Annotated in this window: 105 protein-coding genes, 1 tRNA gene and 3 pseudogenes (2 of these 109 running past the window's edge); 58 read left to right on the top strand and 51 right to left on the bottom strand. The window is 73.9% G+C overall.

What is annotated here, in order from left to right; all coding sequences use genetic code 11:
* From ACFVQZ_RS17885 to ACFVQZ_RS17900, 4 genes are all read right to left on the bottom strand, one after another.
* On the bottom strand, window positions 1-33 hold the 5' end (the start) of the coding sequence (locus ACFVQZ_RS17885) for an ABC transporter ATP-binding protein (protein ID WP_030495718.1). It extends 972 nt beyond the left edge of the window; only the first 33 of its 1,005 coding nucleotides appear in the window; it begins with the start codon at window positions 31-33; its stop codon lies beyond the left edge, outside the window.
* Window positions 34-39: 6 nt separating this feature from the next.
* Window positions 40-981, bottom strand: a complete 942-nt coding sequence (locus ACFVQZ_RS17890; protein WP_383623618.1) for an ABC transporter permease — start codon at window positions 979-981, stop codon at window positions 40-42.
* Entirely contained in the window at window positions 974-1,900 is a 927-nt protein-coding gene (locus ACFVQZ_RS17895) for an ABC transporter permease (RefSeq protein WP_030495716.1), read from the bottom strand. Before ACFVQZ_RS17895 ends, ACFVQZ_RS17890 begins: the two co-directional genes overlap by 8 nt.
* Window positions 1,901-1,967: 67 nt before the next feature.
* Entirely contained in the window at window positions 1,968-3,584 is a 1,617-nt protein-coding gene (locus ACFVQZ_RS17900) for an ABC transporter substrate-binding protein (RefSeq protein ID WP_383623622.1), read from the bottom strand.
* 470 nt (window positions 3,585-4,054) lie between these two features.
* Here ACFVQZ_RS17900 and ACFVQZ_RS17905 point away from each other — a divergent pair, with 470 nt between their 5' ends.
* The 5 genes from ACFVQZ_RS17905 (at window position 4,055) to ACFVQZ_RS17925 (ending at window position 9,335) form a co-directional block, all read left to right on the top strand.
* The gene (locus ACFVQZ_RS17905; RefSeq protein WP_383623624.1) at window positions 4,055-5,638 is read left to right on the top strand and encodes a glycoside hydrolase family 10 protein; all 1,584 of its coding nucleotides are present in this window, start codon (window positions 4,055-4,057) and stop codon (window positions 5,636-5,638) included.
* Between the two features lie 160 nt (window positions 5,639-5,798).
* A complete protein-coding gene (locus ACFVQZ_RS17910) occupies window positions 5,799-7,334 on the top strand; it encodes a PucR family transcriptional regulator (RefSeq protein ID WP_383623627.1) in 1,536 nt (511 codons plus the stop codon).
* Window positions 7,335-7,751: 417 nt separating this feature from the next.
* Window positions 7,752-8,261, top strand: a complete 510-nt coding sequence (locus ACFVQZ_RS17915; protein ID WP_383623629.1) for a hypothetical protein — start codon at window positions 7,752-7,754, stop codon at window positions 8,259-8,261.
* A gap of 88 nt (window positions 8,262-8,349) precedes the next feature.
* On the top strand, window positions 8,350-8,595 hold the full coding sequence (locus ACFVQZ_RS17920) for a hypothetical protein (protein WP_383623632.1): 246 nt from the start codon (window positions 8,350-8,352) through the stop codon (window positions 8,593-8,595).
* Window positions 8,595-9,335, top strand: coding sequence for a peptidoglycan-binding domain-containing protein (locus ACFVQZ_RS17925; RefSeq protein ID WP_030496302.1), 741 nt, complete (start codon window positions 8,595-8,597; stop codon window positions 9,333-9,335). Before ACFVQZ_RS17920 ends, ACFVQZ_RS17925 begins: the two co-directional genes overlap by 1 nt.
* Before the next feature lie 236 nt (window positions 9,336-9,571).
* On the opposite strand, the gene ACFVQZ_RS17930 is transcribed toward ACFVQZ_RS17925, so the two are convergent.
* Complete coding sequence (locus ACFVQZ_RS17930) at window positions 9,572-10,309, bottom strand: hypothetical protein (RefSeq protein WP_383623635.1); 738 nt, start codon at window positions 10,307-10,309, stop codon at window positions 9,572-9,574.
* Window positions 10,310-11,432: 1,123 nt separating this feature from the next.
* On the opposite strand from ACFVQZ_RS17930, the gene ACFVQZ_RS17935 reads away from it, so the two are divergent.
* Both ACFVQZ_RS17935 and ACFVQZ_RS17940 read left to right on the top strand, forming a co-directional pair.
* The gene (locus ACFVQZ_RS17935; protein ID WP_030496304.1) at window positions 11,433-11,786 is read left to right on the top strand and encodes a hypothetical protein; all 354 of its coding nucleotides are present in this window, start codon (window positions 11,433-11,435) and stop codon (window positions 11,784-11,786) included.
* 226 nt (window positions 11,787-12,012) lie between these two features.
* Window positions 12,013-12,423: a hypothetical protein gene (locus ACFVQZ_RS17940; RefSeq protein ID WP_383623885.1), complete on the top strand. Its 411-nt coding sequence runs from the start codon at window positions 12,013-12,015 to the stop codon at window positions 12,421-12,423.
* A gap of 371 nt (window positions 12,424-12,794) precedes the next feature.
* On the opposite strand, the gene ACFVQZ_RS17945 is transcribed toward ACFVQZ_RS17940, so the two are convergent.
* Both ACFVQZ_RS17945 and ACFVQZ_RS17950 read right to left on the bottom strand, forming a co-directional pair.
* Complete coding sequence (locus ACFVQZ_RS17945) at window positions 12,795-13,343, bottom strand: NIPSNAP family protein (protein WP_383623638.1); 549 nt, start codon at window positions 13,341-13,343, stop codon at window positions 12,795-12,797.
* Window positions 13,340-13,804, bottom strand: coding sequence for a hypothetical protein (locus ACFVQZ_RS17950; RefSeq protein ID WP_383623641.1), 465 nt, complete (start codon window positions 13,802-13,804; stop codon window positions 13,340-13,342). The genes ACFVQZ_RS17945 and ACFVQZ_RS17950 overlap by 4 nt, the downstream gene beginning before the upstream one ends.
* A gap of 62 nt (window positions 13,805-13,866) precedes the next feature.
* Between ACFVQZ_RS17950 and ACFVQZ_RS17955 the strand changes: the two genes are divergently transcribed.
* Window positions 13,867-14,814, top strand: coding sequence for a helix-turn-helix transcriptional regulator (locus tag ACFVQZ_RS17955; protein WP_383623644.1), 948 nt, complete (start codon window positions 13,867-13,869; stop codon window positions 14,812-14,814).
* A 204-nt stretch (window positions 14,815-15,018) separates the two neighbouring features.
* Window positions 15,019-15,795 carry a hypothetical protein gene (locus ACFVQZ_RS17960; RefSeq protein ID WP_383623647.1) on the top strand — a complete coding sequence of 259 codons (777 nt, stop codon included), beginning with the start codon at window positions 15,019-15,021 and terminating at the stop codon, window positions 15,793-15,795.
* Between the two features lie 35 nt (window positions 15,796-15,830).
* On the opposite strand, the gene ACFVQZ_RS17965 is transcribed toward ACFVQZ_RS17960, so the two are convergent.
* Window positions 15,831-19,985 (bottom strand): DNA-binding protein, encoded by a 4,155-nt coding sequence (locus ACFVQZ_RS17965; protein WP_383623649.1) that lies wholly within the window; start codon window positions 19,983-19,985, stop codon window positions 15,831-15,833.
* A gap of 239 nt (window positions 19,986-20,224) precedes the next feature.
* On the opposite strand from ACFVQZ_RS17965, the gene ACFVQZ_RS17970 reads away from it, so the two are divergent.
* On the top strand, window positions 20,225-20,917 hold the full coding sequence (locus tag ACFVQZ_RS17970) for a hypothetical protein (RefSeq protein WP_383623652.1): 693 nt from the start codon (window positions 20,225-20,227) through the stop codon (window positions 20,915-20,917).
* 91 nt (window positions 20,918-21,008) lie between these two features.
* On the opposite strand, the gene ACFVQZ_RS17975 is transcribed toward ACFVQZ_RS17970, so the two are convergent.
* The gene (locus ACFVQZ_RS17975) at window positions 21,009-22,118 is read right to left on the bottom strand and encodes a DUF5954 family protein (RefSeq protein ID WP_383623655.1); all 1,110 of its coding nucleotides are present in this window, start codon (window positions 22,116-22,118) and stop codon (window positions 21,009-21,011) included.
* Between the two features lie 153 nt (window positions 22,119-22,271).
* Between ACFVQZ_RS17975 and ACFVQZ_RS17980 the strand changes: the two genes are divergently transcribed.
* Window positions 22,272-22,778: a DUF5956 family protein gene (locus ACFVQZ_RS17980; RefSeq protein ID WP_383623658.1), complete on the top strand. Its 507-nt coding sequence runs from the start codon at window positions 22,272-22,274 to the stop codon at window positions 22,776-22,778.
* A 226-nt stretch (window positions 22,779-23,004) separates the two neighbouring features.
* On the opposite strand, the gene ACFVQZ_RS17985 is transcribed toward ACFVQZ_RS17980, so the two are convergent.
* Window positions 23,005-23,520 (bottom strand): MarR family transcriptional regulator, encoded by a 516-nt coding sequence (locus ACFVQZ_RS17985; protein WP_030496313.1) that lies wholly within the window; start codon window positions 23,518-23,520, stop codon window positions 23,005-23,007.
* A 39-nt stretch (window positions 23,521-23,559) separates the two neighbouring features.
* Between ACFVQZ_RS17985 and ACFVQZ_RS17990 the strand changes: the two genes are divergently transcribed.
* Window positions 23,560-24,492, top strand: a complete 933-nt coding sequence (locus ACFVQZ_RS17990) for a DMT family transporter (RefSeq protein ID WP_383623661.1) — start codon at window positions 23,560-23,562, stop codon at window positions 24,490-24,492.
* 93 nt (window positions 24,493-24,585) lie between these two features.
* Here the strand turns inward: ACFVQZ_RS17990 and ACFVQZ_RS17995 are convergent, their stop codons facing one another.
* Window positions 24,586-25,344, bottom strand: coding sequence for a DeoR/GlpR family DNA-binding transcription regulator (locus ACFVQZ_RS17995; RefSeq protein WP_383623664.1), 759 nt, complete (start codon window positions 25,342-25,344; stop codon window positions 24,586-24,588).
* A gap of 48 nt (window positions 25,345-25,392) precedes the next feature.
* Between ACFVQZ_RS17995 and ACFVQZ_RS18000 the strand changes: the two genes are divergently transcribed.
* Both ACFVQZ_RS18000 and ACFVQZ_RS18005 read left to right on the top strand, forming a co-directional pair.
* Window positions 25,393-25,776 carry a hypothetical protein gene (locus ACFVQZ_RS18000; protein WP_030496316.1) on the top strand — a complete coding sequence of 128 codons (384 nt, stop codon included), beginning with the start codon at window positions 25,393-25,395 and terminating at the stop codon, window positions 25,774-25,776.
* Window positions 25,773-26,483, top strand: coding sequence for an NUDIX domain-containing protein (locus ACFVQZ_RS18005; RefSeq protein WP_383623668.1), 711 nt, complete (start codon window positions 25,773-25,775; stop codon window positions 26,481-26,483). Before ACFVQZ_RS18000 ends, ACFVQZ_RS18005 begins: the two co-directional genes overlap by 4 nt.
* 71 nt (window positions 26,484-26,554) lie before the next feature.
* Here the strand turns inward: ACFVQZ_RS18005 and ACFVQZ_RS18010 are convergent, their stop codons facing one another.
* The 7 genes from ACFVQZ_RS18010 to ACFVQZ_RS18040 form a co-directional block, all read right to left on the bottom strand.
* Entirely contained in the window at window positions 26,555-27,178 is a 624-nt protein-coding gene (locus ACFVQZ_RS18010) for a LysR substrate-binding domain-containing protein (RefSeq protein ID WP_383623671.1), read from the bottom strand.
* A 46-nt stretch (window positions 27,179-27,224) separates the two neighbouring features.
* On the bottom strand, window positions 27,225-27,677 hold the full coding sequence (locus tag ACFVQZ_RS18015) for a DUF5709 domain-containing protein (RefSeq protein WP_030496319.1): 453 nt from the start codon (window positions 27,675-27,677) through the stop codon (window positions 27,225-27,227).
* 171 nt (window positions 27,678-27,848) lie between these two features.
* On the bottom strand, window positions 27,849-28,136 hold the full coding sequence (locus tag ACFVQZ_RS18020) for a DUF6510 family protein (RefSeq protein WP_030496320.1): 288 nt from the start codon (window positions 28,134-28,136) through the stop codon (window positions 27,849-27,851).
* A 55-nt stretch (window positions 28,137-28,191) separates the two neighbouring features.
* Window positions 28,192-28,926 carry an FAD-binding oxidoreductase gene (locus ACFVQZ_RS18025; protein WP_383623675.1) on the bottom strand — a complete coding sequence of 245 codons (735 nt, stop codon included), beginning with the start codon at window positions 28,924-28,926 and terminating at the stop codon, window positions 28,192-28,194.
* Window positions 28,923-29,528 carry a sulfite oxidase-like oxidoreductase gene (locus ACFVQZ_RS18030; protein ID WP_383623678.1) on the bottom strand — a complete coding sequence of 202 codons (606 nt, stop codon included), beginning with the start codon at window positions 29,526-29,528 and terminating at the stop codon, window positions 28,923-28,925. The genes ACFVQZ_RS18025 and ACFVQZ_RS18030 overlap by 4 nt, the downstream gene beginning before the upstream one ends.
* Before the next feature lie 157 nt (window positions 29,529-29,685).
* Window positions 29,686-30,663 carry an alpha/beta hydrolase gene (locus tag ACFVQZ_RS18035; RefSeq protein ID WP_030496323.1) on the bottom strand — a complete coding sequence of 326 codons (978 nt, stop codon included), beginning with the start codon at window positions 30,661-30,663 and terminating at the stop codon, window positions 29,686-29,688.
* A gap of 427 nt (window positions 30,664-31,090) precedes the next feature.
* Entirely contained in the window at window positions 31,091-31,330 is a 240-nt protein-coding gene (locus ACFVQZ_RS18040) for a chaplin (protein WP_030496324.1), read from the bottom strand.
* 368 nt (window positions 31,331-31,698) lie between these two features.
* Here ACFVQZ_RS18040 and sigK point away from each other — a divergent pair, with 368 nt between their 5' ends.
* Both sigK and ACFVQZ_RS18050 read left to right on the top strand, forming a co-directional pair.
* Window positions 31,699-32,289 carry an ECF RNA polymerase sigma factor SigK gene (gene sigK / locus ACFVQZ_RS18045; RefSeq protein WP_383623682.1) on the top strand — a complete coding sequence of 197 codons (591 nt, stop codon included), beginning with the start codon at window positions 31,699-31,701 and terminating at the stop codon, window positions 32,287-32,289.
* Window positions 32,286-33,038: an anti-sigma factor domain-containing protein gene (locus tag ACFVQZ_RS18050; RefSeq protein ID WP_383623685.1), complete on the top strand. Its 753-nt coding sequence runs from the start codon at window positions 32,286-32,288 to the stop codon at window positions 33,036-33,038. The genes sigK and ACFVQZ_RS18050 overlap by 4 nt, the downstream gene beginning before the upstream one ends.
* Window positions 33,039-33,049: 11 nt before the next feature.
* On the opposite strand, the gene ACFVQZ_RS18055 is transcribed toward ACFVQZ_RS18050, so the two are convergent.
* The 4 genes from ACFVQZ_RS18055 to ACFVQZ_RS18070 are packed head-to-tail and all read right to left on the bottom strand — an operon-like array spanning window position 33,050 to window position 35,248.
* Window positions 33,050-33,574, bottom strand: coding sequence for a hypothetical protein (locus tag ACFVQZ_RS18055; RefSeq protein WP_321193085.1), 525 nt, complete (start codon window positions 33,572-33,574; stop codon window positions 33,050-33,052).
* Window positions 33,567-34,532, bottom strand: coding sequence for a DUF6286 domain-containing protein (locus ACFVQZ_RS18060; RefSeq protein ID WP_030496327.1), 966 nt, complete (start codon window positions 34,530-34,532; stop codon window positions 33,567-33,569). The genes ACFVQZ_RS18055 and ACFVQZ_RS18060 overlap by 8 nt, the downstream gene beginning before the upstream one ends.
* Entirely contained in the window at window positions 34,529-34,711 is a 183-nt protein-coding gene (locus ACFVQZ_RS18065) for a hypothetical protein (protein WP_030496328.1), read from the bottom strand. The genes ACFVQZ_RS18060 and ACFVQZ_RS18065 overlap by 4 nt, the downstream gene beginning before the upstream one ends.
* A gap of 57 nt (window positions 34,712-34,768) precedes the next feature.
* Window positions 34,769-35,248, bottom strand: a complete 480-nt coding sequence (locus ACFVQZ_RS18070; protein WP_030496329.1) for an Asp23/Gls24 family envelope stress response protein — start codon at window positions 35,246-35,248, stop codon at window positions 34,769-34,771.
* Window positions 35,249-35,417: 169 nt separating this feature from the next.
* On the opposite strand from ACFVQZ_RS18070, the gene ACFVQZ_RS18075 reads away from it, so the two are divergent.
* The 3 genes from ACFVQZ_RS18075 to ACFVQZ_RS18085 are packed head-to-tail and all read left to right on the top strand — an operon-like array spanning window position 35,418 to window position 36,933.
* Window positions 35,418-35,999, top strand: coding sequence for a sigma-70 family RNA polymerase sigma factor (locus ACFVQZ_RS18075; protein WP_051788065.1), 582 nt, complete (start codon window positions 35,418-35,420; stop codon window positions 35,997-35,999).
* Window positions 35,990-36,607, top strand: a complete 618-nt coding sequence (locus tag ACFVQZ_RS18080; protein ID WP_383623692.1) for an Asp23/Gls24 family envelope stress response protein — start codon at window positions 35,990-35,992, stop codon at window positions 36,605-36,607. The genes ACFVQZ_RS18075 and ACFVQZ_RS18080 overlap by 10 nt, the downstream gene beginning before the upstream one ends.
* Window positions 36,604-36,933 carry a hypothetical protein gene (locus ACFVQZ_RS18085; protein WP_030496332.1) on the top strand — a complete coding sequence of 110 codons (330 nt, stop codon included), beginning with the start codon at window positions 36,604-36,606 and terminating at the stop codon, window positions 36,931-36,933. The genes ACFVQZ_RS18080 and ACFVQZ_RS18085 overlap by 4 nt, the downstream gene beginning before the upstream one ends.
* Window positions 36,934-36,961: 28 nt before the next feature.
* On the opposite strand, the gene ACFVQZ_RS18090 is transcribed toward ACFVQZ_RS18085, so the two are convergent.
* Window positions 36,962-37,537, bottom strand: a complete 576-nt coding sequence (locus ACFVQZ_RS18090) for a helix-turn-helix domain-containing protein (RefSeq protein WP_383623888.1) — start codon at window positions 37,535-37,537, stop codon at window positions 36,962-36,964.
* Window positions 37,538-38,009: 472 nt separating this feature from the next.
* Between ACFVQZ_RS18090 and ACFVQZ_RS18095 the strand changes: the two genes are divergently transcribed.
* The 3 genes from ACFVQZ_RS18095 (at window position 38,010) to ACFVQZ_RS18105 (ending at window position 40,114) form a co-directional block, all read left to right on the top strand.
* Entirely contained in the window at window positions 38,010-38,486 is a 477-nt protein-coding gene (locus ACFVQZ_RS18095) for an NPCBM/NEW2 domain-containing protein (protein ID WP_081959338.1), read from the top strand.
* 220 nt (window positions 38,487-38,706) lie between these two features.
* Window positions 38,707-39,921 (top strand): trypsin-like serine peptidase, encoded by a 1,215-nt coding sequence (locus tag ACFVQZ_RS18100; protein ID WP_383623695.1) that lies wholly within the window; start codon window positions 38,707-38,709, stop codon window positions 39,919-39,921.
* 119 nt (window positions 39,922-40,040) lie between these two features.
* Window positions 40,041-40,114: transfer RNA gene (locus ACFVQZ_RS18105), tRNA-OTHER, on the top strand.
* A 46-nt stretch (window positions 40,115-40,160) separates the two neighbouring features.
* Here the strand turns inward: ACFVQZ_RS18105 and ACFVQZ_RS18110 are convergent.
* Complete coding sequence (locus tag ACFVQZ_RS18110; protein WP_383623698.1) at window positions 40,161-42,584, bottom strand: ABC transporter permease; 2,424 nt, start codon at window positions 42,582-42,584, stop codon at window positions 40,161-40,163.
* A complete protein-coding gene (locus ACFVQZ_RS18115) occupies window positions 42,584-43,378 on the bottom strand; it encodes an ABC transporter ATP-binding protein (protein ID WP_036415743.1) in 795 nt (264 codons plus the stop codon). The genes ACFVQZ_RS18110 and ACFVQZ_RS18115 overlap by 1 nt, the downstream gene beginning before the upstream one ends.
* Window positions 43,379-43,770: 392 nt before the next feature.
* On the opposite strand from ACFVQZ_RS18115, the gene ACFVQZ_RS18120 reads away from it, so the two are divergent.
* Window positions 43,771-46,635 (top strand): PQQ-dependent sugar dehydrogenase, encoded by a 2,865-nt coding sequence (locus ACFVQZ_RS18120; RefSeq protein ID WP_383623701.1) that lies wholly within the window; start codon window positions 43,771-43,773, stop codon window positions 46,633-46,635.
* 15 nt (window positions 46,636-46,650) lie between these two features.
* Window positions 46,651-48,414 carry a ThuA domain-containing protein gene (locus tag ACFVQZ_RS18125; protein WP_383623704.1) on the top strand — a complete coding sequence of 588 codons (1,764 nt, stop codon included), beginning with the start codon at window positions 46,651-46,653 and terminating at the stop codon, window positions 48,412-48,414.
* Window positions 48,415-48,474: 60 nt separating this feature from the next.
* Here the strand turns inward: ACFVQZ_RS18125 and ACFVQZ_RS18130 are convergent, their stop codons facing one another.
* The gene (locus ACFVQZ_RS18130; RefSeq protein WP_383623707.1) at window positions 48,475-49,137 is read right to left on the bottom strand and encodes a hypothetical protein; all 663 of its coding nucleotides are present in this window, start codon (window positions 49,135-49,137) and stop codon (window positions 48,475-48,477) included.
* Window positions 49,134-49,865 carry a TerD family protein gene (locus ACFVQZ_RS18135; RefSeq protein WP_383623711.1) on the bottom strand — a complete coding sequence of 244 codons (732 nt, stop codon included), beginning with the start codon at window positions 49,863-49,865 and terminating at the stop codon, window positions 49,134-49,136. Before ACFVQZ_RS18135 ends, ACFVQZ_RS18130 begins: the two co-directional genes overlap by 4 nt.
* A 168-nt stretch (window positions 49,866-50,033) precedes the next feature.
* Between ACFVQZ_RS18135 and ACFVQZ_RS18140 the strand changes: the two genes are divergently transcribed.
* Window positions 50,034-50,924, top strand: coding sequence for a hypothetical protein (locus ACFVQZ_RS18140; protein WP_030496340.1), 891 nt, complete (start codon window positions 50,034-50,036; stop codon window positions 50,922-50,924).
* A gap of 95 nt (window positions 50,925-51,019) precedes the next feature.
* On the opposite strand, the gene ACFVQZ_RS18145 is transcribed toward ACFVQZ_RS18140, so the two are convergent.
* Entirely contained in the window at window positions 51,020-51,364 is a 345-nt protein-coding gene (locus ACFVQZ_RS18145) for an STAS domain-containing protein (protein WP_383623715.1), read from the bottom strand.
* Between the two features lie 220 nt (window positions 51,365-51,584).
* On the bottom strand, window positions 51,585-52,601 hold the full coding sequence (locus ACFVQZ_RS18150) for a LysR substrate-binding domain-containing protein (RefSeq protein ID WP_383623718.1): 1,017 nt from the start codon (window positions 52,599-52,601) through the stop codon (window positions 51,585-51,587).
* 198 nt (window positions 52,602-52,799) lie between these two features.
* On the opposite strand from ACFVQZ_RS18150, the gene ACFVQZ_RS18155 reads away from it, so the two are divergent.
* From ACFVQZ_RS18155 to ACFVQZ_RS18205, 11 genes are read left to right on the top strand one after another with little or no spacing between them, the layout of a single operon-like run.
* Window positions 52,800-54,218, top strand: coding sequence for a 2-hydroxymuconic semialdehyde dehydrogenase (locus ACFVQZ_RS18155; protein ID WP_321193088.1), 1,419 nt, complete (start codon window positions 52,800-52,802; stop codon window positions 54,216-54,218).
* The gene (locus ACFVQZ_RS18160) at window positions 54,215-55,036 is read left to right on the top strand and encodes a 2-keto-4-pentenoate hydratase (RefSeq protein ID WP_383623722.1); all 822 of its coding nucleotides are present in this window, start codon (window positions 54,215-54,217) and stop codon (window positions 55,034-55,036) included. The genes ACFVQZ_RS18155 and ACFVQZ_RS18160 overlap by 4 nt, the downstream gene beginning before the upstream one ends.
* Window positions 55,033-55,839 carry a 2-keto-4-pentenoate hydratase gene (locus ACFVQZ_RS18165; protein ID WP_383623725.1) on the top strand — a complete coding sequence of 269 codons (807 nt, stop codon included), beginning with the start codon at window positions 55,033-55,035 and terminating at the stop codon, window positions 55,837-55,839. Before ACFVQZ_RS18160 ends, ACFVQZ_RS18165 begins: the two co-directional genes overlap by 4 nt.
* Window positions 55,836-56,261, top strand: a complete 426-nt coding sequence (locus ACFVQZ_RS18170) for a RidA family protein (RefSeq protein ID WP_030496346.1) — start codon at window positions 55,836-55,838, stop codon at window positions 56,259-56,261. The genes ACFVQZ_RS18165 and ACFVQZ_RS18170 overlap by 4 nt, the downstream gene beginning before the upstream one ends.
* A complete protein-coding gene (locus tag ACFVQZ_RS18175) occupies window positions 56,258-56,830 on the top strand; it encodes a 3-hydroxyanthranilate 3,4-dioxygenase (RefSeq protein ID WP_030496347.1) in 573 nt (190 codons plus the stop codon). The genes ACFVQZ_RS18170 and ACFVQZ_RS18175 overlap by 4 nt, the downstream gene beginning before the upstream one ends.
* On the top strand, window positions 56,827-57,849 hold the full coding sequence (locus ACFVQZ_RS18180; protein ID WP_030496348.1) for an amidohydrolase family protein: 1,023 nt from the start codon (window positions 56,827-56,829) through the stop codon (window positions 57,847-57,849). The genes ACFVQZ_RS18175 and ACFVQZ_RS18180 overlap by 4 nt, the downstream gene beginning before the upstream one ends.
* On the top strand, window positions 57,846-58,760 hold the full coding sequence (locus ACFVQZ_RS18185) for an acetaldehyde dehydrogenase (acetylating) (protein ID WP_030496349.1): 915 nt from the start codon (window positions 57,846-57,848) through the stop codon (window positions 58,758-58,760). The genes ACFVQZ_RS18180 and ACFVQZ_RS18185 overlap by 4 nt, the downstream gene beginning before the upstream one ends.
* Window positions 58,757-59,845 carry a 4-hydroxy-2-oxovalerate aldolase gene (gene dmpG / locus ACFVQZ_RS18190; protein WP_383623730.1) on the top strand — a complete coding sequence of 363 codons (1,089 nt, stop codon included), beginning with the start codon at window positions 58,757-58,759 and terminating at the stop codon, window positions 59,843-59,845. Before ACFVQZ_RS18185 ends, dmpG begins: the two co-directional genes overlap by 4 nt.
* The gene (gene kynU / locus ACFVQZ_RS18195; protein ID WP_030496351.1) at window positions 59,839-61,101 is read left to right on the top strand and encodes a kynureninase; all 1,263 of its coding nucleotides are present in this window, start codon (window positions 59,839-59,841) and stop codon (window positions 61,099-61,101) included. The genes dmpG and kynU overlap by 7 nt, the downstream gene beginning before the upstream one ends.
* Window positions 61,102-61,152: 51 nt before the next feature.
* On the top strand, window positions 61,153-62,925 hold the full coding sequence (locus tag ACFVQZ_RS18200) for a hypothetical protein (RefSeq protein ID WP_383623734.1): 1,773 nt from the start codon (window positions 61,153-61,155) through the stop codon (window positions 62,923-62,925).
* Window positions 62,926-62,973: 48 nt separating this feature from the next.
* A complete protein-coding gene (locus ACFVQZ_RS18205; protein ID WP_383623737.1) occupies window positions 62,974-64,407 on the top strand; it encodes an amino acid permease in 1,434 nt (477 codons plus the stop codon).
* 58 nt (window positions 64,408-64,465) lie between these two features.
* On the opposite strand, the gene ACFVQZ_RS18210 is transcribed toward ACFVQZ_RS18205, so the two are convergent.
* Together ACFVQZ_RS18210 and ACFVQZ_RS18215 are read right to left on the bottom strand one after the other, a co-directional pair.
* Window positions 64,466-64,801, bottom strand: a complete 336-nt coding sequence (locus tag ACFVQZ_RS18210; protein WP_383623740.1) for an alpha-amylase — start codon at window positions 64,799-64,801, stop codon at window positions 64,466-64,468.
* A gap of 128 nt (window positions 64,802-64,929) precedes the next feature.
* Window positions 64,930-65,442 (bottom strand): EF-hand domain-containing protein, encoded by a 513-nt coding sequence (locus tag ACFVQZ_RS18215; RefSeq protein ID WP_383623743.1) that lies wholly within the window; start codon window positions 65,440-65,442, stop codon window positions 64,930-64,932.
* Window positions 65,443-65,780: 338 nt separating this feature from the next.
* Here ACFVQZ_RS18215 and ACFVQZ_RS18220 point away from each other — a divergent pair, with 338 nt between their 5' ends.
* From ACFVQZ_RS18220 to ACFVQZ_RS18235, 4 genes are all read left to right on the top strand, one after another.
* Complete coding sequence (locus ACFVQZ_RS18220) at window positions 65,781-66,770, top strand: serine O-acetyltransferase (RefSeq protein ID WP_383623746.1); 990 nt, start codon at window positions 65,781-65,783, stop codon at window positions 66,768-66,770.
* 55 nt (window positions 66,771-66,825) lie between these two features.
* A complete protein-coding gene (locus ACFVQZ_RS18225) occupies window positions 66,826-68,355 on the top strand; it encodes a hypothetical protein (RefSeq protein ID WP_383623749.1) in 1,530 nt (509 codons plus the stop codon).
* A 119-nt stretch (window positions 68,356-68,474) separates the two neighbouring features.
* Window positions 68,475-70,106 (top strand): serine/threonine-protein kinase, encoded by a 1,632-nt coding sequence (locus tag ACFVQZ_RS18230; RefSeq protein WP_383623752.1) that lies wholly within the window; start codon window positions 68,475-68,477, stop codon window positions 70,104-70,106.
* Window positions 70,103-71,677: a serine/threonine-protein kinase gene (locus ACFVQZ_RS18235; protein WP_383623755.1), complete on the top strand. Its 1,575-nt coding sequence runs from the start codon at window positions 70,103-70,105 to the stop codon at window positions 71,675-71,677. Before ACFVQZ_RS18230 ends, ACFVQZ_RS18235 begins: the two co-directional genes overlap by 4 nt.
* Before the next feature lie 30 nt (window positions 71,678-71,707).
* Here the strand turns inward: ACFVQZ_RS18235 and ACFVQZ_RS18240 are convergent, their stop codons facing one another.
* The 3 genes from ACFVQZ_RS18240 to ACFVQZ_RS18250 all read right to left on the bottom strand — a co-directional run bounded on the left by ACFVQZ_RS18240 (window position 71,708) and on the right by ACFVQZ_RS18250 (window position 74,216).
* Window positions 71,708-72,547, bottom strand: a complete 840-nt coding sequence (locus ACFVQZ_RS18240) for a class I SAM-dependent methyltransferase (protein WP_383623758.1) — start codon at window positions 72,545-72,547, stop codon at window positions 71,708-71,710.
* Between the two features lie 113 nt (window positions 72,548-72,660).
* A complete protein-coding gene (locus tag ACFVQZ_RS18245) occupies window positions 72,661-73,071 on the bottom strand; it encodes an STAS domain-containing protein (RefSeq protein ID WP_383623761.1) in 411 nt (136 codons plus the stop codon).
* Between the two features lie 260 nt (window positions 73,072-73,331).
* Window positions 73,332-74,216, bottom strand: coding sequence for a LysR family transcriptional regulator (locus ACFVQZ_RS18250; protein WP_030496362.1), 885 nt, complete (start codon window positions 74,214-74,216; stop codon window positions 73,332-73,334).
* A 61-nt stretch (window positions 74,217-74,277) separates the two neighbouring features.
* Between ACFVQZ_RS18250 and ACFVQZ_RS18255 the strand changes: the two genes are divergently transcribed.
* The 3 genes from ACFVQZ_RS18255 (at window position 74,278) to ACFVQZ_RS18265 (ending at window position 76,781) form a co-directional block, all read left to right on the top strand.
* Entirely contained in the window at window positions 74,278-74,655 is a 378-nt protein-coding gene (locus ACFVQZ_RS18255) for a DoxX family protein (RefSeq protein WP_383623765.1), read from the top strand.
* 167 nt (window positions 74,656-74,822) lie between these two features.
* The gene (locus tag ACFVQZ_RS18260; RefSeq protein ID WP_383623768.1) at window positions 74,823-75,668 is read left to right on the top strand and encodes a PP2C family protein-serine/threonine phosphatase; all 846 of its coding nucleotides are present in this window, start codon (window positions 74,823-74,825) and stop codon (window positions 75,666-75,668) included.
* 105 nt (window positions 75,669-75,773) lie between these two features.
* Window positions 75,774-76,781, top strand: a complete 1,008-nt coding sequence (locus ACFVQZ_RS18265) for an MASE1 domain-containing protein (RefSeq protein WP_383623770.1) — start codon at window positions 75,774-75,776, stop codon at window positions 76,779-76,781.
* A 36-nt stretch (window positions 76,782-76,817) separates the two neighbouring features.
* Here ACFVQZ_RS18265 and ACFVQZ_RS18270 read toward each other — a convergent pair whose 3' ends face one another.
* On the bottom strand, window positions 76,818-78,788 hold the full coding sequence (locus tag ACFVQZ_RS18270) for a BTAD domain-containing putative transcriptional regulator (RefSeq protein ID WP_383623773.1): 1,971 nt from the start codon (window positions 78,786-78,788) through the stop codon (window positions 76,818-76,820).
* Window positions 78,789-78,940: 152 nt separating this feature from the next.
* On the opposite strand from ACFVQZ_RS18270, the gene ACFVQZ_RS18275 reads away from it, so the two are divergent.
* Window positions 78,941-79,819 (top strand): alpha/beta fold hydrolase, encoded by an 879-nt coding sequence (locus ACFVQZ_RS18275; RefSeq protein ID WP_383623776.1) that lies wholly within the window; start codon window positions 78,941-78,943, stop codon window positions 79,817-79,819.
* Between the two features lie 29 nt (window positions 79,820-79,848).
* Here the strand turns inward: ACFVQZ_RS18275 and ACFVQZ_RS18280 are convergent, their stop codons facing one another.
* Both ACFVQZ_RS18280 and ACFVQZ_RS18285 read right to left on the bottom strand, forming a co-directional pair.
* Complete coding sequence (locus tag ACFVQZ_RS18280; protein ID WP_383623779.1) at window positions 79,849-80,628, bottom strand: DUF1963 domain-containing protein; 780 nt, start codon at window positions 80,626-80,628, stop codon at window positions 79,849-79,851.
* An 87-nt stretch (window positions 80,629-80,715) separates the two neighbouring features.
* On the bottom strand, window positions 80,716-81,711 hold the full coding sequence (locus ACFVQZ_RS18285) for an alpha/beta hydrolase (RefSeq protein WP_383623782.1): 996 nt from the start codon (window positions 81,709-81,711) through the stop codon (window positions 80,716-80,718).
* A gap of 187 nt (window positions 81,712-81,898) precedes the next feature.
* Here ACFVQZ_RS18285 and ACFVQZ_RS18290 point away from each other — a divergent pair.
* Window positions 81,899-82,458: pseudogene (locus tag ACFVQZ_RS18290) on the top strand (helix-turn-helix domain-containing protein).
* Here the strand turns inward: ACFVQZ_RS18290 and ACFVQZ_RS18295 are convergent.
* The gene (locus ACFVQZ_RS18295; protein WP_383623785.1) at window positions 82,455-82,991 is read right to left on the bottom strand and encodes a hypothetical protein; all 537 of its coding nucleotides are present in this window, start codon (window positions 82,989-82,991) and stop codon (window positions 82,455-82,457) included. The pseudogene ACFVQZ_RS18290 and the gene ACFVQZ_RS18295 sit on opposite strands and share 4 nt — an antisense overlap.
* A 107-nt stretch (window positions 82,992-83,098) precedes the next feature.
* Window positions 83,099-84,163, bottom strand: a complete 1,065-nt coding sequence (locus ACFVQZ_RS18300) for a MarR family transcriptional regulator (protein WP_383623788.1) — start codon at window positions 84,161-84,163, stop codon at window positions 83,099-83,101.
* Window positions 84,164-84,316: 153 nt separating this feature from the next.
* Between ACFVQZ_RS18300 and ACFVQZ_RS18305 the strand changes: the two genes are divergently transcribed.
* Window positions 84,317-86,980, top strand: coding sequence for a SpoIIE family protein phosphatase (locus tag ACFVQZ_RS18305; RefSeq protein ID WP_383623791.1), 2,664 nt, complete (start codon window positions 84,317-84,319; stop codon window positions 86,978-86,980).
* Between the two features lie 28 nt (window positions 86,981-87,008).
* Here the strand turns inward: ACFVQZ_RS18305 and ACFVQZ_RS18310 are convergent, their stop codons facing one another.
* On the bottom strand, window positions 87,009-90,740 hold the full coding sequence (locus ACFVQZ_RS18310) for a protein kinase (protein ID WP_383623793.1): 3,732 nt from the start codon (window positions 90,738-90,740) through the stop codon (window positions 87,009-87,011).
* Between the two features lie 390 nt (window positions 90,741-91,130).
* On the opposite strand from ACFVQZ_RS18310, the pseudogene ACFVQZ_RS18315 reads away from it, so the two are divergent.
* Window positions 91,131-91,475, top strand: a pseudogene (locus ACFVQZ_RS18315) (serine/threonine protein kinase); the annotation flags it as partial.
* 31 nt (window positions 91,476-91,506) lie between these two features.
* On the opposite strand, the gene ACFVQZ_RS18320 reads toward ACFVQZ_RS18315, so the two are convergent.
* The 3 genes from ACFVQZ_RS18320 to ACFVQZ_RS18330 all read right to left on the bottom strand — a co-directional run bounded on the left by ACFVQZ_RS18320 (window position 91,507) and on the right by ACFVQZ_RS18330 (window position 94,437).
* Complete coding sequence (locus ACFVQZ_RS18320; protein ID WP_383623796.1) at window positions 91,507-92,406, bottom strand: GNAT family N-acetyltransferase; 900 nt, start codon at window positions 92,404-92,406, stop codon at window positions 91,507-91,509.
* 316 nt (window positions 92,407-92,722) lie between these two features.
* Entirely contained in the window at window positions 92,723-93,712 is a 990-nt protein-coding gene (locus ACFVQZ_RS18325; protein WP_383623798.1) for a glutamate ABC transporter substrate-binding protein, read from the bottom strand.
* Window positions 93,713-93,879: 167 nt separating this feature from the next.
* Window positions 93,880-94,437: a TetR/AcrR family transcriptional regulator gene (locus ACFVQZ_RS18330; RefSeq protein ID WP_383623890.1), complete on the bottom strand. Its 558-nt coding sequence runs from the start codon at window positions 94,435-94,437 to the stop codon at window positions 93,880-93,882.
* On the opposite strand from ACFVQZ_RS18330, the pseudogene ACFVQZ_RS18335 reads away from it, so the two are divergent.
* A pseudogene (locus tag ACFVQZ_RS18335) lies at window positions 94,405-95,054 on the top strand (alpha/beta hydrolase family protein); the annotation flags it as partial. The gene ACFVQZ_RS18330 and the pseudogene ACFVQZ_RS18335 sit on opposite strands and share 33 nt — an antisense overlap.
* Here the strand turns inward: ACFVQZ_RS18335 and ACFVQZ_RS18340 are convergent.
* Entirely contained in the window at window positions 95,036-95,518 is a 483-nt protein-coding gene (locus ACFVQZ_RS18340) for a dihydrofolate reductase family protein (RefSeq protein ID WP_383623801.1), read from the bottom strand. The pseudogene ACFVQZ_RS18335 and the gene ACFVQZ_RS18340 overlap by 19 nt on opposite strands.
* 139 nt (window positions 95,519-95,657) lie before the next feature.
* Window positions 95,658-96,353: a lipase gene (locus ACFVQZ_RS18345; protein WP_030496383.1), complete on the bottom strand. Its 696-nt coding sequence runs from the start codon at window positions 96,351-96,353 to the stop codon at window positions 95,658-95,660.
* A 211-nt stretch (window positions 96,354-96,564) separates the two neighbouring features.
* Here ACFVQZ_RS18345 and ACFVQZ_RS18350 point away from each other — a divergent pair, with 211 nt between their 5' ends.
* The 4 genes from ACFVQZ_RS18350 (at window position 96,565) to ACFVQZ_RS18365 (ending at window position 99,417) form a co-directional block, all read left to right on the top strand.
* Window positions 96,565-97,461 carry a helix-turn-helix domain-containing protein gene (locus ACFVQZ_RS18350; protein ID WP_383623804.1) on the top strand — a complete coding sequence of 299 codons (897 nt, stop codon included), beginning with the start codon at window positions 96,565-96,567 and terminating at the stop codon, window positions 97,459-97,461.
* A 185-nt stretch (window positions 97,462-97,646) separates the two neighbouring features.
* Window positions 97,647-98,411 (top strand): SDR family oxidoreductase, encoded by a 765-nt coding sequence (locus tag ACFVQZ_RS18355; protein ID WP_383623807.1) that lies wholly within the window; start codon window positions 97,647-97,649, stop codon window positions 98,409-98,411.
* Between the two features lie 95 nt (window positions 98,412-98,506).
* Window positions 98,507-98,821: a DUF4440 domain-containing protein gene (locus tag ACFVQZ_RS18360; RefSeq protein ID WP_030496386.1), complete on the top strand. Its 315-nt coding sequence runs from the start codon at window positions 98,507-98,509 to the stop codon at window positions 98,819-98,821.
* Window positions 98,822-98,913: 92 nt separating this feature from the next.
* Entirely contained in the window at window positions 98,914-99,417 is a 504-nt protein-coding gene (locus tag ACFVQZ_RS18365) for a MarR family winged helix-turn-helix transcriptional regulator (RefSeq protein ID WP_030496387.1), read from the top strand.
* A gap of 75 nt (window positions 99,418-99,492) precedes the next feature.
* On the opposite strand, the gene ACFVQZ_RS18370 is transcribed toward ACFVQZ_RS18365, so the two are convergent.
* A complete protein-coding gene (locus ACFVQZ_RS18370) occupies window positions 99,493-100,488 on the bottom strand; it encodes a GlxA family transcriptional regulator (RefSeq protein WP_383623812.1) in 996 nt (331 codons plus the stop codon).
* A gap of 127 nt (window positions 100,489-100,615) precedes the next feature.
* Here ACFVQZ_RS18370 and ACFVQZ_RS18375 point away from each other — a divergent pair, with 127 nt between their 5' ends.
* On the top strand, window positions 100,616-101,500 hold the full coding sequence (locus ACFVQZ_RS18375; protein ID WP_383623815.1) for an NAD(P)-dependent oxidoreductase: 885 nt from the start codon (window positions 100,616-100,618) through the stop codon (window positions 101,498-101,500).
* Between the two features lie 166 nt (window positions 101,501-101,666).
* Here ACFVQZ_RS18375 and ACFVQZ_RS18380 read toward each other — a convergent pair whose 3' ends face one another.
* Window positions 101,667-102,233, bottom strand: coding sequence for an RNA polymerase sigma factor (locus ACFVQZ_RS18380; RefSeq protein ID WP_383623818.1), 567 nt, complete (start codon window positions 102,231-102,233; stop codon window positions 101,667-101,669).
* 246 nt (window positions 102,234-102,479) lie between these two features.
* Complete coding sequence (locus ACFVQZ_RS18385) at window positions 102,480-102,713, bottom strand: hypothetical protein (RefSeq protein WP_030496391.1); 234 nt, start codon at window positions 102,711-102,713, stop codon at window positions 102,480-102,482.
* Between the two features lie 277 nt (window positions 102,714-102,990).
* Between ACFVQZ_RS18385 and ACFVQZ_RS18390 the strand changes: the two genes are divergently transcribed.
* The 3 genes from ACFVQZ_RS18390 to ACFVQZ_RS18400 all read left to right on the top strand — a co-directional run bounded on the left by ACFVQZ_RS18390 (window position 102,991) and on the right by ACFVQZ_RS18400 (window position 105,004).
* Window positions 102,991-103,824 carry a DUF4397 domain-containing protein gene (locus ACFVQZ_RS18390; RefSeq protein ID WP_030496392.1) on the top strand — a complete coding sequence of 278 codons (834 nt, stop codon included), beginning with the start codon at window positions 102,991-102,993 and terminating at the stop codon, window positions 103,822-103,824.
* A gap of 102 nt (window positions 103,825-103,926) precedes the next feature.
* The gene (locus ACFVQZ_RS18395) at window positions 103,927-104,604 is read left to right on the top strand and encodes a class F sortase (RefSeq protein ID WP_383623821.1); all 678 of its coding nucleotides are present in this window, start codon (window positions 103,927-103,929) and stop codon (window positions 104,602-104,604) included.
* 145 nt (window positions 104,605-104,749) lie between these two features.
* A complete protein-coding gene (locus ACFVQZ_RS18400) occupies window positions 104,750-105,004 on the top strand; it encodes a DUF6479 family protein (protein WP_051788076.1) in 255 nt (84 codons plus the stop codon).
* A gap of 138 nt (window positions 105,005-105,142) precedes the next feature.
* Here the strand turns inward: ACFVQZ_RS18400 and ACFVQZ_RS18405 are convergent, their stop codons facing one another.
* Window positions 105,143-105,745 carry a lipocalin family protein gene (locus tag ACFVQZ_RS18405; RefSeq protein ID WP_383623825.1) on the bottom strand — a complete coding sequence of 201 codons (603 nt, stop codon included), beginning with the start codon at window positions 105,743-105,745 and terminating at the stop codon, window positions 105,143-105,145.
* Window positions 105,746-105,931: 186 nt separating this feature from the next.
* On the opposite strand from ACFVQZ_RS18405, the gene ACFVQZ_RS18410 reads away from it, so the two are divergent.
* The gene (locus tag ACFVQZ_RS18410) at window positions 105,932-107,068 is read left to right on the top strand and encodes a ferrochelatase (RefSeq protein ID WP_383623828.1); all 1,137 of its coding nucleotides are present in this window, start codon (window positions 105,932-105,934) and stop codon (window positions 107,066-107,068) included.
* Window positions 107,069-107,093: 25 nt separating this feature from the next.
* Here ACFVQZ_RS18410 and ACFVQZ_RS18415 read toward each other — a convergent pair whose 3' ends face one another.
* Both ACFVQZ_RS18415 and ACFVQZ_RS18420 read right to left on the bottom strand, forming a co-directional pair.
* The gene (locus ACFVQZ_RS18415) at window positions 107,094-107,807 is read right to left on the bottom strand and encodes an SDR family NAD(P)-dependent oxidoreductase (protein ID WP_383623831.1); all 714 of its coding nucleotides are present in this window, start codon (window positions 107,805-107,807) and stop codon (window positions 107,094-107,096) included.
* On the bottom strand, window positions 107,804-108,385 hold the full coding sequence (locus ACFVQZ_RS18420) for a DUF4383 domain-containing protein (protein ID WP_383623834.1): 582 nt from the start codon (window positions 108,383-108,385) through the stop codon (window positions 107,804-107,806). Before ACFVQZ_RS18420 ends, ACFVQZ_RS18415 begins: the two co-directional genes overlap by 4 nt.
* Before the next feature lie 291 nt (window positions 108,386-108,676).
* Between ACFVQZ_RS18420 and ACFVQZ_RS18425 the strand changes: the two genes are divergently transcribed.
* Window positions 108,677-109,373 carry the 5' end (the start) of a cryptochrome/photolyase family protein gene (locus ACFVQZ_RS18425; protein ID WP_383623836.1) on the top strand. Its footprint extends 815 nt past the window's final position, so only the first 697 of its 1,512 coding nucleotides appear in the window; its start codon is at window positions 108,677-108,679; the stop codon falls past the right edge of the window.

Raw genomic sequence — 109,373 nt, forward strand, 5'->3', positions numbered from 1 at the left:
GACCTCCAGGAGGGGTGGTGCGGGACGGGACATGGGTGCTCATTTCAGCCGGGGGTCGAAGGCGTCACGTGCGGCGTCGCCGAGGACGATGAAGCTCAGGACGGTCGCCGACAGGAAGAGTGCGGGGAAGACCAGGAGGTGGGGGTGGTCGAGGACGAAGGCCTGGGCCGCGTTCAGCTGGAGCCCCCAGGAGACCTCGGGGTACTGGAGTCCCACTCCCAGGAAGTCGAGCGTCGCTTCGCCCGAGATGACCGCTCCGACGTTCAGCATCGCGACGACGACGACCGGGGTGATCGCGTTGGGGAGGATGTGGCGCACCATGAGGCGCGCGGGCCGGGCTCCGAGCATGCGGGCGGCCCGTACGTAGTCGGCGTCGGCCAGGGCGATGACCTGGGAGCGCATGATGCGCGTCATGGTCGTCCAGCCCAGCACCGTCAGGACGAGGATCATGGCGCCGAGGCCGTGGTCGGGGAAGGCGACGAGGATGACGGTGGCGCCGAGCACGAAGGGGAGTCCGAAGAAGACGTCGGTCACCCGGGAGACGACGGCGTCGAGCCATCCTCCGTAGAAGCCGCAGAGCAGTCCGAGCACGACGGCGATCAGGAGGGAGGCCGCGGTGACGGCGAGGCCGGCGATCAGGGAGGGGCGGGTGCCCCGGATGACCTGGGCGAGGTAGTCGCAGCCCTGGAGGTCGAATCCGAAGGGGTGGCCCGCGGAGGGTCCCTGTTTGGAGCGGGCCAGGTCGCAGCGGTCTCCTCCTTCGGTCAGCAGCGAGGTGAGGACGCCGGGCGCGAGCGCCATCGCCGTCATCAGCAGGAGGATGATCAGCGCGGCCCACACGGTGGGTCGCGCCCGCAGTTCGAGCCAGGCGTCCCGGCTGAGGGACGCCCGCTCCCCGGCCGGTGGGCCTGCCGGGTCGGGCGTCGCGGGTCGCTCCGCGGTGTCGCCCGCGGCCTCCAGGGTTCTGGTGGTGTCAGTCATGGCGGATCCTCGGATCGAGCAGCCCGTACAGCAGGTCCACGAGCAGGTTCGCGAGCAGGAAAACGAGCACGAGGGCCGTCGTGGTGCCCACGACGACGGGGCCTTCGCGCAGCTGGATGGACTGGAAGAGCTGCTGGCCGACTCCGGGCAGGTTGAAGATGTACTCGGTGACGATCGCGCCGGCCATCAGTCCGCCGAGCTCCAGCCCGAGGAAGGTGACGACGGGGATCAGCGAGTTCCGCAGGGTGTGCCGGACGACGACGCGGCGACGGCTCAGCCCCTTGGAGTGGGCGGTGCGCACGTAGTCGGCCCTGAGGTTCTCGATGAGGGAGCTGCGCGTGAGCCGGGCGACGTAGGCGAGGCCGAAGGAGGCGAGGACCAGACCGGGCAGGAGGTAGGCGAGCGGCCATCCGTCCTCGGTTCCGGCCACCGGCAGCCAGCCGAGCTGGACGCCGAGGACGAGCTGGGCCAGGTACCCGACGACGAAGACCGGCACGGAGATGACCAGGGTGGTCCCGAACAGCACCGCGCTGTCGTCCCACTTGCCCTTCCGGAGCCCGGCCCAGACGCCGAGGGCCATCCCGAGGACGACTTCCAGGACCCAGGCGGTCAGGCCGAGCTGCAGCGTGACGGCCCATCGGTCGGCGAGCAGTTCGGAGACGTCGCGGCCGGTGAAGGTGGTGCCGAGGTCACCGGTCAGCAGGCCGGTGAGGTAGTGCGTGTACTGCACCCACAGGGGGTCGTCGAGGTGGTAGCGGGCGCGCAGTTCGGCGAGGACCGCCGGCGGGACGGGTTTGTCGCCGGCGAGCCCCTGGATGGGGTCGCCGGGCAGGACGAAGACGAGCGTGTAGATGAGGAAGGTGGTGCCGAGGAGTACGGGCAGGGCGTGCAGCAGGCGGCGGACGGCGAATCTCCACACGACGGACGGCCCCCAGGGGTTGGTCTGTGCGGGGCACCGGGTGCTCCGCGGAGGGTCGGTTGCGGCGTCAGTCGCTGACGGTGACGCGGTCCAGGTGCAGGCCGGCGGCGTACGGGTCGATGATCACGTTGTCGATCCGGTCGCTCCACGCCGACTGGTCCTGCCAGTTCCAGAGCGGGATGTACGGCAGTTCCCGCAGGGCTATGTCCTCCGCCTTCTGGTACGACGCGATGGCCTGCGGGCCCTGTGCGGCGTTGCCCTCGGCCACGAGGGCGTCGAACTCCTCGTTGCTCCAGCCCGTGCGGTTGCCCGGGTAGTAGAGCCCGTCGAGGTAGTTCTGGATGCTCGGGTAGTCGATCACCCAGTTCTGCCGGAAGGGGCCCTTGTTCTTCCCTCCGTTGAGCAGGGCGGAGAGGTCGGCGGGGGCCATCTTGCGGAACTTGACGTCCTGGATGCCGAGGTTGCCCTTGAGTTGGTTGGCGATCGACGTCATCCACTGCTCGTAGGTGGGGTCCGCGTTGGAGAAGTGGAGTTCGAGGGGGCCTTCGAAGCCGCCGGCGGCCTCGAAGAGCTGCTTGGCGGCCACGGGGTCGTACGCGCAGGTCCGGCCGCAGGCGTCCGTCCGGTGGCCGGGGATCATGTCGCCGACGAGTGAGGTGGCGGGCTTGTAGACGCCGTTGTAGATGGCCTGGGTGATGCCCTTGCGGTCGATGGCCATGGAGAGGGCCTTGCGGAGGCGGGGGTCGGTGAACCGGGGGTCCTTCACGGGCAGGCCGAGGTAGTCCATGGTGCCGCTGGGCCGGATCGAGAAGCGCTCGCCGAAGAGGCGCTTGGCCTGCGCGGAGTTGGCGGCGGGGACGGTGGTGAGGACGTCGACGTTGCCGGCCTGGAGCTCGGTGAAGGCGGTCTCGCGGCTGGTGTAGATCTTGAAGTCGACGCGGTCGGCCATGGGCTTGCGCGGCCCGCGGTAGCCGGTGAACTTCGCCAGCCGGATCTTCTGGTTGCGCTCCCAGGCGCCGTCGATCCGATAGGGGCCGTTGCCGATCGGAGCGACGTCGGCTGCGTCCGGGTTCGCCGTGGCCGCCTTGGGCAGGGGGGCGAAGGCGGGGAAGGAGAGCAGCATGGGGAACTGTCCGAAGGGTGCCTTCAGGGTGACCCGGAGGGTCGTCTCGTCGAGCACCTGCAGGCCGGACAGGGTGCGCGCGGAGGGCTTGGCGCCCTCTTCCGGGGGGTTGAGGGCGTCGTATCCCTTGATCTGGGCGAAGTAGTAGTTCGCGTCCCAGGCGTGGGGGCCGTAGGCGGCGGCGTTCCACGCGTCGGCGAAGCTGGCGGCCGTGACCTTCTCGCCGTTGTGGAAGGTGGTGCCCGGCCGGAACTTGATGGTCCACACGACGTTGTCGGTGGTGCTCCAGGAGACGGCGGCCAGCGGCTTCACGCTGCCGTTCTCGGGGTCGAGCGCGGCGGGCGGGTCGAACAGCCCCTGCAGGACCTGGAGGGAGTAGCTGCTGGTGGTGCGGCCCGGCAGGAGGTGGTCGGGCTCCGTGAGCGCCACCGAGTAGGCGCCGCCGGGCTTGCCGGGCGCGTTCTTCGGCTTCGCCGGCCCGTCGGAGCCGCAGGCGGTCGCCGAGGCGACGAGGGTGAGGACGGCTGTTGCCGCGAGGGCGGTGGAACGGCGTGGATTCATGGTGCGCGGTACTCATTTCGGGAAGGGTGGCCCGGTGGGGGCCGTGAGAGGCCGTCGCGTGCGGTGAAATGGGCGGCACTTGGGGAGCGGTTGGGGCGACACGGTAGGGACCCGGACGACGGACGGACGATCGACGGAATGTCCACGCACGGCGGAGCAGGGTGGACATCGAGTCGCTGCCGCCGCGGGTACGGCGGGACGAGCATGGGCGCGGCGGCCCGGCCGTGGACCGCCCCTTCTCGACCCACGGGGGTACCCGGACACGGAAGCCTTCGCACGCTCACGGCGCGTGCGGGAGCGCGGGCCCGAGCCACGCTCGTGGTGCGGTCGCCGCCCTCACACACACGAAACAGAAGATACATACAGCAGCGCCAGGCATCCATAGTTACGCCTGTTACGCCAACGGCCGACTCCAGGACCCCCCGCCCCCGCGCCTCCTGTCCCCCGTCACCTCGCCCGCGAAGGCAGCCATGACACCGATGCGCACCACCGGTTCCCCGGTCTCCTCCCCGCTCCCCCGCCGCACGCTCCTCGCCGCCGCCGCGGCCGGCTGCGCCGCCGCGCTGGCGTCGTCGCCGGCCGGTGCCGCGGTGCCCCCCGTCGACCCGGTCAGGCGGCAGATGCGCGGGGTGTGGATCGCCTCCGTCGTCAACATCGACTGGCCGAGCCGCACCGGTCTCGACGCCGCCGCCCAGCGCGCGGAGTTCACCCGGCTCGCGGACGACGCCCTCGCCCAGGGCTTCAACTCCCTGTTCGTCCAGGTCCGGCCCACCGCCGACGCCTTCTGGCCCTCCCCGCTCGAACCGTGGTCCCAGTGGCTCACGGGCACACAGGGCCGGGACCCCGGTTACGACCCGCTGGGCTTCATGGTCGAGACGGCGCACGAGCGCGGCCTCGCGTTCCACGCCTGGTTCAACCCCTACCGCGTCTCCATGCAGGCGGACCCGGCCGCGCTGGTGCCCGGACATCCGGCGCGGGTCCACCCGGGGTGGACGGTCTCCTACGGCGGCAAGCTCTACTACGACCCCGGCGTGCCGGCCGCCCGCCGCTTCTGCCAGGAGGCCATGCTCGACGCCGTCCGCCGGTACGACATCGACGGCGTGCACTTCGACGACTACTTCTACCCGTATCCGGTGGCGGGTTCCGACTTCCCCGACGACGACACGTTCCGGACGTACGGCACCGGTTTCGCGGACAAGGCGGCCTGGCGCCGCCACAACGTCGACCTGATGGTGCGGGAGATGCGGGACGCCGTACGGGCCGCACGCCCGGAGGCGCTCTTCGGCATCAGCCCGTTCGGCGTCTGGCGCAACGCCACGACGGACCCGCTCGGCTCGCGCACCGCGGCCTTCCAGTCGTACGACGGCCTGCACGCGGACACCCGGGGATGGGTCGAGCGCGGCTGGCTCGACTACATCGCGCCCCAGGTGTACTGGCACATCGGGTTGCCCGCGGCCGATTACGCCGTCCTCGCCCCCTGGTGGGCCGACGTGGTCCGGGGCACGGGCACGGAGCTGTGGATCGGGCAGGCGGTCTACAAGTCGGGGGCGGCGGGGCAGCCCGCTCCGTGGCAGGACGGCAGGGAGCTGACCCGTCACCTGACGCTCAACGCCACACTCCCGGAGGTGGGAGGCGACCTCTTCTTCAGCGCCAAGGACGTCCGGGCGGACCGCGTGGGGGACTTCGCGGCCATGCGGCTCGCCCACTGGCAGCGGCCCGTCCTCGGCCCGCTGCCGGTCCGGCTCGACGGGGGCCCGCTTCCGCGGCGGCCCACCGTCGAGGTGCGCCGGGACACCGGGACCGGCGCGGTCACCCTGCGCGTCACCGCCAGCACCCGCGGCGGGAAGGACGTCCCGTTCCGCTACGCGGTGCACCGGTTCCCCCGGGATCCCGGCGGGCGCCCGCAGGCCGGGAACTCCTCGCTCGTGGCCGTGATCCCCGGCGGGAGACAGGCCGTGCACGTCGAGCAGGACCCGACGGGAGACTCCTGGTACGCGGTGGCCGCCGTCGACCGCGTCCAGCGTCAGGGCAGGCTGTCGCGCCCCGTGTCCTGACCCGCGTACGCAGCGGTGGCCGCTGCCCGCGGGCAGCGGCCACCGCACTCCCCCCGTCCCCCCGTACCCCCGTGCCCTCATGCCCTCGGGTCCGCACGGACGGTCCGAGGTGGTGGACGAAAGGTCGACAGGCGCAGCCCCGTGATGGACCATGCGTCCCATGCCTCTCACCGTTCGTGATCTGCTGGCCATCCCCTCGCTCCGTCTCAGCCTCGTGGCAGGCGGCGCGGGGCTCGGCCGAGTGGTCGAGGCGGCGCACGCGACCGAGAACACCCGACCCGCCGCCTGGCTCGAAGGCGCCGAAGTCGTCATGACCAACGGGCTGTTGCTCGCGGCCGACGAGCCCGGTTACGCCGCGTACGTGCACGAGCTCAGTGCCGGCAAGGCCGCTGCCCTCATCGTGGGCACAGGTCCCGGAATGCCGTTGCGGAGCGTTCCCGAGGACCTGAGCAGACACGCGGAGGACGCAGGGTTGCCCCTGCTCACCGCTCCCCCGACCGTCTCCTTCGCCTCCATCACCAAGGCGGTGTTCGCGGCCCGCGCGTCCGAGGAACGGCGCCTGCTGGAAAGGACGTTGCGCACGCAGCGCCGGCTGTCCTCCGCGGCCGCCTCCGGCGACGGACTGACCGGCCTGCTCTCCTCCTGGCACCAGGCGGTCCACTCGGGTGTCGCGGTCTGCGACGCGGCGGGCCGCCTCCTCGGCGCGGCGGGGACCGACGGCCCGGAACTGCTCGCGAACGCCGCCGCCGTGCTGGAGACCGTCGCCCTGCACGGCTTGCGGGGAAGCGGCGGCGCGGACCTGCCGTGCGGAAGGCTCGTCGTCCAGCCGCTCGGTACGACCCGGCTGCGCGGCTTCCTGGTCCTGCTCGACGCCGACTCGCCGGAGGCACGGCTGCTGATCAGCGTCCTCGTCTCCCTGCTCTCCGTCGAACTGGAGCGCCGTCACCTGGCGGACGAGCCGCAGCGGCGGCGCCGCGCCGCCCTGCTGGCCCGGCTCTTCCATCCCGACGTCACCGCCGACCAGGCGAGGGCCCTGCTGCGGACGGCCGACGTCTCCTCGCCCTCCGTCCGCGCCGTGGCCGTCCACGCGACCGGCGAACCGGTGGAACTCGCGGCGGACCTCGCGCTGGCGGTTCCCGGAGGTCTCGCGCGCGTGACCGGGGAGACCGTCGAGCTGGTGGTGCCGGAGGAGGTGGACACCGCGGCGGTGCTCCGCCGCTTCGCCACCGGACTGCCCGCGGGGATAGGACCGGCCGTGGCCCCGCAGCACGCGGCACTCTCGCTCCGGCAGGCGATCGCCCTGCTGTCCTCCAGCACCGAGCTGGGGCGGCCCGTGAGCGCCTCCGAGGCGGGTTCGGTCAGGCTGCTGATCGGCCTGGGCAGTCCCGCGACCCTCGCCGCCTTCGCCGACACCGTCCTGGCCCCGCTCGACGCCGCCGACCCGGGCGGGGAACTCACCGAGACCCTGCGGGTCTGGCTGGAGACGAACGGCTCCTGGGCCGAGACGTCGTCCCTGCTGGGCCTGCACCGGCACACCGTCCAGAACCGCATCGAGAAGGTGGCGCGGCTGACGGGACGGCAGCAGGACCGGGCGGAGGACCGGGTCGATCTGTGGCTGGCGCTGACGGCCCGAGCGGTGGGCGGCCCCCCGGCCCACCAGCAGAGGAACGGGAACACCCTTCCCTCAAAGGGCTAAACGGTCCAGGCCGCCGACGGAAGGTTCGACATCACGTCGATGTCGGTTCCGGCCCGTCGACTCCTACGGTACGCCTGCCGGTCGGGCCTCCTGGCCGAGGTTCGGGGAGGCTCCGCCCGCACACACCCCGACCGCGTCGGGCCGCCGAGGCCGGCCGTCACCGGAACGGAGAGGACCGCCCATGCTCCCTGCTTCCGCCACGACCCTCGCGGCGCGCCCGTCCCCCACGAAGATCCGCGCCCTGGTCCCCGTGCCGCTCGCACGCTCCTGACCCGTACGTTCCGACCGGCTTCTTCTGACCGGTACGTCCCGGCCCGCTCCGCACGCCAGGCCCGGCACCCCTCTGATCGTCCTGCCCGCACGGCCCGCCCCGGGCGGGACCGCACCGTCCCGTCCCTCACGACAAGGAGTTCCCGCATGCGTTTCCGGTCCGCCCTGACCGCTCTGGCACTCGTCCTCGGCGCTCTCTTCGCGCCGGGTGTCGGCGTCCTCACCTCCGCCGGCGACGCCCACGCCGTCACCAAGATCAGCCACGCCACCGCGACCTCGATGTTCCGCAGCTCCGGCATCACCTGGTCGTCCTCCGGAGGCTGCTCCGACCGGTACAACTCCACCTGCACGTCCTTCGAGCAGCTCAACCTCGCCACCGCCCAGGGCGCCCAGACCCTCAAGAGCGCCAGCGGCTGCGCCCTCAACATCACCGGCGGCACCGAGACCGGCCACGCGAGCGGCACCTACTCGCACTGGAACGGCTACAAGCTCGACTTCAGCAAGTACACGTGCCTCGGGAACTACATCAAGAACACGTTCACCTACATCGGCGTCCGCGGCGACGGTGCCCCGCAGTGGCGCTCCGGCGCCGGCAACGTCTACGCCGACGAGGGCAACCACTGGGACGTGACCTTCTACAACTGCGGCGGCTGCTGAACCCGCCGCCCCACCGCGCGCGGGTCCCCCCAGCCCGGGGGCCCGCGCGCCCGTAACCGTCAGCCTGACCGCACATGGAGGAACAACGTTGACCCCCGAAGTCTCCCGCCGCACCGCACTCCTGACGGCAGTCGGCGGTGCGCTCGCCCTGTCCGCCCTGCCCTCCGGAGCCGCGCAGGCGGCGTCCCTTCCGGCGGCGGCCCGCGGAAAGCCGTTCGTGACGAACCCCCGCGAGACCGGCGCACTCTACGACGCCGACGCCGCCCGCACCGCGCACGGGGAACCGCTGAACGCCGCCGTCGGCTGCGCCACGGGACGCGGAGGCCGGAGCTGATGGCCACGTTCGTCACCCGCGCCCAGTGGGGCGCCCGCGCCCCCAAGAGCGTCAGCAACAGCATCACCCCGGCACAGGGGGGCGTGGTCGTTCACCACGTCGACGCCGTCAAGGTCGCCGAGGCCGACCACGCCGACTGCGCCGCGCAGGTGCGGGGCATCCAGAACTACCACATGGACCAGAACGGCTGGTCGGACATCGCCTACAGCCACCTGGCCTGCGTGCACGGCTACCTCTTCCAGGGGCGGGGCGAGAACGTCCGCACCGCTGCCCAGGGCACCACCCAGGGCAACGACGACTGGTACGCGGTCTGCGCCCTGACCGGTGGCACCGGGAGCGACTACGACGCCGTCACCGCCGGGCTGATCGACGCCATCCGCCACGGGGTCAACCGGCTGCGGGTGTCCGGCGGTGCCGCGCCGGCCATCACCGGCCACCGCGACCACCACGCGACCGGCTGCCCGGGGAACCTGTACTCCCGGGTCATCAGCGGCGAGGTCAACCCCGGCGGCGGCCCGCTGCCCTATCCGGGGGTCGCCTTCCGGCAGTCCCCGGTCACCGTGCACGCGAGCGTGGCCACCTGGCAGTACCGCATGAACAGCGCGCACGGTTACCGCCTCACCGTGGACGGGCAGTACGGCCCCGGCTCCGACGCGGCCTGCCGAAGCTTCCAGTCGAGCAGGGGCCTGACGGTGGACGGCGTCGTCGGACCCGCGACGTGGGGGGCGACGTTCGCCTAGAGCGGCGCGCGCCAGGGGGCGACGGTGTCCCGCACGGTGGTCCCGTGCGGGACACCGTCGCGCCGCGTCCGGAGACTGGGGAGACCCTGTAACGGGCGGTGCATCCGCCGGGGTTCAGAGGTTCAGGGACGCCAGACAACGAGAGCCGGCGCCACTGAGTCGCAGCACTCTCGGCGGGAATGACGACGTCAGGGTCCTCGATCTCGTCCCCTGCTCCGCCCGTGGCGAGGGGCCGGCTAGGTGCGGAGGGGAGTCAGACAGGTGCCGTCGGGCGCGCCGGCGCGCAGCGCATCGGCGGCGTACGGGTCGAACCGCTTGCCGCCCTTCACCGCGGCTGCTTCCTTGGAGAAGAGCGGATGGATGAAGCCGTCCTCCGGCGCGGTACAGGCGTCGTTGGCGATCACGTGCCGGGAGGGGCCGAGCACCAGCTTCCCGTCCCTCACCGTCGCGCTCAGTTGTCGCCGTACGACCACCCTGGCCACTTCTTCGCGGCCGGGGCGAACCTCCCAGCCGCCCTCCGCCTTGATGACGGCGTAGACGAAGGTGTAGTCGGCGTGCACGAGAAGTTCCCCGGCCGGCGTGGCCTCGTAGGTCATGGAGCCCTGGGCCCTCGTGTCCTTCAGGACGCGAACCTCAGCCGGATCGAAGCGGGTGAACGTCCCCAGGGGGCTACGGCTCTCCGTCGGACGGGCAAGGGCGGCGTCCAGTTCGAGGCGGGCGGGATCGCCGGGGGCGAGAAGCGCGAAAGCCCTCTCGGGGCGCTCCCCGGCCAGCACCTCGTCGGAGACATTGGCCTCTCTCACGAAGTCGCGCATCGTGTTCAGAGCGGTTGTCACCTGGGCCGTGCTGAGACCGCCGACGGGGCGGACCAGGGCGGGGGGCAGCATGCTGCTCGCCACGTCGGTCCGGTCCCAGCGGGCGGCGGGAGAGCCACGAAAAGGGAGGCCCGTGTGAGTGGCCAGGCTTCGGGCCACGTCGCCTCCTCGAGGAGACCCGGCGCGAACGGCTCGTGCGCGGGCCGCTCGCCGGCCGTGACGTCGTACAGCCAGAACGCGAAGCCACCGGCCAGGACCACCCCCGCCCCTGCCCACAACCCGATCTTGCGACGCCGTCTGACACGGTCCTGCCGCACCCGCTCCTCGCGGTCCGGGTCGTTCTGCTCGGCCTTCAGCCGCGCCGCGTACTCCGCAGCATCGATGGACATGCACTCCCCTCCCCTGGCCGCCGACTCGGCGACGCGGAGAGATCTTGCCATGAGCGTGACAGCGCATCCGCGCAGGTCCACTCCGAGCCCGCCGAACCGGCAGTGCTCGCCCGCGTTCCCTTCCCGGCCGGGGCAGCGGCGGGGCCCGAGCAGACTCTCGGCGATCGCACCGCGCGGTCCGGCGGCGTCCGTGACGAATCGCCGTCGAAATGTCGAGATGGTGCTCACCACGGGACGGATCCGGGACCGATGCGGGCACCATGACGAACCAGAACCAGCAGGTATGCCCTGTCCCGCTGTGAATGGCGGCCTCGCCGCAGCGCGCGCGAGCAGGGGCGCCGCAGGCTCACAGCCGATGAGCTCAGTTGGAGCGGCGGCCGGTCCGCTCGCGCCTGATCAGGTCGTTCACGCCGAAGCCCCGGCCTGCACGTGCCGCAGCGACCGTATCGTTCCCGCGAAGAGCTCGAAGCGCGGCGACGCAGGTACTGCGGGAAGCTCCCCTATCTGCTGACGCCGCCGCGCCCAGCGCGATGTCATGCCGTGCCGCGCCGCTGCGGATCGTGCGCCTGGGGCTCGCTGGCTTCTCGACGCGCACGTGGCCCAGCCCCTGTAGCGCGACATCGGGCGCGGCAAGGACCTCGCTCAGGAGACCGTCGGCGGCGGCGCCCGGCTCCGCGGAATCGGGTGACCGACCGGCGCCCCGATCCGCGCGCCCCCGGCGCGCGCCCTGAGTACCACTCCGCACCACAACAACGTCCGCTCGGGACAGATGCCGCATCCCGGCGTGCCGGATCCTTTCGTCTACAGAGCGTGAAGCCGGGCGCAGTTTTTGCCCGATGTGGCGGCGGCAAAGTGGGGCGAGGAAGACACCCCATCTCACGGAGAGAAACACCTTGACGAACAACAAGAAGGCGGGCGTCGCCGCGCGTGCCGCCCTCGCCGTGTCCGCAGCCCTCGCCCTCGCCCTGTCGGCTGCGGCTCCCGCCGCCGTAGCCGCTCCCGCAGCTGATCCTCACGGGCTCTCCTGCGAGAAGGGCAAGCACAACATCGACGACTACACCGGCTGGGCGCTGTGCACCAACGTCGGAAGCGAGCCCATCACCTTCTGGGTCCACCTGGTCTGCGGCTGGTCGTCCGACGTGGACGGTGAACGCATCCGCCTCGAACCGGGCGACTCCGGCCAGTCGACCGCCCACTGCTCAAGCCTGGGCTCGGGCATCGGGGAGATCCAGGTCCGCTCCGCCTGACCACGGGCACCACCACCAAGGACGTACCTCGGGCAGGCGCGCGGGGTACGTCCTTGAACCTGTCAGCCGAGGCGCGGCGGGCACGGGCAAACCGGCGGGCGGCCCGCGTGGATGGCGGTCACCCTTCGAAGTCCTGGCCTTGCGCCTCCTGACCGTGGGGACGAGGTCGCGGCGCCGACCACTTCACCGGGCCTTCTCCTGGACCCGTAGTGTGGCGACCGTGGACATGCTGACGATCATTGAGGACCTGGCGGAAGAAGCCGAGCGGCAACTTCATGAGCAGATGTGGGTACCGGCCCCGTCTGATCGCGCCATCGCGGCGAAGGCCGCCACCGAGCTGGCCACAGCCGTCGGTACTCCTGAGGCCCAGCGGGCGCTGTCCGAGATCGACCGGCTGGCCCATCTGCGAGAAGCGCTCGCCGCTCTCGCCATCGCCCTCGCCCATGTGCACGGACGCCTGGCCTGGTTTTTCGGCGCAGCGGCCACCGCCCTCACCCCGGTCCTGCACTGGCGCGCCCTGGCGCCTGAGGACGGCCCGACCTTCGGAGCCGTACAGCCGACCCTCCAGCAGTACGCGGAGGCCGAGGACGCCATCCGCCGGCTTCGGCGCACCCTCGCGGGCATCGCCACTGCCTGACACCACCTCCGGGGCCTGGTGTAATCGATCGCGGTACGGAGCGTCCCGCTGCGAGCGTTCCCGGGCCGCCGCTCCCACGCGGCCTGCCACCCGCCAACATGGCGGGGGCCGTTGGCGGTCCGAGCGGTTCGCGGCGGTCCTAGCGCTCCGCGTTGGGGGGCCGGCCTTCCGCGGCACAGGCTGGGACCTGCCGTGGGGACCACCCAGGCGTCGCGACAGCTGACAGACGCATCTGCCGCCGTGTCGTCGGTTGCCGACGCCCCGCCTCGGCGCCCCGCCTCCGCCTCACAGACGCGCGCACCAGCACCCGCTCGGATCGGCCGGGGCGCACCGCGGCTCGCGGCCGGCAAGGATCCGGACCGACGGCGGCTTTACGCGGTCACCAGTTCGAGCCGCAAATGCTGCGCCGGCCAGGGCGGGGGATGTGCCGGGCCGAACCAGACGCGGACGTCGATCCCGGTGCGGACCGGCAGGCGAGGGCAGTCGTTCTCGGCGTGCTCGGTGCGGTGCAGCGCGTGCTCCGGGCCGAGGTGCCGGGCGGCGTAGGCGTCGAAGGCGCTCGCCCCGGACGGGTGGCAGATGGTCGCCTGCACCTCACGGGCGCCGGGCGCGGGGGTGAAGCACGGGCCGCGCAGCAGAAAGACGTCGTCGCTGTCGATCATGGTGGCGTTGGCCGCGTCGCGGTGTTCCTGCCACACGGGGCCGCCGTAGAACTCCTCCAGCGCCCGCCGGCGCCGCGCCATGTCGGGGAAGGCACGCAGCCAGACGAACCGGTCCGGGTCGTCCAGGTCGCGGAACCGGCCGCCGACGGTGATGCCGACCGCCTGCTGACCGGTCACGAACTCGCGCTCGAACAGCTCGATCAGGGTCTCACGGGCCCCGGGGTGCAGGGTGTACTGGCGCAGTTCGACGATGCTCATGCCGCCCGCCCGGTGCGGGTGAGGTCCATGGTCCAGTTGTGTTCCCAGGTACAGCCGCCGTCGGCGGAGAACTCCTGCTCCCAGCGGGCGTGGTCCGGGCCGAGGCGGTGCCAGGTGAAGTGCACCCGGATCGGGCTCCCGTCGTAGGTGTCGTCGCCGTGGAAGTCGCCGCGGTCGCCGGTGAAGCCGCCGACGACGGGCGGGTCCAGCCGGCCGGTCCGGCTGTCGGACCAATGGATCGACCAGCGTCGCGTCTCGCGGTCGAAGAGGCGCAGGGTGACACCCTGGCGATCGAGGGTGGGAAAGGTGATCTCGTCGATGTTGCCGGCGCCCCCGAACAGCGGGCGGACCACCGCGCATCCGGGGAACTCGACCCAGGTCGCGGGGCCCGCCGTGAGCGGTGCGGTGAGACGGCGGTTGGCCACGTCCCAGGTGCCGTGCAGGAAGTCGAAGTCGTTCATGCGCCGGAAGGTAGAGCCTGTCCCCTGACATCTGCTGTCAGGGGACAGGGATACTGAACGGCATGCGCGCGAGCCGGCTGGTCACCCTGCTCCTCCTGCTCCAGAACCGGGGCCGGATGACGGCCCGGCAACTGGCCGACGAGCTGGAGGTGTCCGTCCGTACCGTCTACCGGGACGTCGAGGCGCTCGCCGGCGCCGGCATCCCGCTGTACGGTGCCGCCGGCCACGCGGGCGGCTACCGGCTGGTCGACGGCTACCGCACCCGGCTCACCGGACTGACCAGCGACGAGGCGCAGGCCGCGTTCCTCGCCGCGCTCCCCGGCGCCGCCGCCGATCTCGGCCTGGGCGAGGCGCTCACCGCCGCCCAGCTCAAGCTGCACGCGGCACTGCCGGCGGAGCTGCGCGCACACGCAGGGCGGATCCAGGAGCGCTTCCTGCTAGACGCCCCCGGCTGGTACAGCGACGCCGACCGCACGCCCCACCTGGCCGCGGTCGCCGCCGCCGTGTGGGAGCGGCGGGCGATGCTTCTGCGGTACCGGCGCTGGCGGGCGCCGGAGGAGATCGAGCGGCGGGTGGAACCGTACGGGCTGGTACTGAAGGCGGGCCGCTGGTACCTGGTCGCGGGAGGGCCGTCCGGGACCCGCACGTACCGCGTCGACCAGGTCCTCGCCGTGCGTCCGCTGGCGGAGTTCGCCGTACCGGAAGGGTTCGACCTCGCCGCTTACTGGAAAGAGCATGTGGCGGGCTTCCGGGCCCGGTTGCACACCGGGGAAGCCTTGGTACGGCTCACGCCGGAGGGCGCCCGCCGTCTCGGAGTGACGCCCACGGACGGCGGTTGGACCGAGGCCCGGATACCGATCGAGTCCGTCGACCACGCCCACGGGGAGTTCCTGCGCCTGGGCACGGACATCGAGGTCCTGGCCCCGGTCGAGCTGCGCGACCGCATCACGGCGACCGTCCGCACCTTGGCCGCCCGCTACGGGGACCGTCCCGCACAAGGCGACGCCTAGGGGTGACTTTCGGATCACCGTGCCGCAGAGCGTTGGACGTTCGATTCGGTGGTCGTTCGGGCATGGTCCTGGTTGGCGTCCGCTGATGCGCTCGGGTACCCCCCCCTGGTGGTGGGTGGCGCCGTCACAGAGCCCGGATGGGGAGGGGCACTCACGTGGGCCACGGCTCGGCTCCGTTCCCAGGCGTAGTGCGACAATCGGGCGATGTCCGAGGAGCTGTCGCGCTGGTATCGAGGTCGGCTGGTCGTGGGGCCGTTCAGGTCGTTCGACCTCCGGGAAGTCGAACGTCCCGAACGCGAGATCGGACTGCCGCTGCCGCCTTCCTATCGCTCGTTCCTGGAAGCGGCCGGTGTGGAAGGTCTCCCGTACTCGGTCCGCGTGCCGGCCTGTGCCCCGGAGCCGCTTCAGGGTCTCGGCGACCTCTTTCGGCTCGGCGTCGACGACGATGGCGCATACGGCTGGGGCACGCTGCTGGGCGAGTACCGGCGCAGCCGTGAAGGGTGGCTCGCCCGTGAGGTGTCGCTGGCGGGGCTCCTCCCGATCGCCCGTAACGGCGTTTCCCGGTGCCGAAAGCCCGGTGAGTATCCGTACTCATGTGCAGGGGTCCGTCACCGCCGCATGCTGGCCGCATGCGGTGGACAGACGGTGGGGGGGGCATCGGTGGTGAGGGTGGGGCGCGGCGGGAGGCCGTCTGCTGGTCAGCAGGTGGGGGTGGGCTTGGCCCTCCTCATCCTCGACTTGCTGGTCATCGCGTGGCTGGTGTTCGGTTACGGGATGGCCGGCTGGGCCGACAGCTACGACCAGGTCAACGCGCCTGACGCGCCCGGGGTGGCGTGGCAGGGAGTGTGGATCCTGGCCGGGGGTGCCGTCGTGACAGGCGGCGGCCTGATGGCCCTGCGGTACCGGGTTGCGGGGATTCTGCAGGTGGTCGTGCTGGGCATCGGGGCAGGGCTGCTCGCTGCCTTGGCGCGTTCTGGTTAGGGGGCTTGGGTCTAGGGCTCGGGCGGGCGGCGCGTTCAGCAGGTCTTCTGGTAGGGGACGCCCGGCGCGTAGGTCTTCCAGTCCGCCGGGGAGAGGCCGGTGCCCAGGCGGGCGCAGAGTGCTGCGGCGGCGCGGTCGGGATCGATGTCGTACGACTGGACGCGTACGTGCGCGCCCGCCGCCCGGAGGGTGGTCCCGTCCGGTGCGAAGGCGAGGGCGCGGATCGTGTCGCCCGGCGTCGGCAGCGCGGCGCCGAGGAGGCGGTGGGACGCCGTGTCCCAGAGTTGCAGCGTGCCGGAGTTCCCCGCGACGGCGAGGACGGTGGCGTCGGGCGAGAAGGCGAGCGCGGACACGGCCTCGTCCTCCACGTGGCGGGCTCCCGTGTGGGTCCCGGCGAGCGACCCGAGGCGTGCGCGCAGGTCGCCGTCCCAGATGGTGACGCGGCCCAGTGTGTCGCCCGCCGCCAGCCGGGTGCCGTCCGGGCTGAAGGCGAGGGCGGTGGTGTCGTCGCTGCCCAGCACCCGCTGCCGGACGCGGCCGGAGCGCAGATCGGCGACCGCGTCCGTCCAGGAGACGGCCGTGCCGCCGTCGGGGCGCAGGACCACTTCCTCCCCGGTGAAGCCGGACAGTGTGCGCAGGCGCTTGCGGGCCGGGACGTCCCACAGTTCGAGCACGTCGCTGTGGCCCGTGCGGGAGACGGCGAGCGTCCGGCCGTCGGCGCCGAGCGCGATCCCTGAGATCTCGGAGGGCAGTTCGTCCTCGGGGCGGGGCGTACCGCCTGCGTCGAGGTCCAGCGTGGCGAGCGCCCGGCGCGCGCGGATGTCCCACACGGTGATGAGCCGGGGTTCGGCGGCGTCAGGGGCGATGTCCTGCCGGGCGCGGCCGTAGGCGAGGTATCCGCCGTCGGGGCTGAACGCCAGGCGGTCGAAGCAGCTGTTCTCTGGCGGCACCGAGGTGACGGCCAGGTCGGTGCCGGCTCCCTGCGGTTGTTCGCCGGCCGGGGTGCTCTCCTGGTCCGCGGTGGCGGCGTCGTCCGCCGGCCCTTCCGCGGATGCCGACCATTCTCCGCTCGCCGTGCCCCGCCCGGCCGGTGTGCCGTCGCCGTCCTCGTCCTCGGGGGATTCGTCCGGCTGCTCGTCCGCCGGGAGGAGCGGGCAGGGGACGCCCGGAAGCTCGTCGCGGAGCCGGCCGCGGTCGTCCAGCAGCCGGTACACGGCCCGGTCGCCGGCGCTGTCCACGGTGGCCAGCAGCCGGCCGTCCGGGCTCCACTCGGCCTCGCCGGCCTCCCGGTCGCGCCAGCCGCCGGTGACGGCGCGGCCCAGGTTCAGCGACCGGACGATCGCTCCGCTGCTGGAGGCGTACCGTATGGCGCCCCCGGCGACGTCCAGGCGGAGGGCGTAGGGCGTCTCGTTGACCAGGGTGTAGCGGAACACCGGGGTCGCGGGGGCCGCGATGCGCCACAGCAGGATCTCGTTGGCGACGGTGGCCGCCATGGCGAACCGGCCGTCGGGACTGAACGCGAAGTGCTGGACCCCTGGGGTCTCGAGCCGGAACGCCGTACGGCCGCTGCGCAGGTCCCAGGCGCGGATGCCGCTGCCGGTGACCAGGGCGATGCCGCGGCTGTCGGGGGTGAAGGCGAAGCCTTCCTCGGAGCAGTGGTCGTCGCCCGCGTCGGGGAGCCACGGCAGCGGCAGCTTCCCGCCGCGGCCGACGCCCTCGGTGCCGGGTCCGGAGTCCTCTGTGCCGGGACCGGAGTCCTCGGCGCCGGGACCGCGTCCGAGGCTGCGGATCTCCAGGGGGCGCTTGTCCGTGCACAGCGCCAGCCAGCGGCCGTCGGGACTGACGACGCTGTCCTGGACGGTCTCCCCTGCGCGGACGGGCACGGCCAGCAGCTGACGCCGCCGCGCGACGTCCCAGACCTGCAGGCCGGTCGGGCCGTCGAACTCCCCCCAGCTCTCCACCAGCAGGGTGCGCCCGTCCGGGCCGAACTGCGCGCTCATGGCGGACGGCACGGGGAGACGGCCCGTCCCGCGACCACTGCGCACGTCCAGGAGCCGTATGCCGTCCTCCTCCAGCAGCGCCAGCGTGCGGCCGTCGGGGCTGAGGGCCGACCAGGGCGGGCCGACCTCGGCTCGGGGGTACGCTCCGGCCGGGGCGGGGGTGTGGACGTGCGTGTGGGTGCGGCGGTGGGTGCGTACGTCCCAGGTGTCGACGCGGTCCGGCGCGACGGACACCAGTGAGCGCCCGTCGGCGGTCAGGTAGCGTTCGGCGGCATCGGGAGCGGCGTCCGGAACGGTGAAGACGTCCTGCTCCTTCTGCCCGAGGGCGCCCAGCAGGGCGGACCGGGTCTGCGGGGTGGGGGCGAGGCGCCAGGCGGCGACGCTCAGCCGCATGGCCTTGAGCGGGTCGGTCAGGCGCAGTCCCTCGGCGACGGCGGCCAGCCGGCCGGCCTCCGCCTCGACGCGCCTGCGGTCGCTCGTACGGCTCTCCTGCCATGCGACGCCGACGGCGAGCAGGGCCAGCACCAGCAGGCAGGACAGCGCCCCGGTCAGGGCGCGGCGGCGCCGGCGCTCCCGGGTGCGGCCGGCGAGGGAGGCGGTCAGGAAGGCGTCCTCGACGGCGGTGAGCGCGGCGGGCCGCCCCGTCCCGGTGCGGAAGTGCTCCTCGGCGGCGACCAGGCGGGCGCCCCGGTACAGGGCGCCGCTGTCGCGGCCGAGGTCGTCCCAGGCACGAGCGGCTTCCGTCAGCCGGCGGTGGGCGCGCAGGCGTTCGCGGTCCTCGTCGATCCAGGCGCCGAGCCGGGGCCAGGCGGTGATCAGGGCCTCGTGGGCCAGGCTGACCGTGTCGTCGTCGAGCGTGACCAGCCGGGCGCCGGCCAGCCGGTCCAGCACATGGGCGACGTCCTCGGGGGCCGCGATGTCGAGCTCGGCGCGGGGTGCGGGACGGCGGGTGTCCTGGGAGCCCTCGCCCGGTGCGATCAGCCGCAGCATCAGCAGCCTCGCGAGCTCGGCCTGCGCGGGCGAAAAGCGCGAGTGGACGTCCTCGGCCGTCTGCGCGATGGCGCCTTCCAGCCCGCCCGCGGCGTGGTACGCCTCCTCGGTGAGCGCCCGGCCGCGGCGCCGCCGCCAGGTTTCGCGCAGGACGTGCGACAGCAGCGGCAGACCGCCGGGGCGGCCCTCCACCTCCCGCACGAGCCGGGCGGTGAGGGAACGTTCGACGATCAGCCCGGCCGCCTGGGCCGGCCTGACGACGACCTCGCGGAGCTCCGCCTGGCTCATGGGGCCCACGAGCACGCTCGTCTCGCGCAGCGCCGTGGCCAGGTCGCGGTGCTCGGCGCAGCGGGCGTAGAAGTCCGCCCGTACCGCGATGACGACCCGCAGGCGGCTGTCCGGACGGCGGGCGGCCAGCAGGAGGTCGATGAACGCGGCGCGTTCGGCCTGGTCGCGGCAGAGGGTGTACACCTCCTCGAACTGGTCGACCACGACGAGGGTGTCGCCGGGCGCCGCGTCAGCGCCGTCGCCATCGCCGTCGTCGGCCCCGTTCCCTTCGCTGGGGCGCAGCGCTGGGGCGTGCGTGGTCAAGGGGTGCTCGCCCGGGGTCAGGACGCGGATGGCCGCGAGGCGGACCGGGGCGGTGGCGGTGGTTCCCCTGGCGGTTCCGGTGGCGGCGGCGGTACCGGTTCCGACGGTTCCTAAGTGGCCGTCGCGTCGCAGGGCGGGGATGAGTCCCGCCCGCAGCAGGGAGGACTTGCCGCTGCCGGAGGGGCCGAACACGGCGGTGAAGCGGTGCTCGGCGACCGACTGCCGCAGGACGGCGGTCAGTTCGTCCCGTCCGAAGAACCTGTCGTGGTCGGCGGGTTCGAACCGGGCGAGTCCCTGGTACGGGGGGACCTCGGAGGAGTCGTCGTCCCGGACCCTCGCGGCCAGCGCCTCCGCCTCCGTCTCGCGCCAGCGGCGCTCCCACGCGTGCGGATCGCCGCCGCAGGCCGTGACGTAGGCGAGGGTGACCGCCAGCGAGGGCAGGTGCTCGCCGGCCGCCGCCTGCGAGAGGGACGTCACGGAGTAGTGGGCGCGCCGGGCCATCTCGCGGTAGGTGAGGCCGCCTGCCTCCTGGCGCAGCTTGCGCAGCTCGTACGCGAACCGCTGGACCGGTCCCTCGTTCGGATCGACCGGTGTCTCACGACGCCCCATGGTGTGCCTCCCCCGTCCCCCCGTGCGCAAGTCCGGTCCGCGCACGACGGGCCAGGCTATGGAGCCCGCGAGCGGCGCGGCAAGCGGTGATCCGGTCGTCCACCGGCGGTTTCTTCTTTGTTCGGTCCGGCGGAAGGGGCCTGCTGAACAACCGTCGGCGCTGGTGAACTCGGTGTCGCCGGCCCGGTCGGGGCCGGAGGCAGCCCCGGTCACGGGGCACTCGACGGGAGGAACCCTTCATGATCACGACACGTTCGGCCAAGCCCGCGCACCGGTCCCTGAAGGCCCTGGCGACCGCGGGAGCGGCCGCCGTGGCGGTGGGCCTGGTCCCGGCGGCGGCCGGGGCGCAGGCGCCGGCGGCTCCGCAGCCGGCCGCGGTGACGACGGCCGAGGCGCCGGCGGCCGTCACCGCCGCCGCGAGGAGCTACACGTACCTCCAGTTCAAGAAGAACAAGAAGGACCCCTCCAACTCGCGCCTGTCGCTGATCCACGTCCGGCAGATCACCCCCGACAGGACGCGCTCGTACGTGCTCGACAGCTGGCGCGCCGGGTCGGGCCTGGGCGACGCCAAGAACGCCAAGCGGAAGGTCGGGCAGAACGCCTGCCAGAAGAACGTGGGCTGGCTGCCCAACGGCGACTACAAGATCGAGTACTTCAAGAACAACTTCGCCGGCACCATCAACGGCATCGTCTGGAAGCTCCAGGACAAGCGGTGCAAGTCGAACGGGAAGAAGGGCACGAAGCGCGACGCGCTGTTCATCCACAGCGAGATGAAGTCCAACGGCAAGCAGGGCAGGACCGAGCCGACGCGCTGGGACGGCAACGGCGACTACAAGTCGGCCGGCTGCATCAAGCTCAAGCCGTCGGACATCCGTGAGCTGAAGGGGTACCGCAACAACTTCCCGAAGCCCACGCGCCTCTACGTCTCCTGACGTCACACCGACCCGGCTCCGGCCCTCGCCCCCACTCCGGGGCGGGGGCCGGGCCCCTTGCCGGGGCACCTGGGCACGGTCCCGGCCGGTGTCAGCAGGCGGGTTCGGTACCCGCGGCGGCGTCGTCGTCGAAGTGGACGGTGCCGTCCTCGTCGAGGCGCGGGTGGAGGACGGCGGGAGGTTGACTGTTGACGTCGGAAGGGCGGGGGCCTTCGGGGCCGTCCGAACCCCAGCGCAGCAGGCGTCGGGAGCGGGTGATGCGGTAGACGGTGCCCTCGGCTTCGACCTGGTCGCAGCGGCCGGCGCGCAGCCTGTCCGCGGCCTTCGCGAGTGCCTTGAGCTGCGCGGCTGCCTCGTCGGGGGTGCCGGCGGCCGGGTTGCGGGCGTCGACGGTGCGGTCGGCTTCGTAGGGGATCAGGCCGCGGATGCGCGGTTCCATCCAGGTCAGGGCGAAGTCCAGGGTGCGGCGGGCGTCGTGGGCGGTGGCGAGGAGGCAGCTGCCGGGAGACCACGGGCCGTCGCCGGACCGCTCGGTGATCAGGAACGCCGCCGGCATCAGGACGACGTCCGGGTGGCTCTTCACGGCCCGCGCGGAGTCGGCGAGGACCGCGTCGGGGAACCGGGCGCCGCCGTAGGCCAGGGTGCGCAGGGCGACGCGCTCCGCCGCCCGCAGCGGGGTGAGGGGAGCGTCGGGGTCCAGCACGAGCCCGTCGTCGACCCGGGGGCCTCGGGCGCGGGTGCTCCAGTCGCGGGTGAGGGGTTCGGGGTCGGTCGGCCGCGGGGTCTCGACGTCGCCGAACTCGTCGACGGCCGCGTACTCCTCGGCCCGTACGACGCGGTAGCGGGTGTCGTCCACAGTGAGCTCGTCCACGAGCTCCTTCTCCAGGCGGGCGACCGCCGCCAGCAGCGCCCGTCGTTCCTCCCGGCTCTGCGCCTCGTCCTTCGCCCGGAACCAGAGCAGGGAGTTCAGCGCGTCACGGGCCTGCTGCGGACAGCTGTGGGTGACCTCGGCGACCACCCGCCACCGCCGCCCGTCCCGCGGGCCCTGCGCGGCGACGCCGAACAGCGGGCCCCGGATCGCCAGCCCTCTGTGGCGCGCCGCGGCGTCGAGGGCATCGGCCTCGATCGCGGCCTCCACCGGCTCCACCGGAACCCTCACCACCACCGGCCATTCCCCCGGCACCGCGTCCAGATCGCTCATGCCACCATCGTCGCGGCCCCGCACCGCTCACATCACGAAATCAGCGAAATTCCCCCTCGGTCGGGGGGCGGGACGCGCCGGGCTGTCGGCTGCCGCGGGCCGTGGCACTCGTGTCCCGCAAGGGTTACGGTCTGAAGTGCGTACGGTGCGCCCATGTCATGGGATGAAAGCGGCATCCCGCATCGGGTCGCTTCGCGCAGGTCGGGGACGACCGAGCTGGAACCGGACCGGCTGCCGGAGGTGCGCGAGCTCGTGGAGAGGGGCTGGGCTCCGGCACCCGAAACACCGATGTGGGTGTTCCTCCCCTACGTATGGCCGGCCGAAGCCCGGACCTGGGTTCCCGACCGGTCGACCCGCTGGCAGCTCGACACCACCCTTGATGCCGCCGGCCGGGTCCTGGACGTCGAGTGTCGTCCCCTCTCGCGGGAGGAGAAGGAGACCCAGGAACAGGACGCCGCGGCCGATCTCGCCCTCGCCGGGGTCCCGCCCCGACCGCGAGGACGGCTGTGGCTTCTTCGTCCGGTCGGCGGTCTGGAGAACCTTGCGGCGGTTCTGGAGCACCTGTGCGCGGCTGCTGAAGCACGCGGGGTGGACACGGGACTGTCTGTCGCCTTCACGGAGCTGGGCGCGGGCGAACTGGCGGCGCTCGCCGGGAGTTGATCACGGCAGCCGGGCGGAAGCGCAGGGGGGAAGAGGCCCGGGCTTCGCGACATCGGTCACCGGGCCTGGGTGCCGGTGCCGGCCGGAGAGCTCGTGGTGTGGCGGGGCATGACGCCGGCGGCCGTGCGGCAGAGGCGGGGAGGGCGTACGCCGCACGCAGGGGCGGGGAGGCGGTACGGAGCCGACCGGTCGTCCCGGCGGCGCGCTTCCGCGGTCGGCCTGCCGCTCAGTCGCGCTCGTCGATGCGGGCGAGCCAGGTCGTGAGCAGTGCCTCCATCGTCCTGGCCTCGTCCTCCGTCAGGAGGTCCAGCAGCCGGCGCTCGTTGCGCATGTGGTCGCCGAACGCCTGGTCGATGAGGTCGCGGCCGGTCGCGGTGAGGGCGACGATCCGGCCCCGCTGGTCGCCGTCGGACCGGCGGCGCGTGACGAGCCCGGCCCGCTCCAGGCGGTCGATCCGTTTCGTCATCGCCCCGGTGGTGACCATGGTGTGCGCGGCGAGTTCCCCCGGCGCCCGTTCGTAGGGCTCGCCGGCGCGCCGCAGCGCGCACAGGACGTCGAACTCTCCCTCGCTGAGGCCGTAGCGGTCGTAGACGCGGCAGAGCTCTGCGGTCAGCCGGTCGGCCAGCCGGTGCAGGCGGCCGATCACGCCCTGCGGGGAGACGTCCACGTCGGGGCGCTCCCGGCGCCAGTCGGCCTGGATGCGAGCCACGTGGTCCGGAGGGTGAGGGTGCCGGTCGTCCATGCCCCCATAGTAACTTCCCAGGAAGGTATATTGGCTTCCATGGAAGCTAATGCGCGGTGGCTCGCGGTGACCGCGATCGCGCCGGTCGCCTGGGGCGCCAACTACTTCGTCACCCACGAGTTCCTGCCCGCGGACCATCCCCTCTACGGAGCCGCCTACCGGGCGCTGCCCGCCGGCCTGGTGCTGCTGGCGCTGTGCCGGCGGCGGCCGCGCGGCGCGTGGTGGTGGAGGTCCGCCGTGCTGGGTCTGCTCAACATGAGCGTGTTCTTCGCCCTCGTCTACGTCGCCTCCCAGACACTGCCGACGAGCCTCGCCTCGACCGTCATGGCGGTGTCCCCGCTGGCGATGATGCTGGCGGCCTGGCTCCTGGTCGCCGAACGGCCCCGGACCACCCACCTGGCCGGCGCGGGAGTCGGCCTCGCCGGGGTCTGCCTCATGCTGCTCACGGGTGCGCGGGAGGTGAACGCGGCAGGTGTGGCCGCTTCGGTCGCCGCCATGCTCGTGTCGTCGTTCGGCTACGTCCTGGCCAGGCGGTGGAGCGACGGCGCCGACGTGCTCGCCTCGACCGCCTGGCAGCTCACCGCGGGCGGTCTGCTGCTGCTCCCGGCGGCGGCGATCGCGGAGGGGGCTCCCCCGCCGCTCTCCGCGCCGGCGCTCCTCGGGTTCGCCTTCGTCGCGCTGGTCGCCACCGCGCTGGCCTTCACCGCCTGGTTCGCCGGGCTCCGGCACCTGCCGGCGGGGACCGTGGGGCTGCTCGGCCTGCTCAACCCCGTCACCGGGGTGCTGCTGGGCGTGGTGGTCGCGTCGGAGTCGCTGACCCCGCAGCAACTGGGCGGGCTGGCCCTGGTCCTGGCCGGAGTCGTCCTCGGCCGTCCCGTCCGCTCGGGGCGGCGCGGCCGCCGGCGGACGCCGCCCCGGCCTGCCGAGGACGACCGGACCGGGCGGGCAGCCCCCTCGCGGACCATTCCCTGACCCGGTGCGGTGGCGCCCGTCCCCTGAACGTGACGCAATGCGAAGGGCGGCGCAGGGCACGGCGGGTCCTGTGACGCCCGCGGCACGTAGCGGTCAGTCCGCCGACAGCACCTCGATCCCGTCGGCCGCGAGGCGCTCGACCACCGGGTCCCGGGGCGGCGCGTCGGTGATCAGGCCGCTGATCTCCTCCCAGGCCAGGACGCGGTACCGGGAGGCCGTGCCGATCTTCTCGGAGGAGGCGAGGACGTACGTGTCCGCGGCCCGTGCCGCGAGGGCGCGCTTCATCGCGGCGTCCTCCGCGTCGCCGGTGGTGAGACCCGCTTCCGGGTGCACGCCCGTCACGCCGAGGAGGAAGAGGTCCGCGGAGACGTTCTGCGCGGCCTCGACGGCGGCGGCACCGCAGGCCACCGCCGAATGCCGGAACAGCCGGCCGCCGATCATGAAGACCTCGGCCTTCGGGTGGTCGAGCAGCGCCACCGCGATCGTCGGGCTGTGGGTGATCACGGTGCACGCCCGGTCCTTCGGGAGCGCGTGGGCGACGGCGAGTGCCGTGGTGCCTCCGTCGAGGATGACGACGCCGCCCGGACGTACCAGTCCGGCGGCCACCGAGGCGACCCGGCGTTTGCCGTCCGGGGCCACGGACTGCCGGGTGCCGTAGTCCGCGACCGCCGGCGACACGGGAAGCGCCCCGCCGTAGACGCGCTGGCACAGTCCTTCGCCCGCCAGGTCGCGAAGGTCGCGGCGCACGGTGTCCTCGGAGATCCCCAGCCGGACGGCGACGTCCTTGGCGACGACCTTGCCCTCGCGGGCGAGCAGTTCCAGCAGGTGGTCACGCCGTTCAGCAGCCAGCATTCACGTTCTCTCCTGTTCTTGCACGTTTCTGCATGTAGTGTAGCGCCCATGAACGACAAGCCCCTGCTCATCCTCATCGCCGGCCCGTACCGCTCCGGCACCGACGGTGACCCGCGGGCGATGGCCGCCAACCTCGCCCGTCTCGAAGCGGCGGCCTGGCCCGTCTTCGCCGCCGGACACGTCCCGGTGATCGGGGAGTGGATCGCCCTGCCCGTCCTGCGCTCGGCCGGCGCCGGCCCCACCGATCCGCTCGCCGACCAGGTGCTGTACCCGACCGCCGAACGACTGCTGGCCCACTGCGACGCCGTGCTGCGCCTTCCGGGCGAGTCCGCGGGCGCCGACCAGGACGTCGCCGTCGCACGCCGCCGGGGCCTGCCCGTCTACCACGACGTGGCCGAGATCCCCGTCCTCGGTACGCGGGGTGCGGTGTGACGCCGCGCCCCGGCGTGGACGTGCCGGACCACCGCGGCCGGACCGGGCTCGACCGGGCGGGACGCGGCCTCGACCGCAACCCGGACGTCGTCGTCCGCGACGTCGAACTCACCTCGCAGGGCTGGCACGTCCTGCGCCGCACCACCTTCGACTACCGCCGGCGCGACGGGCGCTGGGAGACCCAGCAGCGCGAGACGTACGACCGGGGTGACGGCGCCGTCGTCCTGCCCTACGACGCCAGGCGCGGACGCGTGCTGCTGACCCGCCAGTTCCGTTACCCCGCCTACGTCAACGACCACCCCGACGGCATGCTCGTCGAAGCCGCCGCGGGGCTGCTCGACGCGGACGACCCCGTCGCCGCGGTCCGCCGGGAGGCGGCCGAGGAACTCGGCGTCACCCTCGGCCCCCTGACCCAGGTCCTCGACGCCTACATGAGTCCCGGCTCGGTCACCGAACGCCTCCACTTCTTCGCCGCCCCCTACACGCCCCGCGACCGGACCGGGCCCGGTGGCGGGGTGGCGGACGACGGCGAGGACATCGAGGTCCTCGAACTGCCCTTCACCGACGCCCTCGCGATGACGCGCGACGGACGCATCGCCGACGGCAAGACCATCCTGCTCCTGCAGTGGGCCGCCCTGCACGGCCCCTTCGCCCCTCGCCCGGAAGGCTCCCGTGCCGAGGACGCCGGGGACGCGGCCGCCCGTTAGGTTCCCTCGTCCGACGCCACCTCGGCGTCAGCACGGCGTCGCGGTGCGCGCACGCCGCGAGCCAAGGCCCGTCACCCGGCCTCGGGGAGCGTGGCCGAGTCGTGGAGCAGTTGCCGCACCCGCCGCAGGTCGGGACGCTTGCCGGTTCCCGCCCGGCTGACGGTGAACGTCGACCGGGAGACGAGACGGAGCAGGGGGTGGACGCTCAGGGACAGGGCGTCCGCGGTGTCGGGCAGCGCCATGCGGGGGATGAGGGTCACGCCCGCTCCAGCGGCGGCGAGGGCCGTCAGCACGCCGAAGTCGCTGCTCCGGGCCCTGATGTCCGGGACGAAGCCCGCCGCACCGCAGGCGCGCTGAATCATCTCGTAGCAGGAGGTCTCGGGGCCCGGGGTGAGCCAGGGCAGGTCTGCGACGAGGGCCAGGAGCACGGTGTAGCTGTGGACCAGGGCGAGGTCGGTGGAGCCCTTGTGCAGTTCGTCGAGGGCCTGGTCGGGTTCCCGCACGGACAGTCGCAGCGACAGTCCGGGGTGGCCGGGATCGCTGTCGGCCAGGCGTTGCCACAGCGGTGCGACGAGGGTGCGGGCCGCGGAAGCGAAGGCGGTGACGCGCACGACGCCGCGCCGACCGCTTCGCAGGGCGGCCAGCCCGGACTCGGCCGCCGCGAGTTCCGTGAGGATGATCTCGGCGTGAGCCACCAGCAGCGTGCGGGTTCGCGCTCCTGCCCTGGGGTCGTAGGACCGGTCAGTCGTCGATGACGTGGACGGCGGCCTCCTCCGCGGAGGCCGCGCCGCCGTCCAGGCCGGCGTCCTCGGCGTCCATCGCCGACCAGTCCTCGCTCCCGGGGTCCTCGTCCGGGGAGAGGAGGCGGCCTGCGCGCCGGTCGCCGACCTCGCCGTCCAGGGCCTCCCCGTCGGTGTCCGTCGTGTCACCGATGCCGTCGCCGTCGGGCACCGCCAGGTCGGGCACCTCCTCGGCCAGCCGTTCGTCGAGGGTTTCACCGTGCTCCTGCTCCTCGGCGGTCTCGCCGGTGTGACCGGCGCCCCAGGGCCGGTCGGGGGGTGAGTAACCCGTGTCGTACGGATCGGCGGGCGGGCCGTCGAGGGTGTCGCCCGCGTCGAGCAGGCCCTCGTCGTCCTGGGTCTCGCTGCCGTCGGGCTGGTAGACGTCGTCGCCCCAGGCGTCGTTCTCCGTCATGGTGGTCCCTTCCGTCGAGGCCCCCGTTCCGTCCGGTCATCGTGGCCGACGCCGCGGGCGGCCGCCACCAGGGCCTGCCCGCCCCCCGTCTCGGGGGCGCGCCCGTCGGGTGGGAGGCCGCCCGGAGCAGGCGCCCCGACGCCGCGGCCGCGGGCGGCTCCCGTCGCGGTGCTACGACGGGGGCGGCGGCAGTTCGAAGCGGAACGCGCCCTGGCCTGTGCCGAGCTGGAGCCAGAGGCGGCCGGGGTGGGTGACGACGCGCAGGGCGAGCTGGGCGCAGTCGGGGCAGCGGCCGGTGAGGCCGGGTTCGGGGCCGTACACGTGCAGCCGGCCGACCGGGGAGGCGGTGCGGCAGTCCGGGCACGTCCACCAGGCGGTGGTGGGGTCGAGCGCGAGGACCTGGGCGAGCGGGCCGGCGAGGCAGTTGCCGTCGAGGTGGTGGGCGGGTCGCTGGTTCACGGTGGTGTCCCTCGGGTCGCGGAGGAGGGGCCGGCCGGGCGGGCGCGCGTCCGGGTCAGCCGAAACGTTCGGTGCGGATGGAGCCCGGCGGGTGGCCGCGGGACTGGAGGAGGGCGGTGGCGTGTTCGACGAAGCCGGTGGGCCCGCAGACGTAGCACCGGGTCTCCGGGGACGCGGGCAGGCCCTCCAGGTCGTCCGGTGCGAGGCGGTGGGCCGGGCGTTCGTCGCCCGGGGGTGCCTGGCGCGTGTAGAGGACGCGGACGTCTTCGGTGCCGGACGGGTCGGCGAGCTCCTTCGCGTACCAGAGTTCGCCGGGGTCGCGTACGGAGCAGACGAGCGCGCACGGGTCGGCGGGGGCTCCGGTCGCGCGCCGGGCCCGGAGCATCGCCATGAGGGGGACGACGCCGCAGCCGCCGGCGACGAGGAGCAGTGGGCCCCGGGTCTCCGGCGTCCACACGAACCATCCTCCCAGCGGTCCCTTGACCTCGACCTCGGCGCCGATGGGCAGGACCTCGTTCAGGTACGGGGAGACCTCGCCGCCCGGCGCGGTCTGCACGCCGAGCTCGACCGTCTCGCCGGTGGCGGGCGCCGCCAGCGAGTAGCTGCGGACGGCCTGGTAGCCGTCGTCCGCGGTCAGACGGACGTCGACGTGCTGGCCGGGCAGGTGGCCGGGCCAGCCGGGCACCTCGAAGCGGAGGGCGCGACCGGTCGCCGTCTGTTCCTCGCGTGCGGTCAGCCGCGCCCGGCGCCAGCCGCCGGCGGCACTCGGGCCGGTCGTGGCGACGCTCACCGGTCGCCCCGGTAGCGCTGCTCGCGCCAGGGATCGCCGTAGTCGTGGTAGCCGGCCTGCTCCCAGAAGCCCGGCTCGTCGCGGACCGTGAAGCGCAGGCCCTTGACCCACTTGGCCGACTTCCAGAAGTACAGGTGCGGGATCAGCAGCCGGGCCGGGCCGCCGTGGTCCGGCGACAGCGGATAGCCGTCGAAGGAGTGGACGAGCCACGCCTTGCCTCCCGTGACGTCCGCACGGGGCAGGTTGGTCGTGTAGCCGTCGAAGGACTCCGCGACCACGTACGCGGCGGAGGTCTCCACCGCGTCGGTCAGCACGTCGAGGGAGACCCCCTCCCAGCGGGTGTCGAACTTGGACCACCGCGTCACGCAGTGGATGTCGACGACCGGCCGCTCCTGCGGCAGCGCCCGCATCTCGTCCCAGGTCCAGCTCCGGCTCTCGCCGGTGTCGCCGGTGACGGTGAAGGACCAGCGGTCCGTGGGCACGTGCGGGGTCGGACCGGCGGAGAGCACCGGGAACGACTCGGTGGGGTACTGGCCCGGGGGCAGGCGTTCGATGAGGCCGCGGCTGCCGCGGCCGTGGAAACCGGGCGACAGACCGGTCATGGCGGTGCTCCTCCCGCTCGAAGTCGGCTCCGGTCCGCTCGTGCGCGCCGTGAGGACGGGCTCGGCGGTCCGAGGCGGCGCACCGGCGCTCCCGTCGGCGCAGCCGCGCGAACCCGGCGCCCCGGCCGGCGGTCGGGCCGGCCGGGGCGGGGTGCGGTCAGGTCTCGTGCAGGGCCGTGCGCAGGGCGTCGACGGCGAGTTTGCGGGCCACGTTCGCCGCGCGGGTGTCGCGGAGGCTGTCCAGGAGCAGGAAGTCGTGGACCATGCCGGCGACGCGGACCGACGTGACGTCGACGCCCGCCTCCCGGAGCTTGTTGGCGTACATCTCACCTTCGTCGCGCAGGACGTCCGCCTCGTCCGTGATGACCAGGGTGGTGGGCAGGCCCCTGAGCTGGTCGAGCGTCGACCGCAGCGGGGAGGCGTAGTGCTGCTTCCGCTGCTCCGGGTCGGTGGTGTACGCGTCCCAGAACCACTTCATGCCGTCGCGGGTGAGGTAGTAGCCCTCGGCGAACTGCAGGTACGACGGCGTGTCGAAGTCGGCGTCGGTGACCGGGTAGAGCAGGACCTGGGCCTTCAGGTCGAGACCGTCGTCGCGTTCCTTGTTCATCAGCGCGAAGACCGCGGACATGCAGCCGCCGACGGACTCGCCGGTGACCGCAACCCGCGAGGTGTCCATGCCGTGGTCGGCGCCGTTCTTCCGCACCCACTGGCCCACCGCGTAGTTCTGTTCCACCTGCGTGGGGTACTTCGCCTCGGGTGCGCGGTCGTACACGGGGAAGACGCCCACCGCGCCGGCGCCGACGACGAGCTCGCGGAAGAGGCGGTCGTGGGTCTTCTCGTCACCGAAGACCCATCCGGCCCCGTGGATGTAGAAGACCACGGGCAGCGGGCCCGTGGCGCCCTTCGGGCGGATGATCCGGGTGCGGACGGTTCCCCATTCGCCGGCGTCCACCTCCACCCACTCCTCGTCGACCTCCGGGCGCGGCACTCCCTCGCCGCTCTGCAGGCCCAGCAGGATGTCGCGGCCCTGCTCCGGGGGGACCTCGTAGATCCGGGGGTGCGGGTCGGTGGCCTCGGCCAGTTCCCTGGCGGCCGGTTCGAGGTAGGGGGTGACGGGCGGGGGCAGCTGCGTCATGCGCACTCCAGTGTGTGGGCGCCTCGGAACCGGCGCGATCCCCCCTGGGTGATCTCCCCCCGGTCTATGATGCCCGCTCGGGGCCGGGCCGCAAGCCGAGGTCGGCTGTGGGCGCGGGCCGGATCGGCGCGGACGGCGTCCGGGGGTCGGTCCCTGTGCCGTGGCGCTGCCGCCCGCTGAGCGGTCGTACGGTCGGAGCGCGGCGAGCCGGTCGCCGGTGCGCTCGCCGTGCCTCCGTCCGTTCTGGCGGACCGGGGACGAAGGCCGATGGCCGCGGGTGGCTGTGGCGTCAGCCACCCGCGGCCGACCCGTGCCGGGACACGGCTCTGCGTGCGGAAACGGCCCGGTGCCGCTTCCACCCGTGTCCGGTCGGGTCACCGGCCTGCCCGCCCCCAGGTTCGCAGGCCGGAGTGTGCGGTGCCTCTGATCAGCCGTTGACGCAGGTGTTGCCGAACGTGGGGTTCAGCAGGCCGATGACGCTGACCGTGTTGCCGCACGCGTTCACCGGCACGTGGACGGGGACCTGGACGAGGTTGCCGGAGCCGACACCGGGCGAGTGGGCGGCCCAGCCCTGCGCACCCGCGTCGGCGGACGCCAGCGAGGCGCCTCCCATCACCACGGCACCGGCCGCCAGGGCCACGGTCAGAGTGCTGCGCGTACGCGCCATCGCGTTACCTCCACGAAGAGGATCCGTACCGCCCTCGCGGAGATCGCGCGGGCGGTGAGAACGAGCGGATCTGCCTGCTCTCACCGGGGCTTCGCGGCGACGCCTTCTCCGGTTGGGTCGCGACGGGGGCATTCCCTCGATCGGGTCATGTCCCGGCCTCGAAATCGACGAAACGTCTCCCCTCCGGACGTGCGTCCGCTACGAAGTACGTGCACAGACACCCCTGCTCTGCTGAGGACCCGGTCTCGCTTCCCGGACTCCGGATCAGGGCTCCGGCCACGAAGGACCCCCATGCGACGACGGATCGCCCTTCCCTCATCGGCACCCTCCGGGGTCCGCGCCCGGTCGCGCCCGGCGGGGGAAGGCCGATGAACGAACCCCTCCCCTTCCGCCGCACCGCGGCGAGCAGCGGACCCCCTGATCTTCCCTCCGTCATGGCACGGGTCGCCCGCGGCGACAAGGGCGCCTTCTCCGTCCTCTACGACGCCCTCGCGCCGATGGTCTTCGGCATCGTGCTCAGGGTCGTGCGCGACCGGGCGCAGTCGGAGGAGGTCGCCCAGGAGGTGATGATCGACCTGTGGCGCCAGGCTGCCCGTTGCCGCGGCGACGCCGGCTCCGTCCGTGCCTGGGCGGCGACCATCGCGCACCGGCGGGCCGTCGACCGGGTCCGCTCCGCGCAGGCCGCCACCGACCGCGAGCAGGCACAGGCCGCCCGCGAGCACACCACTGCCTTCGACGAGGTCGCCGAACAGGTCGAGACCCGCCTGGAGTCGGAACAGGTACGCCGCTGCCTGCGCGGCCTGACCGAACTCCAGCGCCAGGCCGTGACCCTCGCCTACTACCGCGGACTGACCTACCGTGAAGTCGCCGAAGCCCTGCGCACGCCCCTGCCCACCGTCAAGACACGCATGCGCGACGGGCTCATCCGACTCCGCGACTGCATGGGGGTGACCACATGAACGACCACCACACCGACCTCCACGCCCTCGTCGGCGCGTACGCCCTCGACGCCCTCGACGGCGCGGAGGCCGACGCCTTCACCCGCCACCTCGACGAGTGCGAGGCGTGCCGGCGCGAGGTCGCGGAGTTCCGCGCCACCACCGCCCGCCTCGCCTCCGCGGTGGCCGAGGAGCCCCCCGCCGCGCTGAAGCAGCGCACCCTGGACGCCCTCGACGGGGTACGGCAGCTGCCCCCTCGGCTGAACTCGGCGCACGTGACGAGGAGCCTGGCCGAACGCCTGCGCCGCAAGGCCCTGCTCCTGGGGCTCGCGGCGAGCCTCGTCGCCGCCGCCTCCTTCGCCGGTCTCGCCGTCTGGCAGCACCAGGAAGTCCGTCAGGCTCAGGAGCAGACTCAGCGGGCCCAGCAGAACCTCGAGACCATCAGCGGCATCCTGGCCGCGCCCGACTCCCGGACCGTCCACGGCAGGGCCGCCAACGGCGCGCTCACCACGGTCGTGACCTCCACGCGCCAGAACAAGGCCGTCTTCACCGCGACGGGGCTCCCCGAACCCGCCGCTGGACGCACCTACCAGTTGTGGCTGCAGCACGGCGGCACCATGCGGCCCGCCGGCCTCATCCACCAGGACGGCACGGTCCTCGTCGACGGCGACCCCGCCGACGCCACCGCCCTCGGGCTCACCCTGGAGCCCTCCGGAGGCTCGCCCCAGCCCACCACCGCCCCCCTCCTCCTCATGAACATGCCTGCCTGAGCAGGCCTGGGTCAGCGGGCGCGGCGCGGACGGGGGCGTCGGACCCGCAGGCGGATGCGGGTGTGGAGGCGACGAGGCGTGAGGAGCGGGGCGATCTGGTGCAGGACGCCGTCCGAGACGGCGGTCAGGACGTCGCCGGGGTGGGCTGTCGCGTTCAGGGTCAGGGTGAGGGTCAGCCGCGTCGTGCGCCGGCCGCCTGTGAGGCGGCATCGGGCTCGCGCGACTCCGGGGACAGCGGTGCAGCCGGCCTGGACGGCGTGGCGGACGGCCCTGCTGTCGAGCCCGCAGCCGGGGACGGCGAGCTGCAGGCGGCGCCGTACCGGGCGCGGGATCTGTGCGGTGAGCAGGACCAGCGCCGCGGCCAGGGCTGCACCGCCTGCGGCGATCAGCAGGCGGTGGTCCGCGTGATCCGGATGCCGTGAGAGGGCCGCGAGGATTCTGTCCTCGGCCCCGAGGACGGCGGCCACGCCCGAGGCCGAGAGGGCGAGGCCGGCGAGAGCGAGTGCCGTCCGGTTGGCCACGGGGCGGCTACGCATCTGCGTCCTCTCGTGCCGGCTGCCCGGCGGGAGTGGGGTACGGGACGTCGGCGGTGCGGAGGACGAGCCGTACCGTCGGTGTGCGTCCGAGGGCCAGGTTCCGCACGGCACGTTCGATCGTGCCGGTGGCCGCGTCGCGGAGGTCGTGCGGTGCGCCGTAGGCCGCCTCCGCGCGGACGGTGACCCTGCGGAGCGTGCAGCGGACCGCGCGGACCCGCACCCCGGGCACCTCGGCGACGGCCGCCCGGATCAGGCGCGCGGCGTGCCGGCGGCTGACGACCGCCTGTGCCGGCCCGGGGCAGCGCAGCGGAAGCAGGCGTCGGTGGCCGGGCGTCAGGGCCAGCAGGATCAGCCATCCCCCGGCGATGACGGCAGCCCAGGCTGCCGGGCGCCGGAGGGTCCGGCCGCCGGGTACCGCCGGCCACTGGCCCGCCCCCTCCCAGGGCGGCGCGGCGATGCCGGGCAGGTGCGCGTGCAGGGCGGTCCAGACCGTGAGCGCCGATACGACGGCCACGGCCGAGGCCGCGCCTGTGGCGGCGGCACGCCGCGAGGACCACGGCCTGCCGACCGGGACCGGGGGTCGCCGCTCGGCGGAGTCCGGCGGAGGGTCCAGGCTCGGGCTCGGCTCCGGATTCCGGTCCGGGTGCGGGGTCGGGCTCGGGATCGCCGGGCTGAGCCTGCGGACGCGGAGGTGCGCGGTGTCGACGGCCAGCCCGGTCAGCTGCCGGGTGCGCTCGGTCAGGTGCTCGTGGAGGTGGGCCATCCAGCCCGTGTCCGCCGGAGCGGACAGGGGCAGGTCCACCTCCACGGTCACCTCGGCGCGCCGCCCGCGCGTGGCCGCCGCCGACCGCAGGACGTGCCCGCCGGCCGGAGCCGCGGCTTCGGCGGCCGCCTGCCGGGCGATCTTGGCCGTCACCCGGTCGGCGACGGTGGTGACGCCGCGCTCGGCGGGGTTCACCGGTGCCTGCGTTCGGCGACCAGGAGATCGCGCAGGTCACCGCCGCGCTCCAGGTAGCGGCCGGTGGCGTAGCCGAGCCCGCCGAGGACGGCGACCAGGAGGAAGGCCCCGAAGCCTCCGAACCAGCCGACGGATCCCAGCGCCATCCCGACCAGCAGCCCGAGGCGTTCCCTGCTCATGACTCTTGCCTTCCTTCTCTCGTATGCGGGGTCCGAGCGCCTGGGTGACGTGGCGCCTCACGCCACGCGTGACTCGGTGGCGTCGTCCTCGTCGTCGCCGGGCAGGTGGACGTCGGTGACGGCGATGTTGACTTCGACGACCTCCAGGCCGGTGATCCGTTCCACCGCGGAGATCACGTTCTCCCTGACGTCGCGGGCCACGTCCGGGACGGGGACGCCGTACTCGACGACCAGTTCCACGTCGATGGCCGCCTGGCGCTCGCCCACCTCGACCTTGACGCCCCGGCCCACGTTCGGGCGCCCGCCGGGCACCCGGTCGCGGACCGCGCCGAGCGTCCGGGACAGGCCGCCGCCCATGTCGTGGACACCGGGGATCTCCCGCGCCGCCCTTCCCGCGATCTTGACGACGACCGTGTCCGCGATCGCCGTCCTGCCGCGCGTGCCGCCGGGCTCGTCGACGTGCGTGCGGCCGGGCCCGGGCGCCGGGCTGTCCGCGTGATGCGGGCGGACGGGGGCCTTCTCCTGAGTGACCGTCATGACTGCTCCCTCTGCGGGTCGGTGGGTGATGGCACTCCTTTGACAGCGCGGGCGTGCCATCCGTTACGGATCCCTTGCCGTGAACGGGTGGACGACAGTGCGAATCCGGGAGGCGTAACGAACGCCGGGCGGGAGGTGTCAGAGCAGTGGAGACTGGAAGGAGCCCGCGTTGAACGCTCGGTGGGGCCCGGCGGACCATGAAGAAGCGGCCGAGGCCGACGACCGGCTGCTGGCGGTGCGGGCCGCGGAAGGGGACGAGGAGGCGTTCGAGGTGCTGGTCCACCGCCACTCGCCGGCCATGCTGCAGCTCGCCGAGCGTCTCATGGGCAGCCGGGCCGAGGCGGAGGACGCTGTCCAGGACGCCTTCGTGAGCGCGTGGCGCAGCCTGCCCGAGTACCGGGGCGAGGCCGGTTTCGGTACGTGGCTGTACCGGATCGTCACCAACCGGTGCCTGAACCTGCTGCGGGCCCGCAGACCCGCTGCCGACCTCGGCGCCGTCGCCGAACCGGTCGCACCGGAGCACCAGTCCTCCCCCGTCCGCGCCGCCGAGTCACAGGCCGCCGTACGCGACCTCGCCCAGGCCATGGGTGCCCTGTCCCCCGAGCAGAGGGTCTGCTGGGTCCTGCGGGAGATCGAGGGCCGGCCGTACGAGACGATCGCCCAGGCGGTGGGCATCAGGCCCGAAGCGGTCCGCGCACGGGTATTCCGGGCCCGGCGCATGCTGACGGAGGCGATGGCCGCATGGCGATGAACACCCCCCACCCCGACGGGAACCCCGACGACGACCTCGAACTCCTCGCCTGTGGCCGGGAGCTGGCCGCCGTGTGGGAGTACGCCGCCGACCGCCCGGACGCCGACCCGCACACCGCCGCCTGTCCCTCCTGCCGGCAGGCCGTCGCCGACCTGGAACACCTGCGGGCAGCTGTGCTCGCGCCGGCCGCGCCACCCGCGGAGGTCGACACCGCCGCCGTGGTGCGGCGCGTCATGGACGCGGTCCGGCTGGAGCTGAGGCCCGGCCGCGACCTGCCGCTCGGCGAGGCCGGCGAGGACATCTGGATCTACGAGTCCGTCGCCGCGCGCGTCCTGCGCACCGCGGCCGAACAGGTCCCCGGCGTACGGGCCGGAAGCTGCCGCATCACCCCGCCCGGCAGCCGCACCCACCCCACGCGCGGGCCCTCCACCGTGCACCTCGGCGTCACCGTCGCCTACGGACAGGACCTCCCGGACACCACCCGCGCGGTGCGGGACAGTCTGATCAGTGCCGCCCGGCAGCACCTCGGCCTGACGCTCGGCGATGTGAACGTCACCGTCACCGACCTGCACGAACCCCCCACCCAGCCACGGGAGGCCAGGCCGTGAACAGCGACCCGTCCCAGGCGGTCACCCGGCAGGTCGCCGACGCCGTCCTGGCCGTTCCCGGCGTCGCGTGCCTGCGGCCCGGTCTGCGCTCCCTGCTGCGGACAGGCGCCTCGCGCCGGCCCGACGCCGAGGACCAGCGCGATCCGGGCGGCGCGGTGCGCATCACCTTCGACGCCCGCGGCCGGGTCACCGCCGTGCGGGTCGATGTCGTCGTCCGCGCGCAGCATCAGGCCGCCCGCACGGCCGGCGCCGTGCTGGCGGCGGCGGCGGAAGCGGCGGCCACGCCACCCGGGACGGTGCGGGTGACCGTCACCGGGATCGTATGACCGGGACCGTCGCACCCGGGCCGCGCTGTCAGAGGGGCGGTGGGCAGGTGACGTACACCCACAGGGCGAGCGACCACACGCTCATCACCGCCCCCAGCAGCCGAACGCGCCGCACGCGCTCCGGAGCCACAGGATCCGCCTCCCGCCGGCCCGCGCCGACGCGGACCACTCGGTCCGCCGCAGCGCTCGGGCGCGTCGGCCCGGGCGTTGCGGGTCGCCTCAGGGCGGGCACGGCAGGGTCGGCCGACAGGGGCGTCGGCTGCCGGGCGGCCTGCGCCGGAGGCCGGTCACGGCCGACATTCCGGTGCGGAGACGTCCCGCCGTACTGGGCCAGACCGGCCAGGAACCGCCGGTACGCCTCCCTGCGGCTGCCCCGTGGTGCCGAACGGCCCCGCTCCCAGGACCGCACCGTCGCCGGCGTCACCCCGAACGCCGTCGCCACCTGCCGCGTCGTCAGGCCCCACCGCTCGCGCAGCCGGCGCCGTTCCTCTGGCTCGGGCAGATCCCCGGTCCTGTGCCGCCGCGAGACCGTCGCAGGAGCCGTGCCCGTGGCCGTGGAAGCTGCGCTCTGAGGGGGGATCACCTGCTGATGCACTGTTGTCATATCGGTGTGACAATCCGTACGCCCGCGGCGTGATGTCTGGTGACGGACGATCACCCGTTCTCCGTAGCCGCGGCACTTCCGAACCCCTGGCTGCCCCGGAGGTCACAGGGCATCATGTGCGCACAGTCGTGAGCGACGGGGGAACCGTGAGCGAAGAGCCCACGCGGGCGCCGTTACCCGAACAACCGTCCCACCCGCCGGCGGTCGGCGGATCTCAGGAGGCTCGCCCTCCGTCGCCGCCCCCTTCGCCGGCTCCTCCTCCGGCGGCTCCGGTCTCCGCCCCCGCCGCCCCTCGCAGGAGCATGGGAGAGATCGCCGCGCTCATCTCCGCCGTGTCCGCCGTCCTCGGCGTCGTACTGGGGTTCCTCGGCTTGCCGGTGTTCATCAACTCACCGACGGCCAGGACCCCCGCCGCCGCCCCGCCCGCTCCGGCTCCACGGCTCCCGGCCCCACGACGGCAGACCCTGGCCAAGTGGAACCATCGGGCGGCTCGACACCCGCACCGCGCACCGTCGCGCCCACGACCCCCACGCCGTCCCCCAAGGGCGAGCAGAAGTCCTTGATCAGGGACCTGCATCCCGTCGAGACCGACCGCTATCCCTATGACGTCGGGCCGGTCACCGTCGCCGGTGTCACCTACCCGACCACACTCCACACCACCTGCTCCGTCGCGACCTGGCAGCTGGACCGCCGGTACGAAACCCTCCACACGAGCGTCGCCGTCACCGAGACCACCCGCTCCGACTACACGTTCGACTTCGTCGTGGAAGCGGACGGGCGCCAGGTGAGGCAAGTGCTGCGCAAGGCCGGGGATCCCGTCCTGCCGCTCACCATCGACGTCCGCGACGTCTTCCGGATCACCCTCCGGATGGACAGTTGCGGCGAACCGAACGGCACGGCGGCCTGGGTCGACCCCGTCGTCACCGGGAAACCGGCCCCCACCCCGTGACCCCGTACCGGCGCCCTCTTCTGGGTCACCACCCCACCGGAAGAACCCGACGCCTGACGCGTCACCGTCCATGAGGCCGGCGGCCAGGACTGTCACCGGCACCGATGTCGTCCGCGCGTGCGGGGGGGGCGCGGCAGCGCGCGTGGACCTTCTCGGTTCTGGAACCAAATTCCAGTACTGGCTGGTAGGTTCGGGGAACCGTCTTCCCGAGGAGAGCGCCATGACAGCAGGTCAGTTACCCCGTCGCCGGATGTCGGCAGTGGTCGTCGCGCTGGTCGCCGTCGCCGCGGCCACCGTGGGCGGCGCCCCGGCCGCGCATGCCGCCGGGCCCGCCGAGCTTCGCCTCGTTCCGCTCGGCGCCGGCTACGAGGCCGGGCTCCAGCAACAGGTCGCGTACTGGAACGAGAACCGGCTCTCGGCCGCCGCGCTCAACGGCGACGGCGCCGAGGCCGTCGCGCCCGCGGCGGGCTGGGACGACACCGCCCGCCCCTGGACCGGCGGCGGGAAGGTCACCCGTACGACGGGCAAACTGGTCATGCGGATGCGCAACGCCGACGGTGCCACGGGTACCGACAACCTCTCGGCCTGCACCGCCACGGTGGTCCAGAGCCGGAACAAGAGCGTCGTGGTCACCGCGGCCCACTGCCTGCGCGTCAACTGGGGCCTCAACGCCCCGTACGACACCAACCAGATCGCCACGAACGCGCTGTTCATCCCCGACTTCCGCGGCGAGAACCTGCCCCGCGTGGCCCCCGGCACCGATCTGGACAGCGGCCCGGCGATCGGGCCCGAGATCGCCCCGTACGGCGTGTGGGCCGTGACCCGGGCCTGGCTGACCGAGGGGTGGGCCGCGCAGGCCAACCACCTCAACAACAACGACATGGTCGCGATGGTCGTCGACAACCCCGCCGACGACCGACCGGTCGAGGACGTGGTGGGTGGCGGACAGCCGATCGGCTTCCACGTGGCCCGCACGACGCCGCGGACCAACTTCGGGTACCCGGCCGCGAACTACAAGAGCTACAGCGGCCCGAACTTCACCCCCGCCGGCAGGGCGGTGATCGACGGCTCCCCGAACGTGAACGGTGTCCCCGCCGCTCAGCAGCGCATCTACGACGGCCGCGGCCTGATGTACAGCCAGGGGCCGTCGTGGATCGCCCGCGAGTGGTGGTGGGACACCAACAGCGACCTGATGAAGACCCAGCTCAGCCCCGGCGCGAGCGGCGGCCCCTGGTTCAAGGACTTCGACCACGCCAGCGGCGAGGGTCTTCTGGTCGGCGTCACCTCGCACCTCGCCCAGTCCAGCACCGGCGGCCTCGACGCGATCGCCGAGGCGGAGGGTCGCGCCCCCAGCCCCTACATGGCCGGCACGCACTTCGGCGACCAGGAGAAGGCCGCCTTCACGACCGCCCAGGCCGTCACCCCCGGAGCCTGACCGCCGGGGCCGCCCGACCCCGCGTGGGGTGGCCGTGACGGCGCGGCCGGGCCGCGCGGGGGTCCTGGGATATTCGGGGGCGGCGGGGCGGCCGGGGCTCGTATGATCTTCGGCAGGACAGGGCTCGTAGCGCAGTGGTCGTCGCGCCTTCACCGCGTGTGGGAGGACGCCGGTTCGAATCCGGCCGGCCCTGTCCTGCCTCCTTCTGCTGGAGCCCGCCACCTGTTCCGGTCCGCGGCTCATCGCAGTGCCGCGCGGGCCGGGAGGGTCGTCGAGAGCAGGGCCAGCAGCAGGGTGGCCGCGGCGAAGGAGCCGGTGAGGAGCGGGGGCAGGTAGGGGCCTTCGCCGGTGAGCGCGCGGGTCATGGGCACGAGGGTGGCCAGGGCGATCGCCGCGCCCAGGACGGTGCCGGCGACGGCGACCACCAGGCTTTCCCAGCGGATCATGCGCAGCACCTGGCGGCGGGTCGTGCCGACGAGCCGGAGGGTGCGCAGTTCGCCGCGGCGGGCGAGGACGGTCATCACCAGCGTGTTGGCGGCGGCGACGGCCGCGAACCCGCCCAGGACGGCGGCCATCGTGGTGTTGGCCCAGGCGTTGACCTCGCGGTCGCGGCTCTGCGCGGCGGCCCGGCCCGCCGCGTCGGTGACGGTGCCGAGGGCGGTGAGGCGGTCCGGTGTGCCGCCCTTCACGAGCAGTTCGTCGGCGTACGGGACGGTGCGGTGGCCGGCCAGGGCGGCGGCGGGCAGGGTGACCTCGGCGAGGCCGAGGCCGCGCCCGTAGGTGGCGACGACGCGGGGCGAGGCGGTACGGCCGTCGGGGAGCCGCAGGTCGAGGCGCTGTCCGGGGCGGACGCCCGCGGCGTCGGCGAGGTTGGCGTCGACGGCGACCGTGCCGGGGCGCAGCTCTGCGAGGGAGCCGGTGCGCACGTCGAGGTCGAGGACGGGGCGGGGGTCGGCGGACACGGCCAGCGCGGTCGCGCCGCGGAAGCCGGTGTCGCGGTCGGGGAGCAGGACGCCGGTGTGCTGGACGGCCACGGCGGCGGTGACGCCCGGGAGGCGGGCGGCGCGGGCGGCGGCGTCGACGGGCAGTCCGGACGGGGCGGTCACGACGTGGTCGGCGACGACGCCTGCTTGCTGCTGGTGTCCGGCGGCGCGGTCGGTGCTGGCGTGCAGCAGGACCAGGGTGGAGGCGAAGGACGTCGCGAGGACGATGGGGGTGAGCGCGGAGGCCAGTCGGCGGGCGTTCGTACGGGAGTTGGCGGCGGCAAGGTGCCCGGGCGCGCCCGCGGCGCGGAGCGGCACCCCGAGGACGGCGGCACTGAGGCGGGCGAGGAGCGGGCCCAGCAGCGCCACGGCCAGCATGAAGAGCATCACGACACCGAGAGCAGCGTTGGCGGCGTCCTCGCCGGAACCGGCGGCTGCCACGCCCGCGAGGGCGACGCCGCCCCCTGCTGCGGCCACGCCGCACACCGTGCGGACCCGGCCGATCGTCCGCCGTTCGGTCTGCGCCTCCGCGAGCGCGCTGCCCGGCGCCATGCGGGCGGGGCGGCGGGCGGCGGCGAGCCCGGCGCCCAGGGCCGCCAGGACGACGACGAGGACCGCGGCGGCGTACGGCAGGGGGCCGGTGTCGAGTCGTACGCCCTGCGGAAGCGCGCCCTTGTCCTGGAGCTGCCCGAACCACCAGTGCGCGAGCGCGAAGCCGGGGAGGCAGCCGAGGGCGCCGGCGAGCGGGGCGAGCAGCAGGGCCTCGGTGGCGATCGAGCGGCGCAGCTGGCGCGGGGTGGCGCCGATGGCGCGCAGCAGGGCGAACTCGCGGGAGCGCTGGCTCACGCAGAGCGCGACGGTGCCGGCCGCGGTGAGGACGGCCACGAGGGTGGCGACGCCGCCGAAGGAGCCGCCGAGCGCGACCAGCATCTCCCTGGCGGCCGGGAGCGCCGCGCCTTCGGCGAGGCTGCGGTCGTCGCCGGTGTACACCTCGGCCTTGCCGTGGAGGGCCTGGTCGACCTCGGCGGCGAGTTTGCCGGGGTCGGTGCCGGGCGCGGGCAGGATGGCGATGGCGTCGACGGTCCGGGGGTGCCCGGACAGGGCGAGGGCCTGGGCGTCGGTGAACCAGACGCCGGGCGTGGCGGTGGTTCCCGAGACGGTGAAGGTGCGCCGGCCGAGCGGGGTGTCGAGGGCGACCCGCTCCCCCACCCGCGCGTCTCCCCCGCCGAGGACGACCGCGCCCGGCTTCGGGGCGGTGCCGGAGGCGAGGCGGGTGCCGGTGAAGGCGGCCGAGCCCCAGCCCGCGGCGGTGAGCGGGGTGCCGGAGGCGTCGCGTACGGGGTAGGTGACGTCGCCGACGGCCGCGGCGGCACCCGGGACGCGGGCGGCGGCGTGGACGAGGGAGGCGTCGAGGCGGGCGCGGTCGGGCAGGGCCGCGGAGAACGTCTGGCGTTCCGGCCCCTGTCCGACGGTGGCGTGCACCTGCTGGTCGGCGGCGGCGACGACCGGGACGCCGGCGTACCGGCCGGGTGGCGTCGACGCGGTGAGGCCGGTCTGGAGCAGCAGCCCGCAGCCGGACACGACGGCGGCGGCCAGCAGCAGCGCCACGAAGGTGCCGACGAAGGAGGAGGGCTTGAAGCGGACGGCGGCCCGGGCGAGGCCGTTGGTGCGGAACGGCATCAGGCGACCGCCCCGACCCGGACGGACGAGGCGGCCGTGGCCGTCGCCGTGGTGGTGAGCTCCGTCATCACGGCGGCGATGCGGGCCGGGGTGGACCGGGGAAGCCGGTCGGCGAGGGCGCCGTCCGCGAGGAAGAGGACCTGGTCGGCGTAGGCGGCGGCGACCGGGTCGTGGGTCACCATGACCACGGTCGCGCCGAGCCGGTCGACGGCGTCCCGGAGCAGGCCGAGGATCTCGGCGGCGGTGGTGGTGTCGAGGGCGCCGGTCGGCTCGTCGCCGAAGATCACGTCCGGGCGGGTGACCAGGGCGCGGGCGATCGCCACCCGCTGCTGCTGGCCGCCCGACAGCTCGGAAGGCCGCCGGGCGCCCTTGTCGGCGAGGCCGACCTGTCCGAGGACCTCGGCGGCGCGCTGCCGGTCCGGGCGGCGGCCGGCGAGCCGCAGCGGGAGCAGCACGTTCTGCTCGACGGTGAGCGAGGGCAGCAGGTTGAACGCCTGGAACACGAAGCCGAGACGGCTGCGGCGCAGTTCCGTGAGCTTGTTCTCGCCCAGGCGGGTGATCTCGGTGCCACCGAGCCGGACGGAGCCGGTGGTCGGGCGGTCCAGGCCGGCGGCACACTGCAGGAAGGTGGACTTGCCGGAGCCGGACGGGCCCATGACGGCGGTGAAGCTGCCGTGCGGGAGGCTCAGGTCGATGCCGCGCAGGGCGTGCACGGCCCGGTCACCCCTGCCGTACGAGCGCTTGACACCGGCGAGTTCGACGGCTGCCGTCAAGGGGGCGGCTTCCCGTGCCATGGTTCCTCCGTACGTTCGGGTTCGTCCTGTCGAACGTACGGAAAGCGGCAGGTCAGGGACCATGACGGCGGCTGGTGGATCATGGGTGGGGACAGCCCCACCCCCCACCCTGCGGACCGCCCCCATGCTCCCCGGCGGCCCGGGTTCGCGTCGCCGCGCGGGACACCTTAGGGACTTCCTCCGGCCGCGTCCACGCTTTGTCCCGTACGGAGAGAAAGTGGCGGCGATTCCTGCGAGTTGGGTTACGGCGCCTGACAAAGCGCGCTAACTTCCTTGAAATGAACCGGTCATGTTTGGGCAGGCCGGTCCTACGGCATGACGGCGCGCGCCCGTAGACATACCGGTGGCCCGACGCGGCCCCGTCAACCCCCCTCTCACTCCGGGAGCCATCTGTGCGCAAGAGAACGCCCAGAACCAAGCGCCTCCGATTCCTGACCGCCCTGGCCTGTGCCGCCGGGTTCCTGCTGCCGGTGACCCCGGCGGCCACGGCCTCGCCGCCGCTCCACGACGAGCCGGCCCCCGCCGCCGCGGCGGCGGCGGAGTTCCAGCAGGTCACGCTCGCGAAGGGCGTCGCCGAGATGGGCGAGCCCATGACCCTGGCGGTGCTGCCGGACCGGTCGGTCCTGCACACCTCGCGGGACGGCACCGTCCGTCTGACGAACGCCGCCGGAACCACCTCCGTGGCCGGCAAGGTCGACGTGTACAGCCACGACGAGGAAGGCCTCCAGGGCATCGCCGTGGACCCCGGCTTCTCCTCCAACCGGCACGTCTACCTCTACTACGCGCCCAAACTGAGCACTCCGGGCGGTGACGCCCCCGGCGACGGCACGGCCGCCGACTTCGCGCCCTTCGACGGCGTCAACCGCCTGTCCCGGTTCGTCCTGAGGACGGACAACACCCTGGACCTCGCCTCGGAGAAGAAGATCCTCGACGTGCCCGCCTCGCGGGGCATCTGCTGCCACGTCGGCGGCGACATCGACTTCGACGCCGCCGGCAACCTGTACCTGTCGACCGGCGACGACACCAACCCGTTCGCCTCCGACAGCTACACCCCCATCGACGAACGCCCCTCGCGCAACCCCGCGTACGACGCCCAGCGTTCCTCCGGCAACACCAACGACCTGCGCGGCAAGGTCCTCCGCATCAAGGTCGCCGCCGACGGCTCGTACACGATCCCCTCTGGCAACCTGTTCGCGCCCGGCACCGCGAAGACCCGCCCCGAGATCTACGCCATGGGCTTTCGCAACCCCTTCCGCATGAGCGTCGACAAGGCGACGGGCATCGTCTACCTGGGCGACTACGGCCCCGACGCGGGCAGCGCAAGCCCCACCCGGGGCCCCGCGGGCCAGGTGGAGTTCAACCGGATCACCAGCGCCGGCAACTACGGCTGGCCGTACTGCACCGGTGCCAACGACGCCTACGTCGACTACAACTTCGCCACCGGCGCCTCGGGCTCCGCCTTCAGCTGCGCCGCGCCGAAGAACACCTCGCCGAACAACACCGGTCTCACGGACCTGCCGCCGGCCCGGCCCGCCTGGATCCCCTACGACGGCGCCTCGGTCCCGGAGTTCGGCGGCGGCTCGGAGTCGCCGATGGGCGGCCCGGTCTACCGTTACGACGCCTCCTCCACCTCCGCCGTGAAGTTCCCGCAGGAGTACGACGGCCACTACTTCGCCGGCGAGTTCGGCCGCCGCTGGATCAAGCGCGTCGTCTCCGACACCGCGGGCTCCGTGCAGTCCATCAACGCGTTCCCCTGGAGCGGCACGCAGGTGATGGACATGGCCTTCGGCCCGGACGGCGCCCTGTACGTCCTCGACTACGGCACCGGCTACTTCAGCGGCGACCAGAACTCCGCCCTGTATCGCATCGAGCACGTCACCGACGGCCTCGCCCCGACCGCGCAGGCCAGGGCGAACGTCACCTCCGGAGCGGCGCCGCTGGCCGTCTCCTTCTCCTCGGCGGGCAGCGCGGACCCGGAGGGCACGGCACTGGCCTACTCCTGGACCTTCGGCGACGGCGCCACGTCGACCGCCGCCAACCCCTCCCACACGTACACCGCCAACGGGCAGTACACGGCCACGCTGAAGGTCACGGACGCCACCGGCAAGTCCGCCACCGCCTCGGTCCGGATCACCGTCGGCAACACGGCCCCGACCGTCCGGCTGGAGCTTCCCGTGGACGGGCGCGTCTACGACTTCGGCGCGGCCATCCCCTTCAGGGTGACCGTCTCCGACCCGGAGGACGGCACGATCGACTGCTCCAAGGTCAAGATCACCTTCATCGTCGGGCACGACAGCCACGGGCACCCCCAGACCTCGACCACCGGCTGCTCGGGCACGCTGCAGACCCTCGCGGACGGCGAGCACGACCCCAACGCCAACATCTTCGGCGTCGTCGACGCCGAGTACACCGACAAGGGCGCGGGCGGCCAGCCGGCCCTGACCACCCACGACCAGCACGTCACCCAGCCCACCCACCGGCAGGCCGAGCACCACGGCGCCTCCTCCGGCGTCCAGGTGGTCAGCCACGCCCCCGCCCACGGCGGCAAGACCGTCGGCCACATCGACAACGGCGACTGGATCTCCTTCACGCCGTACGCCCTGGACAACGTCACCCGGCTCACCGCGCGCGTCTCCTCCGCGGGCGCGGGCGGCACGATCGAGGTACGCGCCGGCTCGCCCGCCGGCACCCTGCTCGGCACGGCGACCGTCCCGGTCACCGGCGGCTGGGAGACCTTCCAGGACGTGACCGCCCCGCTCGCCGGCGGGCCGGCCGGATCGACCACGCTGTACCTGGTCTTCAAGGGCGGCAGCGGCTCCCTCTTCGACGTCGACGAGTTCTCCTTCACCACCTCCGCCGCCGGCGGGTCCGGCACGGGCGAGGTGAAGGGCGTGAACGGCAAGTGCCTCGACGTGGACGGCGCACAGACCGCCGACGGTACGAAGGTGCAGCTGTGGACGTGCAACGGGACCGCCGCCCAGCGGTGGACCGTCGCCGGCGACGGCACCGTCAAGGCCCTCGGCAAGTGCCTGGACGTGTCCGGAGGCGGCAGCGCGGACGGCACGAAGATCCAGCTGTGGACGTGCAACGGCAGCGGCGCCCAGAAGTGGGCCCCGCAGGCCGACGGCACGGTCCGCAATCCGCAGTCCGGCAAGTGCCTCGACGCCTCCGGCGGCGTCTGGAACGACGGCACGGCGGTCCACCTGTGGACCTGCCACACCGGTCCCAACCAGAAGTGGTCCCTGCCCCAGTCGTAGAAAGGAGGGCACCCTATGCGTACCGCAGTGAGAACCCTGCTCGGGCTCCTCGCCGGCGCCACACTCGCGCTGGCCCCGCAGGCCGCGGCCCCGCCCGCGGCGGCCGACCCGAACGTCCGCGCGGCGGCCCCCGCGGCCGTCCGCGCGGCGGCCGACCCCGCGTACCGGATCCTCGTCTTCTCCAAGACCGCCGGCTTCCGGCACTCCTCGATCGACGACGGCGTCGCCGCCCTGCGCGCCCTGGGCACGACGAACAACTTCACCGTGGACGCCACCGAGGACGCCCAGGCGTTCACGAGCGGCAACCTCGCCCGGTACAAGGCCGTCGTCTTCCTGTCGACCACCGGAGACGTCCTCGACGGCACCCAGCAGACCGCCTTCGAGCAGTACGTCCAGGGCGGCGGCGGGTACGTCGGCATCCACGCCGCCGCCGACACCGAGTACGACTGGCCGTTCTACGAGGGCCTGGCCGGCGCCCTGTTCCACTCCCACCCGGCGATCCAACCCGCCACCGTCCGCGTGGAGGACCGCGCGCACGACGCCACCGCGCACATGGGCTCCGCGTGGCAGCGCACCGACGAGTGGTACAACTACCGCACCAACCCCCGCACCACCGCCCATGTCCTCGCCTCGCTCGACGAGTCCAGCTATGCGGGCGGAAACATGGCGGGCGACCACCCCATCGCCTGGTGCAAGGACTACCAGGGCGGCCGCGCCTTCTACACCGGCGGCGGCCACACCGACGAGTCGTACACCGACCCCGCGTTCCGGCGTCACCTCCTCGGCGGCATCCGGTGGGCGGCGGGCATGACCGACGCCGACTGCCGCCCGGAGACCGGCTACACGGCCCTGTTCGACGGCTCGTCCACCACGGGCTGGCGGCAGGCCGGACCGGGCGGGTTCGCGCTCGCGGACGGCACCCTGACCTCCCACGGCGGCCTCGGCATGCTCTGGTACTCCGCGCGGGAGCTCACCGGCGACTACTCCGTCAAGCTCGACTGGAAGGCCGCCGGCGACGACAACTCCGGTGTCTTCCTCGGCTTCCCGGCCTCCGACGACCCCTGGTCGGCGGTGAACAACGGCTACGAGATCCAGATCGACGCCACGGACGCCGCCGACCGCACCACCGGCGCCGTCTACGGCTTCCAGTCCGCCGACGTCGCCGCCCGGGACGCCGCGCTGAACCCGCCGGGCGAGTGGAACACGTACGAACTCCGGGTCACCGGCGAGCGACTGGAGATCTTCCTCAACGGCCGGAAGATCAACGACTTCACCAACACCGACCCTGTCAGAAGCCTGCGCCAGGGATACGTCGGCATCCAGAACCACGGCGACGGCGACGAGGTCTCCTTCCGCAACATCCGCGTCAAGCAGGGCGGCGGGCAGCAGCCGGGCCCCCGCACGGGCGAGGTGAAGGGCGTGAACGGCAAGTGCCTCGACGTGGACGGAGCACAGACCGCGGACGGCACGAAGGTGCAGCTGTGGACGTGCAACGGGACCGCCGCCCAGCGGTGGACGGTGGCCGGCGACGGCACCGTCAAGGCCCTCGGCAAGTGCCTGGACGTGTCCGGAGGCGGCAGCGCGGACGGCACGCGGATCCAGCTGTGGACGTGCAACGGCTCCGGCGCCCAGAAGTGGGAACCGCAGACGAACGGCACAGTGCGCAATCCCCAGTCCGGGAAGTGCCTCGACGCCTCGGGAGGCGTCTGGAACGACGGCACGGCGGTCCACCTGTGGACCTGCCACACCGGCCCCAACCAGAAATGGACCCTGCCCTGACGTCGCGGGGTAGGTGGGTGAGCTGAAGGTGTCGCCCGGCCGGAATCCGGCCGGGCGGCATCATGCGGTGTGCCGCAGCTTCAGCGACCAGTCCCCTTCCGCGTCGGCGACTCTCACCAGCAGCGGACCCTCGGGCAGCGGCATCCGGTACTCCGGGCGCCTGTTCGTCTCGCTGATCAACGTCGTGTAGTCCCATGTGCCGCGGGCGCGCGGCGTGTAGTACATCACGTCGACGTAGGCGGAGTCGGCCCTCTTCGGACGCAGCATGGCGGACAGCTCGCCGGCAGGCCCCCGGTGGAGCAGCACGTCCCGTCCCCGGCCCGTTGCCCCGCGGCCCAGTTCCTCGACCACGCTCACCGGACGGAACGTGAGTCTCCACGGCCGGTCCTCGGCGCGGACACGCAGAACCAACGGGATGCGGCCGTCATGCCGCACCAGGGTGCGTCCACGGAAGTCCTCCAGGCGCGTGTGGGCGAGCAGATCCAGGCCCGGCCTGCTGTCGTCGACCGCTTCCACCATGAAGGAGCCGTCGCCCGACCGCTCCGTGTCCACGACGAAGAACCCGGCCGGCAGGGGCTCGTCGACGGTGAACTCGGACGAGCCGCTGCCCTCCTTGACGAACTCCGGGAAGTCCTCGCCGAAGAGGGCCGCGGCGGATGCGTGCTCCTTGCACCTCTGGGCGGGAGGCCGCGCCTTGGCCGGACGGGACGCCCGGGCCGTCACGGTCGCAGGTTGTGTGGGGGTGGGCGGTTCGGGTGCCGGGGCGGGTGGCTCCGGTGCCGGGTCCGGGCGCCGGGCGGGTGCGGCAGGCGCGGCCGGCGGCTGGACGTGCCGCTCGGGCAGTGGGACAGGGACCTCGGGCGCCGGGACCTTGGCCACGCCCTCGATGCGTACGGGACCGCGCCCGGGCGCCGCGGCGGGACCTCTCCCGTGATGCCGTAGTCCTCCGCGAGGCCGGCGAGGCCGGAGTCGTACCCCTGGCCCACCGCCCGGAACCGCCACGCGCCGTCCCGCCGGTAGTACTCCCCGAGGACGAACGTTGTCTCCGTCGTCACGTCCCCGACCTCGTACAGCGCCAGCTCCTCCCCCGTCACGGCATTGATCGTCCGTACGAGCAGCCGGGGTACGTGCCCGGACGTCTCCGCGTCGCCGGCGACGGCGATCACAATCCGCTGGACCCCCGGCTCGACACGCGCGGTGTCGATCTCCAGCCAGTCCGCGACGCGCCGCTCCCCGCTCGGCACCTGTCCGATCAGCCGCACCGCCCCGGAGGCATGTGCGCGCCGGTCACGGAAGACGACGTCGCCGTCGTCCCTGACACGGCCGGCCGCGTCCAGGAGCAGCACGGCGGGCTCGGCCGCCGACGTGCCGCCCGACGTTCCACGGACGACCGCGACCTTCCACACCTGCCCGGGTATCGGGAGGTGTCCCCCCTTGATGATCTGTGTCACCGCGTCATGCTGACACGCACCACAAGGCGACGTCGACGGGGCCGGATCCACTTCTGCCGACGGGGGCTTTCCGCCATATCCAGCGTTCGGGCCGATGATTTGACGGAATCTCAGATGCGAGTGACACGAGTAATGCTAGCCTCCCCCCAACCACAAGGGGGGAACCGAGTGAGAAAGCTTCTGAGTTTCGCGTCCGTGCTGGCGTTCATGACCGGAATCGCCATGACCGCGACGACGCCCGCCCACGCCGCCACCGACAGGAGCGGCGAGGAACGGCTCAGCATCCCGACCAGCAGTCCGTGCAGGGCGGGTCGCACCGTCATGCAGGGCATGGTCGCGGGGCCGGGCGGCCAGCTCTACATCATCTTCACCAGGCCGGGCGGAGACGAGCCGGTCCTGTCCAGGTGGCTGCGCGACGGCTCGACGTGGGACGCGAACAGCTGGACCTGCGCCGGGGCGCCGACCTCCATCCCCGCGCTCGGCCACGGCAACGACCTCGCCTACCACCCGGACTACCAGGGTCAGGGGCCTGCCTTGATCGCGACGCAGGGGAGCCAGTCGGCGTTCCCGAGCGACGATGTGACCATCGTCCGCCTGTCATCGTCGGGGGCCATCGGCGCGAGCGAGGTCGTCCATCTGCCCATCGGCAACATCAGCGGTCTCTGCTACAGCGCGACGGCGGCCGGAGGGGCCGGCAAGTACGCCGCCCGCCGCGCGGGCAACCTGTGGACCCATCCCGGCGCCGGTTCGCTGACGAGCGGGTGGACGCTGGTGAAGACCAACCTGACCAGTCACGACAATCGTTCCGACCAGGGCATCGACTGCTCCGAGAACTACATCTGGAACACGAAGTCCATCAACAGCTCGACGCCCCTGAGCGGGTGGAACTGGGTGTACCAGTACAACTGGTCCGGGGGCGACGTGGAGAGCGACATCGGGATTCCCGGAAGGGAACTGGTCGACGAGATCGAGGACATCACCCACATCGGGAGCGACTTCTTCGTCGGCATCAACCGGAACGACGGCGCGAACGACTCCGTGAAGGTCTTCATCCCGTGACGTCCCTCCCACCGGGCGCCTGAGACGCGTCGCTGGGCGCCTCTGGGACGGGCCCGGTACCGGATGCGCGCGCCCCGGTACCGGGCTTCACTGTTTCAGAGGGTTCGCTGTTTCACCGGGCGGTGCTCCGCCGCTGCGCCTGCTGCGTGGAGGAGGTGCTGAAGGGCCCGGGAGCAGTGCGCGAGGCTGAGGCGTCGGCCGTGCCGGGGCCACCAGTCCAGGACGGCCAGGAGCGCGGAGTCGCAGAAGGTGACCCGGGCGGTGTCCAGGACGAGGCCGGTGTATCCGGCGTCGGCGGCCGAGGCCAGCAGGGTCCGCAGCGGGGCGGCGCTGTAGTGGTCGATCTCCCCGGCGAGGTGGACGACCAGGGTGGCGCCGAGCGTGGTGCAGGAGGCGACGACTATGTCGCAGGGCGCGGCATCCGCGCCCGAGTCGTGCACGACGGGAGGGGCGGGGGTGACGAAAGGACCGGTCAGTATCGGAGCTGTGCTTGCGGTACTCACGCCTTCGACAACGCCGCCCACCGCGCTGCGGGAACGGCGCCCGGCTCCTGTTCACCCCATCTGACCAGCGGTTATCCCCGAAAAGAGGGAAATCTTCCGGTAGCGGCGTGGTGCGTTTTCTTCGCCCTGGTGCCGCCGCTCGGGGCCCGCTCGCCCCTCACCCCTGAGCGCCGGTGCCGAGGCTCGCGCGGAGCCGCGCCGCCTCCTCGTCGAGGTGGTGCAGGAGGGCTTCGAGGGCGGGGGTGCGGGTGCGGTGGGCGGCTTCGGTGACGCCCACCGTGCGCCCCACCGAGGGAAGGTCGACCGGCAGCGCGGCGAGGTGCTCGTCGTCGCGCAGGACCAGTTCGGGCAGGAGCGCCACCATGTCGGTCTGGAGGAGCAGGGCCCGCATGGTGAGGATGGAGGTGCACTCCACCCGTTCGGCGGGCAGTGGCAGCCCCCGGTCGACGAAGAGGGCGCTCAGTTCCTGGCGCAGGGCGGTCTGTTCGACGGGCAGGATCCACGGGTGGGCGAGTGCGTCCGTGAGCGTCACGGCGCCTCCTGCCGTTCTTCCTGCCGTTCCCTCGGCCGCGCCTCCGGCCGTTCCGTCGGCCGATCCCTCGGCCGACGGAAGGGCCAGAAGCGGGTGTCCGGCGCGGACGGCGAGGCGGATGGGCTCGCGGTAGAGCATCCGCTGGCGGAGCGCGTCGCCGACGGCGGGGGCGGGGCCCACCCTGCCGACGATGAGGTCGAGTTCGCCGCCGAGCAGGGCCGGGTGGAGGACGTCGGGGGTGCCCTCGCGGACCACGATGGTGAGCCGGGGGCGCTCCTTCTTGAGGCGGGCCACGGCCCGGGGCAGCAGGACGTTGGCGCCCGCGAGCAGGGTGCCCACGGTGACCGTGCCGTCCTGGCCCTCGCGCAGTCCGGTGAGGTGCTCCTTGGCCCGCCGGATCTCGGCGACCACCGCGCGGGCGTGGCCGACGAGTGCTTCACCGTAGACGGTGGGCCGCATGCCGCGCGGGACGCGGACGAAGAGCGGGAGTTCGGCGATGGCCTCCAGTTCGTGCAGGGTGCGGGTGGCGGCGGGCTGGGTGAGGTGGAGGCTCTCCGCCGCCCGGATGACGCTTCCGTGGTCGTACACGGCGATGAGCAGGGTCAGGTGCCGGAACTTCAGCCGGCCGTCCAGGAGGTCCATCGCCGGGGCTCCTTCCGGGGAGGCGGTGGGGTGTCCGGGGCGCGGGCCGCGCCGTGACATACCGGGATTGCTATAGCTCTCGCACCGATCGGCATTGGATCGGCATAGCTGGGTGGGCGCACTATACCGGCACGCCCCGGGGGTGAGTTTCGGACAGCTCCCGGCCCAGCAACGGAGGTCTGCAAGGTGAGTTCACCCGTGCGGCATTACACAGGAGGCGGGTTCGACGCGTCCGGCGTACCGTTCCCGCTCGTCGATCCGGTCACCGGCCGCACCGTCGGTGCGGTGCCGGAGGCGTCGCGGGAGCTGGTCGACCGGGCCGTGGCCGCGGCCCGAGCGGCGCTGCGCGGGCCGTGGGCCGCGTGGACTCCGGCGGAGCGCTCGCGGCTGCTGCACCGGATCGCCGACGGGATCGAGGCGCGCTTCGAGGAGTTCACCGCCGCCGAGTGCGCCGACACCGGCAAGCCCCGCGAGCTGGCCGCGACGGTCGACATCCCGCGCGCGATGGCCAATTTCCGCTCCTACGCGGATCTGCTGGCCGGGCGGAGCGAGCGGTCCTGGCACACCCCGACGCCCGACGGCCGGGGCGCGCTGAACTACACGGTGCGCAAGCCGCTCGGCGTCGTCGCGGTGGTCTCGCCGTGGAACCTGCCGCTGCTGCTGCTCACCTGGAAGGTCGCCCCGGCGCTCGCCACCGGCAACACGGTCGTCGCCAAGCCGTCCGAGCTGACCCCCGGCACGGCCTGTCTGCTGGCCGAGGTGATGGCGGACGCGGGCGTCCCCGCGGGCGTCTTCAACCTGGTGCACGGGCGGGGCCCGGGCGCGGCCGGGCAGTGGCTGACCGAGCATCCCGGGGTGGACGCCGTCGCCTTCACGGGGGCGTCCCGCACCGGTGTGGAGATCATGCGGGCGGCGGCGGACCGGCTGGCGCCGGTCTCGTTCGAGCTGGGCGGCAAGAACCCGGGCCTGGTCTTCGCGGACGCCGGCCTGGAGGAGGCGGTGGCGGGCACCCTGCGGTCCGCCTTCACCCACAGCGGTCAGGTCTGCCTGTGCACCGAGCGGGTGTACGTGGAGCGGCCGGTGTTCGACGCGTTCGCGGCGGCGCTGGCCGCCGGGGCGAAGGAGCTGTCCGGCTACGGGCCGATGGTGTCGGCCGCCCACCGCGACAAGGTCCTGGGGCACGTGGAGCGGGCCGTCGCGGACGGCGCCGAGGTGCTGGCGGGCGGCGGGGTGCCGCGCTTCGGGGACGGGCGGGACGGCGGCTTCTGGGTGGAGCCGACCGTGCTGGCCGGGCTGCCGGAGGACCATCCGGCGGTCCGGGACGAGATCTTCGGCCCGGTCGTGCACCTGGCGCCGTTCGACACCGAGGAGGAGGCGCTGGCCCTCGCGAACGCCGGGCCGTACGGGCTGGCCGCCACCGTGTGGACCAGCGACGTGCGCCGCGCCCACCGGGTCGCCCCGGCCCTCGACGTGGGCATCGCCTGGGTCAACACCTGGAACCTGCGCGACCTGCGCACCCCGTTCGGCGGGGTGAAGGCGTCCGGCATCGGGCGCGAGGGCGGCGACCACTCCCTGGACTTCTTCTCGGAGCCGATGAACGTGTGCGTGAAGCTGTGACGACGACACGGAACGACCCGGCGGTGCGGGACGCCGCCGAGCGCCTGGACCGGGCACGCCGCACCGGGGTGCCCTGCGCCCCCGTCCGGGACCTGCTGCCGGCCGGCGACCTGGACGCGGCCTACGCCGTGCAGTCGCTGCTGACCGGGCGCCGGCTGGCCGAGGGGCGCCGGATCACCGGCTGGAAGGTCGGCCTGACCTCGCCCGCCGTGCAGCGGCAGCTGGGCGTGGGCACCCCGGACTTCGGGGCCCTGTTCGACGACACCGCCGTGCCGGACGGCGCGGAGCTGCCGTGGGGGGCGGTGCTCCAGCCGAAGGCCGAGGCCGAGGTGGCGCTGGTCCTGGAGCGCGACCTGCCGCACGAGCGGCACACGGTGGCCGACGTGATCCGGGCGACCGCCTTCGCGCTGCCCGCCGTCGAGGTGGTCGGCAGCCGGATCCGCGACTGGGACATCACGGCCGTGGACACGGTCGCCGACAACGCCTCCAGCGGGGCGTACGTGCTCGGCACCCGTCCGGTGCCGCTGCGGGACCTGGACCTGCGGACCGCCGGGATGGTGCTGGAGCGGCGCGGCGAGCCGGTGTCCACCGGCGCGGGCGTCGCCTGCCTCGGTCATCCGCTGCACGCCGCCGTCTGGCTGGCGGACACGCTCGTCCGGCTGGGCACGCCGCTGCGGGCCGGGGACACGGTGCTGACCGGGGCGCTCGGGCCGATGGCGGCGGTGGCGCCGGGCGACGTACTGGAGGCCCGTATCGACGGACTCGGTTCGGTGCGCGCGGCCTTCGGGCCGGCCGCCGCGGAAGGAGACCCCCGATGACCCCGGCAGATCCGATGACCCCGGCAGCCCCGACGGCACCGGTGGACCCGGCGGCGCTGGCCCAGGCGCTGGACGCGGCGGCCCTGGCGGCGTGCCCGCTGCCCGGCGGCGGCAGCGGCCTCACCACCACCGCGGAGGCGTACGCCGTGCAGGAGGCCCTGCTGGCGCGGCGCTTCGCCCGGGGCGAGCGGCCCACCGGGGTGAAGCTGGGCTTCACCAGTGCCGCCAAGATGCGGCAGATGGGGGTGTCCGACCTGATCCACGGGCGGCTGACGGACCGGATGGAGATCCCGGACGGGGGGCGCTGCGACGTCTCCGGCCTGATCCACCCCCGGGTCGAGCCCGAGATCGCCTTCCTGCTGGGCGCGGTCCTCGCGCCGGGCGGAGATCCGGCGGCGGCGGTCGCGGCGGTGGCCCCGGCCCTGGAGGTCATCGACTCCCGCTACGACGGCTTCCGTTTCTCGCTGCCGGAGGTGATCGCGGACAACACCTCCGCCGCCGGGTACGCGCTCGGCCCCTGGACCCCGGCGGCCGGTCTGGGCGGGCTGCGGTCGCTGGCGAACCTGGGCGTGGCGCTGGAGGTGAACGGCCGCCCGGCGGAGACCGGTTCGACGGCCGCGATCCTCGGCGACCCGCTGCGCGCGCTGACCGCCGCCGCCCGGCTGGCCGGCCCGCTCGCCCCGGGGACGGTCGTCCTCGCCGGGGCGGCGACCGCCGCCGTACCGCTGCCGCCGGGGACGCACGTGCGGGCCGTCGTGGCCCGGCTCGGCTCCGTCGGCCTCACCACCGGGGAGGCGGCGTGATCGTCCCCGGCGCGGCGCCGCCACGCGGCCGCTTCCCGCACCTGCGGCGCGCGGGCGACCTGGTCTTCGTGTCCGGTACGAGCTCCCGCCGCCCGGACGGCGGCTTCACCGGGGCGAGCGCCGACCCGATGGGCGTCACCGACCTCGACATCCGGGCCCAGACCCGGGCGGTCCTCGACAACATCGGGGCCATCCTGGCCGCCGCGGGCGGCGGTCTGGGTGACCTGGTGTCGGTGACCGCGTACCTGGTCAGCATGAACGACTTCGGCGGCTACAACGAGGTCTACGCCGAGTACTTCGACGAGACCGGTCCTGCCCGGACCACCGTCGCCGTCCACCAGCTCCCCCATCCCCACCTGCTGATCGAGATCAGCGCGGTGGCACACCTCCCCCGGCACCCGAACGAGGAACAGCACCGATGACGATGAGACCGTTCAACCTCCAGGCGTGGATCGAGGAGCACCGCCACCTGCTGAAGCCGCCGGTCGGCAACGTGCAGATCTGGCAGGACGCCGACCTGATGGTGACGGTCGTCGGCGGCCCCAACCGCCGCACCGACTTCCACGACGACCCCATCGAGGAGTTCTTCTACCAGCTCAAGGGCGACATGGTGCTCCGCGTCATGGAGGAGGAGGGCCGGCCGCCGCGCGACCTCCACATCCGGGAGGGCGACGTCTTCCTCGCCCCGGCGCACCTGCGGCACTCCCCGCAGCGGCCGGAGGAGGACAGCATCGGCCTGGTCGTCGAGTTCGCCCGGCCGCGGGGTCACCGCGACGCCTTCGAGTGGTACTGCGTCGAATGCCACCACCTGGTGCACCGCAGCGAGGTGCAGCTCACCTCGATCGTCGACGACCTGCCGCCGGTCTTCTCCGCCTTCTACGCCGACGAGGCCGCCCGCACCTGCGGGCACTGCGGCGCCCTGCACCCGGGCAAGGACTGGCCCGAGGCGCTGCGTCCCCGCACCCGGCGCGACGAGGCGGGTGGCGCATGACCGTCGTCGACGTGCACGCGCACGTCTTCCCCGAGATCGGCCGCGCCGAGTCGCGCCGCATCACCGGCTCCGAGGACGGCCCGTGGCTGCGCACCACCGACGGGCCCGACGCCGGGATGATGATGGCCGGGGCCGCCGCGTACCGGCCGGTGCGCCGCACCCTGTGGGACCCGGCCGTCCGCGTCGCCGACCTCGACCGGCTCGGCGTCGACGTGCAGGTGCTGTCCAGCACGCCGCTGCTGTTCGGCTACGGCCTGGAGGCGGCGCGGGCCGCCGACTGGTGCCGGACCGTCAACGGGCACCTGCTGCGGTACGCGGCGCACGCCCCCGGCCGGCTGGCTCCGCTGTGCCAGGTGCCGCTCCAGGACACCGAGGCGGCCTGCGCGATGGTCACCGAGGCGATGCGGGACGGCTTCCACGGCGTCCACATCGGCAACCACCTCGGCGACCGCGACCTCGACGACGGTGCCCTCCTCGAATTCCTCGCGCACTGCGCGCACGAGGACGCGGCCGTCCTGGTGCACCCGTGGGACCTGCCGGCCGGGCCGCGCCACTCCCGGTACATGCTGGCCTGGCTGGCGGGCATGGCGGCCGAGACCCATCTGACGATCCTGTCGCTGATCCTGTCCGGCGCCTTCGAGCGGCTGCCGGCGTCGCTGCGGCTGCTGTTCGCGCACGGCGGCGGCAGCTTCCCGTACCTGCTGGGCCGGGCGGACAACGCCTGGCACCGGCGGGACATCGTGCGCGCCGACAGCCCGCACCCGCCGTCGTACTACACCGAGCGCTTCGCCGTGGACTCGGCCGTCTTCGACCCGGGGGCGCTGCGGCTCCTGGTGGACGTGATGGGTGCGGAGCGGGTGCTGCTCGGCTCCGACCACCCGTTCCCGCTGGGCGAGGAGTCCATCGGCCGGCTGGTGCGGGAGAGCGGCCTGGCGCCCGCCGAGCGGGAGGCCGTCCTCGGCGGCAACGCCGTCCGCTTCTTCGGACTGACCCCCCTGCTGAAGGAGGCCGTGCGGTGAAGGCCGCCGTCATCGGATCGGGCAACATCGGCACCGATCTCCTCATCAAGATCATCCGCGGTTCGGGGGCCGTGACCGCCGCCGCCATGATCGGCATAGACCCGGACTCGGACGGGCTCGCGCGGGCCCGCCGGCTCGGCGTCCCGACCAGCTCCGACGGCGTCGCCGGGCTGATCGCCCTGGACGGCTTCGACGGGATCGACGTCGTCTTCGACGCCACGTCGGCCGCCGCCCACCACCGCAACGCCGCCGCGCTCGCCCCGTACGGGAAGACCCTGATCGACCTCACCCCGGCGGCCCTCGGCCCCTACGTCGTCCCGTCGGTCAACCTCGACGAGCACCTGGACGCGCCCGACCTGAACATGGTCACCTGCGGCGGGCAGGCCACCGTCCCGGTCGTCGCCGCCGTCTCCGCCGTCACCCCCGTCCACTACGCGGAGATCGTCGCCTCGATCGCCTCCCGGTCCGCCGGACCGGGCACCCGCGCCAACATCGACGAGTTCACCGAGACCACCGCCCGCGCCCTGGAGCGGGTCGGCGGCGCGGCCCGGGGCAAGGCCATCATCGTCCTCAACCCGGCCGAACCGGCGCTGCTCATGCGGGACACCGTGCACTGCCTCGTCGACGACGCCGACACCGGCCGGATCGCCGCGTCGGTGCGCGCGAAGGCCGCCGAGGTCGCCGCGTACGTCCCCGGCTACCGGCTCAAGCAGGAACCGCAGTTCCGGACGCTCGCCGCCGACGACCCGCTGGTCCGGCTCGGCGGCGGCGCCCGGCTCCTCGTCTCGGTCTACCTGGAGGTCGAGGGCGCCGCCCACCACCTCCCCGCCTACGCCGGGAACCTCGACATCATGACCGCCGCCGCGCTGCGCACCGCCGAGCGCCTGGCCGAACGGAGCACGGGCCGATGACCCGCGTCTACGTCCAGGACGTCACCCTGCGGGACGGCATGCACGCCGTCTCCCACCGCTACACCCTCGACCAGGTACGGGCCGTCGCCACCGCCCTGGAAGCGGCCGGCGTCGACGCCGTCGAGGTCGCCCACGGCGACGGCCTGTCCGGCTCCTCCGTCACCTACGGGCCCGGCGCCCACACCGACTGGGAGTGGCTGGAGGCGGCGGCCGAGGTCCTGGACCGGGCCCGGCTCACCACGCTGCTGCTGCCCGGCATCGGCACCGCCGCCGACCTGCGCCGCGCCCACGCGCTCGGCGTCACGTCGGTCCGCGTCGCCACGCACTGCACCGAGGCGGACGTGTCCGCCCAGCACATCGCGCTCGCCCGCGACCTCGGCATGGACGTCTCCGGCTTCCTGATGATGTCCCACCTCGCGCCGCCCGCCGAACTGGCCGCGCAGGCCCGGCTGATGGAGTCGTACGGCGCGCACTGCGTGTACGTCACCGACTCCGGCGGCCGGCTGACGATGGACGGCGTACGGGACCGGGTCCGCGCCTACCGGGACGTCCTCGACCCGGCCACCGAGATCGGCGTCCACGCCCACCACAACCTCGGCCTCGGCGTCGCCAACAGCGTCGTGGCGGTGGAGGCGGGCGCGTACCGCGTCGACGCGTCCCTCGCCGGGCAGGGCGCGGGCGCGGGCAACGCCCCGCTGGAACCGGTGGTCGCGGTGTTCGACCTGATGGGCTGGGAGCACGGCTGCGACCTCTTCCCCCTGATGGACGCGGCCGAGGAGCTGGTCCGGCCGACGCAGGACCGGCCCGTGCGGGTCGACCGCGAGACCCTGACGCTCGGCTACGCCGGCGTGTACTCCAGCTTCCTGCGGCACGCGGAGGCGACGGCCGCCCGGCACGGGCTCGACACCCGGGACCTGCTCGTCGAGGCGGGCCGGCGGCGGCTGGTCGGCGGGCAGGAGGACCTGCTCGCGGACATCGCCCTGGACCTCGCCCCGGCGCCCGCCCGGCCCGCCGCCGGTGACGCCTCTCCCTCCCCCTCGCCCGCTCCCTCCGCCTCTCCCGACTCCGGAGCCCTCGCATGCTGACCGCCTCCGCCGGCCTCACCGGCCTCACCACCCGCGCCGCCGCGCTGGACGCCGCCGACCCGCTCGCCGCCGTCCGGGACCGCTTCCTCCTCCCGGACGATGTCGTCTACCTCGACGGCAACTCCCTCGGCGCCCTGCCCGCCGCCGTCCCGGCCGCCGTCGAGGACGCCGTGCACCGCCAGTGGGGCACCGACCTGATCCGCTCCTGGAACGCCAACGGCTGGTGGGAGGCGCCGGTGCGGACCGGCGACGCGATCGGCCGGCTGGTCGGCGCGGCCCCCGGGCAGGTCGTCGCCGGCGACTCGACCAGCGTCCAGCTCTTCAACACCCTGCTCGCCGCCGCCCGGCTGCGCCCCGGCCGCCGGCTGTTGCTGACAGACCCGGACCACTTCCCCACCGACCAGTACATCGCCGACTCGGTGGGACGGCTCCTGGGGCTCGACGTCCGCCGGGTGCCGGCCCGGGAGGCCGCCGCCGTGCTGGCCGCCGAGGCGGGGAACGTCGCCGTCGCCGCGTACGCGCCGGTCGACTACCGCACGGGTGAGCTGTACGACATGGCGGCGCTCACCGCCGCCGCGCACGCCGCCGGGGCCCTGGCGCACTGGGACCTGTGCCACGCGGCGGGCGCACTGCCCGTCGAACTCGACGCGGTGCACGCGGACTTCGCGGTCGGCTGCGGCTACAAGTACCTGTCGGGCGGGCCGGGAGCGCCGGCGTTCGCGTACGTCGCCCACCGCCACCAGGAGGGCTTCGACCATCCGCTGACCGGCTGGCACGGGCACGCCGAGCCGTTCGCGATGACGGGGACGTACACCCCGGCGGCGGACATCACCCGGGCCCGGATCGGGACCCCCGCGCTGCTCTCCCTGATCGCCCTGGAGGCGGCGCTCACCGCCTTCGACGGGGTGGAGATGACCGCCGTCCGCCAGAAGAGCCTGTCGCTGACCGGGTTCTTCCAGGAGTGCGCCGACCTCCTCCTCGACGGCCTCGGCTTCACCCGGGCCACCCCGCGCGAGCCGGAGCGCCGGGGCAGCCAGGTCGCGCTGCGGCACCCCGAGGCGTACCCGCTGGTCGCGGCGCTGACCGCCCGGGGCGTGATCGGTGACATGCGCGCCCCCGACCTGCTCCGCTTCGGCTTCAACGCCCTCTACGTGACGCACGCCGACGTGCTGCGCGCGGTGGCCGAACTGCGGGACGTCGTCACCTCCGGGGCCCATCGCGCCCCCGAGTTCCGACAACGCCCCACCGTCACCTGACCCCCGTCCGCTCTCCCGCCCCTCCCCGCCCTGCCCCGAAAGGACCGTCCGATGCGCTTCACCCGCAGGAACACGGCTCTCGCCACCGTCGCCGCGGCCGCCGTCACCGCCGGCCTGCTCGTCCCCGGCGCGTCCGGCGCGACCGGCGCGACCGCGGCGACCGCCGCCTCCGACCCGCACGTCCGCGCCGTGTGCGACGACCGCCGTCCCGGGCCCGCCGACCCGGGCGCCTACGGCATGCAGCTCGACGGCACGTTCCGGCACCCCGCGCTCACCCCCGTCGACGAGGAGTCCGACCACCCCTTCCCGGGGCGCAACGCCGCGTACGACACGCGCTCGTACATCAAGAACATGAAGGTCGAAGCGGCCTACGAGGGCACCGACTTCACGCCCGACTACTTCCACACCTGGCAGAACGTCGTCGACTTCGACGGCCGCCGCTACCTCTTCCAGTACGACCGCTCCGAGGGCCGCGTCTACGACGTCACCGACGTGCGGAAGGTGCGGGTCGTCGAGCGGATGAGCCGCGAGGACGTCGGCGGCGACGAGACCCGGGCCAACGGCGACTGGGCGGCGCACGACTACTGGGGCGCCTCCACCGTCCAGTGGAGCAAGAAGCTGAACGCCTACGTCATGGTGCAGAGCTTCGAGAGCAGGCGGCAGATCTCCGAACTCTCCGACCGTCCGCCGCTCGACAAGTACACCCACCCGGACGGCGTCCGGAAGCTGCGGGAGAAGCCGGGGCTCAAGGGCTTCAAGGTGTACCGCCTGGACGGCCCGCGCAAGAAGGACTGGAAGCTCCTCGCGACCGTCTCCACCGACTCCACCCAGGCCGACCCGCTGAGCAGCGACCCGGCCACCGCCCAGCAGGGCTCCGGTTCGATCGACGTGCCGTACTGGACGGGCGAGAAGTACATGTTCATCGCCACCGCTCCCGACGACACCTACTCCGGCACCGAGTACCCGACCAACCTCCACTCGGCCGGCTACCAGTCCTGGGACATGACCGACCCGGCGCACCCGAAGCTCCTGGACACGTGGCACCTGCCGGGCCAGCGCACCGGCGAGGACGCGGCCTACCGGCAGAACCCGCGCTGCGGCAACCGCACCAGCTGGATGGGCGCCCGGATGCCGCTGTTCCTCCCCAGGCCCGTGGAGGAGGGCGGGCGTTACGCCTTCGCCGCGATGGGCGGCTACGGCCTGACGGTCCTCGACGTCTCCGACCCGTCGAACCTGCGGACCGTGAGCCACCTCGACCTGCCGGCGTCGGTCTCGGGCACCGAGGGCGACAACATCGACGTCTCCCAGTACGAGAAGACCGGAATGATCTACTACTCCGGCTACCCGCTCACCGAGGACTGTTACGAGCCCTACAAGGACGTCTACCAGATCGACGCGAAGGACCCGAGGAACCCCCGCGTCGTCGGCGTCCTCCCGCGCCCGGTGCCGCCCAGGTCGGCCGGCATCACGGACTACTGCCAGCGGCGCGGCAGCTTCGGCCCCAAGCGGACCGGCTACTACACCAACCCCGGCAAGCACGACGCCGGCGTCCTCGGCTACGGCTTCTACAACGCGGGCGTGCAGTTCTTCGACGTGTCGGACCCGGCCGATCCGGAGATCTCCGCGTACTTCGTGCCGAAGGCGTACGGCCGCGACACGGCGGAGTACGCGTACGGCAACCAGACCCACGGGGTCTACGTGGAGTGGGACCGCAACATCGCCTGGGTCCTGACCAACCACGGCATCTACGCCCTGTCGTCGAAGGTCCTGGGCAAGCCCGACCTCGACGCCCCCGCCGAGCCGTTCCGCACCAGCGAGTTCTGACCCTCCCCCCTCTCTCTTCCCACCCCCGTGCAGAAGGGTCCCACCGCCATGGCCTCACCCAGCGACTCCGCACCCCCCGCCCCGGCGCCCGCCGACGGAGCCAGACCCGCCGACGCCCCCGGCGAGGGGCTGGTCCGCTCGCTCACCCACCGGCAGACCACCATGATCGGGCTGGGCTCCGCGCTCGGCACCGGCCTCTTCCTCGGGTCCGGCTCGGCGATGTCCGTCGCCGGGCCCGCCGTGATCGTCTCGTACGTGATCGGGGCGGTCCTGGTCGCGATCATCGCCGTGCTGCTCGGCGAGATGTCCGCCGCCCACCCCGTGCAGGGCTCGTTCGGCACCATCGCCCGCCGCTACCTGGGCCCCTGGGCCGGCTTCCTCAGCAGCTGGCTGTACTGGTTCAGCGCCGTCGTCGTCATCGGCACCGAGGTCGTCGCCTCCGCGCTCTACCTCCGCTGGTGGTGGCCGGCGGTGCCGATGCCGGTGGCGATCCTCGCCGTCGCCGCGATCGTCCTCGCGGTCAACGCGATCAGCGTGAAGTCCTTCGGCACCACCGAGTTCTGGCTCTCCAGCGTCAAGGTGACGGCCCTGTGCGTCTTCATCCTCTGCGCGGCCCTGCTGGTCCTCTTCGGGCTGCCGGACGCCGAGCCCACCGGATTCGCGCACCTCACCGACGACGGCGGCTTCCTCCCGCACGGCGCCAGTTCGATCTGGCTGGCCATGTCCGTGGTGATGTTCGCGTACGCCGGCTTCGAGGTCGTCGCCATCGCCTCCGCCGAGGCCGCCGACCCGCAGCGCACCATACGCACCGCCATGCGCCAACTGGCCTGGCGGCTCAGCTTCTTCTACCTGCTCTCCCTCACCCTGGTGCTGGCCCTGATCCCCTGGCGCCAGATGGCGGACGGCGACGGCAGCGTCGAGGCGAGCCCCTTCGTGCGGGTCTTCTCCGAGATCGGCGTGCCGGCCGCCGCGACCGTCACCAACGCGGTCGTGCTCATCGCCGCCATGTCCGCCGCCAACGCCCACCTGTACGGCGCCTCCCGGCTGCTCCACTCGCTCGGCGACGACGGCCTCGCACCGAAGCCGCTGGCCCGGCTGAACCGCCGGGGCGTGCCCGCGGTCGCGATCGCCGCGTCCACCGTGGGCATCGCGGCCGCGGCCCTGCTTGCCTTCTACGACGTCAGCGGCCTCTTCGGCATCATGATGTCGATCGCGATCTTCGCTGTGATGCTGGTGTGGCTGCTGATCCTGGCCTCGTACGTCGCCTTCCGCCGCCACCGTGCCGCGCACCCCGGCGAGTTCAACGGCTTCTCGGTGCGGGGCGGCGACAAACTGGCGGTCGTCGCGGGGCTCGGCGTCCTCGCGGTCGCGGCGACGGCGGTGAAGGTCCCCGACATGCGGCAGGCAGCCGTGATCGGCATCAATTTCACCCTCGTACTGCTCGCCTGCTACGCCCTGACGGCGCGGCGACGTCCCCAGTGATCCGGTCCGGGGACCCTCCGGTGGCGGGTCCCCGGACCGGACGCCGGCGGTCGCCGGGTCAGGCGCCGGTGGCGACGGGGTCGCAGCTGCGGAGTCCCGTGACGTGGTTGCCGTCGGTTCCGTAGCCGGCGAAGGTCGCCCAGGCGCCGGGCGCGATGACACGGCACGGGGCGGACTGGCCGTTCGTGTAGGCGACCGTGACGGCCACGGTGTCGCCGCAGCCGTTGAAGACCTCGGTGTAGCGCCAGCTCGCGTAGTACCGCACGCACTCCGGGGCCGGGTCGCCCGTCGCTGCCACGGCGGACGGGGCGCCGGCCAGCGCCAGCAGGAGGCCGGCCGCGCTCGTCACGGTGAGGGCGGCCGGTCGCACTATGTGCTTCAGGAGGTTCGTCATGCCGGGCATCCTCAAGCACGACCCACACTTGCGCAAACCCCTGCAAGGGTTTTCAGTCACGCCTGTTGAAGTGAGCCTTAACCCCTGGGAACACAGAGCTTCTTGTGCTGCAAACAGTTGCAGGACGGTCAGGCCCGGGAGGAAACGGGCTGTCCCATCCACCAGTTGCCGGTGGCGCCGGGGTCCGGGCTGGTCCAGAACTCCACGACGGCCCGGGTGAACTCGACGGGCGACAGCACGCCGTCGCCGTCGGTGTCGAGGTGGCTGAACGCCTCGGCCGCGTTCTCCTCGGTGAACCCGGGGAAGTGGCCGCGCTGGAAGGCGAGGAACTCCGCGGGGCTGATCCGGCCGTCCTGGTCGAGGTCGGCGATCTGCAGGTAGGTTTCGGCGATGCCCCCGAGCGTGGCCCTGGCGGCTCCGGGGTCCTGCGCCAGCGCGCGGGTCGCGGCGACGAACTGGTCCTTCGGGAGCCCCTGGCTTCCGGCGGGGAGGAAGGGCAGGTGCACCTCCCGCCAGATCGCCAGATAGGCGTCGACGATCCGTTCCGTCTCCGGCGAGCCCTCCGGGTGGCCGAGGGACGACGCCACCCGCCGGCCCATCGCCACGTGGTCCTCCTCCGTCAGCACACCGTCGCCGTTCACGTCGAGCCGGTCGAAACCCTGCTCGATCTTCGCTGTCAGAAAGCCCTGGCCGTCAGTCCATGCTCCTGGTGAGTACGTGCACCGGGCAGGGCGCCGGGAGACGCGCCGCCACGCGGGGAAACGAGGAACCGCGCGGAAGGAAACGCCCTCGGTCGTGCCGCGGTCGCCGCCGACGGAGGGGTCGCCACGGCGGACGCCCCTGTGGACGCGTCGCAGTCGTCGCAGGTCAGGAGGGGTGGATTCACGCGAATGGCCTCGTCCGGGGAGGGGTGCGGTCCGAGGTGGCCGAGAATCGAGGGGGCTCGGGGCTCTGCTTCGGCCGGACTGGGAGGCATGTCATGTCATCTCCGGCAATCCCAAGGTTCGTCATCGAACGAGATCTGCGGGGCATCGCAGACCGGCTGGGCGTCGCCGGCGGGCCCGGGCTGCCCGACCACGTGGTGCGGAAGGTGCTGCCGAAGGTCGGCGCCCAGGTGGCCGAGGACCTCGCCGCCTTCGCCGCCCGCGACGCCGCGGCACACGGTGACCAGCGCTACATCTACTCCGGGTATCTCAGCTTCCGGTCGGTGATGGCCTACCGGCTCGCCCACACCCTGTGCACCCTGCGCGTTCCGGAGGTGCCGGCGGGGCTGCTGGCGGCGGGGGCCCGCCGGATCTCCGAGCAGGCGCGGCTCGCCACCGGCGTCGAGATCCACCCCGGTGCGACGATCGGCCGCCGGTTCGTGGTGGACCACGGGACGGGAACGGTCATCGGCGAGGACTCCGAGATCGGCGACGACTGCTACTTCGTGCAGAACGTCGTCCTCGGCGCCCGGGAGATCGTGACGAGTTCCGACGGGCAGGTGCGACCACGCCGGCATCCCCGCATCGGCAGCCGCGTGCAGATCGGCGGTGACGTGTGCGTGTTCGGGCCGGTGTGCGTGGGTGACGACTGCCTCATCGACCCCGGGGCGCGGGTCACCACGGACGTCCCGGCCGGGGCGCGGGTGAGGGTGGTGTCCACGACACAGGTCACCCTGACGAGCGACGCTCCGGTCGTGCACGGGGTCGCGCTGCTGGACGGCCGCGTCGTCCTCACCGGTCACGGGCTCCGCGCGGCGCTGCCCGTCGTCCTGGACGAGGAGCGGGTCCCGTGCGGGTTCCTCACGGTGGTGCGGTCCGGCGACACCGAACTGCACTGCCTCCCCGAGGGTCCCTGGCCCGTGCGTCCGGCCGCCCTCGGGCTGCTCTCCGACGGTCTGCTCGCCTGTTACGTCCGGCCCGTCGCCGACATCCTGGAGCGGTGCCGCACGGGCCAGGACAGTCCCAGGGCAACGGCCCGCGGCTGACCCCGCGGCACGAGGACGCCCCGGCCCCGCGCCGGCGGCGGAAAGGCGGATCACCATGCCTGCCACCCGCACCGAGGAGCGCATCGACCTCTTCGAGTCGTATCTGGCGCGGCACCCGCGGCTGCGGCTGCGGATCTCCTGCCCCTCCCAGGAGTTCTCGGAACTGGAGATGGCGCAGGGCGTCGGGCGCTGGTATTCCTGCGTCCGGGGCATGTGGGAGTCCCTCGACGTGGGGACGCAGCCGGACCTGGCCCTGCTGATGTTCCAGGCGCCGGCGGTGCCCGCCTGCGTCGAGCAGTACGTGCTCGGCCTCGTCCCGCCGGACGCCGCCGGGCCGGGGGACCGGGCGCGGCGGCACCTCCTCGTCGGGCTGGACGACGCCTCCGACCGGCACCTGAGCGAGAAGCTGCTGGACCGGCCGGATCTGCTGCGCCGGGTGCGCGCGCTCGTGACGCGCGCCCGGGAACGCGGGCAGGCCGTCGAGCCCCTGTCCTGCTACCAGGCCAGCTCCCGCATGGACGAACTCGCCGCCCGGCTCGGTCTGGAGAGCCGGGAGACGCCGACCCGGACGCTGGGGGCGGGTTCGAAGGCGGGCAGCCGGCAGCTCTTCCGCGCGGCGGGCCTGCCGCACGCCCCCGGCACGTACGAACCGGTCTCCGACCTCCCCGGACTGGCCCGGAAGATCGCGGACCTCGTCCGAGCCCACGGCGCCGGCCGATGGCTGCTGAAGATCAACGAGGGGTACGGTTCCGGCCACGGCCTGGCCGTCGTGACGGTCCCCGCGGCCACGTACGAGGCCGCCCTGTCGGCGCTGCGGGCACTCCGGCCGCTCACCGGGGACATCTCGCGCGCCCAGTTCCTCAGCGGTCTGGCGGCCGACGGAGCGATCGTCGAGCAGTACCTCGCCACTCCCGCGGCAGGGGAGAAGCGTTCCCCCAGCGCCCTGCTGTTCATCGGCGACGTCACCGGCGACGGCGGGAACGGGATCCAGCTGCTGGGAACCCACGACCAGGTGCTGGGCGAAGACCTGCAGTACCTCGGCTGCCGCTTCCCGGCGTCCGCCGCCTACCGGGAGGCCGTCATCACGATGTCCCTCGCCGCCGCCGAGACGCTCGGCCGGGCCGGCGTACGCGGGCACGTCGGCATCGACTTCCTCGCCCGCAGGGACGCCGACGGCCGCTGGGACGTCACGGCCGTCGAACTGAACCTGCGCCAGACCGGCACGACCCACCCCCACCGCACGGTGCGCGCCCTGGTGCCGGGCACCTGGCACGAGGACGGCCGGCTGACCCATCGCGGCAGCGAGGTCCACTACGTCGGCACCGACGGCCTGATCTCCCCCGCCTACCGGGGCCTCACCGCGCCGGCCGTGATCCGCGCGCTCGGCAGCCGGCCGGACGTGGCGTTCGACCACACCCGCGCACGCGGGGTGGTCCCCCACTTCTGGACGGCCCTCGAACCCTTCGGCAAGCTCGGCGCCACCATCATGGGCCGGTCTCCGGAGGAGTGCGTCCTACTGCAGTCCCGCTTCGCGGAACTCCTCGACGACCTCTCGGTCCGCCGGGTCCGCGCGGCAGTGCGGTGACCGTCGCCCCGGCCGTACCCCTCCCCCGCACCGGCCCGCCGCGTGCGGTCCTGGTGAACTAGGATCTTGTTCTAGTTCCGGGAACCCTCCCGGAGGACTCCTCGGGGGAGGCGGCGCAGATGCAGGCAGCAGGACCCGACGACCCGTCACATGTCGGGCCGTTCCGCACGGTCGCCCTCCTCGGGCAGGGCGGCATGGGCCGGGTCCTGCTGGGAGCTGCACCGGACGGGCGGCTCGTCGCCGTCAAGCGCGTGCACGCCGACCTCGCCGACGACGAGGGGTTCCGTGCCCGGTTCCGGCGCGAGGTGGACGCCTCCCGGCGCGTCTCCGGGGCCTACACCGCGCCGGTGGTCGACGCCGATCCCGACGCACCCGCACCCTGGCTCGCCTCCCTGTTCCTGCCCGGGCCGACGCTGAGCGAGGCCCTGGAGGCGGTCGGCGTGCTGCCCGAGGAGACGGTGCGGCGGCTCGCCGCCGGGCTCGCCCGGGCGCTGGCCGACGTCCACCGGGCCGGGCTCGTCCACCGGGACCTGAAGCCGTCGAACGTCCTCCTCACCGAGGACGGCGTCCGCGTCATCGACTTCGGCATCGCGCGGGCCGCCGAAGCGGCGACCCGGATCACCCACACCGGTGCCCTCATCGGCTCTCCCGCCTTCATGGCCCCCGAGCAGATCGCGGGCGGCGACCCGGGACCGGCCACGGACGTGTTCGCGTTCGGGTCCACGCTCGCCGTGGCCTGTGCGGGGAAACCGCCCTTCGACGGCGGCTCGGTCCCGTCGGTCCTGCACGCCGTCGTCCACGAGGAGCCCGACCTGACGGGTGTTCCGCCGGGCCTGCGGGGACTGATCGGTGCCTGCCTCGCCAAGGACCCGGCCCTCCGGCCCACTCCGCAGGCCGTGACGACGTTCCTCGGGGCCGTGCCGGGTGCCGCCCGCCCCTGGCCGGACGCCGTGCACGCCCGGATCGTGGCCCAGCGCGCGGAGGTCGACCGGCTGCTCCGCGCGGTCCCGGCCGGCGGGCCCCCGCGCGGTCCCGCCCGCCCGCCCGTGCCCGTACCCGGGTCCCCGTCCGTCCGCGTACCCGCTCCCCCGCCCGCGCCCGTACCCCCGCCCCTCCCCCGGCGGGCTCCCAGGCGCCGGCGGCGGACGGTCGCCGCGGCCGTCGCCGCCGGGGTCCTCGTGGTCGCCGGGGCGGTGGGCACGGCCACCGGCTGGGCGGCGGACCTCTACCACCTGGTGGTCCCGGAGCCCGTGCCGACGCCCGGCGGCGTGCCGCTGAGCGAGGTCGCCGACCGGCACACCGGCGCGCTGCCCGCCTGCGACACGGTGTTCGCGCGAGTGAAAACCCCTGCCGGGTTCTCGCCGCGGCCCGTGCTCGACACCCAGTCCCGGGTCACCCCGCACGAGGGCAGGCGGTCCTCCCAGTGCGAGTGGGCCACCCGGTCCGGGGACCGGATCCACGTCACCTGGGACCAGTACGACGGCGCCGGCGGACGGACCGGCGCCGAGCGGGCGAAGGAGCGGTACGAGGACTTCTACCGTCGCGGCACCACTCCGCGCGACCCCTCCCCCGGCTTCGTCGAGGAGGCCGCCTGGGAGAGGCCCGGCGGCCGGTACTGCGTGCTGCGCGGCCGGGACGTCAACCTGGTGGTCTTCCTCGTGGTCCAGGGGCCCGGTCTTCCGGTGGGCCGCTGCGAGGACGTCGCCCGGGACATCGGGCGGCAGACCATGGAGGCGGTGAAGGCCCGGTGAACCGCCCGCTCGGACTCGCGGACCCACAGCGGACGGGCCCGTACCGGCTGCTGGCCGAGCTGGGCCGGGGCGGCATGGGGCGGGTGTTCCTCGGCGTCGCGCCGGACGGGCGGCTCGCCGCCGTCAAGCAGGTGCACGCCCGGCTCGCGGCCGACGAGGGGTTCCGTGCCCGGTTCCGGCGCGAGGCCGACGCCTCGCGCCGGGTCTCCGGGGCCTGCACGGCGGCCGTGCTGGACTCCGACACGGAAGCGGCCGTGCCCTGGCTCGCGTCCGTGTTCGTGGCCGGTCCCTCGCTCGGCGCGGCCGTGGCCCGCTCGGGGCCGCTGCCCGCGGACGACGTGCGGCGGCTCGCCGTGGGCCTGGCGACGGCGCTGGACGAGATCCACCGGGCCGGGCTGATCCACCGCGACCTGAAGCCGGAGAACGTGCTGCTCGCGGAGGACGGGGTGCGGGTCATCGACTTCGGCATCGCGCGGGCCGCGGAGGGCGGCGACCTCACCGCGCTGACCGGGACGGGCCTGGTCGTCGGCTCGCCCGCGTTCATGTCGCCCGAACAGGCGGAAGGCCGTGAACTCACCCCGGCGAGCGACGTGTTCTCGCTCGGATCGGTGCTGGTCCTGGCCGCCACGGGGACCAGTCCGTTCGCCGGGCCCTCGAGCTTCCAGGAGCTGTACGCCGTCGTGCACGCCGAGCCCGCGCTCGACGCCGTACCGGCGGAGCTCCGCGGCCTCGTCGCCGCCTGCCTGGCCAAGGACCCGGCGGGCAGGCCGTCCCCCGCGCAGCTCCTCGCCGCCCTGGGCCCGGCGGCGCCCGTCCCCCGGCACTGGCCCCCCGCGGTCCACGCGGCGATCGCCGCACAGCGGACCGAGATCGACCGGCTCCTCACCGGCGGGCCCGGGCCCGGACCGGCGGCGGTCGCGCCCCCGGCACCCACCGCCGTCGTCACCGAACTGTCCGCCCCCGCCCCGCCCGGCAAGCGCCGCCGGCCGGGGGCCGCGGCGGCGGTCGCGCTGTCGGTCACCCTGTGCGTGGTCGGCGGCGCGGCGGCCTGGTGGTACGCCCAGGAGGACGAGGGCGCCGGGCCGCCGGACCGGTACCTGACGGTGCCGACCTGCGCCGAGGCGACGAGGGAACTCCCGCTGCCGGAGCGCCGGAAGGACGAGGACAGCACCCGCGACAGCACCTCGACGGCCGAGACCCACTGCTCCTGGTACGAAAGGAACGAGCTGCTGGCCAGCGGCTGGGAGCCCGTCCGGCACGCCGACGTCCGCTGGCACCTGCGCCGCAGCGCGGGTGCCTCCGACAACGCGACGAACGACCAGGCGGAGCAGTTCGCGGCCGCCGCGCGCGCCGGACGCCCCGCGATGGGACTCGCCTTCGCCGACGAGGCGTACTGGGAACCGACGGACGCCGGCGACTGGCGGAGCTGCGCCCTGTCCGTCCGTACGGCGAACCTCGTCGTGTACGTCGGACTAGGCGGCGCCCGGCACCCGGCCGCCACCTGCGAACAGGAGGCGGCGGCCATCGCCGAGAAGGCGGTGGCGGCGATGCCGGGCACGCCCGGGCCATGAAGGGGCGGGGGCGGGCGGACCCGTGGCGGGTCAGGGTCCGGGGCGGGTGGCGGTGACGACGTAGTAGTCCAGGGCGCCCTCCCGGTACGCCTTCAGGAAGTTCCGGGGCCACGTGCCCGGCTCCCACTGGTCGGACAGCCAGCGGTCCCAGCCCTCCCACACCTCCGGGCCGATGGAGGCGGTCCGCGCGTCCGTCAGGCCCGCCCGGGTGAACGCCTCCGCCAGGTCGGTGACGGAACGGGCCACGTCCAGGCCGTCGGCGTACGTCTGCAGGAGCTCGGCGAGCCGGGCGGCGTGGCGGGGGTCGTCGTCGGGGGTGAAGAAGCTCGTGACGGCCACCCGCCCGCCGGGCGCCAGGACCCGGGCCGTCTCGCGCGCGAAGGCGGCCAGGTCGTCGAAGTGCTGGGCGGCCTCGACACTGTGGACACGGTCGAACTCGGCGTCCGCGAAGGGCATGTCCTCCGCCGCGCCCCGGACGAACCGGAGCCGCGGCGGCGAGGCGTCCAGCAGGGCCGCGTTGGCCCGGTGGGCGCGGTCCAGCTGCTGCGGGTGGATGTCCATGCCGGTGAGGTGCGCCGGGTCGTACTCGCGCAGGGCCAGCGCGCACCCGACGCCGAGCCCGCAGCCGACTTCGAGCAGCCGCCTGCCGGTGAGCGGTCCGAGGGAGTCGAGCACGTGCCGGTACAGGTCCTGCTGGCTGCGGACGCGGTCGTCGACCGAGACCGGGCCGGCGAGGTCGACGGACCTCCAGTAGCCGAAGTTGATGAAGCCGCCGGCGAACACCGGGACCGAGCTGAGGTCGGCCGGCCCGTACGTCTCCCGGACCGCGGTCCGCATCTCCACCGATTCCGCCACAGACGTCACCTCCACGGTCAGTGTGGCGGCCTGCGCGCACCGTGTCGACGGTGCCGCGGGGCGAGTCGGCCGTCGGCGGGCGACGGGAGGGAGGGAGCGCGGGGCGAGGTCGGCCCGTTGACTCGCCGTCAGGGCGCCGGGGTGCCGTCGAGGGCGATGTCGAGCGTGGCCCGGGTCTCGGTGACGTCGAGGAGGAAGGCGACCTGCCGGGGGAGCGGGCCCATGACGACGTGCCGCTGCGGTCGGCTCCGGGTGTCGGTCAGGGCGTGGACGAGCGCGGAGTCGCCGAATCGCACGCCCGTCACGTCCAGCAGGACCAGCTCGATCTGGGGGTTGCGCACGGCGTCGAGGGCCTCGCGCAGGCAGGGGACGGTGTCGGAGTCGAAGGCGCCGCTCAGGAGCAGGAGCGCGGTGGTGCGGCGGGCACAGGGCGTGTAGCGGACGAGGGCGTCGCCTCGGGCGGGTCTCCAGGCCGGTGCGCCGTCGACGAGGTGCAGACGGGTGGGGTGTCCGTCGTCCTGGGGTCGGTCGGGTATCACGAGGTTGCGCCTCGATCCGTGAAGGGGAGCCCTCCGGCAGGGGTGTTCCCGCTGACCTCCGCGGGATCCCAGGCGTCGGGGCCTGGTTTCGAGGCGACATCGGCGCCGGCGGGAGGTGAACGCCGGCGGCGACCCAGATCGGTCCGGTGCTCCCCACCATCCTCTCTCGCGGTCCCGAATGCACATGCCGCAGGTCAGAGCCGCCTTTGCCGGGCCGTGGACGGCCGGATCCGGGTCGTCCCGGCGCCCGGCCCGGCGGGTCAGTCGCGGGCCAGGTGCTCGGTCAGGGTCCTCAGCAGGTCGCGCAGCGGGGCTGGGTGCGGCGGGCGGGTCCGGGGGTGGGCGAGGGCCACGCGGGTCGGGGAGAGGCCGTGGACGGGGCGGAAGACCACGGCCGGGTGGGCGTGGAAACGGGCCGCCGACGCGGGGGCCAGGGCCACGCAGCCGGCGGCCACCGCTCCCAGCCACTCGTCCGGACGGCTGGTGACGGCGCCGACCCGGACGGGGTGGCCGTCGCGTTCGCCCGTCGCCAGCCAGTGGTCCCGCCACGCGCCGGTCTCGGCACCGGCCGCGACGAACGGTTCGTCCCAAAGGTCCGGGAACTCCACGACCTCCCGGTCCGCCAGCGGGTGCCCGGCCGGCAGCAGCACGCCGCGCTCCTCCGCGTACAACTCCCGCACCGCCCATCGTTCCTGACCCGGGAACGGCAGGCGTACCACCGCCGCGTCCACCTCGCCGCCGGCCAGGCCGGCGGTCGGGTCCGACCAGTCGGACTGGCGCAGTTCCACCCGCCACTCCGGCCACGTCCGGCGGAACCCGGCGATCGCCTCGGGGACGGCGCCCACCGCGCCCGCGTCCAGGAAACCCAATCGCAGCACCCGGGCGGCCCGGCCGGTCGCCCGGACCGCCTCGTCCCAGCCGTCCAGCAGCGCGGGGACCCGCGACGCGAGCTCCCGGCCCGCTTCGGTCAGCGTCATCCCCGCCCGCGAGCGCGTGAAGAGCCGGACGCCGAGGTCGTCCTCCAGGCACCGGATCTGCTTGGTCAGGGCGGGCTGGGAGACGAACAGCCGTGCAGCCGCGGCGGTCAGGCTGCCCTCGGCCGCCACCGCGGCGAAGGAGCGGAGCGTACGCGTGGACACATCCATGCCGTCAGGTTATAGAAGCAGGTATTGGACGGCGCTCCGAGGCCGCGCGGAAGCTGAGGGCATGACAGACGCCCAGCCCGCACCCCTCGCCGTCACCCTGCTCACCGCCGCCATCAACACGGCGGACGCGGCCGCCGGTCTGGCCCGAGCGCGCTTCGTCCTCGCCAACGCGGCGGAAGTGGGGGTTCCGCGGTCGTGGCTGCCTCGGCTCGCCGTCCTCAAGCTGGCCGGAGCCGCCGGGATCCTCCTCGGCCTCCTCGGCCGCCACCACGCCGCGCTCGGGGCCGTCGGCGTCGCCGCGGCCTGCGGTCTCACCCTGCTGTACGTGGGTGCCCTCGGCTTCCACGTGCGGGCCCGGGTGTTCCACAACCTCGCGTTCCCCCTCTTCTTCCTCGCCGCCGCGGTCGCCACGCTCACCCTGGGCGTCCTCGTCCACTGATCCACACTCGGCGCTCCTGCGGGCAGCGGGTCCGCGGAGCGAGGAGATGCGGACCGCGGCGGCGTTGGGCAGAGTGGGTATGACCTGTTCCTACCGAGGTGGTCCCCTCCTGCGCGCCGGAGACGGGACGGACTGATGCGAGGGTTCTCGTGACGCCGGAGTGATCGATGTTCCGCAGACGGCCGGCCGACAACAGCGAGGACCTGCTGGTCCGGCTCGCGTCGCTGACCGCCCAGGCGCGGGAGCTCGCCGAGACGCAGCGTTCCCGCGTCGAGCTGGCCGTGGCGCTGCAGCGCGGCATGCTGCCCTCGGACCTCCCCCGCTTCCCGGGCGCCCGGCTGGCCGTGCGGTACGAGCCCGCCAACCACGGGCTCAACGTCGGCGGTGACTGGTACGACGCCTTCCCGCTGCCCGACGGGCGGATCGGCATGTCCATCGGTGACGTGCAGGGCCACAACATCGAGGCCGCCGCCTTCATGGGGCAGGTGCGCGTCGGCCTGCGCGCGCTGGCGTCCGTCACCGGGGAGCCGGGCGAGCTGCTGGGCCGCACCAACGACCTGCTGATCTCGCTGGGCGCCGACCTCTTCGCCACCTGCACCTTCCTGCGCCTCGACCCCGCCGCCGGTGTCCTGGAGTGCGCCCGCGCCGGTCACATCCCCCACATCTGGGCCACCGCCGACGGCCGCTCCGGCATCGACGACGGCGAGGGCGGGCCTCCGCTCGGTGTGCTCCCCGGCGTCGAGTACCCCACCACCGTCCACCGGCTCACGGCCGGCGGCGTCTTCGTGCTCCTGACCGACGGGGTCGTGGAGGGGCCTTCGCTGCACCTCGACGACGGTCTGGACCGGGTGATGCGGCTCGCCGGGATCACCGCCGTCGCCGGGCTGGACGTCGACGCGCTGGCCACCGCCGTGATGCGGCTGGCGGCCACGGTGGGGCACGAGGACGACGCGGCCGTCCTGGTCGTCGGCCACGACGGCGGTCCGGGGCGGCCGGCGGTCGGGGGGCCGTGAGGGGGCCGCGTGTCCGTCCGTCGCCTCCGCCTCGTTCGTGGCGGGCGGTCGCGTCCGACACGCAGGGGGCCGCTTGCCCGGTGGTGGCGGTCCGGGCGGTGTCTGATGGCTGACGTGTGGGTCAATCGGGAGTTCAGGAGCTGGACGCAGGCGGGCCTGGCGTCGCTGGTCGTGGCGGTCTGCTACTTCGCGGCCGGGCGGCTCGGCCTGCTGGGCAGCCTCGTCGTGGAGGGCGCGGTGGTCACCCCCATCTGGCCGCCCACCGGCGTCGCGGTCGCCGCGCTGCTGCTGCTCGGCGTGCGGGTCTGGCCGGGGGTCGCCCTCGGCTCCTTCCTCGTCATCGCCTCGATCACCGCCCCGGGGCCCGCCACGCTGGTCACGGTGGCGAGCAACACCGTCGCGCCGCTCTGCTCCTTCCTGCTGCTGCGGCGGGTCGGTTTCCGGCTCGACATGGCGCGGCTGCGGGACGGGCTCTGGCTGGTCTTCCTCGGCGGGTTCGCGGCCATGCTGATCAGCGCGACGGCGGGGGTCGGGCTGCAGGTGGCGACGGGTTCCCTGCACACGAGCGAGTTCCGGGCCGTCTGGCTGGCCTGGTGGGTGGGCGACACGATGGGGGTGCTGCTCGTCGCCCCGCTGCTGCTCGTCCTCGGCGGGCCGGCCGGGCGGGTGCGGGTGCGGCGCTGGAAGGAGGCGGTCTTCCTGGGGCTGGCCACCGTGGCCCTGATGCCGCTGGCCGTGCTCAGCCCGATGAGCATGCTGTTCCTCGTGTTCCCCCTGCTGATCTGGGCGGCGCTCCGCTTCCAGCTCGCCGGCAGCATGCTGTGCGCGCTCTTCGCCTCCGTCCTCACCACGTTCGAGGCGACGGCCGGCCGGGGCGCGTTCCTGCATCTGACGGACGTCGAGATCATGGTCAAGCTGCAGGCGTTCAACGGTTCCGCCGCGCTGACCGCGCTGCTCCTCGCCGCCGTCATCACCGAGCAGCGGGCGACCCGGCGGTCGGTGCGGCGCGCCTGCGAGGAGCTGGCGGAGGTCCTGGAGCACCTGGCTGCGGGCGAACCCCCGCCGGACCCGGCCACCGCCGGACAGCCGCCCGGCGCGCCGCGGAATCCGTGAGCCTTGGCGTCCGGTGCAAGACCACCGGTCTCTCCGTCAGGGCCCGTCGGCGGCGCATGCCTCCGCCTCCGCCAGGTAGCGGGCCACCGGTCCCAGGGTCAGCAGGCCGCTCTGGGCGCCCGCGTGCTCGGCGCGGGCCGGGCGCAGCGCCGTGGCCGCGCGGGCGGCGAGCCGGCGGTCGCCGAGGCGGGCCGCGGCGCGGGCGGTCAGGCACCACAGCGCTTCCTGCATGTGGTCGGGGGGCGGATCGGGCAGCGCTGCCACGGCGGCGCGGGCCTCGTCGTGCCGGTGGTGGGCGAGCAGGACCAAGGGGCGCGTCCACGGGCGGTACGGGCCCCAGTCGAGGGCGGGGTCGGTGGGCGCGGGGCGGTCGTGCAGGAGGCGCAGGCCGAGCAGGGCGAGGGGGAACAGGCCGCGGTGCAGGCCCGGCATGCCCGCCGTCCCGGCGAGGGCGTCCTCGGCGGCACGGTAGCGCGCGGCGGCCGTGGCGGCGGTCGGTCCGCCCGGTGCGGTGCCGGCGGCGGCCGTGACCCGGGCTCGGAACCAGGCGGTGAGGACGGGGACGAGGGGGGCTTCGGTGCGGACGGCGAGCTGTTCGGCGGCCTCGGCGTGTGCGGTCGCGGCGTCGAGGTCGCCGAGGGCGGAGGCCGATTGGAGGCGGATGAGCCGGCCGAGGACGGCGAAGTTCGGCAGGTCGTGCCGGGTGGCCAGGCCGAGGATCTCGGCGCCGATCGCGTCGCGTGCGGGGGCGAGGCCGGGGCGGGTGAAGGACTGGAGGAAGACGCCGTTGAGGGCGAAGGCGAGCAGGGCGGGATCGCCCAGCTCCCGGGCGAGCGCCTCCGCCTCGCGGGCCGCCCGCGCCGCGCGCCCGCGTGCGGCGGCGGGCAGGTCGGCGCTGCGGCTCTCGACGGCGACGGTGGCCAGCAGGCGGGCGCGCAGCTCGGCGGGGGCGGTGGCGCCGGGCGCGGTGGAAGTGCGTACGGCGGTGTCGAGGGCGGCGAGGGTGTGTTCGGCTGCCTCGACGACGGCGCGGGACTGTGCGGGGTCGTCGGCGCGGCTCCAGAGGGCGGGTACGTCGTAGGCGCCGATGACGCGGGCGGTCAGGGTGACGTCTCCGGTGCGCTGCGCCGCGCGGACGGCGGCGAGGCGGTCGCGGCGCGCGTGGACGAGGGCGTCGCCGCCGGCCAGGGACAGGGTGCGGGCCAGTTCGACGGTGGTGCGCGGGCCGAGTCGTACGCCTGACGTCCACCCGGTGTGCGGGGGCTGGAGGGTCGGGGCGTCGTGGAGGATGTCCGCCTCCAGGCGCCGGAGGTCGGCGCCGGGGTCGAGGCCGAGCTGGTCGGCGAGCATCGTGCGGGCGCGGCGGAGGGTGGCCAGGGCGTCCGCCTGGCGGCCGGCCCGGTGCAGGGCGCGGGCCAGCAGGCCCCAGGCCGGTTCGCGCCAGGGGTGTTCGGTGACGTGGGCGCGCAGTTCGGCGACCAGCTCCGCGCCGGAACCGGAGTCGAGGAGGAGCCGGGCGCGCAGTTCCACGGCCTCCAGGCGCAGCTCCTCCAGCCGCGTCCGTTCGCGCCGGGCCCACGCGGAGCCGGTCACGTCGGCGTAGGCGGGGCCCTGCCAGGCCGCGAGGGCCGCGTCGAGGCCGGTCAGCCCGTCGGGGGTGCGGCGGGCGCGGGCCAGCGCGTCCTCGAACCGGTGGGCGTCCACCGCCTCGCGCGGCAGGCGGAGCGCGTAGCCGGGGCCTTCCGTGACGAGGACGCGCGGCGGGGTGCGGGGCGGCCGGCCGGGTTCGAGGGCGCGGCGCAGCGCGGCGACGAAGGTGCGCAGCGCGCCCACGGCGCGTACCGGCGGGTCGGTCCACAGGTCGTCGACGAGGGTGTCGGTGGCGACCATGCGTCCGCCGGCGGCGACGAGCCGGGCCAGCACCTCGCGGTGGCGGGGCCCGCCGAGGTCGACCGGGGTGCCGTCGTCGTGGAAGGCGCGTACGGCACCGAGGACGTCGATTCGCATGCCCTCCATCTTCCGTGCCGCGCGTCGGCGGCGGCGCGGCGTACTGATCGGCTGCTGATCGCCGCCGTCCACGCTGGTTTCCGCAAGCCCTCGGGACCGCGGCCCGCCCCGGTCACCGCTTCTTTCTCCCCTGACCCCCGAAAGGGCCTTCCATGACGCTCACCCTCCCCGGTTTCGCGTACGACCGCCTCCCCGGCGCCGACGGCGTGGAGCTGGCCGCCGCCGTCGGTGGCAGCGGCAGCCCCGTCGTGCTGCTGCACGGCTTTCCCCAGACCCACCTCATGTGGCGGCACGTCGCCGAACGGCTCGCGGAGGAGCACACGGTGATCTGTCCCGACCTGCGCGGCTACGGGGCCAGCGACAAGCCGGCGGCCACCGGCCCCGAGGTGTACTCCAAGCGCACCATGGCCGCCGACGTCGTCGCCCTGGCGGCGGCGCTCGGGCACGAGCGGTTCGCGCTGGTCGGCCACGACCGGGGCGCCCTGGTCGCCTTCCGGGCGGGACTCGACCATCCCGAGACCCTCACCCACCTGGGCATCCTCGACGTGGTGCCGACCCTCGACATGTGGAGCGTGCTCCAGGGCGTCCCGGCGGCGGTCGGCTACCACCTGTTCCTCATGGCGCAGCCGCCGGGGCTGCCGGAGACGATGATCGCCCGCAGCGCCGACGCCTTCTTCGGCTCCTTCCTCGACGCCTGGGCCCGTGACCCGGCCGCGATCCCGGCACCCGTACGGTCCGCGTACCTGCGGGCGAGCGCCGGGGCGGTGACGTCGATCGTCGCGGACTACCGGGCCTCGGCCGGCATCGACGTCGCCCATGACCAGGCGGACCAGGACGCCGGTTCGCAGCTGGCCATGCCGGTGACGGTGGTGCAGCAGGACTGGGGGACGAGGCTCGGGTACGACGCCGGCGCGGTCTGGCGCGCGTGGGCGCCGGACCTGGACCACCGGCTGACGGGCGCGGGGCACTTCATGGCGGAGGAGGCGCCGGAGGAGATCATCGGGGTGATCCGGGAGCTGCTGCTTCGCTGAGGGCCCCACGTGGTCCGAGCACGGCGCGGTCAGCTCATCTCCACGTACCGGTGGACGCGGTCGAAGCGGCGGGCCGCCGCGTCCCCGCGGCGGATCACCCAGTGGACCACGCCGTCGTCCAGTTCCGTGACGTCGTCGCCGCACCTCCACGTGGCCAGGAGCGTCCAGGCGTCGGCGTCCTCGGGGCCGCGGGCGTCGTGGACGGGGTCGTTCTGGGGCGAGACCGGGTGGCCGCCGATCTGCAGGGTCCAGGGCGGACGGTGGCCGCCCCCGTCCGCCCAGGCGTCGTCGAGTTCGTCGGCGAGCTCGAAGTGCTCGTCCTCGGGGAGCTCGCCCCACCGGTCGAGGGCGAAGCTCTCGGGCATCTTCGCGCTGGGCTGGTGCCAGACCGTGCGGAGTTCCCGCACCTGGTACGGCTCGCGCAGGCCGTCTCCGACGGGGCTCGGGGACGTCTCGGCCCCGGCGGGGACGTACAGCACCGCGTCGGACGCCTGCCGTCCCACGCCCTGCACCTCCGTGCCGGAGAAGAGGAGCAGATGCCCGTCGGACGGGAGCGGGAGCCCCGTGGCGTCCGGCGGCAGCGCCGCCAGGTCGACGGAGGCCACGACGGGGGCGGACGGCCGCGGCGCGCCGTGCGGCAGCAGGGGGTCGCCCCCGATCCGGGCCACGAGGGGGCCGTCGCCGCCCTCGGCCGCGTACACGGCCGGGCGGAGCGAACGTATCCACTCCTCGACCTCCTCGGACGGCAGGTCCCGGTCTGCCGCCTCGGTACGGAAACGGTTCGCTCTGTCCGTGCTCGCTTCGGTCATCGGGTCACCCTAGTCACCTCGGGGGGGCGCGGCGGCGCCGGGACGAACCTGCTTGTGCGGGCGGCGGGTTGGGGCCTTCTGTCACGTTCAGCCGGGGAGGGTGGCGAGCCAGTCGGTCAGCAGGCGGTTGACCTCGTCGGGGCGTTCCTGCTCGATCCAGTGGCCGCAGCCCTCCAGGATGTGGCAGGCCGACAGGCCGGGGAGGGTGGCGGGGAAGGCGTCGATGGCGTCCGACATCCAGGTGGTGGAGGCGTCCAGGGCGCCGCCGGCGAACAGGGACGGCTGCGCGATCGGGGCTCCGCGGTACGGGGCGAGGTCTTCCCAGTCGCGGTCCATGGTGCGGTAGCGGTTGAGTGCTCCGGTGACGCCGCCGCGCGCGAACTCCCCTGCGTAGACGTCGAGGTCGTCCTCGCTCAGCCAGCCCGGGAGGACGCCGGCGGGGAAGCGGTCGCGGAGCCGGCCGCCGCCGCGGGCGACGAAGTGCGGGTCGGGCGAGCCCTGGCCGGGCATGGGCATGGTGTCGGCGGACAGGGCCGCGTAGAAGCCGGCGAGCCAGCCCCGTACGTCGGGCTCGATCTCCGCCTCGGCGCGGCCCGGCTCCTGGAAGTAGGAGACGTAGAACTTCTCCTCCGGGCCGCCGATCCGGCCGAACACGTCGGTGGGGCGCGGGCCGCCGGGCGGCGCGTAGGGGACGCTCAGCAGGCCGACGGCGCGGAAGACCTCCGGGTGGAGCAGGGCGGAGGCGGCGGCGATGTCGGAACCCCAGTCGTGGCCGACGACCACCGCGGTCTCCTCGCCGAGGGCACGGACGACGGCCACGTTGTCCTCCACCAGGTCGAGCATCCGGTACGCCTCGGTCGCCGCCGGCGCGGAGGAGCGGCTGTAGCCCCGGACGTCGATCGCCACCGCCCGGTGGCCGGCGGCGGCGAGGGCCGGGAGCTGGCGGCGCCAGGAGTACCAGAGCTCGGGGAAACCGTGCACGAGCAGGACCATCGGGCCGGTGCCCCGCTCGGCCAGGTGCAGGTGCCCGGCGGGGGTCTCGACGGTGCGGTGGCGGAGCTCGGCGGTGGGCTCGGGCTGCATGGCTTCTCCTCGCTGTGCGGCGACGCGGCGACGCGGCGACGCGGCTACCGGTCGATCATGCGGCGCGGCGCCCGCCCGGCGCGATCAGCGTTGCCGTTCTGGCAAGGTGGCAGGACAGGGCGAGGAAGCGGCGGGGCGAGAGGGGCGTCGGGTGGCGGTCGAGGACGTGGAGGGCGCGCTGGCCGCGATGGGGCCGCGGCTGCGGGCGGCGCGCGAGCGTCGGGGCGCGACGATCGCCGGTGTCAGCCGCGCGACCGGGATCTCGACCAGCACCCTGTCCCGGATCGAGACCGGCCGGCGCAAGCCCCCGCTGGAGGTGCTGCTGCGGTTGTCGCGGGAGTACGGCGTCTCCCTGGACGAACTGGCCGGCGCGGCGCCCGCACCCGAGGTCCCGCCGCGCGCCACGGCGCCGCTGAGCTTCGGCGACGACAAGGCGGTGCTGCCGCTGACCCGGTACGTCGGCGGCCTGCACGCCCACAAGCACGTCCTGCCCGCCGTCACGGAACCGCCCGCCCGGCCCCGCCAGGTCTCCCATGACGGCCACGAGTGGCTGTGCGTCCTGTACGGACGCCTGTGGCTGGCGCTCGGCGACCAGGACCTCGTCCTGGCCCACGGGGACGTCGCCGAGTTCGACACCCGCACGGGGTCGCGAACGCGGGGCCCGGCGGTCCGGTCGAGTACCTGATCATGTTCGGCCCGCAGGGCGAACGCCCCCGGCCCCGCACCCGGCCGGTTGGGAAGCTTTAGGCCGGGGCCGCGTTCGAGGCCACGCAGCCCTCTTCGAGCGGGATGACCGTGTGGTCGCCCTTCGGGGGGACCGTCGGCGGGCAGTACAGGTAGAGAAGGCCCGCCTCCAGGAGTTTCTTCTCGAAGCCGCGGTCGGGCTGCACGCCGAAGTCGCGGCCGATCATCATGGACCGCACCCCTCGCTCCCCGGGGTCCAGGGACGCCCAGTGCTGGAGGAACAGCCGCATGTCCGCGATGTGGAGGAAGTCGGTGTAGTACTCGCCCTCCTCCGTGTCGCACGTCCCCGCCCCGTCGATGCCGCCCATCCGCGCCTGGAGCTTCGCCAGCTTGCGCGGGCTGAAGTAGGTCACCTCCGTGCAGGGCAGGTGGGCGCGGAGCAGCTCGCCCACCGCGCCCTGGTCGGACGCCGCCGGGCGGCCGTCCTCCGTGCCGTCTCCGCAGCCGGTCGCCAGGACCGGGAGGAGCAGCAGGGCGGCGCAGACGGCCAGGGTGCGCGGGCGGGTACGGGAGCGGACGCGGCCGGAGGCGAGCATGGCGGTTCCAGGGGGGTCGGAGTGACGGATCGCCGGAACGCTAGTTCGACGGGTCGCGGTCGCACCAGATGATTCCGATTTCCTCGAATCACCGCCCTCCTTCGTCCTCAGGCGGAGACGACGCCGGCGCGCGGCTCCGTCTCCCCCGTCCCGCCCGTGTCCGCGCGGTCGTCCAGGAGCGCTGACGCCCGGGCGCTGCGCTCGTAGTAGACGCGGTGGGCCTCGCGCGTCCTGGTGACGAGTCCGGCCCGGTGGAGCCGGGTGAGGTGGTACGAGACCGTGGAGGCCGCCATGTGGTGGCGCGCGGCGAGTTCCGTCGTCGTACGCGGTGTCGCCAGGTCCATGAGCAGCGGCAGCCGCGCCCGGCCGACGAGCCGGCCCAGCGCCTCGTCCGCCCCGCACTCGCCGGACGGGCGCCGGGCCGGAGGCCGCACGGCGGCCGGGTAGATGAGGAAGACGCCCCGCTCCCGCCAGGGGTCGACGCTGAGCAGCCAGCTCGTCGCGAGGGGCGACGGGAAGAGCAGCAGGCTCCCCGCGTCGCGTACGTCCAGGCGGCGGTCGGCGGCGACGAGGAGGCGCCCCGTCCGGTAGGTGACCGCCGGGTGGAGCGACGAGAGGGCGGTGCCGAGCCCGGATGTCGCCGCGAGCCGGGCCCGGGCCTCGACGTCCGCCTCGGCGCGGCTCCGCAGCGCCGGCCAGGCGGGGGCGAGGCAGGACTCCCAGAACGCGTGCATCTCGCGGGCGATCCGCTCGCTGAACTCCCTTTCCCCGCGCTCGACATAGCGGCGCAGACCGGCGAGCCGCGGTTCCGGGCCGTTCGCGTCGCGGTCCGTGTGGTCCGTGTGGTCCAGCATCCTGCCGAGTTGCCGGGCGACGACCTCCGTGGGGGTGGTGGCCACGTGGTGGAGCTCGGCCATGAGGTCCGGGCGGGGGCCCGCCGCGTGTCCGGGGGTCATGAAGTCCGGTACGTAGCCGCCGACATGGGAGCGGATGGCGGCGATGAGGTGCAGGCCGCGGCGTTCCAGCACTCCCCCGACGGCCGAACCGGTCAGCCGGTGCGGCCCGTTCCTTACGGCGGCGTGCGGGTGCAACGCGGCTCCCGCCTGCATCAGCGGTGACACCGCGAAGCGCGTCCGTGCCACGGCGTCCGCGTCCAGCTCCAGCCGGATCATCGTGGCCTGCCCCTCCCCTGACCTGGCCCGACTCCCTTGGCCCGGTGAGGGATTCTGCCATCGCCGCGCACACCGTGACACACCGTGACCGCCCTCCGTACGGCCTCGGCGGCTCCCGGCGCGCCGCCGGGCCTGGCGGTACAGACTGGAATCATGGGTGAGCACCGTGCCCCGGCGACACCGTCCCGCCGGTTCCCCCCGGTCCCGGAGAGCGTCGCGCGGGCCCGGCGCTTCGTGCGGGACGCGCTCTCCGGTGCCGTCCCGGAGGATGCGCCCTCGCCGGAGGACGCGCGCGGCCCGGAGAACGTACCCGCCCCGCAGGACGCGCCCGGCCTCGTCGACACCGCCAAGCTGCTGGTGAGTGAGCTGGTGACCAACGCGCTGCTGCACGCGCGGACCGAGATCGAGGTCTCCGTGCGGACGGCCGGGCCCGGAGGGCGCGTCCGCGTGGCCGTCCGGGATGGGCGGCCGTCGCGTGTTCTGGTGCCGCAGGAGTGCCCCCCGTACGCCGGTACGGGGCAGGGCCTGGCGCTCATCGCCCGGCTCGCGGCACGGTACGGCGTCGACGCGGGCGACGAGGCCAAGGCGGTGTGGTGCGAGCTGGGACCGGACGGGACGCCGCCGTCCTCCGCCTGGGGGCTTGCCCCGCCGGCCGCCGCGTCGGCCCCTACCGTCACGCTCGTCGACGTACCGGGGGCGCTGTACTCCGCCGCGCAGCAGCACCGGCACCTGCTGCTGCGCGAGCTGGAGCTCGCCTCGGCGGCGGGCGCGGACCTGGTGCCGCGGCCGGATCTCGTCACCGCCCATGACGTCAGCAACGCGATCAGCGGGGCCGTCGCCGCGGCGCTGCGCCACGAGTCCGCCGAGGGCGAGATCCGCTCGCTGCCGCTGGCGCTGCCCGCCGACGTGGCGCCCGCCGTCGAGACGCTGGGCCGCGTGCTGGAGGCGGCGGAGCAGGCGGCACGGGACGAGCGGCTGCTGGCCCTGCCGGCCCTCCCGCGCAGCCGGGTCTTCCACCGGTGGCTGTTCGACGAGATCACCGGGCAGCTCGCGGGCGCCCACCCGACCGCGTGGACCGTGGTGCCGCGCGAGCCGGGCGCCGGGCCGGCGGAGCTGGTGCCGTGGGACGCCGCGCCCGTCCAGACCAGCCGGGCGCCGACGATCGCCGCCGACGAGCAGAACCGCATCATCGCGGTGAACGGGCCCGCCGCCGACCTCCTGGGGTGGCACGCGGACGAGCTCGTGGGGCAGCGGCTCACCGCCATCATCCCGGAGCACCTGCGCGAGCGGCACATCACAGCCTTCACGTCCCTGCTGCTCAGCGGGGAGCCCCGCATCCTGGGCCGCTCCGTCCCGCTGCCCGCGCTGCACCACGACGGGTCGCTCGTGCCCGTCCGGCTCTTCCTCCAGACGCAGGAGACGGCGGACGGCCGCACCGTGTTCGTCGGCCAGCTCTCGCCTCGCGCCGCCGTACCCAGCGGTTCCCAGCCGCGCCGCCCCGGCGACCGGCGCCCGGCCGCCGCGCGGCCGGAGGCCGGCGGGCCGCGGGCCGACGAGGTGCCGCCCGCCCTGGACCGGGAGTCGCTGCTGGCGGAGACCGGTGCGGCGATCAGCAACGCGTACGGTCTCGACGACGTCCTCCAGAAGGTCTGCCAGATCCTCACCCGCCGGCTCGCGGACTGGTGCGCCGTCGACCTCTTCACCGAGGACGGGCGCGTCGAGCGGGCCTGCGTGGTGCACCGCGACGCCGGCGCGCCGCACGCGGAGGACTTCGAGGGCACCCTGCCGCCGCTCACGGAGGCGGCGCGGGGGCCCCTCGCCCGGGCGCTCAGCGGCGCCGGCCCGCTGCTGCTCACCGAGCCGCCGTCCCCCGAGGCGGAAGGAGCGCTGGACGCGGACTTCGGCGGCCTGTTCGCACGGCTCGGCGCGCGCAGTGCCGTCGTCACCCCGCTGCGCGCCCGGCAGGAGACCATCGGCGCGCTGACCGTGGCCCGGACGGGCGCGGACGGGCCGTTCACCGAGGAGTACGTGCCGCTCGTGGACGAGCTGGGCCGCGCGATGGCGCTGGGCGTGGACAACGCGCGCCTCTACCACGACACCCGGAACATCGCCGAGCGGCTGCAGCGGTCGCTGCTGCCGGTCCTGCCCGAGGTGCCGCACCTGGACCTGGCGGCCCGGTACGCCGCGTCGTCGGCCACCGCGCAGGTCGGCGGCGACTGGTACGACGGCTTCGTCCTGCCGAGCGGCGGCACGGCGCTGGTCATCGGCGACGTGACCGGGCACAACCTGGACGCGGCGATCGCCATGAGCCGGCTGCAGAGCATGCTGCGCGGGATCGCCGTCGACCGCCAGGAGCCGCCGGAGACCGTGCTGCGCCGTCTCGACATGGCGAACCACACCCTGCACCAGGAGGCGACCGCGACCTGCGTCTACGGTGTGATCAAGGGCCCGGAGGAGGGCCCGTGGGACCTGGTGCACTCCTCGGCCGGGCACCTGCCGCCGCTGCTCGTCACGGACGACGGCCACGCCCGCTTCCTGGAGGACGGCGCGGGGTTGCTGCTCGGCATGGACCCGGACATGATGCGCGCCAGCGCGCACGACGCGGTGCCCGCGAACGCGACGGTCCTGCTGTACACGGACGGGCTCATCGAGCGCCGCGACGAGTCGCTGACCGACGCCCTGGAGCGGCTGCGCCTGCACGCCGCCGGGCTGGCGCGCGAACCGCTCGACGTGTTCTGCGACGAGCTGCTGATCGGCCTCGGCGCCGACAGCACCGACGACATCGCGATCCTCGCGGCCCGCCCGACGCGTCCGTGAGGCGATCCCTGGAGGTGCCCAAAATCCCTCAGCACAGCGTCCGGTAGGGCGTGCCGAGGACGTACGTCCGCCATTCCTCCGGGGTGATGTCCCGGCCCGCGCGGGCGCACACCGCTGCCGCCGCCGGCTCGGCGCCGAGCCGGAGGGGCAGCGCGTGGGCGCCGGCCAGGACGCGGAGGGTGCGGTCCTGGCCGAAGGCGAGGACGTCGACGGGCCGGCCGCCGGTCTCCAGCGGCTGCCCCAGGGCGGTGCGGGCCCCGACGTCCCACAGTTGCACGCGGTTCCCGTCCGTCACGGAGGCCAGGAGCGTGCCGTCGTGGGAGAAGACCGGCTCGTCGGCGGAGTCGACGGTTCCGGTGAAGGGGCGGGGACGGCCGCCCGGCAGCTGGGCGACGCGCTGCCGGGCCGCGCCGTCCCACAGTTCGACGGTTCCGGTGGCGCGGGTCAGGGCGAGGTGGCGGCCGTCCGGCGAGAAGGCGAGGGCGCGCACGCTGCCGCCCCAGCCGGCGGTGCGGACGCGGCCGGTGGCCAGGTCGAGGATCTGGCCGGAGGTCAGGGCGAAGGTGCGGTTGTCGGGGCTGAACCGGCCGTACGCCGTGACGTCGGCGAAGCGGCGGAGCTCCTTGCGTGCCCGCACGTCCCACACCTGCACCAGGCCGTCGTCCCCGTCGGCCAGCCCGCCGTGCACGACGTAGGCGGAGAGGTGGCGGCCGTCGGGTGAGAGGGTGAGGCGGCGTACGGTGTCGTCGGCGGGCTCGAAGCGGTGGATCTCCGCGTTCCTGCGGGTGTCCCACACGACGACGAACTGGCGTTCCCGGTCGTCGAAGTCGGTGAAGGCGAGCACGTCGCCGTCGTGGTCGAGCGCGTTGGCGACGTGACGGGTGGGCAGGTCCCGCCAGCGCTGCGGGACGGTCCGCACGGTGCGTCCGGTCCGCAGGTCGACGATCCGCTGCCGCATCCGCGTGTAGCCCTCGCGGACGACGGCGGTGCCGCCGTCCGCGGACGCGGCGGCCGTGACGGTGTGGGCGCGGGTGGGGTCGTCGTCGGTGCCGTCCGGGGCGGCGGGCACGGCGGCGGCGGAGGTGAGGAGGGAGACGTCGACGCGGCGCAGCTGGTCGTCCGCCGGGGTCATCACGAGCAGGCTCTTCGTCGGTTCGTGCAGGGCGAATTCGACCTGGGAGGTGTCGTCGCCCTCCTTCGTGAGGGCGGTGACGGTGGTGAGGTGCGTGCCCGTCCCGCTGTCCCAGATCCCGATGTCGCCGCTCGTGGTGACCCCCAGGAAGTAGCGGCCGTGCGAGCTGAACCGTCCTGCCTGGATGCCGTCCTGGACGTCGCTCAGCCGCACGAAGGCGGCGGCGCCTCCGGTCGCGGTGTTCCACAGGGCGACCGTGGTGTACAGGTTCCCCTGGCTCTGCCCTCCCGGTCCCGTCCCGCCGGGGCCCCGGTGCAGGCGGGCAACCCTGGAGCCGTCCGGGCTGAAGACGGTGTCGCCGCGGCAGCGTCCCCGCTCGAAGCCGTCGAGCCGGGTCGTCGCGGTCGTTCCGGGCGTGCGCAGGACGTCGGTGCCTCGGGCGTCGCACGCGAGCACCCGGCCGGTGGGCGACACCGTGCCCCGTACGGGTGCGACGATCCGTCCCCCGGCGTCCCACAGCACCGTCGTGTCGTCCGTGCGCCGCTCGACCACCTGGCCGCGATTGGTCAGGGACAGCACCGCTCCCGCGGCCTCGTCCGTCGTCACGGCGAACGGCGCCCCCCGGTGCCGTCCGGTCGCGCCGTCGACCACCTGGACGCGCCGGGCGTCGGTCCGCCGGAGGAACAGCCGCCCGTCCGGGCTGACGGCCGGCGGGGCGCCCTCGGTCCAGCTGTACGTCCCGGGCAGGACGCGGGCGGCGCGCCGGGCCGTCGGTGCCGCGGGACGGGGCCCGGCGAGGTCGGTGAGGGTCGTGCGGTCCGGTCCGTACACCACGAGACCGGTGCCGGACGGGGTGAGGGTCCTGCCGGACAGCATGCCGCCGTTGCCGCGGGGCAGCGTGACGGTCTCGACGGTGCGCTGGGTGAGGGAGCCGTACAGCGCGCCGAGGGCTTCGGGGACGGGGGCGATCCGGTAGGCGGCGAGGCCGAGGAGCATCGCGGTGCCGGGTTCGGTCTCGCGCAGGCTCTGGGCGGTCTGCGCGACCGTACGGGCCTGGGCTTCGGCCCGGCGGCGGTCCGCCTCGGCCTGCCGGGCGTCGGCCTCGCGGTTCTGCAGGTACGCCACGGCGCCCCCGAGCAGGGCGAGGACGGTGACGACGGCGAGCCCGGCCAGGAGCTGGCGCCGGCGACGGACGGCGCGGGCCGCGACCGTGCGGGCCCGGGTGAGGTGGCGGAGTTCGGCGGGGTTGGGGCGCAGGCCGTCGGGAGCGGTGGCGAGCCAGTCGAGCAGCGTACGCAGGTCGGACCCGGCGAGCAGGTCCTCGTCCCGTCCGCCGTGCGCGAGCCAGCGGCCGGTGGCGCGGGCGAGGTGCTGGAGGTGGACGCGGGAGGCGCGGTGGCCGTCGGCCCACCCCCGCAGCCGGGACCAGGCGGGGACGAGGGCGGCGCTGACGGGGCGCACCCCGCCGTCGGCGTCGACGACGAGGATGCCGGCGGCGGCGAGGTCGTCGACGGCGGTGGTCATGGCGCTCCGCTCGGCGGCCGGGCGGCCGTCGAAGAGCTCGGCGCGGGACGCGGTGCGCACGCCGTCCTGGGAGCCGTCGCCGGCGTCGCCCGGGACGACCGTCCGCAGCAGCAGCTCGAACGCCGCTTCCCGGGCCGGTGGCGGCAGCGCGGCGTAGGCGTCCTCGGCGCGCTCGCCGAGGGGCGCGACGGTGAAGGTGGAGGCGGGGAGGAGGGAGTGGTCGGCCTGCCGGGCGCCGGCCCGCAGCAGATCCGTTCCCGCCGCGGCTTCGTCGTCGAGGGCGCTTCCGCCGCGGGTTCCGGGCGCGGCGGCCCGGACGAGGCGGAGCAGCAGGTCCTGGCTGTGGGGGCGCCGGGCCGGGTCCTTCGCCAGGGCCGCGGCCACCAGGGGACGCAGGCGGGCGTCGACGGGGGACAGGTCGGGGTCGACGGCGGCGGTGCGGTACGTGGCTTCCGCGACGTTGGCGCCCCGGAACGGCTCGGTGCCGGTCGCGGCGTACAGGACGACGGCACCCCAGGCGAAGACGTCGGAGGCGGGGGTGGCGCGCCGGCCGCCGAGCACTTCGGGGGCCATGTAGCCGAAGGTCCCCATGAGGGCGCCGGTGGCGGTGAGGGACATGTCGGGGGTGCGGGCGATGCCGAAGTCGATGATGCGCGGCCCGTCCGGTCCGAGCAGCACGTTGCCCGGCTTCAGGTCGCGGTGGACGACGCCCGCGGCGTGGATGGCGGACAGGGCGGTCGCCGCGCCCGTCGCGAGCCGCCACGTCGCGTCCGGGTCGAGCGGCCCGCCGGTACGCACGGCCTCCGCGAGCGTCGGCCCGGGAACGTACTCGCTGACCAGGTAGGGGACGTCCCCCTGCACGGAGGCGTCGAGCACGCGGGCGGTGCAGAAGGGTGCGACGCGGCGGGCCGCCTCCGCCTCCTTGGCGAACCGGTCGCGGACGAACGGCCCGGCGTCCCGGCGCAGCAGCTTCAGCGCGAGGCGTGCGCCCGCCGCGTCGTACGCCTCGTAGACCACGCCCTGCGCTCCGGCGCCCAGCCTGGCGGCGAGCCAGTACCCTCCGACGCGCTCCGGGTCCTCCGGCCCTAACGGCGATCCGGTCACCTGCTGACTCCCCCCTGTCGGAATCCGCGGGGGGACCCCGCCGCGGGAACGGCGGGGCCACCACCAGCGGTACGCGGCGGATCATCCTCCCTCACACGGCCCTCCACCGCCAGCGGCGCGCGCCCGATGGCTGAGCGCGGGGTCAGGCGGCCCCGTCGACCTCGTGCATGGCGGGATGCGGTCAATGTTTGACTCGTTCTCGCTCCTTCCGCACGCAGGGAGCAGTCGGCCCGGGAAGCCGAATTGACGGGCAGTCAGCTCGGCGGAACTGTAGGCCGCGTCGGTGACGTCTGCCGCAGCGGTGCTGGGACGGATGGCGTCGGGGCGGTCGCGGTCAAGCAGGTACGCGAGGAGTAAGCGGACGACCCCGCCTTCCGCAGCCGCTTCCGGCGCGAGGTGGCCGCGGTCCGCCGGGGCAGCGGCGTCTACACGGTTCCGGTCGTGGACGCCGACACCGAAGGCCCTCGCCCCCGGGTCGCCACCTCGTACGTGCCGGCGCCCTCGCTCGACGAGGCCGTGCGGCTCTGCGGCAGCTTCCAGGAGCCGGCGCTGCGGGCGCTGGGCACCGCCCTCGCGGAGGCGCTGCAGGTCATCCACGCGGCCTGGGTGGTGCACCGCGACGTCAAGCCGGGCAACGTGCTGCTGTCGGCGCAGCCGTGGTCCGCAGTGACCTCCGGGAACCGGCTGTGGGTGGCCGACACGACGGAGATCGCGTGCTTCGAGGCGGGCGGGTGACGGCCTCCGGAGGACCGCTCCCCGGGGCCCGCTAGGCGGCGGGGCCCGCCGGGTGGAAGTTGACGCGTTCACGGACGACGGGGAAGCCGGCCTTGGCGAAGTTCGCCGCCATGGGGACGTTGGCCCGGTCCGTCGCTCCGGTGATGAACTCCGCGCCCTGCTCGGCGAGAAGGTGGGTGCACTCGGCGAGGAGGTCGTAGGCGTAGCCGTGGCCGCGTTGTTCCGGGACGACTCCGATGAAGCCGATGGTCGGTCCGGAGGGGTTGTGGGCCGGGATGTGGATGCCGGCCAGGTCGCCGTCCGGTGTGTGCGCGGTCTGCCACCACTCCCGCGGGGAGGGGCACCAGTGGAAGAAGTCGAGTTCCTCCTGGGCGGCCTGGTCGAGGCCGCCCTCCTGGACGGCCCTGAGCGCGTGCGCGTCCAGGGTGACGGAGTGGATGCGGCGCAACGCGTCGAAGAACACGGAGTCGTCGGGTTCGGCGCGGAAGCGGAGCCGTCCGGGCCGCTTCGGCAGGCCTCGCTCGGGGGTCCAGCGGTACAGGAAGCGTTCCACGAGGAGTTCGTAGTCTGCGGCTCGTGCGGCGGCGAAGCGCGCCTCGGCCGCCGCGCGCAGGCCGGGCTCGTCCCGCCAGCCGCCGGGCAGGTTGATCTCCAGCTCGACCTGCCAGGGAGCGGAGCGCAGGAGTTCCGCCCCGGCCTCTTCCTCGCCCTCGGCCACGTCGAACCAGTTGATGTTGACGGGCTCCTCGTCCTCGGGGCCGCCCCACCAGGCGCCGCGTGCGACGACTTCGCCGCCGCGCAGCGCGACGCGCATCCAGTCGGGGCGGAACCGGGTGCGCCGGTGACCTTCACGGGCGCCGAGAGGGTCGGGCAGTGCGTCGAAGAGCGGGGCGTCGCTCGCGGAGAGCGCGCGGATGACCGGACCGGTCATGAATTCCTCCGGGATACGGGCTGCTTGGCGCGCTCCCGGTCAGAACTGACGTGCCACGCCGGGCCAGCGGAAGGGGGAGCGCTGGAATGGTGTGCACCGCACGGCACTCGCCTCCTTCCGTTCGTCTCAGGGCGTGACGCCCCACGGTACGCGGCCTTCCGGGGCCCGTCCAAGGAAATCCGCGCGCCGCACAGCGGGTTGCCGCCGATGCCGGACGTCGGTCGCGGCTTCGCGACCGACGTCGGGCAGGCCGGCGCAGAAGTCGTCGTGGCGCACGTCCGGGCCGCATCGACGCGGCCCGTCCGCCGGGACGGTGTCAGTTCTGGATGTTCGGCGGGGGTTCGCTCGTGTAGTTCGACAGGCTGAAGTGCTTCCTCACGAGCTTCCGCCAGGTGCCGTCGGACACCATCTGCGCGAGGGCCTTGTTGATCTGCTCCTTGAGCGCGGTGTCGCCCTTCTTGAGGCCGATGCCGTAGTTCTCGTCGCTGAGGGACAGGCCGACGAGCTTGAACTTGCCCCAGTGCTGCTGCTGCGAGGCGTACCCGGCCAGGATGGCGGCGTCCGTGGTGAGCGCGTCGACCTTCTTCTCCTCCAGGCCCTTCAGGCAGTCCGAGTAGCCGCCGAGCTGCTGGAGGTCGGCCTTCGGGGCCAGTTTCTCCTTGACGTTCTGCGCGGAAGTCGAGCCGGTGACCGAGCAGAGCTTGCGGGAGTTGAGGTCCTCGACCTTGGTGATCGAGACCTCGTCGCCGCGGACCAGCAGGTCCTGGTGGGTCAGGAAGTACGGACCGGCGAAGTCGACCTCCTTCAGGCGCTTCTCGTTGATCGAGTAGGTCGCCACGACGAACTTCACGTCGCCGTTCTTGATGAGGTCCTCGCGCTGCGCCGAGGGGGCCTCCTTCCAGACGATGTCGTCCGCGGAGTAGCCCAGCTTCTCGGCGACGTACGTGGCGACGTCGACGTCGAAGCCCGTGTACGAGCCGTCCGGGGCCTTCAGGCCCAGGCCCGGCTGGTCGGCCTTGATGCCGATGGTGATCTTCTCGCCCCCGCCGCCGAGCTCGTCGCCCAGGCCGCAGCCGGTGGCGGTGAGGGCCAGGACGACGGCGCCCGCGAGGACACCGGCCGGGCGGGTGCGGCGGGGCCCGATGACGGCGACGACGGCCGCGGCGCGGCCGAACGCCCGGCCGGTGACCCGCGGCCCGTGCAGTGCGCCGAAACGCTTCCTCGCTCCGGACGGGACGGCCGGATCACCCGGGGCCGACCCCCGGGACACATCCGCGCGCTCCCCCGACACTGCCACACCGCTCATCGACCTCGTGCTCCGTCCTGTTCGAATGAGAGGACAGTAGAGACGCATCCGAACGGTCGTCATCACATCTGAGCGGAAATTGAGGTGCGCACGCCACCGCCGTCCGCGCCCCGGCCTCCCGAACCGGACACCCCGCCCCATACCCGCACCAGCGGACCGGCCGGCGCTCAGGACCCGTGGGGTCGTCGGAGGCCTTGGAGGAGGAGGGCGATCAGGCGCCGGAAGTCGTAGCGAGGGTCGTCGTCGCGCCCGATGCACAGGTTGCCCACGCCGCGCATGAGCGCGTACGGCCGCGTGCCGGGCCTGATGTCGCCGGCCTCGGCGGCGGCGTCGAGCAGCTGGGCGCAGACCGGCAGCAGGCGGTCGAGGAAGGCGGCGTGCAGCGCGGCGAAGCGGTCGCTGTCGGACTGCAGGGCGTCGGCGAGCCCGTGCTTGGTGACCAGGAAGTCGACGAAGAGGTCGATCCACTGGCACAGGGCGTCGAAGGGGGACTCCGCACGGGCCGGCAGGTGGGGGCCGGCCTCGGCGCACGCCTCGATCTGGTGCTGGTAGACGGCCGTGACCAGATCGGCCCGGGTCGGGAAGTGGCGGTAGACCGTCCCCATGCCGACGCCCGCCCGTGCCGCGATCTGGCGGATCGGCGCGTCGACGCCGGAGGCGACGAACACCTCGGCGCCGGCGAGCACCGTCTCCGGCTCGACGTGATCGAGCGCACCATGCCGCAGCTCGCCGGGCGGCTCGACCCCGGCAAGGTCGCCGTCGTCGGGCACTCGCTGGGCGGCTTCACCGCCGCCCTCCTGCTCGGCGCCGGACTCCACGACCCCGACACCGGCAGCCTGGTCCACCTGGTCGAGCCCCGGATCACGTCGAGCGTGCTGCTCGCCGCGCCAGGCAGGGGCGGCGACGCCTTCAACGGGCCCATGGCGGAACAGTGGCCGATCATCGGGGCCGTCGACTTCTCGACCATGTCCGCGCCCGCGCTGGTCGTCGGCGGCGACAAGGACGACCCCCGCCACTTCACGGACAGGGGGCCGGACTGGCATGCCGACGCCTACACCCTCGACCCTGACCCCAAGACCCTGCTCACCCTGTTCGGCGCGGAGGCGGACTGGGCGGGGTCGCCGGGTACGACGCCGCCGAGACCACGGACGAGAACCCCGGGCGCGTCGCCGCTCTCGCCCGCCTCACCACCGCTTACCTCCGTACTCAGCTCCACCCCGGCAGCCCGGCGTGGCCGAAGGCGTGCGAGGCGTTGACGACCGAGACCGACCCGGTGGGACGCGTCGCATCCAAGGAGGGGCCCACGCGGGCCGGGGCCGCTGATCAGCGCACGCGGTCGTAGACCAGAGCCATCTCGCCCGCGTCGCCGGTCTCCTGGTGGGTGAGCTTCCACCGCGAGCCCGGCAGGCCGTCGTCGAACAGGCGCTGTCCGCCGCCGACGATCTCGGGAATGACCATCAGGTACAGGCGGTCCAGCAGGTCCGCCGCGAGCAGCGCCTTGATGACGCCGGCGCTGCTGTTGGCGAGGATGTCGCCCTCACCCGTGGCCTTGAGCTCGGTGACGACGTCCGCGACGGGAGCGTTCACCACGCGGGTGCGGGCCCACGAGGCGTCGGCCTCGGTCAGAGTGGTCGAGAACACCACCTTCTCCGTGTCGACGAGCCACTTCGCGTATCCGCGATCGCGCGGGTCGGCGTTCTCGCCCGAGGCGACCGACGGCCAATAGCCCAGGAATCCCTCGGCGTTGATCCTGCCGAGCAGCGCGGTCGTCGCGCCGTCCCAGATCCGGGTGAGGTGGCGTCGCACCTCGTGGGCCCGGACGACGCCGTCGTCTTCTGGTCCTGCGTCGGGGCGGGCGGCCTCACGGGGGACCGCTGGGAGACGGTGTGGGACTGGGCCCGCGAGAAATGGCTCGGCATCTGAGGCGAAGGGCTCGGGGGCCGGCTCACGGCGCCGTGAGGGTGGAGAGCACCTGCTCGGCGACGTTCGGGTCGCCGAGCAGGTCGTTGTGGCCCATGTCGGCCACCTTCACGTTGCGCGCCCCGGCCAGGGAGGTGCTGCTCGTGGGGATGATCTGCCCGTCCCCGGCGGACCAGAACGTCGTATAGCGGACGTCGCCGGGCGTCTCGTCGCCCTCGTTGAGGCGGGACACGACGTACGAGCCGGGCGTCATGTCGCGGCACCCCTGGTCCCACAAGGCGCAGGCCCACGCGAGGCCGGTCCCGTGGTTGGGCCCGGCGAGCGAGACCCAGTTCCGGACCTTGGCCCCTCCTCCGTACTTCACGTACCAGCGCGTCGGCAGGGAACCGAGGCTGTGCGCGACGAGGTCGACCTGGTCGGCGCCCGTGCGCCGGAGCACGTCGTCGACGTATGCGGCGAGGCGGCCCGCGAGCACTTCGTTGGTCGACTGCGTCGAGTCGTAACGCCACGCGAAGACGCGGTCCGCGGGCGTCCCGGCGGCGACGAGCCGCTGCGTCAGCGAGCCCCAGACGCCGGGCCCGGCGTTGCGGCCGTGCACGAGCACGACCGGCCGCGGCACGCCCACCGCCGCGTCCCGGGGTGCGGCCTGGGCTGCGGGGACGGCGACGACCGTACCGGCGAGGAGCACGGAGGCGAGGAACAGGGCGGCGTTGCGGCGCATGGGGACCTCCAGCGAGGGCGGCGGGCAGGGACGGGGCACCTTCATATCTGACGTAGCGTCATCACCGTCAAGCCCCCTGCTGCACCGTGCGCGTACGTGTGCACTGCGCGTCGCGGTCCGAACGGCAGCGGGCGAGCGGCGGCCACTCAGGGTGACGGCCGGGGACGCCCCGGAGCTGGCGGGACGGGAGGAGACGGGCAAGGATGGGTGGGTGAGCAGTTCGTCCATCAAGCCTCATCTGCGGTGTCTGTCCGGCAGCCGCGACCGGCTCGCGCACGCGGTCGTCGAGCGCGGCGTGGAGCGCGCGGCGGGCGTCGCGGACAGCGCGCCGCCACCGGTCGGGCCCTCCCATCACGTCCTGGTGGTCCATACCGGTCGTTCGGCGAATCTGCGCTGGTCAGCCGACGGATTCGCCCGTGTGGAGCGGTTTCACAGCGGCGAGGCGCTGGTCAACCCGGCGGGGTGGGTGTCCAGGCCGCGCTGGCAGGACGACGTGGAGCTGCTGCTGCTCGCGTTCGACCCGGCCTGGCTGGAGAAGCTGGCGGCCGAGGGAGGGGCGGCGGGCCGTTTCGAGCTGGAGCCCCGGTTCCACTTCACCGATCCCCTGCTGAAGACGCTGGTCGAGCGGCTGGTGACGGAGTTCGAGCGGCCGGACGCGCCCGACGCGCTGTACGCCGACTCGCTCGTCCAGGCGGCGGCCGCCGTCGTCATGCGCACGTGCGGGGGCGCCACCCGCCCCGCGGTACGGGAAGGCGGCGGTCTGCCGCCACGACGGCTGGCCGAGGTCGTGAACTTCATCCACGCGCACCTCGACACCCGGATCGGCCTGGAGGACCTGGCCGCCGTGGCGGGCGTCAGCGCCTCGCACTTCACCCGCTCGTTCAAGGCATCGGTGGGCGCGTCCCCGCACCAGTACGTCACCCAGGTACGGCTGGAGCGCGCGCGGGAGGCCCTGCTGCGCACCCGCCGGCCCATCGCGGAGATCGCGCTGGAACACGGCTTCTCCGATCAGAGCCATCTGACGCGGGTGATGCGGCGCCACACCGGGACGACGCCAGGCCTCCTCCGCAACGGGAACGGGGAGGGCCACGGACGCGGCAGCGGCTGAGACCCCCGCCCCTCCCCCCTCCTACCTCTTCCCGACGGTGAGCGGTTCGTTCCACGGAAGGTCGGATCGTTCAAGAGCGTCGGCCGCTCAGCCGGTGAGATGGGACACGCACGGGAGGACGGCGCAGCCGCATTCGCGCTCGTTCACTCGCTCGCTCGTCCGCACGTTCATGCAAGGAGGCTGTCATGGTGAAGACCCCGGACAAGACGCTCAGCGGCAAGGTCGCCTTCGTCGGAGGCGCGTCACGCAACCTCGGCGGACTGATCAGCACGACGCTGGGCGCCGAGGGCGCACGGGTCGCGGTGCACTACAACAGCGACTCCTCGAAGGCCCAGGCCGAGGACGTCGTCGCGCGGATCAACCAGGGCCCCGGCGAGGCGTTCGCGATCCAGGCGGACCTCACGAAGGTCGCCGAGGTGGAGCGGGTCTTCGACGAGGTCGTCAGCCGGTTCGGCAAGCTGGACTACAGCATCAACACCGCCGGCATGGTGCTCAAGAAGCCGCTCACCGAGATCACGGAGGAGGAGTACGACGAGATGTTCGCCGTCAACTCCAAGGCGGCGTTCTTCGTGATGCGCGAAGCGGCCCGGCGCATCGAGGACGGCGGGAAGATCATCACCGTCCTGACCTCGCTGCTGGCCGCGTACACCGGGCTGTACTCCTCGTACGCCGGCAGCAAGGCGCCGGTCGAGCACTTCACGCGGGCGCTGTCGAAGGAGCTCTTCGGCCGGAACATCTCGGTCAACAACATCGCGCCGGGACCGATGGACACCTCGTTCTTCTACCCGGCGGAGGACGACGACTCCGTCGCGTACCACAAGTCGTCGGCGATGAACGGCGACCTGACGAAGATCGAGGACATCGTCCCGTGGGTCCGCCATCTGCTCCTCGACGGCTGGTGGGCCAACGGCCAGACGCTCTTCCTCAACGGCGGCTACACCACCCGCTGACCGCCGCGCGCCGGCACCGGAACCGCAACCGGCAAGCTCCACCGGCCGGTTGCGGCGCCGGCCACCTCCTTCCTCCCCCACCCACAGGAGATGTCATGTCCGTACAGCTCAACGACCCCGCCGTGGCCGCGTTCGTCGACGCCCTCAACGCGGGGGACAGGGAAGCGCTCCATGCCGTCCTGACGCCCGACGCCACCATGGCCGACGACGGCACCGACCGCGACCTGAACGCGTGGCTGGAGAAGGAGGTCTTCTCCTCCGACGGCCGCATGGACGTCGAGTCGGCCTCTCCCGACGGCCGCGTCCTCACCGCCTCGTACACCAACTCCACCTGGGGCACGATGCGCACCCGCTGGTCCTTCACCGTCACCGGTGACCGGATCAGCCGCTTCGAGACCGGCCAGGCGTAGCCGGCGCGGCACGCGCAGGCGGCGGTCACCGCGCGGTGACCGCTTCCGCCTTCTCGGCGCACAGGAGTGGCAGCCCACGTAGTGTCGTGATCATGGAATCAGCGAACGCCACGACCACCGATCAGGCTCCCGCGCATCCGCGTGCCACCGACGACATGCTGGCCTCCCAGCCCATCGGGTACTGGTGCGGCCTGACCCACGCGGCCGTTACCCGGCACCTGCGGGACGCCATGGCCACGAAGGACGTCAGCCAGCCGCAGTACTGGGTCCTCAACCGCGTCCACGGCGATCCCGCGGCTCCGACCCGCGAGGACGTCGTCGCACAGCTGTCGCACCTCGCAGACGGGCCGCACGAGATCTCCCGCGCCGTCGACCAGTTGCTCCACCGGGGATGGCTGCGGAGCGACGACGCCGGACACATCCACCTCACGGACACCGGGGAGAGCGCCCGGGTGCGGATCCGTGAGCTGGCGACCGAAGTGCGCGCGGTGGTGCACGAAGGAATCAGCGACGAGGAGTACGTGGCGGCGCTCAAGGTTCTGCGGAGGATGCTGGCGAATGTCGAGGGTCCGGGAACTCCTGCCCCCCGGCCCTGAATTCCGGTCCGGCCGCCGGACGACCGCAGCGGCTCCTTCCCCGTCCGCACGCTGCGCTCACGTGCGGGACAGGGCTCAGGGCGTCGTCCGCGGAAAGGCGCGTCGGTAGTCGCTCGGCGAGACCCCCACCTGTCGGAGGAAGTGGTGGCGGAGGTTGTTCGCCGTGCCGAGGCCGCTCAGTTCGCCGATCTTCTCGATGGGCAGGTCCGTGGATTCCAGCAGACTCTGGGCCCGCGCCAGGCGCTGGTTGAGGAGCCACCGGAGGGGGGTCGTCCCGGTGGCCGCGTGGAGGCGGCGGTGGAGGGTCCGCGTGCTCATCGACGCCCGCCGGGCCAGGTCCTCGACCGTCAGCGGGCGGTCGAGGTGGGCGCGGGCCCAGTCCAGCACGGGTGCCAGGCTCCGGTCGTCGGTGGTGGGCACGGACAGGTCGATGAACTGCGCCTGGCCGCCGGTCCGGTGCGCGGGCACCACCATCCGGCGGGCCAGCTGGTTGGCGACGTGTGCGCCGAGGTCGCGGCGCACCAGGTGGAGGCAGAGGTCGAGCCCGGCGGTCAGGCCGGCGCTGGTGAGCACGTCGCCGTCGTCCACGTACAGCACCGAGTCGTCGACCCGCACCTTCGGGTAGCGCTCGGCCAGTTGGGCGGTGTGCATCCAGTGGGCGGTGGCGCGCCGCCCGTCGAGCAGTCCCGCCTCGGCGAGCGCGAAGGCGCCGGTGCACAGGGAGACCATGCGGGCGCCCGCCTCGGCGGCGCGGCGCAGGGCCTCGATCAGTGCGGGCGGCAGCGGTCTGCCCTCGTCGACGCAGGGGTCGGGCACCGAGGGCACGATGACGGTGTCGGCTCCGACGAGGTCGTCGAGGCCGTGGCGGGTACGCAGCGTCAGCCCCGTGCCGGCGGCGGAACCACCCTGTTCCCCCTCCCCCATGCTGCACAGCCGCAGGTCGTACCAGGGGTCGGCCAGGTCGGGCTGCGGCTTCCCGAAGACGGTGCAGGCGATGCCCACCTCGTACAGGTCCCACGAGGGGAACCCGATGTCGTCGGTCACGACGAGGGCGACGGAACCAGGACTCATGCCCCGAACGGTACGGCAGGAATTTGGTGGTCGCTGTCACCGGTGTCACTGTCGCCCGCCACGGCTCGCTGCGATCTTGGTCGTCACGTGAACGACCGCCGCGCGCGGACCAACAGAAGGATCTGACATGCATGCTGATCAGTCGTCAGTGACCGTCATCGGCCTGGGCTCGATGGGCTCGGCGCTGGCCTCCGTCCTGCTGGAGCGGGGCCACGCAACCTCCGTCTGGAACCGCTCGGCCCAGAAGGCCGACGCCCTGGCGGAGCGGGGCGCCCGGCCGGCCGCGACACCCACGGAGGCGGTCGCGGCGAGCCCCGTGATCATCGCGTGCGTCCTGGACTACGACGCGCTGCACACCGTCCTCGACCCCGTCGCCGGGTCCCTCCAGGGCAAGGTTCTCGTCAACCTCACCTCCGGCTCTCCCGAGCAGGCCGACGAGGCCGCCTCGTGGGCCCGGGCGCACGGCGCCGACTACCTCGACGGTGCGATCATGACCACCCCGCCGGGCGTCGGCAGCCCCGAGATGATGTTTCTCTACAGCGGTTCCCGGGACGCCTTCGACGCCCATCGCACGACCTTGGAATCCCTGGGCGACCCCCTGTTCCTGGGGACGGAACCGGGCCTGGCCTCCCTCTACGACGCCGCCCTGCTCGGCCTGATGTGGTCCACCATGACCGGCTGGCTGCACGGCACCGCGCTGGTCGGCGCCGAGAAGACGCCAGCGACGGCCTTCACCCCCGTCGCGCTCCGCTGGCTGACCGCCGTCGCCGGCTTCCTCACCACCTACGCGCCCCAGGTCGACGCCGGCCACTACCCGGGCGACGACGCCACCCTCGACGTGCAGATCGCGGCCATCGACCACCTGCTCCACGCGGCGTCGTCCCGTGGCGTCGACAACGCCCTGCCCGAACTGCTCAAGTCCACCATGGAGCGGGCGAAGGCGGCAGGCCACGGCTCCGCGAGCTACGCCGCCGTCATCGAGGTCCTGAGGAATTCCGGGGGCGAGCAGTAGGCGTGACACGGCTGCCCTGACCACCGCCGGCGCCCGCTTCCGCCCAGGGATGAGGAAAAGGGTGGCTCACGCCCACCCCTCCTTGGGGCGGCCCGGCGTGCGCACGCGCGCGGTCGGCCGGGCCGTCGCTGCGTCAGGGCCGCGTGTAGCGTGACCCGCTGCGGGGTCATGCGCGGTCGGTGACGGCGGGGGCCAGCGACTTCAGGGCCCTCCGGGTGTGGCTCTTGACGGTGCCGATCGGCAGACCGAGGCGCCGGGCGATCTCGGGCTGGGTGAGGCCGAGGTAGTAGGCGAGGAAGAGGATTTCGCGGCGGTCGGGTGACAGGCCCGCCAAGTGGGGGGCGAGTCCCAGGCGTTCGACCGCCCGGGCACAGGTGTCGGTGGTCTCCGGGGCCGGGAGCCGCCGCAGGTCGCGCGCGCCTTCGTGGCGGCGGACCGCGGCGGCCGACGCGTCGGCCGCCTTGTGGGCGGTGATGCCGTACAGCCACGGTCCCAGGCTTCCGCGGCGGGGGCAGTACCGGTGGGAGTGCAGCCAGACCTCCGTGAACACGTGCTGGGCGACGTCCTCCGCGTCGTGGAGGTCGACGCAGCGGCGTCGGGCCCAGCGCAGGACCTGGGGGTACCAGTGGGTGAAGACGGCTTCGAAGGAACCGCGCAGGACGTCGTCGTGCGGCGGCTCGTCGTCGCGTGCCCCGCAGTGGGCGCACGCGGGGGAGGGCGGGGTGTCGGACACCGGTCGTCTCCGGATCGGTCCGGGGAAAGGAGAGGGGTCGCGATGCTGACCGCCGTAACGGGTCCCTCGGGACGAGGCGGCAGCGGAGAGGTGCCCACGGGGCCAAGCGGATCACGACGTCCTGCCGGGCGCCAACCGGCGGGGGCCGGGCGGGGGTTCGCGCGGGGGTGAGCGGCCGAGCGGCGACGGCGCCGTGCGCCCCGGTTCTCGGCCGGGGCGCACGGCGCCGTCGTCACGCGTCGGGGGTCAGAGGCCGGGATGCCCGGTCTCGTCGCGCTCGTAGTTCGCCAGGGCGAGCCCGAGGGCGAAGAACGTGGGCGCCCACTCGCCCACGAAGATCCCCCAGCGGTCGGCCCGCTCCAGGTTCTCGCGCTTGCTGGAGGTCAGCCACGTGGCGAGCGACAGTCCGATCGAACCGACGGCCGCCAGATACGCGTGCTCACTGCGGACTCCGGTGTCGTGAAGCTTCTTGATGATCATCGAGTGACCTTCCGGTGAGTGCGGTCGGCGGGGACGAGACGCTTCGGCCCCGCCGGGACACGCGGCGCGACCGTTCGGGACCGGTCGGCGTCACACCGGGGTATTCGCGGGTCCGTTCACCACCGGATGCGAAAAGAGATGATTTGGGCGGAATGGGCGAACATGCGACTGCGGGAAGAAAAGGACGGGCCTCAGGTGAAACCGATTCGCGGGCGCGGACCGAAAAGCCACCAAGACACGGTCAAGGCTTTACCGACCACGAGACAAGGAACCTGCCATGACTTCTCGTACCACCGGTGCCTCCCTCGCTCTGTGCACCGCCGCCGCGCTGACCCTGACCGCCGGCGCGCCCGCGTGGGCCGCGGTTCAGGCCGGGGAGGACGAGGCGACCGTCACCGTGCTGCACGCGGTACCCGGACTCACCGTGGACGTCTTCGCCGGCGACAAGGAGCTCCTGCCCGACTTCGCCCCGGGGACCCTCACCGACCCGCTGAAACTGAAGGCGGGCTCGTACGACATCAAGATCTTCAAGGACGGCGAGGGGCCCTCCGGCACGCCCGCCGTCGAGAAGACCGTCAGCGTCCCCGCGGGCGCGAACGCGACCCTCGTGGCCCACCTGACGGCCGACGGCAAGCCCGCTCTCGACGCGTTCGTCAACGACACCTCCAAGGTCCCGGCCGGCAAGGCGCGCCTGACCGTCCGGCACGTCGCCGCCGCACCCGCCGTCGACGTCCGGGCCGACGGCAAGGTCGTGTTCGAGGGGCTCACGAACCCCGGCGAGAAGAAGGGCGAGGTGGCGGCCGGCAGCGTCTCCGCGGATGTGGTGCTCGCCGGGACCGACACGGTGGCCATCGGCCCGGCCGACCTGGACCTGGCCGAGGGCGCCAACACCATCGTCTACGCCTGGGGCAGCGCGGCCGACAAGAACCTCGCGCTGAAGACGCAGACGATCGACGGCATGCACTCCGCGCCGTCGGGCGTGCCGGCCGGTGAGACCGGACAGGCTGCCGCCCACAACGAGGCCGCGCAGATCGGCGCGCTCTCGCTGGCCGCCCTGGTCGCCCTCGCCGCGTCCGTCGCGCTCGTCCGGCGGCGCACCGACGCCGGCTGACACGCGGCACATGCCGGTGACGTCCGGCATCCGACCGGTCGCGGCCTCCTGGCGCAGGGGGCCGCGGCCTGCTGTCATCCCGCGATCGAGAGGTGCTCCCCCATGGCCGGGCCCGCCCCACGGCTCGTACGGCTCCTCGCCCTGACCTCGGCGCTCGTCGGCGTGCTGCTGGTCGTCCGGATCGGGGTCCTCCTGGCGCGGGACGACCCCGGCGCGGCGCCCGACTTCGGCAGCGTCCCGACGCGGACGGAGTCACCGCCGGCGGCGTCCCCGCCGGCCGCGTCCCCGCCGGCGGACGGTCCGGCCGGGTCGCCGCGCCGGGGCGTTCCCGCCGAGCCCGCGGACGTCTCCGTCCCGCGGCTCCGGCTCAGCGCTCCGGTCTACCGGGTCGGCGTGGCCGAGGACGGACAGGTCGAGGTGCCCGAGGACCCCGGCCGGGTGGGCTGGTACCGCTTCTCCCCCGCTCCCGGCGCGCCGGCCGGGTCCTCGGTGCTCGTCGGTCACGTCGACGCCACCGGCCGCGGTCTCGGCGTGCTCGCCGCCCTCGCCGACGTCCGCGAGGGCGATCGCGTGGTCGTGGGCAGGCGGGACGGAACCGCGGTCTCCTATCGCGTCACGGCCCGGCGCACGGTCGCCAAGGACGCCCTGGCGGGCTCCGGCGTGTTCCGGCGCGACGGAGCGCCCGTCCTCACGCTGGTCACCTGCGCCGGTCCGTACGTCCGGGACCAGGGCGGGTACCAGAACAACCTGGTCGTGACCGCGGTGGAGGTGGCGCGGTGACGGCGCGGCAGCGGGCGTGGGGTCCTGGGGGCCTGGGCGCCCGCCGGGTTCGGCCGGTCGGGTGGTGAGGCGGGGCCGTGTGCATCCGCGGGCCGCCGGGACGGCGTAGAGGGAGTGATGGTCCGTTCCCTCCCCGGAGGTCACCATGCACACCCTCATCGGACTGATCGTCGTCACCGTGCTCCTGGCCGGGTTCGTCCTCGGCTTCCGTCTGCAGCGGGGCATGACGCCCCCGCCCCTCCCCCACGAGCAGCCCCGCCGCCCCGCGACCGACCGTCTGCCGGGAGAGATCTCGGAGTTCCGTCGCGCCGTGGCCGTTCCGCATCTCGACCGCACGCAGCGACTCCGCCCCTACCAGTTGTGGGGACGGACGGAGCGTGTCACCGCCGCCGAGGACTGAGGCGGCTCCGGCCCGCCGGCCGGGGCCGAGGTCCGAGACCGGGTCGGGGGGGGGGGCGGGGGGCGGGCCGGCGGCGCGGCCGCGGGGCCCCCGCCCCCGGGCGGGCGGGCCGCCGCCCGCGGGGGGCCCCGACGGCTCTCAGGGGGCCAGACGCCAGCCGGGGTCTCCGCCGTCCTGACGGGTCGTGCGGAAGTCCGCCGGGTCGAGCCCGGCGCGCCGGATCGCGTCGAGGACGTCCGCCGTGCGGGTCTGGTCGAGCCGTGCGGTGCGGGAGAGCACGAAACCGGAGGTGCGGTCCTCGTCGGTCACCAGCGCCCACTCGTACGCCGGGCCGAGACCGGCCACGATGTAGTTGGCCTCGGTCCCGTGGCGGTAACCCCCCTTCCACGGAAGGAAGGAGACGTTGAGGCGGGCCCCGGTGGCGTCGAGAGGAAGGGCCTCGCCGGAGATCCTGCTCGTGGTGCCGAGCCAGGTCGCGCAGCTGTTCGTCACCGCGACGGTGCCCCGCGCGGTGGGGCCGTACACGGCCTTCACGTTCTTGGCGCACTGGATCTCGAACAGCTGCGGAACCGCCGCCAGCTGGTACCAGGTGCCGCCGTACCGGGCGAGGTCCACGGAACGGACGGCGGGGACCGGCCCGGCCTGGCCGGCGGAGGCGGCGGGTGTCAGTGCCGCGGCGGCGAGGCCGGCCGCGAGCAGGACGGCGGAGGCGCGCGCCGCCGTGAGGGGAAGTCGACCCATGCTGAAGGCTCCTCGAAGGTGTCGGGTGCCAGGGCTTCGGTACCGAGCGTGCCGCCGGATGCACGGTGGGACACCGGACGCGCGTGCGGTCGGTCACCCGACCCATTGGGGGCGAAGCGCATCCCGAACGCGCCGGGGGCGGAAGTACGGAACTGATCCGTCCGCACCACCACGAGGATGCGCCCCATGTCCGATCAGCACGATCCCGCCCCGTACGACGCCCTGCTGCTGCTCTCCTTCGGCGGTCCCGAGGGCCCGGACGACGTCGTCCCGTTCCTGGAGAACGTGACGCGCGGCCGCGGCATCCCCAGGGAGCGGCTCAAGGAGGTGGGGCAGCACTACTTCCTCTTCGGCGGCGTGAGCCCGATCAACGGCCAGAACAGGGCCCTGCTCGACGCGCTGCGGGCCGACTTCGCCGAGGCCGGCCTGGGCCTGCCGGTCTACTGGGGCAACCGCAACTGGGCCCCCTACCTCACCGACACCCTCCGCGAGATGGTCCGCGACGGACGCCGCCACATCGCCGTCCTCACCACCAGCGCCTACGCCTCCTACTCCGGCTGCCGCCAGTACCGCGAGAACCTCGCCGACGCGCTCGCCGCCCTGGAGGCCGAGGGCCTGCCGCTGCCCCGCGTCGACAAACTCCGCCACTACTTCAACCACCCCGGCTTCGTGGAGCCCATGGTGGACGGCGTCCTCGCCTCCCTCGCCGACCTCGACGACTCCGTCCGCTCCGGCGCCCACCTCGCCTTCACCACCCACTCCATCCCGGACTCCGCCGCCGACACCTCCGGACCCCTCCCCGACCACGGCCCCGGCGGCGCCTACGTCAAACAGCACCTCGACGTCGCCCGCCTCATCGCCGCCGCGGTGCGCGAGCGCACCGGCACCGACCACCCCTGGAAGCTCGTCTACCAGTCCCGCAGCGGCGCCCCGCACATCCCCTGGCTGGAGCCGGACATCTGCGACCACCTGGAGGAACTGAGCGCGGCCGGCGCCCCCGCCGCCGTCATGGTGCCGATCGGCTTCGTCTCCGACCACATGGAGGTCCTCTACGACCTCGACACCGAGGCCACCGCCAAGGCCGCCGAGCTGGGCCTGCCGGTCCGCCGCTCGGCCACCGTCGGCGCCGACCCCCGCTTCGCCGCCGCCGTCCGCGACCTGCTCCTGGAACGCGCCGCCACCGAACGCGGCACGCGCACGGAGCGCTGCGCCCTGGGCGCCCTCGGACCCTCCCACGACCTCTGCCCCATCGGCTGCTGCCCCGCCCGCACCGAACACCCCGCCGCCGCCGGCGCCGACAGCCCCTGGCCGACCGGCCGCTGACCGTCCGCGCCCCCGCGGACGGTGATCACCGGCTGCCCGGCGCGCCGGCGAGGGGAGCGACCAGGAGGCGCTCGACGGACGCCACCGGGTCGGCGCCGGGAGGCAGCGCGGGCGCGCTCCCGGTCACGGCCCGGGCGGCGAAACCACCGTCCAGGTGGGGCATCCGTACGTCGAGGACGCGAACGCCCCGGGCCCGCTGCTCCCGGCCCACCACCTCCAGCCAGGTGGCGAGCGCCGCCTTGGCGGCCGCGTAGTCGGCCATGCCGCGCGGCGGCGCGTCGACCACCGCGCCGGTCACGACCGCGACCACCCCGCCGGCCGCGAGCAGGGGAAGGGCGCCCCGGACGGCGGCCATGGGCGCGAGGGCGTTCACGGTCATCAGGTGCTCGGCGGCGGCTTCTCCGACGTCCTCCGCACGCCCGAAGCCGGCCACGCCGACGGCGACGACGACGCGGTCCAGCCCTCCGAGGGAGCCCGCCGCCCACGCCGCCAGCCCCTCGCAGCCGTCGAGGTCATAGGCGTCGAAGACGCGGCGGGGGCACGCGCCCGCCTGCCGTGACCGCTCGGTGAGGCGCCCGGCGTCCCGGCCGGCCAGGGCCACCGACGCTCCCCGCCGGTGCAGCGACCGCGCCGCCAGGCCCCCGATCTCCCCTGTCGCCCCCACGATCAGCACCCGCGCTCCGGAGAACCCCGCGCCGTCGTCGCGGAGCCGGGCCCCCTCCCGACGGCCGCCGGTCACCGCGGCGGACCTTCCGGCAGCGCCGGCGAGGACGTGCCGGGAAGCGACGGCGGCACGGCCCGCTCGTCCCGCGCCAGGACGGCGGCCCGGCGCCGGGCCAGAGACTCCGCGGCGGCCTCGCGCGGGTGGCGCCGGCGCCAGTACGGGTTGTCGTGGGGCAGCTTGCTGGAGACCCGCCCGTACATCCCGAACGTGAGGATCAGCAGCCCCATGACGAAACTGAACATCACGTTGGTCATGCCGAAGTCCAGGAAGTTGGCCGGCCGGTCCAGCACGAACAGGTGGTAGAACCCGCTGATCAGGAAAGAGCCACCGACGGTCAGGTTCAGAGTCGAGGCGGCGTTCCCGCCCACGGCGGCGCCCGCCAGCAGGACGAAGCCGACGACGACCGAGATCACGCTCAGGGCAGTGTTGGTGGTCATGCCCGCGATCCGGTCACCAGAGGTGTCGAAGGGGCTGAGCGCGTCGGCGAAACCGAGGCAGCCGAACACGAGCAGGATGACTCCGCAGAGGGCCGCGCCCCAGCGGTACACCGTGGCCAGATGGTGGTCGACGGGCAATTCGTCCTTGAGTCTCACCGCGTTCCCCTCGCTTCCCGTGTCCACCGCTCTCCGCCCTGGCGGGCGGGTCGCGGACGGACGCCTCGTGATGCACCTTTTGTGACCTTTCGTCACGTTCTTCTCGGCACGTCCCGGTCCGGATGCGCGGCGCAGGCTGTTGTCCCCCGCCGGGCGGACCCGCGAGGGACGGGCGCTGGTCCGTTCCGTCGACCGCCGCATCCGGCGGGCGGCCGCGGGGCGAAAACGTGCGAACGGGTACGGACGGAGTACGGGCGGTGCCGTGGAGCACCGCGCGGGAACGGATGCGGCATGACGGACACGCACTGGCTCTTCGGCGATCAGCTCGGGCCCGCCTTCCTCCGGCCGGGTGACGGCGGCCCCGCCCGTGACGCACCCGTCGTCATGATCGAATCGCGGGCCGTCTTCCGGCGCCGCCGATTCCACCGCGCCAAGGCCCACCTGATCCTCTCGGCGATGCGGCACCGCGCCGCCGAGCTCGGCGACCGGGTCACGTACGTGCGGGCGGACACCTACGGGGAAGGGCTCCGGCGCGCCGTCGGCCGCGGGCGGGTGACGGTGCACCACCCGACCTCGCGGGCGGCCCTGCGCCTCGTGCGTTCGCTCGACAACGTCACCGTGCTGCCGCCGCGCGGGTTCCTGGTCGGCCCCGACGCCTTCGCCGAATGGGCGGGCGGACAGCGCACGCTCCGCATGGAGGCCTTCTACCGGCACGTCCGCCGCGACCACGACCTCCTCATGGACGGCGGCGAGCCGGCGGGCGGCACGTGGAACCTCGACCACGAGAACCGCCGGCCTCCGCCGCGCGGAGCGTCGTCGCTCGACGCGCCCGCGCCGTACCGCCCGCGGGAGGACTCCGTCGACGACGAGGTCCGGCGCGACCTGGACCGCTGGGAGAGGGACGGGGACGCCTCCTTCGTCGGCCGCGACGGTCCCCGGGCGTTCCCTGCCGACCGCCGGGAGGCCCTGGCCGCGCTGCGGCGCTTTC

This window comes from Streptomyces sp. NPDC057854 (genome assembly GCF_042797055.1).
Lineage (GTDB): Bacteria > Actinomycetota > Actinomycetes > Streptomycetales > Streptomycetaceae > Streptomyces.

What these genes read in the sequence shown, in the direction of transcription:
- ACFVQZ_RS17890 (WP_383623618.1), bottom strand. Translation starts at nt 981, where the DNA reads ATGACTGACACCACCAGAACCCTGGAGGCCGCGGGCGACACCGCGGAG.
- ACFVQZ_RS17900 (WP_383623622.1), bottom strand. Translation starts at nt 3,584, where the DNA reads ATGAATCCACGCCGTTCCACCGCCCTCGCGGCAACAGCCGTCCTCACC.
- ACFVQZ_RS17905 (WP_383623624.1), top strand. Translation starts at nt 4,055, where the DNA reads ATGACACCGATGCGCACCACCGGTTCCCCGGTCTCCTCCCCGCTCCCC.
- ACFVQZ_RS17910 (WP_383623627.1), top strand. Translation starts at nt 5,799, where the DNA reads ATGCCTCTCACCGTTCGTGATCTGCTGGCCATCCCCTCGCTCCGTCTC.
- ACFVQZ_RS17915 (WP_383623629.1), top strand. Translation starts at nt 7,752, where the DNA reads ATGCGTTTCCGGTCCGCCCTGACCGCTCTGGCACTCGTCCTCGGCGCT.
- ACFVQZ_RS17925 (WP_030496302.1), top strand. Translation starts at nt 8,595, where the DNA reads ATGGCCACGTTCGTCACCCGCGCCCAGTGGGGCGCCCGCGCCCCCAAG.
- ACFVQZ_RS17940 (WP_383623885.1), top strand. Translation starts at nt 12,013, where the DNA reads ATGCTGACGATCATTGAGGACCTGGCGGAAGAAGCCGAGCGGCAACTT.
- ACFVQZ_RS17945 (WP_383623638.1), bottom strand. Translation starts at nt 13,343, where the DNA reads ATGAGCATCGTCGAACTGCGCCAGTACACCCTGCACCCCGGGGCCCGT.
- ACFVQZ_RS17950 (WP_383623641.1), bottom strand. Translation starts at nt 13,804, where the DNA reads ATGAACGACTTCGACTTCCTGCACGGCACCTGGGACGTGGCCAACCGC.
- ACFVQZ_RS17955 (WP_383623644.1), top strand. Translation starts at nt 13,867, where the DNA reads ATGCGCGCGAGCCGGCTGGTCACCCTGCTCCTCCTGCTCCAGAACCGG.
- ACFVQZ_RS17960 (WP_383623647.1), top strand. Translation starts at nt 15,019, where the DNA reads ATGTCCGAGGAGCTGTCGCGCTGGTATCGAGGTCGGCTGGTCGTGGGG.
- ACFVQZ_RS17965 (WP_383623649.1), bottom strand. Translation starts at nt 19,985, where the DNA reads ATGGGGCGTCGTGAGACACCGGTCGATCCGAACGAGGGACCGGTCCAG.
- ACFVQZ_RS17970 (WP_383623652.1), top strand. Translation starts at nt 20,225, where the DNA reads ATGATCACGACACGTTCGGCCAAGCCCGCGCACCGGTCCCTGAAGGCC.
- ACFVQZ_RS17975 (WP_383623655.1), bottom strand. Translation starts at nt 22,118, where the DNA reads ATGAGCGATCTGGACGCGGTGCCGGGGGAATGGCCGGTGGTGGTGAGG.
- ACFVQZ_RS17980 (WP_383623658.1), top strand. Translation starts at nt 22,272, where the DNA reads ATGTCATGGGATGAAAGCGGCATCCCGCATCGGGTCGCTTCGCGCAGG.
- ACFVQZ_RS17985 (WP_030496313.1), bottom strand. Translation starts at nt 23,520, where the DNA reads ATGGACGACCGGCACCCTCACCCTCCGGACCACGTGGCTCGCATCCAG.
- ACFVQZ_RS17990 (WP_383623661.1), top strand. Translation starts at nt 23,560, where the DNA reads ATGGAAGCTAATGCGCGGTGGCTCGCGGTGACCGCGATCGCGCCGGTC.
- ACFVQZ_RS17995 (WP_383623664.1), bottom strand. Translation starts at nt 25,344, where the DNA reads ATGCTGGCTGCTGAACGGCGTGACCACCTGCTGGAACTGCTCGCCCGC.
- ACFVQZ_RS18000 (WP_030496316.1), top strand. Translation starts at nt 25,393, where the DNA reads ATGAACGACAAGCCCCTGCTCATCCTCATCGCCGGCCCGTACCGCTCC.
- ACFVQZ_RS18015 (WP_030496319.1), bottom strand. Translation starts at nt 27,677, where the DNA reads ATGACGGAGAACGACGCCTGGGGCGACGACGTCTACCAGCCCGACGGC.
- ACFVQZ_RS18030 (WP_383623678.1), bottom strand. Translation starts at nt 29,528, where the DNA reads ATGACCGGTCTGTCGCCCGGTTTCCACGGCCGCGGCAGCCGCGGCCTC.
- ACFVQZ_RS18035 (WP_030496323.1), bottom strand. Translation starts at nt 30,663, where the DNA reads ATGACGCAGCTGCCCCCGCCCGTCACCCCCTACCTCGAACCGGCCGCC.
- ACFVQZ_RS18040 (WP_030496324.1), bottom strand. Translation starts at nt 31,330, where the DNA reads ATGGCGCGTACGCGCAGCACTCTGACCGTGGCCCTGGCGGCCGGTGCC.
- sigK (WP_383623682.1), top strand. Translation starts at nt 31,699, where the DNA reads ATGAACGAACCCCTCCCCTTCCGCCGCACCGCGGCGAGCAGCGGACCC.
- ACFVQZ_RS18050 (WP_383623685.1), top strand. Translation starts at nt 32,286, where the DNA reads ATGAACGACCACCACACCGACCTCCACGCCCTCGTCGGCGCGTACGCC.
- ACFVQZ_RS18055 (WP_321193085.1), bottom strand. Translation starts at nt 33,574, where the DNA reads ATGCGTAGCCGCCCCGTGGCCAACCGGACGGCACTCGCTCTCGCCGGC.
- ACFVQZ_RS18065 (WP_030496328.1), bottom strand. Translation starts at nt 34,711, where the DNA reads ATGAGCAGGGAACGCCTCGGGCTGCTGGTCGGGATGGCGCTGGGATCC.
- ACFVQZ_RS18070 (WP_030496329.1), bottom strand. Translation starts at nt 35,248, where the DNA reads ATGACGGTCACTCAGGAGAAGGCCCCCGTCCGCCCGCATCACGCGGAC.
- ACFVQZ_RS18080 (WP_383623692.1), top strand. Translation starts at nt 35,990, where the DNA reads ATGGCGATGAACACCCCCCACCCCGACGGGAACCCCGACGACGACCTC.
- ACFVQZ_RS18090 (WP_383623888.1), bottom strand. Translation starts at nt 37,537, where the DNA reads ATGACAACAGTGCATCAGCAGGTGATCCCCCCTCAGAGCGCAGCTTCC.
- ACFVQZ_RS18100 (WP_383623695.1), top strand. Translation starts at nt 38,707, where the DNA reads ATGACAGCAGGTCAGTTACCCCGTCGCCGGATGTCGGCAGTGGTCGTC.
- ACFVQZ_RS18110 (WP_383623698.1), bottom strand. Translation starts at nt 42,584, where the DNA reads ATGCCGTTCCGCACCAACGGCCTCGCCCGGGCCGCCGTCCGCTTCAAG.
- ACFVQZ_RS18115 (WP_036415743.1), bottom strand. Translation starts at nt 43,378, where the DNA reads ATGGCACGGGAAGCCGCCCCCTTGACGGCAGCCGTCGAACTCGCCGGT.
- ACFVQZ_RS18125 (WP_383623704.1), top strand. Translation starts at nt 46,651, where the DNA reads ATGCGTACCGCAGTGAGAACCCTGCTCGGGCTCCTCGCCGGCGCCACA.
- ACFVQZ_RS18150 (WP_383623718.1), bottom strand. Translation starts at nt 52,601, where the DNA reads ATGGACCTCCTGGACGGCCGGCTGAAGTTCCGGCACCTGACCCTGCTC.
- ACFVQZ_RS18165 (WP_383623725.1), top strand. Translation starts at nt 55,033, where the DNA reads ATGACCCCGGCAGATCCGATGACCCCGGCAGCCCCGACGGCACCGGTG.
- ACFVQZ_RS18175 (WP_030496347.1), top strand. Translation starts at nt 56,258, where the DNA reads ATGACGATGAGACCGTTCAACCTCCAGGCGTGGATCGAGGAGCACCGC.
- ACFVQZ_RS18180 (WP_030496348.1), top strand. Translation starts at nt 56,827, where the DNA reads ATGACCGTCGTCGACGTGCACGCGCACGTCTTCCCCGAGATCGGCCGC.
- dmpG (WP_383623730.1), top strand. Translation starts at nt 58,757, where the DNA reads ATGACCCGCGTCTACGTCCAGGACGTCACCCTGCGGGACGGCATGCAC.
- kynU (WP_030496351.1), top strand. Translation starts at nt 59,839, where the DNA reads ATGCTGACCGCCTCCGCCGGCCTCACCGGCCTCACCACCCGCGCCGCC.
- ACFVQZ_RS18200 (WP_383623734.1), top strand. Translation starts at nt 61,153, where the DNA reads ATGCGCTTCACCCGCAGGAACACGGCTCTCGCCACCGTCGCCGCGGCC.
- ACFVQZ_RS18205 (WP_383623737.1), top strand. Translation starts at nt 62,974, where the DNA reads ATGGCCTCACCCAGCGACTCCGCACCCCCCGCCCCGGCGCCCGCCGAC.
- ACFVQZ_RS18210 (WP_383623740.1), bottom strand. Translation starts at nt 64,801, where the DNA reads ATGACGAACCTCCTGAAGCACATAGTGCGACCGGCCGCCCTCACCGTG.
- ACFVQZ_RS18220 (WP_383623746.1), top strand. Translation starts at nt 65,781, where the DNA reads ATGTCATCTCCGGCAATCCCAAGGTTCGTCATCGAACGAGATCTGCGG.
- ACFVQZ_RS18225 (WP_383623749.1), top strand. Translation starts at nt 66,826, where the DNA reads ATGCCTGCCACCCGCACCGAGGAGCGCATCGACCTCTTCGAGTCGTAT.
- ACFVQZ_RS18230 (WP_383623752.1), top strand. Translation starts at nt 68,475, where the DNA reads ATGCAGGCAGCAGGACCCGACGACCCGTCACATGTCGGGCCGTTCCGC.
- ACFVQZ_RS18250 (WP_030496362.1), bottom strand. Translation starts at nt 74,216, where the DNA reads ATGGATGTGTCCACGCGTACGCTCCGCTCCTTCGCCGCGGTGGCGGCC.
- ACFVQZ_RS18255 (WP_383623765.1), top strand. Translation starts at nt 74,278, where the DNA reads ATGACAGACGCCCAGCCCGCACCCCTCGCCGTCACCCTGCTCACCGCC.
- ACFVQZ_RS18260 (WP_383623768.1), top strand. Translation starts at nt 74,823, where the DNA reads ATGTTCCGCAGACGGCCGGCCGACAACAGCGAGGACCTGCTGGTCCGG.
- ACFVQZ_RS18265 (WP_383623770.1), top strand. Translation starts at nt 75,774, where the DNA reads ATGGCTGACGTGTGGGTCAATCGGGAGTTCAGGAGCTGGACGCAGGCG.
- ACFVQZ_RS18270 (WP_383623773.1), bottom strand. Translation starts at nt 78,788, where the DNA reads ATGCGAATCGACGTCCTCGGTGCCGTACGCGCCTTCCACGACGACGGC.
- ACFVQZ_RS18275 (WP_383623776.1), top strand. Translation starts at nt 78,941, where the DNA reads ATGACGCTCACCCTCCCCGGTTTCGCGTACGACCGCCTCCCCGGCGCC.
- ACFVQZ_RS18280 (WP_383623779.1), bottom strand. Translation starts at nt 80,628, where the DNA reads ATGACCGAAGCGAGCACGGACAGAGCGAACCGTTTCCGTACCGAGGCG.
- ACFVQZ_RS18285 (WP_383623782.1), bottom strand. Translation starts at nt 81,711, where the DNA reads ATGCAGCCCGAGCCCACCGCCGAGCTCCGCCACCGCACCGTCGAGACC.
- ACFVQZ_RS18295 (WP_383623785.1), bottom strand. Translation starts at nt 82,991, where the DNA reads ATGCTCGCCTCCGGCCGCGTCCGCTCCCGTACCCGCCCGCGCACCCTG.
- ACFVQZ_RS18300 (WP_383623788.1), bottom strand. Translation starts at nt 84,163, where the DNA reads ATGATCCGGCTGGAGCTGGACGCGGACGCCGTGGCACGGACGCGCTTC.
- ACFVQZ_RS18305 (WP_383623791.1), top strand. Translation starts at nt 84,317, where the DNA reads ATGGGTGAGCACCGTGCCCCGGCGACACCGTCCCGCCGGTTCCCCCCG.
- ACFVQZ_RS18320 (WP_383623796.1), bottom strand. Translation starts at nt 92,406, where the DNA reads ATGACCGGTCCGGTCATCCGCGCGCTCTCCGCGAGCGACGCCCCGCTC.
- ACFVQZ_RS18325 (WP_383623798.1), bottom strand. Translation starts at nt 93,712, where the DNA reads ATGAGCGGTGTGGCAGTGTCGGGGGAGCGCGCGGATGTGTCCCGGGGG.
- ACFVQZ_RS18345 (WP_030496383.1), bottom strand. Translation starts at nt 96,353, where the DNA reads ATGCGCCGCAACGCCGCCCTGTTCCTCGCCTCCGTGCTCCTCGCCGGT.
- ACFVQZ_RS18355 (WP_383623807.1), top strand. Translation starts at nt 97,647, where the DNA reads ATGGTGAAGACCCCGGACAAGACGCTCAGCGGCAAGGTCGCCTTCGTC.
- ACFVQZ_RS18360 (WP_030496386.1), top strand. Translation starts at nt 98,507, where the DNA reads ATGTCCGTACAGCTCAACGACCCCGCCGTGGCCGCGTTCGTCGACGCC.
- ACFVQZ_RS18365 (WP_030496387.1), top strand. Translation starts at nt 98,914, where the DNA reads ATGGAATCAGCGAACGCCACGACCACCGATCAGGCTCCCGCGCATCCG.
- ACFVQZ_RS18370 (WP_383623812.1), bottom strand. Translation starts at nt 100,488, where the DNA reads ATGAGTCCTGGTTCCGTCGCCCTCGTCGTGACCGACGACATCGGGTTC.
- ACFVQZ_RS18375 (WP_383623815.1), top strand. Translation starts at nt 100,616, where the DNA reads ATGCATGCTGATCAGTCGTCAGTGACCGTCATCGGCCTGGGCTCGATG.
- ACFVQZ_RS18385 (WP_030496391.1), bottom strand. Translation starts at nt 102,713, where the DNA reads ATGATCATCAAGAAGCTTCACGACACCGGAGTCCGCAGTGAGCACGCG.
- ACFVQZ_RS18390 (WP_030496392.1), top strand. Translation starts at nt 102,991, where the DNA reads ATGACTTCTCGTACCACCGGTGCCTCCCTCGCTCTGTGCACCGCCGCC.
- ACFVQZ_RS18395 (WP_383623821.1), top strand. Translation starts at nt 103,927, where the DNA reads ATGGCCGGGCCCGCCCCACGGCTCGTACGGCTCCTCGCCCTGACCTCG.
- ACFVQZ_RS18400 (WP_051788076.1), top strand. Translation starts at nt 104,750, where the DNA reads ATGCACACCCTCATCGGACTGATCGTCGTCACCGTGCTCCTGGCCGGG.
- ACFVQZ_RS18405 (WP_383623825.1), bottom strand. Translation starts at nt 105,745, where the DNA reads ATGGGTCGACTTCCCCTCACGGCGGCGCGCGCCTCCGCCGTCCTGCTC.
- ACFVQZ_RS18410 (WP_383623828.1), top strand. Translation starts at nt 105,932, where the DNA reads ATGTCCGATCAGCACGATCCCGCCCCGTACGACGCCCTGCTGCTGCTC.